96 protein-coding genes (2 of these 96 only partly in view) are annotated in these 115,343 nt (G+C 38.8%); 59 read left to right on the forward strand and 37 right to left on the reverse strand.

Features of this window, described 5'->3' with window-relative positions; genetic code table 11:
• The 6 genes from I6E80_RS04040 to I6E80_RS04065 all read right to left on the reverse strand — a co-directional run.
• Positions 1–263 carry the 5' portion of an energy transducer TonB gene (locus tag I6E80_RS04040; RefSeq protein ID WP_039488466.1) on the reverse strand. 85 nt of this gene lie to the left of the window's left edge, so 263 of the gene's 348 nt are visible here — the first part of the coding sequence; its start codon is at positions 261–263; its stop codon lies beyond the left edge, outside the window.
• A 167-nt stretch (positions 264–430) separates the two neighbouring features.
• Positions 431–1,090 carry a DsbA family oxidoreductase gene (locus tag I6E80_RS04045; protein ID WP_008134379.1) on the reverse strand — a complete coding sequence of 220 codons (660 nt, stop codon included), beginning with the start codon at positions 1,088–1,090 and terminating at the stop codon, positions 431–433.
• Between the two features lie 120 nt (positions 1,091–1,210).
• Entirely contained in the window at positions 1,211–2,431 is a 1,221-nt protein-coding gene (locus I6E80_RS04050; protein ID WP_197184865.1) for a Xaa-Pro peptidase family protein, read from the reverse strand.
• Between the two features lie 101 nt (positions 2,432–2,532).
• A complete protein-coding gene (locus tag I6E80_RS04055) occupies positions 2,533–3,141 on the reverse strand; it encodes a flavin reductase family protein (protein WP_024605704.1) in 609 nt (202 codons plus the stop codon).
• Positions 3,142–3,150: 9 nt separating this feature from the next.
• Positions 3,151–3,876 (reverse strand): SDR family oxidoreductase, encoded by a 726-nt coding sequence (locus I6E80_RS04060; RefSeq protein ID WP_197184866.1) that lies wholly within the window; start codon positions 3,874–3,876, stop codon positions 3,151–3,153.
• On the reverse strand, positions 3,873–4,271 hold the full coding sequence (locus tag I6E80_RS04065) for a thiol-disulfide oxidoreductase DCC family protein (protein WP_197184867.1): 399 nt from the start codon (positions 4,269–4,271) through the stop codon (positions 3,873–3,875). The genes I6E80_RS04060 and I6E80_RS04065 overlap by 4 nt, the downstream gene beginning before the upstream one ends.
• Positions 4,272–4,391: 120 nt before the next feature.
• Here I6E80_RS04065 and ppc point away from each other — a divergent pair, with 120 nt between their 5' ends.
• Both ppc and cdd read left to right on the forward strand, forming a co-directional pair.
• Positions 4,392–7,037 carry a phosphoenolpyruvate carboxylase gene (ppc, locus tag I6E80_RS04070; protein WP_076925679.1) on the forward strand — a complete coding sequence of 882 codons (2,646 nt, stop codon included), beginning with the start codon at positions 4,392–4,394 and terminating at the stop codon, positions 7,035–7,037.
• 154 nt (positions 7,038–7,191) lie between these two features.
• Positions 7,192–8,118: a cytidine deaminase gene (gene cdd, locus I6E80_RS04075; RefSeq protein ID WP_197184868.1), complete on the forward strand. Its 927-nt coding sequence runs from the start codon at positions 7,192–7,194 to the stop codon at positions 8,116–8,118.
• Positions 8,119–8,304: 186 nt separating this feature from the next.
• Here the strand turns inward: cdd and udp are convergent, their stop codons facing one another.
• Positions 8,305–9,060 (reverse strand): uridine phosphorylase, encoded by a 756-nt coding sequence (gene udp, locus I6E80_RS04080; protein ID WP_007582384.1) that lies wholly within the window; start codon positions 9,058–9,060, stop codon positions 8,305–8,307.
• A gap of 454 nt (positions 9,061–9,514) precedes the next feature.
• Here udp and I6E80_RS04085 point away from each other — a divergent pair, with 454 nt between their 5' ends.
• From I6E80_RS04085 to I6E80_RS04115, 7 genes are all read left to right on the forward strand, one after another.
• Positions 9,515–10,624, forward strand: a complete 1,110-nt coding sequence (locus tag I6E80_RS04085; RefSeq protein WP_197184869.1) for an arginase family protein — start codon at positions 9,515–9,517, stop codon at positions 10,622–10,624.
• Between the two features lie 116 nt (positions 10,625–10,740).
• Entirely contained in the window at positions 10,741–11,439 is a 699-nt protein-coding gene (locus tag I6E80_RS04090) for an ABC transporter substrate-binding protein (protein ID WP_076925675.1), read from the forward strand.
• 135 nt (positions 11,440–11,574) lie between these two features.
• Positions 11,575–12,876, forward strand: coding sequence for a hemolysin family protein (locus I6E80_RS04095; RefSeq protein WP_024600520.1), 1,302 nt, complete (start codon positions 11,575–11,577; stop codon positions 12,874–12,876).
• 291 nt (positions 12,877–13,167) lie between these two features.
• Entirely contained in the window at positions 13,168–14,337 is a 1,170-nt protein-coding gene (locus I6E80_RS04100) for an efflux RND transporter periplasmic adaptor subunit (RefSeq protein WP_024600519.1), read from the forward strand.
• A 12-nt stretch (positions 14,338–14,349) separates the two neighbouring features.
• Positions 14,350–17,484, forward strand: a complete 3,135-nt coding sequence (locus I6E80_RS04105) for an efflux RND transporter permease subunit (RefSeq protein WP_197184870.1) — start codon at positions 14,350–14,352, stop codon at positions 17,482–17,484.
• Positions 17,481–18,899, forward strand: coding sequence for an efflux transporter outer membrane subunit (locus I6E80_RS04110; protein ID WP_197184871.1), 1,419 nt, complete (start codon positions 17,481–17,483; stop codon positions 18,897–18,899). The genes I6E80_RS04105 and I6E80_RS04110 overlap by 4 nt, the downstream gene beginning before the upstream one ends.
• Positions 18,900–18,995: 96 nt before the next feature.
• Complete coding sequence (locus tag I6E80_RS04115) at positions 18,996–19,619, forward strand: TetR/AcrR family transcriptional regulator (protein ID WP_024600516.1); 624 nt, start codon at positions 18,996–18,998, stop codon at positions 19,617–19,619.
• 70 nt (positions 19,620–19,689) lie between these two features.
• On the opposite strand, the gene I6E80_RS04120 is transcribed toward I6E80_RS04115, so the two are convergent.
• The 6 genes from I6E80_RS04120 to I6E80_RS04145 form a co-directional block, all read right to left on the reverse strand.
• Entirely contained in the window at positions 19,690–20,802 is a 1,113-nt protein-coding gene (locus I6E80_RS04120; RefSeq protein ID WP_197184872.1) for a HupE/UreJ family protein, read from the reverse strand.
• Entirely contained in the window at positions 20,799–21,824 is a 1,026-nt protein-coding gene (locus I6E80_RS04125; RefSeq protein WP_197184873.1) for a hypothetical protein, read from the reverse strand. The genes I6E80_RS04120 and I6E80_RS04125 overlap by 4 nt, the downstream gene beginning before the upstream one ends.
• A gap of 53 nt (positions 21,825–21,877) precedes the next feature.
• A complete protein-coding gene (locus tag I6E80_RS04130; RefSeq protein ID WP_024600513.1) occupies positions 21,878–22,387 on the reverse strand; it encodes an Ig-like domain-containing protein in 510 nt (169 codons plus the stop codon).
• Positions 22,388–22,398: 11 nt separating this feature from the next.
• The gene (locus tag I6E80_RS04135; RefSeq protein ID WP_197184874.1) at positions 22,399–23,991 is read right to left on the reverse strand and encodes a DUF4331 domain-containing protein; all 1,593 of its coding nucleotides are present in this window, start codon (positions 23,989–23,991) and stop codon (positions 22,399–22,401) included.
• A 157-nt stretch (positions 23,992–24,148) separates the two neighbouring features.
• Entirely contained in the window at positions 24,149–24,832 is a 684-nt protein-coding gene (locus I6E80_RS04140; protein ID WP_197184875.1) for an anti-sigma factor, read from the reverse strand.
• Positions 24,829–25,353 (reverse strand): sigma-70 family RNA polymerase sigma factor, encoded by a 525-nt coding sequence (locus I6E80_RS04145; RefSeq protein ID WP_197100641.1) that lies wholly within the window; start codon positions 25,351–25,353, stop codon positions 24,829–24,831. The genes I6E80_RS04140 and I6E80_RS04145 overlap by 4 nt, the downstream gene beginning before the upstream one ends.
• Positions 25,354–25,703: 350 nt before the next feature.
• Between I6E80_RS04145 and I6E80_RS04150 the strand changes: the two genes are divergently transcribed.
• A complete protein-coding gene (locus I6E80_RS04150; RefSeq protein WP_197184876.1) occupies positions 25,704–27,323 on the forward strand; it encodes a diacylglycerol kinase family protein in 1,620 nt (539 codons plus the stop codon).
• Between the two features lie 49 nt (positions 27,324–27,372).
• On the opposite strand, the gene I6E80_RS04155 is transcribed toward I6E80_RS04150, so the two are convergent.
• Together I6E80_RS04155 and I6E80_RS04160 are read right to left on the reverse strand one after the other, a co-directional pair.
• Positions 27,373–27,681, reverse strand: a complete 309-nt coding sequence (locus I6E80_RS04155; RefSeq protein ID WP_024591820.1) for a VF530 family DNA-binding protein — start codon at positions 27,679–27,681, stop codon at positions 27,373–27,375.
• 54 nt (positions 27,682–27,735) lie between these two features.
• Positions 27,736–28,038: a DUF1496 domain-containing protein gene (locus tag I6E80_RS04160; protein ID WP_008134362.1), complete on the reverse strand. Its 303-nt coding sequence runs from the start codon at positions 28,036–28,038 to the stop codon at positions 27,736–27,738.
• Between the two features lie 138 nt (positions 28,039–28,176).
• Here I6E80_RS04160 and I6E80_RS04165 point away from each other — a divergent pair, with 138 nt between their 5' ends.
• Positions 28,177–28,410: a TIGR02647 family protein gene (locus I6E80_RS04165; RefSeq protein WP_007582405.1), complete on the forward strand. Its 234-nt coding sequence runs from the start codon at positions 28,177–28,179 to the stop codon at positions 28,408–28,410.
• An 11-nt stretch (positions 28,411–28,421) separates the two neighbouring features.
• On the opposite strand, the gene maiA is transcribed toward I6E80_RS04165, so the two are convergent.
• Together maiA and hmgA are read right to left on the reverse strand one after the other, a co-directional pair.
• Complete coding sequence (gene maiA, locus I6E80_RS04170) at positions 28,422–29,051, reverse strand: maleylacetoacetate isomerase (RefSeq protein WP_076925654.1); 630 nt, start codon at positions 29,049–29,051, stop codon at positions 28,422–28,424.
• 2 nt (positions 29,052–29,053) lie between these two features.
• Positions 29,054–30,355 carry a homogentisate 1,2-dioxygenase gene (hmgA, locus tag I6E80_RS04175; protein ID WP_197184877.1) on the reverse strand — a complete coding sequence of 434 codons (1,302 nt, stop codon included), beginning with the start codon at positions 30,353–30,355 and terminating at the stop codon, positions 29,054–29,056.
• Between the two features lie 152 nt (positions 30,356–30,507).
• Between hmgA and I6E80_RS04180 the strand changes: the two genes are divergently transcribed.
• On the forward strand, positions 30,508–30,939 hold the full coding sequence (locus I6E80_RS04180) for a MarR family winged helix-turn-helix transcriptional regulator (RefSeq protein ID WP_076925651.1): 432 nt from the start codon (positions 30,508–30,510) through the stop codon (positions 30,937–30,939).
• 52 nt (positions 30,940–30,991) lie between these two features.
• On the opposite strand, the gene I6E80_RS04185 is transcribed toward I6E80_RS04180, so the two are convergent.
• From I6E80_RS04185 to I6E80_RS04195, 3 genes are all read right to left on the reverse strand, one after another.
• A complete protein-coding gene (locus I6E80_RS04185; RefSeq protein WP_197184878.1) occupies positions 30,992–34,111 on the reverse strand; it encodes a TonB-dependent receptor in 3,120 nt (1,039 codons plus the stop codon).
• A 341-nt stretch (positions 34,112–34,452) separates the two neighbouring features.
• On the reverse strand, positions 34,453–37,626 hold the full coding sequence (locus I6E80_RS04190) for a TonB-dependent receptor (RefSeq protein ID WP_197184879.1): 3,174 nt from the start codon (positions 37,624–37,626) through the stop codon (positions 34,453–34,455).
• Positions 37,627–37,669: 43 nt separating this feature from the next.
• Positions 37,670–38,524, reverse strand: a complete 855-nt coding sequence (locus I6E80_RS04195; protein ID WP_024598579.1) for a S1/P1 nuclease — start codon at positions 38,522–38,524, stop codon at positions 37,670–37,672.
• 251 nt (positions 38,525–38,775) lie between these two features.
• Here I6E80_RS04195 and I6E80_RS04200 point away from each other — a divergent pair, with 251 nt between their 5' ends.
• Entirely contained in the window at positions 38,776–39,642 is an 867-nt protein-coding gene (locus tag I6E80_RS04200; RefSeq protein ID WP_197184880.1) for a hypothetical protein, read from the forward strand.
• Positions 39,635–40,579 carry a hypothetical protein gene (locus I6E80_RS04205; RefSeq protein ID WP_024598577.1) on the forward strand — a complete coding sequence of 315 codons (945 nt, stop codon included), beginning with the start codon at positions 39,635–39,637 and terminating at the stop codon, positions 40,577–40,579. Before I6E80_RS04200 ends, I6E80_RS04205 begins: the two co-directional genes overlap by 8 nt.
• Positions 40,580–40,605: 26 nt before the next feature.
• Here the strand turns inward: I6E80_RS04205 and ushA are convergent, their stop codons facing one another.
• Positions 40,606–42,240, reverse strand: coding sequence for a bifunctional UDP-sugar hydrolase/5'-nucleotidase UshA (gene ushA / locus I6E80_RS04210; protein WP_170071372.1), 1,635 nt, complete (start codon positions 42,238–42,240; stop codon positions 40,606–40,608).
• A gap of 92 nt (positions 42,241–42,332) precedes the next feature.
• Positions 42,333–42,503: a hypothetical protein gene (locus I6E80_RS04215; protein WP_197184881.1), complete on the reverse strand. Its 171-nt coding sequence runs from the start codon at positions 42,501–42,503 to the stop codon at positions 42,333–42,335.
• Between the two features lie 249 nt (positions 42,504–42,752).
• Between I6E80_RS04215 and I6E80_RS04220 the strand changes: the two genes are divergently transcribed.
• A complete protein-coding gene (locus I6E80_RS04220) occupies positions 42,753–43,502 on the forward strand; it encodes a peptidylprolyl isomerase (RefSeq protein ID WP_197184882.1) in 750 nt (249 codons plus the stop codon).
• A gap of 71 nt (positions 43,503–43,573) precedes the next feature.
• Here the strand turns inward: I6E80_RS04220 and I6E80_RS04225 are convergent, their stop codons facing one another.
• Positions 43,574–43,990 (reverse strand): MAPEG family protein, encoded by a 417-nt coding sequence (locus I6E80_RS04225; RefSeq protein WP_197184883.1) that lies wholly within the window; start codon positions 43,988–43,990, stop codon positions 43,574–43,576.
• 238 nt (positions 43,991–44,228) lie between these two features.
• Between I6E80_RS04225 and I6E80_RS04230 the strand changes: the two genes are divergently transcribed.
• Complete coding sequence (locus I6E80_RS04230; RefSeq protein ID WP_197184884.1) at positions 44,229–47,111, forward strand: insulinase family protein; 2,883 nt, start codon at positions 44,229–44,231, stop codon at positions 47,109–47,111.
• 83 nt (positions 47,112–47,194) lie between these two features.
• Here the strand turns inward: I6E80_RS04230 and I6E80_RS04235 are convergent, their stop codons facing one another.
• The gene (locus I6E80_RS04235; protein ID WP_197184885.1) at positions 47,195–48,577 is read right to left on the reverse strand and encodes a Na+/H+ antiporter NhaC family protein; all 1,383 of its coding nucleotides are present in this window, start codon (positions 48,575–48,577) and stop codon (positions 47,195–47,197) included.
• Positions 48,578–48,894: 317 nt separating this feature from the next.
• On the opposite strand from I6E80_RS04235, the gene I6E80_RS04240 reads away from it, so the two are divergent.
• Entirely contained in the window at positions 48,895–49,401 is a 507-nt protein-coding gene (locus I6E80_RS04240; RefSeq protein WP_197184886.1) for a GNAT family N-acetyltransferase, read from the forward strand.
• On the opposite strand, the gene I6E80_RS04245 is transcribed toward I6E80_RS04240, so the two are convergent.
• The 4 genes from I6E80_RS04245 to I6E80_RS04260 all read right to left on the reverse strand — a co-directional run bounded on the left by I6E80_RS04245 (position 49,398) and on the right by I6E80_RS04260 (position 53,824).
• Positions 49,398–50,006, reverse strand: coding sequence for a PqiC family protein (locus I6E80_RS04245; protein WP_197184887.1), 609 nt, complete (start codon positions 50,004–50,006; stop codon positions 49,398–49,400). The two genes, I6E80_RS04240 and I6E80_RS04245, sit on opposite strands and share 4 nt — an antisense overlap.
• A complete protein-coding gene (gene pqiB, locus I6E80_RS04250; protein WP_197184888.1) occupies positions 50,006–51,661 on the reverse strand; it encodes an intermembrane transport protein PqiB in 1,656 nt (551 codons plus the stop codon). Before pqiB ends, I6E80_RS04245 begins: the two co-directional genes overlap by 1 nt.
• The gene (locus I6E80_RS04255) at positions 51,658–52,824 is read right to left on the reverse strand and encodes a paraquat-inducible protein A (RefSeq protein ID WP_231616712.1); all 1,167 of its coding nucleotides are present in this window, start codon (positions 52,822–52,824) and stop codon (positions 51,658–51,660) included. The genes pqiB and I6E80_RS04255 overlap by 4 nt, the downstream gene beginning before the upstream one ends.
• Positions 52,825–53,008: 184 nt before the next feature.
• Complete coding sequence (locus I6E80_RS04260) at positions 53,009–53,824, reverse strand: thioesterase family protein (RefSeq protein WP_197184889.1); 816 nt, start codon at positions 53,822–53,824, stop codon at positions 53,009–53,011.
• A 239-nt stretch (positions 53,825–54,063) separates the two neighbouring features.
• Here I6E80_RS04260 and dnaK point away from each other — a divergent pair, with 239 nt between their 5' ends.
• From dnaK to I6E80_RS04320, 12 genes are all read left to right on the forward strand, one after another.
• On the forward strand, positions 54,064–55,980 hold the full coding sequence (dnaK, locus tag I6E80_RS04265; protein WP_024598567.1) for a molecular chaperone DnaK: 1,917 nt from the start codon (positions 54,064–54,066) through the stop codon (positions 55,978–55,980).
• A gap of 202 nt (positions 55,981–56,182) precedes the next feature.
• Positions 56,183–57,322: a molecular chaperone DnaJ gene (gene dnaJ / locus I6E80_RS04270; protein ID WP_024598566.1), complete on the forward strand. Its 1,140-nt coding sequence runs from the start codon at positions 56,183–56,185 to the stop codon at positions 57,320–57,322.
• A gap of 96 nt (positions 57,323–57,418) precedes the next feature.
• Positions 57,419–57,880: a Cys-tRNA(Pro) deacylase gene (gene ybaK, locus I6E80_RS04275; protein WP_197184890.1), complete on the forward strand. Its 462-nt coding sequence runs from the start codon at positions 57,419–57,421 to the stop codon at positions 57,878–57,880.
• A gap of 149 nt (positions 57,881–58,029) precedes the next feature.
• Complete coding sequence (locus I6E80_RS04280) at positions 58,030–58,434, forward strand: DUF1761 domain-containing protein (RefSeq protein WP_197184891.1); 405 nt, start codon at positions 58,030–58,032, stop codon at positions 58,432–58,434.
• Between the two features lie 91 nt (positions 58,435–58,525).
• Positions 58,526–58,894, forward strand: a complete 369-nt coding sequence (locus tag I6E80_RS04285; RefSeq protein WP_024598563.1) for a response regulator — start codon at positions 58,526–58,528, stop codon at positions 58,892–58,894.
• 143 nt (positions 58,895–59,037) lie between these two features.
• Entirely contained in the window at positions 59,038–59,289 is a 252-nt protein-coding gene (locus tag I6E80_RS04290) for a hypothetical protein (RefSeq protein WP_024598562.1), read from the forward strand.
• Between the two features lie 148 nt (positions 59,290–59,437).
• Entirely contained in the window at positions 59,438–59,701 is a 264-nt protein-coding gene (locus I6E80_RS04295; RefSeq protein WP_024598561.1) for a hypothetical protein, read from the forward strand.
• A 171-nt stretch (positions 59,702–59,872) separates the two neighbouring features.
• Positions 59,873–61,603: a cache domain-containing protein gene (locus tag I6E80_RS04300; RefSeq protein WP_024598560.1), complete on the forward strand. Its 1,731-nt coding sequence runs from the start codon at positions 59,873–59,875 to the stop codon at positions 61,601–61,603.
• Positions 61,596–62,960, forward strand: coding sequence for a sigma-54 dependent transcriptional regulator (locus tag I6E80_RS04305; RefSeq protein ID WP_121955124.1), 1,365 nt, complete (start codon positions 61,596–61,598; stop codon positions 62,958–62,960). The genes I6E80_RS04300 and I6E80_RS04305 overlap by 8 nt, the downstream gene beginning before the upstream one ends.
• A gap of 176 nt (positions 62,961–63,136) precedes the next feature.
• Positions 63,137–64,093, forward strand: a complete 957-nt coding sequence (locus I6E80_RS04310; protein WP_197184892.1) for a porin — start codon at positions 63,137–63,139, stop codon at positions 64,091–64,093.
• Positions 64,094–64,102: 9 nt separating this feature from the next.
• Complete coding sequence (locus I6E80_RS04315) at positions 64,103–65,578, forward strand: DASS family sodium-coupled anion symporter (protein ID WP_197184893.1); 1,476 nt, start codon at positions 64,103–64,105, stop codon at positions 65,576–65,578.
• A 180-nt stretch (positions 65,579–65,758) separates the two neighbouring features.
• Positions 65,759–67,177 (forward strand): coniferyl aldehyde dehydrogenase, encoded by a 1,419-nt coding sequence (locus I6E80_RS04320; RefSeq protein ID WP_076925614.1) that lies wholly within the window; start codon positions 65,759–65,761, stop codon positions 67,175–67,177.
• 135 nt (positions 67,178–67,312) lie between these two features.
• On the opposite strand, the gene I6E80_RS04325 is transcribed toward I6E80_RS04320, so the two are convergent.
• The gene (locus tag I6E80_RS04325; RefSeq protein ID WP_076925612.1) at positions 67,313–68,038 is read right to left on the reverse strand and encodes a tetratricopeptide repeat protein; all 726 of its coding nucleotides are present in this window, start codon (positions 68,036–68,038) and stop codon (positions 67,313–67,315) included.
• Positions 68,039–68,965: 927 nt separating this feature from the next.
• Between I6E80_RS04325 and I6E80_RS04330 the strand changes: the two genes are divergently transcribed.
• The 7 genes from I6E80_RS04330 to I6E80_RS04360 all read left to right on the forward strand — a co-directional run bounded on the left by I6E80_RS04330 (position 68,966) and on the right by I6E80_RS04360 (position 76,810).
• Positions 68,966–69,829 carry a DUF6279 family lipoprotein gene (locus tag I6E80_RS04330; protein WP_197184894.1) on the forward strand — a complete coding sequence of 288 codons (864 nt, stop codon included), beginning with the start codon at positions 68,966–68,968 and terminating at the stop codon, positions 69,827–69,829.
• An 84-nt stretch (positions 69,830–69,913) separates the two neighbouring features.
• A complete protein-coding gene (locus I6E80_RS04335; protein ID WP_182693214.1) occupies positions 69,914–70,942 on the forward strand; it encodes an XdhC family protein in 1,029 nt (342 codons plus the stop codon).
• On the forward strand, positions 70,936–71,553 hold the full coding sequence (locus I6E80_RS04340; RefSeq protein WP_197184895.1) for a nucleotidyltransferase family protein: 618 nt from the start codon (positions 70,936–70,938) through the stop codon (positions 71,551–71,553). The genes I6E80_RS04335 and I6E80_RS04340 overlap by 7 nt, the downstream gene beginning before the upstream one ends.
• A 100-nt stretch (positions 71,554–71,653) precedes the next feature.
• Complete coding sequence (locus I6E80_RS04345; protein ID WP_197184896.1) at positions 71,654–72,142, forward strand: (2Fe-2S)-binding protein; 489 nt, start codon at positions 71,654–71,656, stop codon at positions 72,140–72,142.
• A gap of 12 nt (positions 72,143–72,154) precedes the next feature.
• Positions 72,155–74,446, forward strand: coding sequence for a xanthine dehydrogenase family protein molybdopterin-binding subunit (locus I6E80_RS04350; RefSeq protein ID WP_197184897.1), 2,292 nt, complete (start codon positions 72,155–72,157; stop codon positions 74,444–74,446).
• A 186-nt stretch (positions 74,447–74,632) separates the two neighbouring features.
• A complete protein-coding gene (gene moaA, locus I6E80_RS04355; RefSeq protein WP_170071385.1) occupies positions 74,633–75,604 on the forward strand; it encodes a GTP 3',8-cyclase MoaA in 972 nt (323 codons plus the stop codon).
• A gap of 168 nt (positions 75,605–75,772) precedes the next feature.
• Positions 75,773–76,810, forward strand: a complete 1,038-nt coding sequence (locus I6E80_RS04360) for a GGDEF domain-containing protein (RefSeq protein ID WP_197184898.1) — start codon at positions 75,773–75,775, stop codon at positions 76,808–76,810.
• Between the two features lie 10 nt (positions 76,811–76,820).
• Here the strand turns inward: I6E80_RS04360 and I6E80_RS04365 are convergent, their stop codons facing one another.
• Positions 76,821–77,759 (reverse strand): LysR family transcriptional regulator, encoded by a 939-nt coding sequence (locus I6E80_RS04365; protein WP_076925596.1) that lies wholly within the window; start codon positions 77,757–77,759, stop codon positions 76,821–76,823.
• Positions 77,760–77,878: 119 nt separating this feature from the next.
• On the opposite strand from I6E80_RS04365, the gene I6E80_RS04370 reads away from it, so the two are divergent.
• The 5 genes from I6E80_RS04370 to I6E80_RS04390 all read left to right on the forward strand — a co-directional run bounded on the left by I6E80_RS04370 (position 77,879) and on the right by I6E80_RS04390 (position 87,515).
• Positions 77,879–79,048 carry an efflux RND transporter periplasmic adaptor subunit gene (locus I6E80_RS04370; RefSeq protein WP_197184899.1) on the forward strand — a complete coding sequence of 390 codons (1,170 nt, stop codon included), beginning with the start codon at positions 77,879–77,881 and terminating at the stop codon, positions 79,046–79,048.
• Between the two features lie 9 nt (positions 79,049–79,057).
• On the forward strand, positions 79,058–82,210 hold the full coding sequence (locus I6E80_RS04375; protein ID WP_197184900.1) for an efflux RND transporter permease subunit: 3,153 nt from the start codon (positions 79,058–79,060) through the stop codon (positions 82,208–82,210).
• The gene (locus I6E80_RS04380; protein WP_197184901.1) at positions 82,203–83,615 is read left to right on the forward strand and encodes a TolC family protein; all 1,413 of its coding nucleotides are present in this window, start codon (positions 82,203–82,205) and stop codon (positions 83,613–83,615) included. Before I6E80_RS04375 ends, I6E80_RS04380 begins: the two co-directional genes overlap by 8 nt.
• 10 nt (positions 83,616–83,625) lie before the next feature.
• A complete protein-coding gene (locus tag I6E80_RS04385) occupies positions 83,626–84,654 on the forward strand; it encodes a zinc-binding dehydrogenase (protein WP_197184902.1) in 1,029 nt (342 codons plus the stop codon).
• A 605-nt stretch (positions 84,655–85,259) separates the two neighbouring features.
• Entirely contained in the window at positions 85,260–87,515 is a 2,256-nt protein-coding gene (locus tag I6E80_RS04390; protein ID WP_197184903.1) for an acyl-CoA dehydrogenase, read from the forward strand.
• A 192-nt stretch (positions 87,516–87,707) separates the two neighbouring features.
• Here the strand turns inward: I6E80_RS04390 and I6E80_RS04395 are convergent, their stop codons facing one another.
• Positions 87,708–88,676 carry an integron integrase gene (locus tag I6E80_RS04395; protein WP_182737534.1) on the reverse strand — a complete coding sequence of 323 codons (969 nt, stop codon included), beginning with the start codon at positions 88,674–88,676 and terminating at the stop codon, positions 87,708–87,710.
• 614 nt (positions 88,677–89,290) lie between these two features.
• On the opposite strand from I6E80_RS04395, the gene I6E80_RS04400 reads away from it, so the two are divergent.
• The 10 genes from I6E80_RS04400 (at position 89,291) to I6E80_RS04445 (ending at position 100,058) form a co-directional block, all read left to right on the forward strand.
• Positions 89,291–89,653, forward strand: coding sequence for a hypothetical protein (locus I6E80_RS04400; RefSeq protein WP_197184904.1), 363 nt, complete (start codon positions 89,291–89,293; stop codon positions 89,651–89,653).
• 97 nt (positions 89,654–89,750) lie between these two features.
• Positions 89,751–90,239 carry a hypothetical protein gene (locus I6E80_RS04405; RefSeq protein WP_197184905.1) on the forward strand — a complete coding sequence of 163 codons (489 nt, stop codon included), beginning with the start codon at positions 89,751–89,753 and terminating at the stop codon, positions 90,237–90,239.
• A 118-nt stretch (positions 90,240–90,357) separates the two neighbouring features.
• Entirely contained in the window at positions 90,358–90,711 is a 354-nt protein-coding gene (locus tag I6E80_RS04410; RefSeq protein ID WP_197184906.1) for a hypothetical protein, read from the forward strand.
• A gap of 232 nt (positions 90,712–90,943) precedes the next feature.
• A complete protein-coding gene (locus tag I6E80_RS04415) occupies positions 90,944–91,918 on the forward strand; it encodes a transposase (protein ID WP_197184907.1) in 975 nt (324 codons plus the stop codon).
• Between the two features lie 222 nt (positions 91,919–92,140).
• Positions 92,141–93,097 (forward strand): phosphotransferase, encoded by a 957-nt coding sequence (locus tag I6E80_RS04420; protein WP_197184908.1) that lies wholly within the window; start codon positions 92,141–92,143, stop codon positions 93,095–93,097.
• Positions 93,098–93,243: 146 nt separating this feature from the next.
• Positions 93,244–93,873, forward strand: coding sequence for a uracil phosphoribosyltransferase (gene upp, locus I6E80_RS04425; RefSeq protein WP_024591723.1), 630 nt, complete (start codon positions 93,244–93,246; stop codon positions 93,871–93,873).
• Between the two features lie 9 nt (positions 93,874–93,882).
• A complete protein-coding gene (locus tag I6E80_RS04430; protein ID WP_007580880.1) occupies positions 93,883–95,121 on the forward strand; it encodes a uracil-xanthine permease family protein in 1,239 nt (412 codons plus the stop codon).
• A 144-nt stretch (positions 95,122–95,265) separates the two neighbouring features.
• Positions 95,266–97,011: an HAD-IIB family hydrolase gene (locus tag I6E80_RS04435; protein WP_076926113.1), complete on the forward strand. Its 1,746-nt coding sequence runs from the start codon at positions 95,266–95,268 to the stop codon at positions 97,009–97,011.
• A complete protein-coding gene (locus tag I6E80_RS04440) occupies positions 97,004–98,224 on the forward strand; it encodes a glycosyl transferase (RefSeq protein ID WP_002958673.1) in 1,221 nt (406 codons plus the stop codon). The genes I6E80_RS04435 and I6E80_RS04440 overlap by 8 nt, the downstream gene beginning before the upstream one ends.
• Positions 98,225–98,279: 55 nt before the next feature.
• Complete coding sequence (locus tag I6E80_RS04445) at positions 98,280–100,058, forward strand: sugar phosphorylase (RefSeq protein WP_197184909.1); 1,779 nt, start codon at positions 98,280–98,282, stop codon at positions 100,056–100,058.
• A gap of 104 nt (positions 100,059–100,162) precedes the next feature.
• On the opposite strand, the gene I6E80_RS04450 is transcribed toward I6E80_RS04445, so the two are convergent.
• On the reverse strand, positions 100,163–103,003 hold the full coding sequence (locus tag I6E80_RS04450) for a TonB-dependent receptor (protein ID WP_197184910.1): 2,841 nt from the start codon (positions 103,001–103,003) through the stop codon (positions 100,163–100,165).
• Between the two features lie 546 nt (positions 103,004–103,549).
• Positions 103,550–106,390 carry a TonB-dependent siderophore receptor gene (locus I6E80_RS04455; protein WP_076926116.1) on the reverse strand — a complete coding sequence of 947 codons (2,841 nt, stop codon included), beginning with the start codon at positions 106,388–106,390 and terminating at the stop codon, positions 103,550–103,552.
• A 541-nt stretch (positions 106,391–106,931) separates the two neighbouring features.
• On the opposite strand from I6E80_RS04455, the gene I6E80_RS04460 reads away from it, so the two are divergent.
• Complete coding sequence (locus I6E80_RS04460; protein WP_197184911.1) at positions 106,932–107,321, forward strand: cytochrome b562; 390 nt, start codon at positions 106,932–106,934, stop codon at positions 107,319–107,321.
• 83 nt (positions 107,322–107,404) lie between these two features.
• Positions 107,405–107,791 (forward strand): OsmC family protein, encoded by a 387-nt coding sequence (locus I6E80_RS04465; RefSeq protein WP_197184912.1) that lies wholly within the window; start codon positions 107,405–107,407, stop codon positions 107,789–107,791.
• A 62-nt stretch (positions 107,792–107,853) separates the two neighbouring features.
• Here I6E80_RS04465 and ykgO read toward each other — a convergent pair whose 3' ends face one another.
• Together ykgO and I6E80_RS04475 are read right to left on the reverse strand one after the other, a co-directional pair.
• Positions 107,854–107,988 carry a type B 50S ribosomal protein L36 gene (gene ykgO, locus I6E80_RS04470; RefSeq protein WP_002958669.1) on the reverse strand — a complete coding sequence of 45 codons (135 nt, stop codon included), beginning with the start codon at positions 107,986–107,988 and terminating at the stop codon, positions 107,854–107,856.
• Positions 107,985–108,251: a type B 50S ribosomal protein L31 gene (locus I6E80_RS04475; protein ID WP_024591730.1), complete on the reverse strand. Its 267-nt coding sequence runs from the start codon at positions 108,249–108,251 to the stop codon at positions 107,985–107,987. The genes ykgO and I6E80_RS04475 overlap by 4 nt, the downstream gene beginning before the upstream one ends.
• A gap of 241 nt (positions 108,252–108,492) precedes the next feature.
• Here I6E80_RS04475 and I6E80_RS04480 point away from each other — a divergent pair, with 241 nt between their 5' ends.
• Together I6E80_RS04480 and I6E80_RS04485 are read left to right on the forward strand one after the other, a co-directional pair.
• Complete coding sequence (locus tag I6E80_RS04480) at positions 108,493–108,762, forward strand: hypothetical protein (protein WP_007580861.1); 270 nt, start codon at positions 108,493–108,495, stop codon at positions 108,760–108,762.
• Positions 108,763–109,086: 324 nt separating this feature from the next.
• On the forward strand, positions 109,087–110,049 hold the full coding sequence (locus tag I6E80_RS04485; RefSeq protein WP_197184913.1) for a sensor domain-containing diguanylate cyclase: 963 nt from the start codon (positions 109,087–109,089) through the stop codon (positions 110,047–110,049).
• 74 nt (positions 110,050–110,123) lie between these two features.
• Here I6E80_RS04485 and I6E80_RS04490 read toward each other — a convergent pair whose 3' ends face one another.
• Both I6E80_RS04490 and I6E80_RS04495 read right to left on the reverse strand, forming a co-directional pair.
• The gene (locus I6E80_RS04490) at positions 110,124–111,164 is read right to left on the reverse strand and encodes a metal-dependent hydrolase (RefSeq protein ID WP_197184914.1); all 1,041 of its coding nucleotides are present in this window, start codon (positions 111,162–111,164) and stop codon (positions 110,124–110,126) included.
• A 107-nt stretch (positions 111,165–111,271) separates the two neighbouring features.
• On the reverse strand, positions 111,272–112,159 hold the full coding sequence (locus I6E80_RS04495) for a LysR family transcriptional regulator (protein WP_165736384.1): 888 nt from the start codon (positions 112,157–112,159) through the stop codon (positions 111,272–111,274).
• A gap of 116 nt (positions 112,160–112,275) precedes the next feature.
• On the opposite strand from I6E80_RS04495, the gene I6E80_RS04500 reads away from it, so the two are divergent.
• The 4 genes from I6E80_RS04500 to I6E80_RS04515 all read left to right on the forward strand — a co-directional run.
• Positions 112,276–113,448, forward strand: a complete 1,173-nt coding sequence (locus I6E80_RS04500) for an MFS transporter (RefSeq protein ID WP_197184915.1) — start codon at positions 112,276–112,278, stop codon at positions 113,446–113,448.
• Positions 113,449–113,605: 157 nt separating this feature from the next.
• Entirely contained in the window at positions 113,606–114,421 is an 816-nt protein-coding gene (dkgB, locus tag I6E80_RS04505) for a 2,5-didehydrogluconate reductase DkgB (RefSeq protein ID WP_076924781.1), read from the forward strand.
• A 79-nt stretch (positions 114,422–114,500) separates the two neighbouring features.
• Positions 114,501–114,788, forward strand: coding sequence for a putative quinol monooxygenase (locus I6E80_RS04510; protein ID WP_002958660.1), 288 nt, complete (start codon positions 114,501–114,503; stop codon positions 114,786–114,788).
• A gap of 337 nt (positions 114,789–115,125) precedes the next feature.
• A protein-coding gene (locus I6E80_RS04515) for a hypothetical protein (RefSeq protein WP_024599900.1) crosses the window boundary here: on the forward strand, positions 115,126–115,343 show its 5' portion. The gene runs 193 nt beyond the window's last position; only the first 218 of its 411 coding nucleotides appear in the window; the start codon lies at positions 115,126–115,128; its stop codon lies off the right edge, out of view.

The following is a 115,343-nucleotide window of genomic DNA, read 5'->3' on the forward strand; positions in this document are numbered from 1 at the left end:
CATTTAGAAAGAGAGCGAATCGCTGCTTTATCAAAAATTTTCACAGGCTCAGCTTTAATCACTTTAATATTAACTGGCTTACCAGATGTATCTACATCAAAAGACATTGTCACACTACCTTCAATTTTTTCACGGACACTTTTAATTGGATACTCCGCAGGACTGGGCATTATCAGTGTAGAGTTAGGGCTATCAGGTAGATGTGTTGTCGAACATGCGGTTAAAAGAAACAGTGACGTCAAAGTTGTAATTATATATTTCATTATAAATCCCTTTATAGGTATTATTATCGATTTGTTAGATGTCGTTTCTATAATGACACCAAAAGAGATTCAAGGTAAATAATAAATTTGTATTGTTTTTGAACTGATGAATAAACAAGAAAGGCTGCAATGTGCAGCCTTTCTTAATTTTAAACTATATTTGTGTATTAAGCGTCTTGCTTAGCTTCTTCTTCACTAATTTGTTTTAGTGCTTGAATGAATGAGTCGCTTGGTTGTCCGCCAGTAAGTGCATACTTATCGTTTATGATAAACGTAGGTACTGACGTAATACCCATTTGTTTAAAGTTGTCTTGCTCTTGGCGTACGTCTTGTACGTATTTGTCTGAATGTAGGATACCGCGCGCAGTTTCTTTATCAAGACCTACTTTTTCAACAACGTCGAGCAGTGCTTCTTCTTGATTTAAGTATTTTAAATCAGTGAAGTGCGCTTCAAAAAAGGCGAGTTTTAACTCGGTTTGTTTACCTTCTTCACGTGCCCACATTAATAAACGATGCAAATCAAAGCTGTTGATCATGATGCGTTTGCCATCAAAATTAAAGGTAAACCCAGCACGCTGACCGGCTTCGAACATGTTTTTACGATTTTCGTCGCCTTGCTCTTCACTTAGGTTGTACTTTTGCATCAAATGTTCGTTTAAATCCTGACCTTCAATTGGCATATCTGGGTTTAGTTCAAAAGGATGCCACGTAATATCTGCGCTCATTTCGTCTTTGAGTTGCTCTAGTGCAGTTTCTAGGTTTTTATAACCCACTACACACCAAGGGCACATTACGTCTGAAACGATATCAATTTTAAAGTTTTTCATATTTATCCTTTTGAGGATTGCTTATAACTAAGTATAAAAAAGGATATTGGGATTAATTTAGCTTTATCAATACCAAACTAAAAAGAGCAGCTAAACAGCTGCTCTTGAAGGTAATCAGTTTTAGGCGTTAAGCCCAAATGGGTCGTCAATGCTATGGCTAGGCTCGGTAAACCAATGAGGGCCGTTGTCGGTCATGTAAAAATGATCTTCTAAACGTATGCCAAATTCATCGGGTATAACTAACATTGGCTCGTTACTAAAGCACATGCCTGTGGCAAGTGGGGTTTTATCACCGCCAACTAAGTATGGCCATTCATGAATGTCTAGCCCAATGCCATGGCCAGTTCGATGTGGGCAACCCGGTGTTTGGTACTGCGGACCTAGCCCTTGCGCCGCTAAATAGTTACGGGCGCCCGCATCTACGTCTTCGCAGATGGCACCGATTTTAGCTGCATTAAATGCCGCCATTTGCGCTGCTTTTTCATGATCCCAAAACATACGCTGGCGCATTGTTGGTTCGCCAAATACATAGGTACGGGTTATATCTGATAAGTAATCGTGTACTTTACAGCCGGTATCAATTAGTACCATATCGCCTTTTTTAAGTATTTGGGCGTCTTTAACACCGTGCGGAAAAGACGTTGCAACACCAAATAAAACAATGCAAAAATAGTTACCTGGCGCGCCTACTTTTTGATGTGCTTGCTTAATAAAGGCTTCTACTTCGGTGGTGGTTATTCCCTCATAAAGCATGCTTGCTGTGGCTTGATGTACGGCCAAGGTCATGTCCATCGCGCGCTGCATTAAGCTAAGCTCATGAACTGACTTATGCATACGACAATGCGCCGTTACAGGTTGGGCGTTTATGAGGGTTAAACCCGTTTGCGCTTTATTAATGCCGTCGAATATAAAAAACTGTGCGCTTTCATCAATGCCAATGGTTGCGTTTTCATTAATGTTTAACTTTTTTAATACTTCGACAAAAAGTGCATAAGGATTTTCGTGCTCTTGCCACCCATGAATAGGCCCATCTATTACTTTAAACCCGTTTAGTGAACCAATTTCGAAATAAGGTGCAATGTATTGTACTTCACCAAGGGCGGGTAATATCGCGCCAACCATGCGCTCGCTCGCGTACCATTTCATACCTGTAAAGTAGGTTAGGTTGGTGCCAGCGTTTAAATAAATTGCATCTATGTTGTTAGCTAGCATATACGCTTGCGCCTTGGCTATGCGCTCTAAATGTTCGTCAGCTGCAATAGGGGTTAGCGTGTGCGTCATATTGCTTAAGCTTGCCAACGCTTGCTCGCTAGATTGTGTACCAATACCGATGGTAGTCATGTTTTTCTCCTTGGATTTTTAACTAGTGTGATTAATACCAAGGTAAAATTCAATGTTATGCGATAAGAGGCTAGTAGTTTATAGCCTCTTAAAAGGTCATATTATTTTTTAGCGTAAGGTAAACGCGTGAGTTTATTACTTGTGTGGTAGCTATCAAGCCCAGTTACTGCCACTGTTTCTATTGCTTGTAAATCTAGGAAACCGTCGCTTTGCAGCGCGGCTTTATCAACAAAAACATCCATAATTTCGCCAATAACGAGCTCAGTTCCATTGATGGCTAAATGTTGGTTTTCTACAAATTTAACCGAGTACTTTAAGCGGCTTTCTTTTACAAAAGGGGCTGCAAAGTCGTTTAAGTATTCAGGCGTTAAGCCTGTAGCATCAAACTCAGATTCGTCTTTATCGTAACGGGCTGAGGTTTGATGAGCTTGTTTATAAATCGACTTATTCACTTGATTAATGGTGTAAGTGCCCGTTTGTAAAATATTTTCAAACGTATGACGCGGCACACTATGAGGACGCATTATCATTGCAACTAACGGTGGGTTAGCCCCAAGGTGAATAACGGAGCTGACAATCGACAAGTTAGTATTGCCAAGTAAGTCTTGTGTACCAATTAAGTTAGCGCTTTTAAAACCCGAAAGAGAGTTGATTAAGTGAGTACGGGTATGTTTTTCAAGTGCGTCTATTCGCGCTTTAGTAAAATGCATTAAAAATCCTTACCACGGTATGGTTGAACCTTGCCAGTCTAAATAAGCAGGTTCACCGTTTAGTTTTAAATCAGGGTTGTTGTTTGTTAATTCAAAAAGTTGCCCAGCTACAAATTCAGGCGTAAATAACTTACCTGCAGGTACGTTTTTTTGAAAAGGCTTTGAGAGTTCGGTATCGGTGGTGCCTGGATGAAACAAAATGAGTTTTGTGTTTTTAGCACGACGAGCTAATTCAATAGCCGCCGTTTTAAATAGCATGTTAAGCGCTGCTTTAGATGCGCGATAAGTATACCAGCCACCTAATTCATTGTCGTTTATGCTACCTACGCGCGCACTTAATGCTGTAATAGTACACTGCGTTTTGTGGGTTAATAGAGGCAATATGCTCTGTAAACACAATAATGGCGTGAGTGTATTAGCATTCAGTAACTCGTTAAAATAATCAGCGTTTAAATCTTCTAACTTTTTTTCGGGCATGTGCTGAGTGTTATGAAGTTTACCATTGAATATAATAACTTGATGTAATTCAGCTTGAGTGTCTTTTAAGTGCTGGGTAAAAATAGCCAGGCTTTGAGCGCTGTAGTCGGTGCTAAAGTACTCAGTATTTGTAGGGGCGCTGCTGTATTCACTTGAGCTGACACACAGAACCTTAAATTGTGATGCATGGTTATTTAAGTGCTCAACATACGCTTTTGCAATCGCACTACTAGCGCCAAATAAAACAATGGTTTTCATCTTCTGCCCTTATTTTTTAAACTGCATTGCCCATTAGAACATGTTGTGTTTGGCATTAAAATTTTACTAAGGGAATGTCTGTATTTTGCAAATAACACATATCCACAGTCAGCGAAAAAGCTAATTATTGGCAAGCGAAAAATTTTCAACCAGCCGTGTTTACCCACTATTTTCCATGCCTCGTAAGTTACATCAAGCCCGTAAATCATTTCACCTGATTGCTTTTGAGCTTGTAGGTAAGTCATTGCTTTGTCTCTATCAATATACGAGTACCGCTCACTGAAGTCGGTCGCGTTAAGATCTTCAAGCGTAATTAGGTTTTTAGTATCTGCGTGCTTTAGTTGCTGCATTTCAGTGCTACAAAGAGGACAGTTACCATCGTAAAAAATGACCATGTGAATGCTTTGTGATTATTTTATATATACTTTTTTACGACAAGACATTGCAAATGGATCTATTAAATATCTCTTCATAATGATATTAATAGTGTCCTACGAAAAAATGGAGACTGATAAATGAGTGAACAATACGCCGCCTTGCGAGGTAATGTAAATTTACTAGGGCAACTACTAGGACAAACAATTAAAGATGCCCAAGGTCAAGCGATTTTAGATAAAGTAGAAGAAATTCGAGCTTTATCAAAATCATCTCGCAGTGGTAACGAAGACGACAGACAAGCGCTTATAGAAGTTTTACATGCGCTTAGTGACGAAGAGCTTTTACCGGTTGCCCGTTCATTTAATCATTTTTTAAACCTTGCTAATGTAGCAGAGCAATTTCATACCGTTTCGCGTTTTAATGACGTTGGCCTTGGTCAACAAAACCCTCTCACTCAAACATTAAAAACGTTAGCTACAAAAGCAGAACAAGGCCAGCTAGACAGTAATCATTTGGCCGAAACACTCTCAAAACTCCACATAAATTTAGTACTAACTGCTCACCCAACCGAGGTTACGCGCCGTACTATTATTAACAAACACGTTGAACTAAGTGACTGCCTTGCATCATTAGAGCGAAAAGATAACTTAGTGCAAGAGCGTGACAATATTTTAAATCGTATTGAACAGCTGATTAGCCAAGCGTGGCATACCGACGATATTCGTCGCTCTCGTCCAACACCTGTTGATGAAGCTAAATGGGGCTATGCCGTAATAGAAAATAGCCTTTGGCATGCGGTACCGCGTTTTTTACGTGAATTTTCAGCCAATGTTAAAGACCAATTAAGCTTAGAGTTACCGATAGATTACAGCCCAATTGAGTTTACATCTTGGATGGGTGGAGACCGTGATGGTAATCCATTTGTAACATCGCAGGTAACAAAAGAGGTGCTTGATCATGGTCGTTGGATGGCACTTAACTTATACATTCAAGATTTAAAAACGTTGTGCGCTGAATTATCTATGTCAGATGCCAGTGATGAGCTTATTGAGCTTGCAGGGCAAGAGTTTGAACCATACAGAGCGGTAATCAAAAAGCTTAAAAATCAGGTTGCTGAAACAGTGGCGCACTTAGGTGCTAAAATTAAAAATAAGCGCAGCGATTCACAAGACTTAATAACTGATATTAATCAGCTTAAACACCCGGTTGAAGTGTGCTATCGATCGTTATTAAAGTGTAATATGAAAGTAGTTGCGGATGGCTTATTACTTGATTTACTGCACCGTATAAATAGCTTTGGTTTGCGTTTAGCTAAACTTGATGTGCGCCAAGATTCGTCTCGCCACGGCGATGTGTTTTCTGAGCTAACGCGTTACTTAGGTTTAGGCGACTATAACCAATGGCAAGAGCAAGACAAACAAGCATTTTTACTTGCAGAGCTTAACTCACGCAGACCGCTTATTCCAAAGCATTGGCAACCAAGCCCTGATGTACAAGAAGTACTTGATACTTTTGATGTGATTGCCAAGCAAGACGAAGCTACATTTGGTTTGTATATTATTTCGATGGCGCGCACAGCGTCAGATATTTTAGCGGTACAACTATTGCTAAAAGAAAGCGGCTGCAGCTTTGATTTACCAGTAGCACCGCTTTTTGAAACACTTGACGATTTAAACGCAGGCAGTGATGTAATTACCACATTGCTTGATAATGTTTGGTATCGCGGGCACATTAAAAACACCCAAAACGTAATGATTGGTTACTCTGATTCAGCTAAAGATGCCGGCATGATGGCAGCAGGTTGGGCACAGTACGAAGCAATGGATAAACTAGTACAACTTGCTGATGCACGTGGTATTGAGCTTGTTTTATTCCACGGACGTGGTGGCACAGTAGGTCGTGGTGGTGCACCCGCTGCACAAGCACTGCATTCACAACCGCCAGGCTCTTTAAAAGGGGGTTTACGTGTAACCGAGCAAGGCGAGATGATTCGCTTTAAATTTGGTTTACCCGATGTAGCACTGCAAAGCTTAAATATTTACGCAGGCGCAGTTTTGCAAAGTAACTTACTACCGCCACCGGAGCCAAAGCCAGAATGGCGCGAAGTAATGAAGCTAATAAGTGAGGAGTCGTGTGAGCACTACCGTAATGTAGTTCGCCATGATGAAAACTTTGTACCTTACTTTAGAATGGCAACACCTGAGCTTGAACTGTCTAAGCTACCGCTTGGCTCTCGCCCTGCAAAACGTAATCCTAATGGCGGTGTTGAAAGCCTGCGTGCTATTCCATGGATTTTTGCTTGGAGCCAAAACCGTTTAATGCTTCCAGCATGGTTAGGTGCGTTAACTGGTTTAAAAGCTGCGCTTAATAAATACGGCGCAGAAACTCTAAACGAAATGAGCTTACAGTGGCCGTTCTTTAGATCGCGCCTAGAAATGCTAGAAATGGTATTTAGTAAAGCCGATTGTTGGTTGAGTGAGCATTATGATAATGCGCTGGTGGAAGATATGTACAAACCACTGGGTGTAACACTTCGTAAAGAGCTTCAAGAAGCCATTAGCTTAGTGCAATCACTTAGCCCACAAAAAAGCTTATTAGCCGAACAGCCTTGGATTAAAGAGTCGATTAGTTTACGTAACCCGTACACCGATCCACTTAACTTATTGCAAGTTGAGCTTTTACGCCGTGCTCGCTCACAGGAAAAACACAGCGAAGGTGACATTGATAATGCATTAATGATCACAATGACAGGTATTGCAGCAGGTATGCGTAATACCGGCTAATATTTTGTTATGTATACTAATCAATTATTTTGTTAGGTATACCAATTAAATTAAAGGGAGCACGCGATGTGCTCCCTTTTTTTGCGTTGAATAGGCTGGTATTTCGCATCCTAAACTTTTAAACTACTTAGCCATTGAATAATTAAAAAATGTTATGGCTTCAGCAACTTTTACTGTACAGCAAGATACAGCACTTACAAATTCGCACATCACATTAAGCGTAGCGCAAACAGCGTCATTACGTAGTCAATTAAAATCACAGCGTGGCATATTAAATTCTAATAATATTAAACAGTTATGTGCACAGCTAAATGTGTCTGATGATGCATTATTACAAGGTTTAGTACCTTTAGCTTCGGAGTATGCGGTTGCGCCGATATCAGATTTTCATGTAGGTGCAATAGTTAAAGCACTTGATGAAAACGATGAGGTAAACTTTTACTTTGGTGCAAATGTAGAGTTTGATCATCAAGCGTTGAGTTTAGTGGTTCATGCAGAGCAATCGGCTATAAATAACGCCTGGTTAAACGGTGCTAAAAAAATAGTTAAAATAGCGATTAGCGATGCACCGTGTGGGTATTGTCGCCAGTTTATGAACGAACTCGCTGATGCTAAAGAGTTTGATATTTTATTGCCAGAGCAACACTTCAAATTAGCAGAGTTATTGCCTCATTCGTTCGGGCCGACTGATTTAGGCAATGCGTTTAGCTTGTTCAATCCAGAGCCTCACCAGCAAGTATTCGCAAATGCTCAACTAGATGAGAAGCTAGCAAGTACAGCATTAAACGCATACGTACCGTATAGTAAAAACTTTAGTGCAGTAAAAATTAGTACATTTGAAAATGGTAATTTTTACGGAAGTTACGCAGAAAACGCAGCGTACAGCCCAAGCTTGTCGCCACTGCAAAGTGCACTTAGTCAATTATTTATCGCAGGGCTTAGCTTTAACGAAAGTACGGTAAAATCAATTACACTTTTAGAAACCGCAGGCCATGAAAACCAAGCGGGTGTAGCACGTGCTGTACTTGCAAGTTTTAACAACCTGCCGGCAATAGAAGTAATTAGTGCACAGCTAAAATAACCTTTCAAAAACAATAAAGCACAGGCAGAGCTGTGCTTTATTAAAATGTGCCATTCTATCGAATTAAATAACTCACTAACTGCGTTAAAAATTATTCATATAAGACAACTATACTTCATAATTTTTGCCTTGTTACTGAGCCATTTTCTTATCGTTATAATAGCCCATTAATTAATAGAACTTATATTAATCAAGCAACACTTTAGCTGCTTCTAATACTACTGCTACAGATTTACGCTCAATTTCACCATGGTCAACATTTGGTATTTCTTGGCGAGTACGGTTAACAAGTACGCCAGCTACACAGGCAGCTTGTAAGCCAAGGGCAGCACACATAGTAAATAACGTTGCTGATTCCATTTCGTAGTTCATTACGCCCAGTTTTTGCCACTCTTCGCAGCTACCTTGTAGTGATTTAGGAACGTAACCAGAATGCGTATCGTAACGCTCTTGTCCTGGGTAAAATGTATCGCTTGATGCAGTAATACCAATATGGAAATCGATATTTAAGTTTTTACATGCTTGTACCATAGCTTGTGTTGCATAAAAGTCAGACACAGCAGGGTAGCTAAGAGGAGCAAAATGCTGGCTTGCACCGTCTAAACGTACAGACGCTTGGCTAATTAAAATTTCGCCTTCGTTGATATGTGGCTGAATCGCACCTGTTGTACCAATACGTAAAAATTTACGTACGCCAAGTTGTGCTAATTCTTCTACTGCAATCGACGTAGATGGACCACCAATACCCGTAGAACAAACAACCACAGAATGGCCGTTTAATTGACCTAAGTAAACATGAAACTCGCGAGTTTGAGCAAGGCAGGTTGGGTTGTCTAGGAATTGTGAAATACGTGCAGCACGATCTGGGTCACCCGGTACAATCGCAAGTTTTGCACCTTTAAGATCGTCAATACATAGTCCTAAGTGAAATACCTTTTCCATAACTAAGCCTTTTATAATAATTTGTTGTCAATCTAGCATCATTGCTAGAAACGTTTATCAAGTACAGGACGATTGTCCGTTTTACCTTAACTTCTCCAATTAAGTCCTAATAATTTTAAGGATTAATTTGATTTATTCATCAACTATGAATATTCAATCAAGTGCTTATATACGTAGGCTTATTGTGCTGTTGACATGTTCAAGCAGACATAATAAGTATCACACAAGCGCGTAACTACAATTAAATAGTTCATGGTAAATATTCATTAATATTAAATCAATTCAATGTCTTAGGTTTTTGTTAAGCACGTAAAAGCTAACGTGTTTATTTATATTAGGCACAGAGTTATTTAGCAAAGTGGGATTTATTTGAAGTTTAGGCACTTTTGGTGATTTTGCATAACTAATCAAAAGTAATTAGCTACGTACAGAATAAAAATCGAAGGAGTTTATTATGAGCACACAATTTGAAGCATTTAAAAACAAAGTTGAGCACTGTTTGTGCGCACCGGGTGATGGCGTATACACAGTAAATACTGCAAAAGAGCGTAAAGCTGCGCTGCGTAATAAGCTATACGGGCAAACTGAAAGCGTTGATAACTTATGGCGTGAGTCTTTAGATGAATTACCAAATTCTCCACATAAAGCGGTTATGTTAGGTATTAGCTCAGACTGTGGCGGTGGTATTTTACGCGGTGCAAACTGGGGGCCACTGTTTGTGCGCTCAGCATTAATTGACCAGCAACCGCAGTGTCATTCGTTTGATTTAGGTGATGTACGTGTAATCCCTCATTTGCTACATGATAAATACCTAAATGATGCAACCATTTCTAATTGCCAAAAAGCCCTATACGGTAATGAAGATAATGACTATTACGTTAGTCCGTTATCAATCACAGAGGATGTATGCGACAGTTTTTACGCAACGTTTAAAGATAAAGGGATATTTGGTATTGGTGGCGATCACTCAATTAGTTACCCACTCACCAAAGCGTACTTAAAAGCGAAACGTGAGCAAGGTAGGCGTACTGCTATTATTCATTTTGACGCGCATACCGATTTACTTGTTGAGCGCTTAGGTATTGATTTATGTTTTGGCTCGTGGTGTACACATATATTAGAGTTTTTACCGGCGCCGCATCATTTAATACAATTTGGTATACGCTCAAGTGGCAAGCCTAAAGCGCACTGGGAAAGTACCTTTGGCGTTAAGCAACATTGGGCACATGAAATCATTGAGCGTGGCGCAGCAGCGGTTGCTGCCGACGCTATCGCACAGCTAAAAGCCGATAACGTTGATGAAGTATACGTAAGCTTTGATATTGATGCGCTTGATGCAGAGTTTGCATCTGCCACCGGTACGCCAGAGCATAATGGTTTAACGCCTCAGCATGCGCTTGATACTTTATCAGCCATTGCGGATGAGTTCCCGATTACGGGTGCTGATATGATGGAAATAGCGCCATTTACCGACAGCTCTTTAGTTGGACAATCAAGCTCTGAAACGACACTTAGAGAAGGCGCTAAAATTTCAGCATTCTTAATTAGTGCAATGAACAAGTAAGCTGTAATAGTACTATCAGCTTATAAATGTACATTACACTACTAAAAACTAGCAGTTCATAAAGCCTCAGCTATATTTATTAAATACTTATAATGAGTTAGTTGAGGCCTTGCTGAATGAAATTATTGATCTTTTTGTTGTTCATTAGCTGTATAAAAGTTGATGCAACTGAAATCACAATAGTAACGGAAGTATTTCCGGACTTTCAGTATCTCAATGAAGATAATAAACTCGTTGGTCGTTCTGTTGATAAAGTTCATAAAGCGCTAGAAGGTACAGGTATAAATTACACTATGTTTGCCCATAGTTGGGCCATATCCTACAACGCGGCGCTACGCGATAAAAACACCTGTATATTTTCGATTGTTCGATTACCTAATAGAGAAAGTAAGTTTAAGTGGGTAGGTGAACTTGAAAGCTTTGACTCAGCGATTTATGCTCTTAAGTCTAGAAGTATAAAGTTAAATACTCTCAATGATGCTAAAAAATATAAAATAGCGGTACTGCGTGATAATTTTAGTCATCACTATTTACTTGAGCGAGGATTTAGCGAAAGCAGAAACTTGTTACTCATCGATAGCCTAGATAAAATAGACAAACTTATCAGTACCCGTCACAATATTCTTGATTTTGTTGTCCTTAATAAAAAGCAATTTAACTACCGAGTTAAAACAGAACCTAAGCTAGAACTACTTGAGCCTGTACTTAGTCTAAATACAGCTCAGTCTCCATTATTTTTTGCTTGTAATATAAATATGGATCCTGCCTTAATTACTCAATTAAAAGTCGCCTTCAGCAAAGTTTCAGTACTTTAAATCTCCTTTTTACCTCTCAACCAATTGAAAATTAATGGTTTAAATATATTTAGTAAATTTAAATTGCTGCGTTTAAAAAACAGATTATAATCCAGCTGCTTTTTGTTTAAAAAAGCCTAACTTTTGGAGCATTAAATGGGTGATTTAATCGGGATTAGCTTATTGATCTTGATCAGTGCGTTGTTTGCTATGTCAGAAATAGCAATTGCAGCGTCGCGTAAAATAAAACTGCGAGTAATGGCAGATGAAGGGAATATAAAGGCAGCAGCGGTACTAAAGCTACAAGAAAATCCAGGGGCTTTTTTTGCCATGATCCAAATAGCGCTCAATGCGATAGCGATATTGGGTGGTATTGTGGGTGAGCAGGCTTTATCGCCTTATGTTGAAAGTGTGTTGGTATTATTTTACCAAGGTGCGCATTTAGAAAAAATTAGCTTTTTATTCTCGTTTTTTACTATTACATCTTTGTTTATATTGTTCGCCGATTTAATGCCAAAGCGTTTAGCGATGATCATGCCTGAAGCCGTGGCTGTTAGAGTGGTTACAATAATGCGCTGGGTTACCTTTGCATTAACTCCACTGGTGATGTTTTTTAATGGCGTCACTAACTTTGTGCTGCGTTTGTTTAAAGTGCCCGCTGAGCGAGAAGACAATGTAACAACAGAAGACATTGTTGCCATGATGGAAGCAGGTGCTGCTTATGGTAGTTTGCAAAAGCAAGAGTATGAACTCATTGGCAATGTGTTTGACCTAGAAGCGCGATTTTTATCAAGCGTTATGACTCCACGCGACCAAATTGTCTATTTTGATTTAAATGAATCTAGCCATGATATTGCGACTAAAATTATTGACCATCCTCATAATCATTTTTTAGTGGTGTCAGGAAATTTAGATAAGTTGCATGGCTCTGTTGAATCTAAAGATATTTTACGACAAGTACTAAAAGGCGAAGCCGCCAATATAAACGATGATCTGATTGATAAAGATGTTTTTTACTTACCCGAAACATTAAGTTTATCTGAAGCTTTAAACGCGTTTAAAAGTGCAGCGAAGCCGTTTGCTGTTGTAGTAAACGAATATGCACTTTCGGTGGGTATTGTTACCGTTAAAGACTTAATGAAAGGGTTTATGGGTGATTTAATCACTCACCAAGGCGACGAATTAATCATAGAACGCGATAAAAATTCATGGCTTGTAGATGGTTTAACCCCAATTACCGATTTAGCAAAAGTACTTGATATAGAAGAATTTCCTGACCAGATGCTTTACGAGACGGTAGCTGGATTTTTAATTTATAACATGAAGCGTATACCTAAACGTGCGGAACATTTTACTTTTTCAGGCTTTAAGTTTGAAGTAGTTGACGTAGAAGGGATTAGGGTAGAGCAGTTGTTAGTTTCAAGGGTTATTAACCCACAGAGCGCTAATACCCTTTAAAAAACTAGATATGACACTAGTCCTTTATATAAATAGCCAAGCTGTATTTGCTTGGCTTTTTTGTGCCTATTAAAAACTTAGTTTCTAAAATGAGATATTATTTCAAGATATTAAGTTGTTTTATTTTCATACAGTCTTGATTGTATTTTCATCTAATTAACATTAAATGCAACCTAAGACGTATATTGTACTGGGGAGTGTAAGTTTGTGTAAATTTCTTCTAATTAAGATTCATTATCAGCGCGTTTTAATTTAGAATGATCGTTCACTCTAAACTAAAAGGTATTTAACATGCAGCGTTCCCGCATCGCTTTATTTGTATTGTCAGCCCTCGTCGGTTCTGTTGCTTTAACTGGTTGTGATCAAGCAACTGAGCAATCACAAGCTTCAGCTCCTAAAGCTGTACCAGTGGGTGTACTTACATTAAAAAGCCAAGCGCTTACTCTCAAAAAAGAACTTCCTGGTCGTATCAGCGCATTTCAAATTGCTGAAATTCGCCCACAAGTAAGTGGTATTGTTCAATCTCGTTTATTTGTAGAAGGTAAAGAGGTTAAACAAGGCCAGGCTCTGTATCAAATAGATCCTGCGACATTTGAAGCCGACTTAGCAGCAAGTGAAGCAAGCGTAGCACGTGCAGAGGCAAGCATTGCTAGCTCTAAATCAAAAGCATCGCGTTATAGTGAATTATTAAAAATCAAAGCCGTGAGCCAACAAGATTTTGACGAAGCAGATGCTGCTTACAAGCAAGCAAACGCTGAATTATTAACAGCTAAGGCACAATTAAAGTCAGCGCAAATTAACCTTAATTATAGCCATGTGTCGTCACCAATTAGTGGTCAAATTAGTAAATCAAGCGTAACAGTAGGTGCACTAGTCAGTGCCAATCAAAGTACTGCACTTGCTACAGTGACTCAGCTTGATCCAATTTATATCGATTTAACACAATCAAGTAATGAGCTTACCCAACTTAAAAAAGCAATATCATCAGGTGCGCTAACGGTTGACTCTACTAGCCAAACTGATGTTGAACTTATTATGGAAGATGGCTCTGTTTATCCTCATAAAGGCACATTACAGTTCTCCGAAGTGACGGTTGATCCAAGTACTGGCTCAGTAACGTTACGTGCTAAATTTTCAAATCCAGAAAAACTATTATTACCAGGCATGTATGCCCGTGCCTCTATAGTAGAAGGTGTTAAAGCTGGCGCTATTTTAGCTCCGCAACGTGGTGTTAGCCGCAACTCAAAAGGCGAGCCAACAGCAATGGTTGTGAGCAAAGAAAATACAGTTGAAAGTCGTGTTTTAAAAGTAGACCGCACAATAGGTTCTGACTGGCTTGTTACCGATGGTCTAATGGATGGCGATAAATTAATTGTTGAAGGCTTACAAAAAATCCGCCCTGGTGCACCAGTGAATCCTTCTGAAATTCAATCGTCTACTAAAGCCGATAAAGCACAATAACGGAGAGTTTTAATGTCACGATTTTTTATCGATAGACCGATATTTGCTTGGGTACTCGCTATTGTAGTGATGCTTGCAGGTATTTTGGCGATTAGGAGCTTACCTATTTCGCAGTATCCTTCAATTGCACCGCCTGCAGTAAGTATTACAGCAACGTACCCTGGTGCATCTGCTCGTACACTTGAAGATACAGTAACGCAAGTTATTGAGCAAAAAATGAAAGGTCTTGATGGCTTGCTTTATATGTCATCTACGTCTGAGTCGAGTGGTTCTGCTACGCTTACACTTTCGTTTAGCGCCGAAACAGACCCTGATATTGCTCAGGTTCAAGTGCAAAATAAACTAGCGACAGCGACTCCACTTTTACCAGAAGCCGTACAAAGGCAGGGTGTTGTAGTTGCAAAATCAGCGCGTAACTTTTTAATGGTTTATGCATTTGTGTCTAAAGATGGCAGCATGACCAATATTGATATTGGTGATTACGTTTCATCAAATGTGCAAGATATTGTATCGCGCGTAGAAGGCGTAGGTGAAGTGCAGCTGTTTGGTTCTCAGTACGCGATGCGTATTTGGTTAGACCCTGCAAAGTTACAAAACTATAAGCTTACACCCGCTGATATTAGTGCATCAATTAGTGCGCAAAATGCACAAGTATCTGCAGGCCAACTCGGTGGTATGCCAGCCGTTGATGGTCAGCAACTTAATGCAACAGTAACGGCGCAAAGTCGATTACAAACGCCAGAGCAATTTGAAAAAATATTAGTTAAAACTAATCCAGATGGCTCTTTTGTACGTCTAGAGGACGTTGCTAGAGTAGAGCTTGGCGGCGAAAGCTATCGCGTTGTTGCTCGTTACGATGGACAACCGGCATCAGGCTTAGGTATTAAATTAGCCAGTGGCGCTAATGCACTTGATACAGCTGAAGGCGTTAAAAAAGCAATTGAAGAGCTAAAACCGTTTTTTCCTGAAGGGCTAGATGCGGTAGTACCTTACGACACAACACCATTTGTATCGCTCTCTATCGAAAAAGTTATTCACACCTTAATTGAAGCCGTTGTTTTAGTATTCGTGGTGATGTACCTTTTTCTGCAAAACTTTAGGGCAACACTTATTCCAACCATTGCGGTGCCTGTGGTTTTACTTGGTACATTTGGTATTTTATATACCTTTGGCTATTCAATAAATACGCTAACAATGTTTGCGATGGTACTTGCGATAGGCTTATTGGTAGATGACGCAATCGTTGTGGTAGAAAATGTTGAGCGCTTAATGACCGAGGAAAAACTCTCCGCGCTCGAAGCTACGCGTAAATCTATGGATGAAATTAAAGGTGCGCTGGTAGGCATTGCCATGGTGCTTTCTGCGGTATTTATCCCAATGGCATTCTTTAGTGGCTCTACCGGTATTATTTATCGTCAGTTCTCTATTACACTGGTATCGGCGATGGGTCTTTCGGTATTGGTTGCACTTATTTTGACACCAGCACTGTGTGCTACGTTATTAAAACCAAGCCATGTTCACGACGACAGCTCGTTTATTGGCAAGTTTTTCTCTGGATTTAACCGAGGCTTTGATAAAACGAATCGCGGCGCACAAGGCTTTGTAAGCCGTATGATCAATCACTCTAAGCGTTACTTACTTATATACGCTGTGATAGTGGGTGGTATGGTTTATGTGTTTTCGCACTTACCAACAGCATTCTTACCAGACGAAGACCAAGGCATTTTGTTTAACCAAGTGTCATTGCCTGCAGGTTCTACAACACAACAAACTTTAGAAGTTGTTAAAAAAATGGAGAACCATTACCTAAATGAGCAATCTGAGGCTGTTAACGGTATTTTTACTGTAACAGGGTTTAGTTTTGCAGGTTCAGGTCAAAATGCTGCAATTGGTTTTGTTAACCTCAAACATTGGGATCAGCGTCAGCGTGACGAGTTATCTGTTCAGGGTGTGGCTGGTAAAGCAATGGGGTACTTCTCAACGATAAAAGAGGCGTTTGTGTTTGCGTTTCCGCCACCGGCCATTGTTGAGCTTGGTACTGCAAATGGTTTTAATATATTTTTACAAGACCGTGTAGGCTTAGGCCACGATGCACTGTTAGCTGCACGAAACCAGTTGTTAGGTTTAGCAAGCCAAAGTCCAATTTTAGCGGGCGTACGTCCAAATGGACAAGAAGATATGCCTGAATTACAACTTGACACAGATTTGGCAAAAGCTGAAGCGCTTGGTGTTTCACAAGGTGATATAAACAGTACGCTTGCCACTGCGTGGGGTAGTAGTTATGTGAATGACTTTATTGACCGTGGTCGAGTTAAAAAAGTGTATATGCAAGGTGATGCACAATCGCGCATGGTGCCAGAGGATCTAAATAAGTGGTATGTGCGCAATGATAGTGGCGATATGGTGCCATTTTCAGCGTTCGCTAGTGCTTATTGGACATACGGCTCGCCACGCTTAGAGCGTTACAATGGTTTTTCTGCAATGGAAATTCAAGGTAGTGCAGCACCAGGTTACAGTACCGGCCAAGCAATGGATGAAATGGAACGCTTAGTAAAACAATTACCTAATGGTATTTCGTCTGAATGGACCGGTATTTCATTCCAAGAGCGCTCTAGTAGTGGTCAAGCTCCATTACTATATGGTTTGTCATTATTATTTGTATTTTTGTGTTTAGCCGCACTTTATGAAAGTTGGTCAGTACCGTTTGCGGTAATGATGATTGTGCCATTGGGTATATTTGGTGCAATTATGGCGGCACTTGGCGGTGGCTTATCTAACGATATTTACTTACAGGTGGGCTTGTTGACCACCATAGGTTTAGCGTCTAAAAATGCGATATTAATTGTAGAGTTTGCTATTCATAAAATGGATGAAGGGCTGGGATTAGTTGATGCAGCAGTTGCTGCTGTTCGTTTACGTTTACGACCAATACTCATGACTTCAATGGCATTTATTTGTGGTGTAATTCCACTGGCGATTGCCTCAAGTGCGGGGTCTGGCGCCCAAAATGCGCTAGGTATTTCGATTATTGGTGGCACACTTGCATCATCAATATTAGTTGTTGTGTTTGTACCGTTATTCTTTGTGTTAGTTCGCCGTGTATTCCCAGGCAAAACTAACGAGACAACGAAGGAGAGTGCAGAATGAGCATTAAAACATTCAGCCTAAGTGCCATTGCTTTATTAGTACTAAGTGGTTGCCAACTTGCACCAGAGCAAAAAGACCTTGCTTTACCAGTATCTGATGCTTATGCATCAGGTACTGGGCAAAGCGCTGCGCAGCAATTAAATTGGCAGCATTTTTTTAATGACGAAAAATTACAAACGTTAATTACGCAAAGCCTTGAGCATAATAAAGATATGCAAATTGCAGTGCTTAATGTGCAGCGTGTTCGTGGTTTGTATCAAATCGAAGATTCTGCTTTGTATCCGTCACTTGATTTAAATGCTTCTGGTACGCGCCAGCGTTTACCGGCTGATTTGTCGGGTACTGGCGATGCAGCTATTAGCTCGCAGTACAGTGCAACAGTAGGTATTACCTCTTACGAGTTAGATATTTGGGGCAAAGTGCGCAACCAATCAGCGCAAGCACTCCAAAATTTATACTCTACAGAGCTTAGTCAATACAGTACGCAGGTATCTTTAATTTCTGAGCTTGCAAATGCGTGGCTTAGTTACGCGACGGACTTACAACTGCTAGAGCTTGCAAAAGAAACGCTAACCTCTCAGCAAGAGTCATTATCGCTTACGCAAAAAAGCTTTGATTTGGGGGCTACGTCTTCAATTACCCTTGAACAGCTTAAAAGCACAGTAGCTACAGCAAAAGTAGATATAGCAACATATAAGCGTTTGTTAAAGCGTGATAAAAGTGCCCTAGATTTATTAGTAGGGAAATCTGTTTCAGCCGATTTGCTGCCTAACAAAGACCTAACTAATTTGATCAGCATGCCAGAAGTGCCAGTTGGTTTACCGTCTGATTTGCTATCGCAACGCCCTGATATTAAAGCCGCTGAGCATTTAATGCTTGCTGCAAATGCCAATATTGGCATTGCACGTGCGGCGTTTTATCCAAGCATTAGCTTAACGGCCAATGCCGGCACTGCTTCAAGTGACTTAAGTGGCTTATTTGATTCAGGCTCAGGGACATGGAGTTTTGTGCCGACAATTAGCTTACCTATTTTTAATATGGGACGTAACCAAGCAAATCTTGATGTGGCTAAAGCCGATCAAGCAATTGCGGTGGCAACGTACCAGCAAAAAATTCAAAATGCGTTTCGCGAAGTTGCCGATGCACTTGCTGATAGAGAAGGTTACCAAGAGCAACTAAGTGCGCTTGATATGCTTATAAGTAGCCGACAAATCACGTTTGATTTATCAAAAATGCGTTACGAAAAAGGCGCAGATAGCTACTTGCAAGTACTTGATGCTCAGCGTACGTGGTACGGCGCGCAGCAACAGTTAATTTCGGGTCAGCAAGCGTATCTTGCAAGCCAAATTAATTTGTACAAAGCGCTTGGTGGCGGATGGAACGTAACCAGTGAAACAGCTCAGGAAGAGAAATAATATTTGCGGCTTTTAAAGCCGCATTACATATTTGTATAGCGAGACTCTTTATAGCTCTTGCTTTACTGAGTTTATGACTTGGTAGTGGAGTTGAACATGAAGCCTAAAGCAAAAAGGCAAACAGATCCCGCTATAGCGCAAGCTAGGCGCGAACAAATACTAACAGCGGCTGCAGAGTGTTTTCGCCGAAAAGGTTACCACGGTGCAGGCATGGCTGAAATATCTAAAACGGCAGGGATGAGTGCGGGCCATATTTATAATTACTTTGAAAGTAAAGAAGCAATTATAGAAAGCATTATTGAAAAAGACATGGAAGAAATGTTTTCTATCTTCCAACAGTTTGAAGATCACCCTGGTGATGTTTTAGCAGCTCTTTTAGATGGCTTAAACATTGGTGTTCAGAGGCACATGGACACAGGGGCATGTGTAGTTGACTTAGATATGATGGCTGAAGCAGGTCGAAATGTTAAAGTAGCTTCATTGCTACGTGATATGGATACTCAAGCACGCGGGCGCATGAGACAGCTTTTAACAAGCGAGCGAAGTGCGCTCAAAGACATTGATGAGCTTGAACTTGAAAGTCGAATTAATGTTATTTTTTCGATGATGGCAGGGTTATTACTTAGAAAGTTACTCTACCCTGAGCTAACCGAAAAAACAGTGTTAATAGCGCTTCGCCCTGCGATGAAAACATTACTAATGCCATTTGATAAAGCATAGTAAAGCGCAAAATAGATAAACTAAAAAGTAAGCTAGCCAATATTTTGGCTAGCTTTTTTATTTGGGCTATTTAAAAACGCTCGATTGACCACTGAAGTGCAATGATTGCAATGGCAACGGAGCCCATTGGCATTAACCACTTTTTATACCAGGTGTAGTTTCGTACATAAATGAGTATTGGCAGCGCAACCAGTAATATACTGAGCTGACCAATTTCGACCCCTAAATTAAATGCTAAAATGCTCAATAATTGATAGTCACTCGACAAGCCAAGCTCACCAAGTACGCTCGCAAATCCCATGCCGTGCAGTAAACCAAAAGCAAAAGTAAGCCACCCTAAACGAAGTACCAACGGCCACACATTATTTAATGCTGCAAATAAAACCGATATAGCAATTCCAAGCTCTACCCAGCGACTATTTGGCGAGACTAAGTTCATAGCTGTTGCTGTAAGCGTAATAGAGTGCGCAAGCGTAAACGCGGTTACTATCCATGCTGTGTGTTTAATAATGTGTTTTTTAGAGCTAATACCTTGCCATGTTTTGTTACTACGTTTTAAAACACAGGTAAGTAATAGGGCGATTAAAAATAAAATATGATCAATACCTATCCAAATATGTAAAACACCTTGATAAACGTATTGATTGAACGTGCTTAAATAACTGGATTTTTCAAAGCTAAATGTTTGCTGAGCCTCGTTGATATTAAATACACGAGATACACCGTTTATATTTACGATAGATTTATGATTAGCATCGGTTTTAAAAAAAGCAGAATACGAAAGAGAGATTGTTTCACTATCATTGCAGTTAAACAGCAGCGGAATAACCAAATAAGGCTGGTTAAAATGGTTATCTAGCTGATAGATACCTTCACTTTTTAATGGGCATGCTTGCGCGTTTTGCGTGATATTTAAACTTTCTGTAACGAAGTTATTAATTGAGCTGCGTTTTGCTTTTATTTCTGCCCACGAAATTTGCCCGTCTTTATCTAAATCTAGAGGCACTGCCTGCTCTAAGTCGGCGATGTTAACTTGCCAGGTACCCTTGTATTGGCTTTTGTTGGTGTCGTTATCGTTCTTGCTATTTAGGGTTATATAACTTGTACTTAGTTGATGGGAAAAGCTGTAAGTTGAGAAAATACACAGCATTAAAGTGAGTATAAATAGATAAGGCGTTTTCATAGTGTATCTCGTTGCATCGCTTTTGCTTTAATAAGTAATTGCTCATCTGTGCTCATTTTAGCCTGTTGCCAATTAATATGAGCCCAGTAAAGTGCTTTTTCGCGATTTGGTTGTACATCAAGGTAATATTTAGCTAAGTCACTCGCATGAAAAGAATCTTTACGAAGCTCTCTGAGTGTAACTCTTTTCGCCATTGTATTTTGCCATTTTTTATCGCGTTTATTTAGTTTTTTTTCTGCGATTGAAAGCCTTAGCAAAATAGCATCTTCTAAATTACTTTTATCTGGAAGCAGTACGCTTAATGTATTTAATACTTGTTGAGGTTGATTTAGCGCAATTTGAATATCGGCCCATAACACAATGAGGCTCACAGGAGCTTGAACTAAATCTACGCTTTGTAAGTGAGACAAAGCTTGCTTGTAGTTACTTAGACGGTAGCTCATTTCACTTAAAACATGGTTTGTAGCTAAACTAGTTTGGTTATTGTTTATAATTTTAACTAATGTTTGGTAGCTGTCTAAAACACTTTCATGCTGGCTTTGTACGTCTAGCACACAAGTGCTAGCAGTAATGGTGCTTACTTGACCAATCAAGGCAACACAGTGTTGTTTTGCTTTTGTAAATTCACCTTGGGTCATCAATATATTGGCCAGCAACAAATGGCTATTACTGTGCTTTGGTTCGGTAATCAAAACGTTGTTGGCAACGTTAATTGCTTCGTCAAAAAGGTGCTCTTTTTGTAAAACACGAGCATATAAGTAACCAATTTGAGACGTGGGTGTTTGGTTATATAACTGAGCTAAGCGGGTTTTAAGTAGCCCTTGTAAGCGCTCTGTTTGGCCTGCATATTGGCTATTAGTCACTAAAGTATTTATTTCGTGAACAGAGAGAGAGGCACTAAATGTTGAATTGCTTGAGGCAATAACTGCGTCATCTTTTGGAGTATAAGGAGCCGCACTCACCGCGAAAGAGGTTAAGCAAATAGCAATAATAGTGAGGGGTTTAAGTACTGATAAATGCATTATAAATATCCTTTGAAAAAAGCCATCCGTGGCCTGTCAGCTTAATGACTTGGTTAGTTACCGCTTGTAGAAATTAATCCATCAACATCGGTATCAGTGTTTGTAAACACCCGACCATTAACAGTTAACGGCTCTGCATTTGGCGCTTGATTAAATGCATCGGTTGCAAATTGAGCAAAGTCAACTTGCAGCGCCTCAATTGTAATACTTACTGTTGCAGTAACTTGCGAATTAACGCCATCACTTACACCAAACATAAAGCTATCTGAACCTGTTGCTTCTTTATTAGGTGTATAAGTAAAGTTACCATCACTGTCAACATTAACAGTACCGAGCATTGGCTCGCTTGTTAACGAGTAAGTAAGTGAGTCGCCATCATTATCGCTTGCGTTAAGCATATCGGTAATGCTTACTTCAGTTTGTGTTGTTAGCATTGCATCGCTTGCTGTAGGTGCGGTGTTTACAACCGGTGTAGGTTGTTTTTTATCGTCATCGCTACTACATGCACCCAATGTTAATGCACTGAGGAGAACACAAATATGGGTAGTTTTTAAATTACGCATCAGTTAACTCCTTATTTAGATCCTGCAATAGGTGTTGCAAGGTATGGGAATGTTGAGTCCATCATTGTTGCATCAATAGGTGCGCCATCAGTAAATGGAACTGTACCCGTATTAGCATCCTCTGGTGTACAAAGACCTAAGTCAGAGTCTTCACCATTTACAGGAATAGGATGACATAAGCGACCCATCACAACGCGCAGTGCAATATCAACTACATCATCACCCGGGCGACGACCATTTGGGAAACCAGCTAAGTCATTGCCAGCTACACCAAATGCAGATTGATCAGCCTGCGCTGTTGCTGCAATGGCTGTGTTTAAACGCAGCATTTCTGAAGGTGTGACCGTTGCTTGTTGATTAACGCCTGCAAAACCCGTTAAAAATGCAGTGATTAAATCAGTACGCGGGAAGTTAGTGGGTGCCAAAGTTTCTAAGTTTGCGCCAAGAGTGGTATTAACAGCATCTTTAAACAAAATATTTAATAACTCTGGTAGTGCTGGGTGAGATACATAATCTAAAAATTGTGCATCGTCTTTAGGGTGCGCAGTAGAAAATGTGTCCTTGTCTTTAATGCCAATTACAAGCTCATTTACAAGCGGGCTACCTAAGCGTGAAACCTGAGTTAATGCACCACCGTTTACCGCATTATTAGCAAATTTAGCATTGGGGTTTAATACACGTGCTTGAGGTAAGCTTGCTGTTGTCCACGAACCTATTACGCCGTTACCTTCACCGACAATACAGCTTTTAGGTATTTCGATAGCGATTGATGTTACGTTTTTATCTGCAAGGTCGTCATTATCAGCTGATTGCGTTATACCACCTGGAAAACCACCGCCGTCACCAGCACCAGGGGCGCTATCACCTTCTACAGGTACATAGTTAACTAAATCAAATGTTTTACCTAGGTTAACTACAAACGGGTCTTTACGCTGTCCTACAAAAACTTGTGCCATGCTCTCACAGTTAGGAATTGAAACCTGATAAACAAATTGATCTGCATAAGTTTGATAATCACTCATCGATCCAAATGTTTTATCACCTACATAATCAAGCGGTTTAGAAAATGAGCTTGAGTTTGATGCAGTGTTATTTAATACCGTTGTTTCGCCAGTACGCTGCGCGCCGCTAATCATGGTCATTGTGTATGATTCACTAAAATTTGCTGAGCTGTCATCACCTGCAGCCACGCCGCCAACATTTTTAAGTGGTACCGAAACTGTTCGTTGATTACCTTCAGGTCCAACTGTTAATTGCACGCCTTGATTGTCGTTAGGGAGCATGCTTTTAAAGTTAAACGCAAATGTAATATCTTCAACAGCATCGCCGTCGTTATCTATATGAATGCTGTAGGTAGCATCTGGGTCCATTGCAAAGTAATTAGGACCGCCGTATGCATCTTGCAGCGGGATATAGTTAGCTATTAGTGTTACAAAATCACCACGACCTTGTTCGTAACTATTAAATACATAAAAATCGGTTGAATCTAAAGTCGGGAAACGGCTTATATTTGGCGCTTCTCTGTGGCTAGATGCTTCACTTGGTGCACTTACAAATGTACTACATATTACTACTGCGAGTATTGATGGAGTTAAAGCTTTCATGACTTTGTCCTTTAGTTTTGATTGAAGTCATAGCTAATAACGGGGCAGGATTTAAATTGGATGCAAAAAAGTTAAATTAATTTTGTATTTTGTTAAAAACTTAAATTGAGGATTGGCTGCTTTATACAAGCAGCCAATATTAGTCGTAATAGTAAGGTTATAAAAGTACCAGCTCTGTGGTGTATAACACCTCGGTCGGTGATCCATTTGGCGAGCCACCAATAGGTTCTAAACTTACTGCTAGCAATGCAATATCACTTGCGTTGAAGCGGTTATCTTTTAATAATGTTTTACTTCCTTGCTTGGGAAGTAAACCTAATGAAATAGGCGCATCTTGCCCTTTTAAAATCATCCAAAGCTCATAATCTTTATTTGTTTGAGCAACCAATTGGCTACTGGCTTTGATAGAAAGCCCTTTATCGTTAACATCAATAAACCATAATGATTGCTTATCTTGATTTTGGACCAAGGCAATTTGTTGCGTTTGAACAACATTATTAGAAGGTTGAATAATTAAAAAGGCTAAAACAATACACGCGGCTGTTGCAACAAAAGACCATGTACGCCAAATAGATGGCTTAGTATGTATAACCGTTTTACTTGTTTGTGGACTGTTTTCAATGCGCTGTAGAATATTTATCCATACATCGTCATGTGGCGTTTGCGGTGTAATAGCACTCGCTAAGTTATTTAGGTTTTGCTCCCACATACTTGTTGCTTCACGTGCTTGGTTCGAACTAAGCAAAAGACGCTGAAAGCGCTTACGTGCAAGTCCTCTAAGTGTGCCAAGAACATACTGCCCAGCAAGTGCGTCTAATAATTCGGGTTTATTATAATTCATAATGTTAAACACCTTTGTAGCTGCATAAGCCCACGCCTGATCCAGCTTTTAACTGTACCTAATGGCGTTTCGATATGATCCACTAACTCGCTATGGCTCAGCCCTTTGTAATAAGCTAAGTGAATAGCTTGTTTTTGTTGCGGCTCAAGTTGTTCGATACAATTAACCAGTTTTGTTTCTTCGTCGTAATTAACGTCGATGCTTTCATTCTCATATTCGTCATCGCCTAACGACTGCTCTTTTCGTACTTTGTGATAGCGCAGCGAGTCGAGACTTCTATACCTAACTATACTTATCATCCAGCTTATAACAGTGCCTTTTGAAGCATTATACTCAGATGCGTTATGCCAAATTTTTATAAAAGCATCTTGTAATGCTTCCTCGGCATGGGCTCTATTTGTGAGCATGTTTAAACTAATAGCAAAAAGTTTGCCGCTAGTTTGCTGGTACAAGCTCGAGAAAGCATTTTTGTCACCTTGTGCTGTTGCGCACAAAAGAGGGAGTAAATCATCGTTATCCATAGGGGTCCTGTTTTTCTTATTATCATTGAGTAAACGGTTGAGGGCGTGATTTGGATGCAAAAAATTTTAATTGATTTTTAGATTAGCTGCTTTATACGTTAGTACAAGCAATAACCGATCAGTATTTGAAATTTAGATGTGTAAGTATAATTTATTCACATGTTTGTAAAAAATGCACAAAGAGCAGATTGCACTTAAATTTATTTTATTATTAATGTTATATATCAATAACTTATGGTTTTAATTTGAATTTAAAATGCCGTTTATATGGCGTGATATTTGCAAAAGAGTACATAAAGCCGTTTAAATTAGAATTAGAAAATCGGAATTATTTACACAAAGGAGAGATTATGTGGGCTGCAGTTGGTTATTCACTTTTAGCATTACTACTTATTTTTATTGGGTGGGAAGTAAACTCTGTTTACTTTGCTATTGTTTTTTATTGGACTGCGCTGTCACTTTTATTAGTGAGTACCGCATATATTTTTAATACAGCAAAAATATTTAGAAAACGTGAAAATGGAGTGATCCCATTTTATATACGTTGGGCGTTTGTGCCATTTTTATTTGGTGTGCAAATTTATAATGCCTGGTCGCGTAAGCATGACAAAGTACCGCCCATTCAACAAATAAACGAAAATCTATTTTTAGCTTGCCGATTATTTCCCTCAGACATAGACACATTAAAAGATAACGGAATTACAGCGATTTTGGATGTAACGTGCGAGTTTGACGGTCTAGAGTGGAGTTCAACGCAAGAGAACTTTAATTACTTAAATATTCCGGTGCTTGATCATAGTGTCCCTTCACATTCGCAGCTGAATCAGGCTATTAATTGGATACATCACCATATAAAAGAAAATCGTCGCGTAGTTGTACATTGCGCCTTAGGCCGTGGGCGGTCTGTTTTTGTAATGGCGGCTTATTTATTGAGTCAAAACAAAAATGCAGATGTACATGAAGTACTTGCGCAAATAAAAGAAACCCGCGAAACCGCAAACTTAAATAAGCATCAACTTCGTCATTTAGCTAAGCGTCATAAAAAAGGCGAGTTGCTGATTAAAAACAAAGCTGTTTTAATTGCAAACCCTGTTTCGGGTACGCGATTATGGCAAGAAAAAGAGCATTTAATTGTTGCGCGGTTATCCGCCTATTACGATTTAACAGTATTGACTACTTCACAAGACGTTAACGGTATTGATCTTGCTCAACAAGCAATTGCGCAAAAGCCGGACATTATAATAGCGTGTGGAGGCGATGGTACAGTGGCCGAAGTTGCAAGCGTACTTGTAAATACACAATGTAAGCTAGGAATCATCCCAATGGGGACTGCAAACGCACTTGCGCATGTATTGATGGGTATAAGCTCTAAGTTTATTCCAGTAGAACAAGCCTGTGACCTAATTATAGATGGTCAAACAAGCACAATAGATACGGCTTATTGCAATAATGAATTGGTACTTTTATTAGCGGGTATTGGTTTTGAGCAATCAATGATTGAAAAAGCAGATAGAGAGTCAAAAAATAAATCGGGGCAACTTGCCTATTTAAATGGTTTTTTTGAAGCTTTTGGCGAGCAAAAATCACAGCTACTTAATGTAAAACTCGACGATAATGAGCCCAAAGAAATACGTACAAATAGCTTTATTGTGGCTAACGCTGCGCCTTTTACAACATTATTGGCTCAAGGTGGTGGGCAGCCAGATCATAGTGACGGGCTTCTTGATGTAAATTGGCTAACACCAAATGACGAAAACTCAACCACAGTATTGAGTATTGCAGAGCTGATGTTTAGCAGCTTAACGCAAACACATTTAGCTATAAACTCGCACCATACAAATGCTAAAAGAGTCGAGGTTACAGGCGAAGGTGAGCTTAAATACGTACTTGATGGTGAAATTAAAACTGCTCACAAACTCGTTATTACTATTGAGCCGGCCTCATTAAAAGTGATTTGCAAAGAGCAATAAATCGCGCTTGTTACAATCAAAAAGGAGCTAAATTAGCTCCTTTTTTACATCATTTTTTAATTGATGGCCAAACAAACCCTGTTGTATCAGGTGCTTGAGAAGATGTTTCTCTCGGTGCACTTTTTGGTCTACGAATAGGTTTATTATTTATAGTGTGAATATAAAGTGCTTCCACTTTATCGCGAGCCCAAGGCGTTTTACGCAAAAACTTTAAACTCGATTTAATGCTCGGTTGATCAGTAAAACATTTAATTTTTACTTGTTCGCCAAGTGTTCTCCAGCCAAGTCGCTGTTCTAACTCAACAAGTATTTGTTCTAACGTGACCCCATGTAAAGGGTTTTTAGGTTGATTATTCATAGCCATACTACTTATTTAAACTGCGTGCATTGTAGCTCAAATCAGCTTTTAGCGCTAATTCACAGTGATTGTTTTAGGAGCTGTTGGGTAAATAGCATTACCTTGTTTATCTATTTTAAGCCAAATTAGTTGGCTGTTACTGTGCTGGGGTGTTTTAGCACCGCACAAAAGTGTAAATGAGTGAATTTGTATTAATGCGCCTTCGCTATAGCGTTTGTTGTCGTACCAACAGTTAGATTCTTCATTTACAAACTGGTTTGCATCAATAATTGAATGGGTTTTAAGAGTTGTTGCTTCACTAAGTATTGAATACGATAAGCTGCTAAAACAAAAGCATAGAATTAAAAAGTTACGCATTAGAGGCCTTTAAATAGGGTGGGTTAAAAATAATACATTAAGCTAAAAAACGTGCTAGTGTAAAGTACACAAAGTGATTTTAATTATAAACTTAGTTACACACAGAACAACTCAGATTCAAATAAAAAGGTGCACACAATGCAATTTAATCAAACAATGATCGAAGAATTCACACTATTAGCAAAATTTCCTCGCGACAGTAAAATGCAGGGTATTAAATTACACTCAGACGCAGAACCAAGCTTACTTAGTGCAGCGCAACGTTTATTTGAAAAAGGGATTATAGATAGCCCAGATGGCGGATATTTAACTGATCTGGGCTTAGATTTAATTGAGCATATTACGGTTATTCATAGTGCGCTACAAAGTTAGACTAAATTAGTTTAATTTGCATCGGGTTGATTTTGCGGTGCAGCATCATTAAATGCAGCTAATTTATTACAATGTTCGTAAATGGCTGCAATTTTTGGATAAACGTTCATATTTACGTTAAAACGAAGTGCATTAAATACTTGCGGCACTAAACAAATGTCAGCAAGTGTTGGTTGGTTACCAAAACAGTAGTCATCATTTTTGTTTAGCATCAGTTCTATTTTTTCAAAACCAACTTCTATCCAATGTCGATACCACTTATTTTTAGCCTCGTCATTAACACCTAATTCGCTTGATAAATACTTCAGCACGCGTAAATTATTAACAGGATGAATATCGCAGGCAATGGCAAAGCTTAAATTTCTTATTTGTGCTTTTTGCCACGCAGTCCCTGTAATTAATGGCGATTGCGGATAAGTTTCATCAAGCCATTCCAGTATTGCAAGCGATTGCGCTAAAACACCATCATCGGTTTCAAGTGCAGGTAGTAACCCTTGGGGATTAGTTGCTAAGTATTCCTCCCCAAGCTGCTCCGATTTTAAAAGGTTAACAATAGCAAGTTTATGATCGATTGCTTTTAAGTTAAGCGCTATACGCACTCTATAAGCCGCTGATGAGCGAAAGTAGCTGTATAATTTCATAACTAATCCTCTGCACCTGTAAATTGTTTTTTTATAGTACGCCAGCAATCGGTGTAATTTGGTTGGCGTTCTTTACCTTCTAGTGCATATTTTGTCGGTGAAATTATATAGCGCGACTCAAACATAAAGGCCAATGTGTTTTCGTATTTTTGTGGTGTAAGCTCAGCGTTTGAAGCTTTTTCAAATACGTCGGCTTCAGGTCCATGTGGCGACATACAATTGTGTAAACTTGCGCCACCAGGTACAAAACCATGCTCTTTTGCATCATATACACCCTCAATCAAGCCCATAAATTCGCTCATAATATTGCGGTGGTAGTACGGCGGGCGGAATGTATTTTCGGCTACCATCCAACGAGGTGGAAATATCACAAAATCGACATTTGCCATACCCTCAGTAGCAGAAGGGGAGGATAGCACAGTGAATATAGATGGGTCGGGGTGATCAAAGCTCACTGTATTCATTACATTAAAACGCGATAAGTCGTATTTATAGGGGGAGCTATTACCCGTCCATGCAACAACATCAAAAGGTGAGTGTTTTATTTCACAGCTGAATAAATTACCGTTAAATTTAGAAACCAACTCAAAATCACCTTCTTTATCTTCAAAGGCAGCAACGGGATATTGAAAGTCTCTGTCGTTGGCATAACCATTGGCACCAACAGGTCCTCGCTCTGGAAGCTCTAACGCATGGCCGTAATTTTCACAAATATAACCACGGGCTGTATCGTCAATTAAATCAACAGCGAACTTAATTCCTCTGGGAATTACAGCAATTTCACCTGGTTTAATGCTTAACTTACCGCACTCGGTGTGAATTAATAACTCACCTTGCTGAGGGACGAACAATATTTCGCCATCGGCATTACAAAAGTAACGCTCTTGCATTGACTGATTAGCGACATATACATGAATGCCAATACCCGATTGCCCATTGGCACTGCCATTAGCTGCCATCGTTACCAAGCCATCAATAAAGTCAGTAGGCTGTGAAGGCATATCAATAGGGTTCCAACGTAGCATTGTTGGTGGTGTTACGGCTTCAGTGATTGGGGCTGTTCTTATTAAGCCGTTATCAATTGCTTGGTAATCACCTTGTACTACCGAAGGACGAAGGCGGTAAAACCAAGTGCGACGATTTGAAGCACGCGGAGCCGTAAATGCAGTCGAACTAAATTGCTCGGTGTATAAATCGTATTTAACCTTTTGTGGGCTAAATTGTCCTATTGGCAATGCACCAGGTAGCGCTTGTGTTTCAAATTCATTCCCAAAACCTGTCATATAACTTAATTGTGTCGCCATTACTGACTCCTGTGAGAGGGGGGTTGGTTTAATATTATTATTATTTCAGTTAAGGTACTCTCAAGTGAGACTAATATCAAATGTGCAACTACGCATCTGTGTAAATATTAATGAACACCAAAGTAAACCTTACAAAGCTGGGATAACCAAAAATGAAAATTGATTTAGCAACGTTTTTACCTTATCAATTAACGAATATAGCAACACATGTAAGTAACGATTTTGCCAAGGTTTATCAAACTAAATACGGTTTAAATATTCCCCAGTGGCGAATACTTGCTAATTTAGCGCAGTATGGGCAAAGCAACGCAAAGGATTTATGCACACAAGCAAATATGGATAAATCGACAGTGTCGCGCGCGGTAAAAGTACTAATAGACAAAGGCTTAGTGAGAAGTGAATTAAATAAGCAAGACAAACGCGCAGCATTACTTGTGCTGAGCCAAGCAGGTCAAAGCCTATATGAGCAAATAACACCCGATGCACTAAATTGGGAAAAACAATTACTGAGTACTTTAACCAACGAAGAATACGAAGTGCTAGTGAATATTTTTGAAAAGTTAAATAACAAATTAAAGGCATAAAAAAGCCCACCAAAGTGGGCTTTTAAAAGATGTTTTAGGTTACAGTTCTAAATTAGAAAGTGTAACGAAGACCTACACGCATTTGCCATACAGATGCATCTGATTGTACAGATGTATTTGCATTATTCGCATTAAAGTCAGAGTAAACGTAACGACCCTGATCATCAAGTGATGTTGAAATCATGCTAGCACCAACGAAAGGACCTTTCTTAAGTACGCCCCAATCATCGTTTAACAGGTTAGTAAGGTTATCAATTACAAAGAATGCTTCACCTTTGTGACCTTCCATAAAGCCTGGAAGCTCTTGTGTTAACTTAAAGTTAAACTTAACAAACCAATCAGAGTTTTCTGCGTTACGGCTAGTCGTTTGACCACGTTCTAAACCATTTGATGCAATAAATTCATTGAATTCATTGATATCAGCAGCACTCATGTTGTAAACAACGTTTGGATCGTTTTCAAGTGGAACATACAATAGCTGGCGGTTACCATTCCAGTTGTTGTCACCAAAAGTACCATCACTTCCATCAAACGTGTAGCTGTATGGTAAGCCTTTATATGCTTCACCGAATAGATTAAAGCGAGTAGCAAAACCATCAACAAACTCATGAGTATAACCAAGAGTCATAGTGAAACGATGTGGAATTTCGTAATCAGATGAAGCAACACCTGGGTTACCTGGATCAGTTAGGGCAATGTTACCGTAGTTTGAACCAGCTACAGAGCTTGTCATTGGGTTAACATCGTCTGAGTCTGTATATGCATAACCAAAGTTAACGCTTACGCCATTATCAAACATTTTGCTAACAGCTAATGAAATAACAGATGAATCACCGCTATCACCGCTAACATTTGTTAGTAAGTATTCGTTTGCACGACCTTCAATTGATTCGTAAATAGGGCGACCATCAAATGTAGTTTCGCCAGAATCTTGAAGTGCGATGTCACGCATTAACGCAGCGTCTTTCTTCTTCGAATATAAGTAATCAAGAGAGATTACGTACTCGTTTTCAGTTGTGTATGTTGCACCAAGTGAGTATTTCCACTCTGATGGGATTTCAAAGTCTGGGTCAACAGCGTTTGCAGTTGAATCGCCTGAGCCGATTACTGTGTCAGCTACTGCATCAAATTGAGACTGAGGTACTTCAAATCCTGGAGTACCATTATTTACATTAGGTGTTGCGAACAAGTCGATAGAACCAAACTGGTTTGCGCTAATGTTTGTAATGCCGTCGTTTGAGTAAGAGTTAGATAACCAAACATTAGGGTTACCGCCTGAGAACAAGCCAACACCTGCACGTACTTCAAGTGCATCTGTAGCGTACCATTGGAAGCCTACACGTGGTTGAATTAAATCGATACCATCAAATGTACTTTGGTTACTGTAGCCATAGCGGTCAGTAAAGTTTTGATTTAAGTTAGGTACATCATCACTTGTATATTTGTCATAACGTAGACCAAACGTGATGTTTGCATCTAAATCAGTGAATGAATACTCGTCTTGCACGTAAAATGTATGCTGAGCGTACGAAAAGCTTGCAGCTGCATCGTTAGGATCATTTGTACCAGCAGCATTGTTGTAGTAAACAGCACTTGCAATACCATTTTCAAAATCATCAACATTGTTGAAACGGTACTCACCTTCAGTATGCTGAACGAATAAGTTAAATACATCTAACTCTTCAAACTCGTAACCAGCAGTAATTGTATGTTGATCTAGGTAATAAGTACCTGCAACTTTAAATGTAGTTGTGTCGTAATCTAAATCGTTTGATTGGCGTGAGTCATCTGGACCAATATAAACTGTACCACCATCTTCGGTACGAATTTGCATTTCACCAAAACTGCTTGCTGCATCTAGTGATTGTACTGTTGCATCAAGCTCAGACTTACCAATACGAACTTCAGTAGAGAAGTCATCTGACCAATCAGAGTAAACAGATGCAATGATTGAAGTGAATTCTGCACTTTGGTCATAAAAGTGGTTAGATAGTGATACACGGCTAGAGCCAGTATCAGACTGTGAAACAGTATTACCATCGTTGTAGTTATAGATTAAGTTTGCACGGTGATCTTCGTTGATGTTCCAATCTAGTTTAACTAAGATTTTTTCATCTTCAACAGGCATACTTGAAGGCATTCCGCCTACATCGTAACCATATACAGTTTGAGCAACGCTTGTGATACGCGAGATATCATCAGCAGTTACACTGCCACTGCTTAAACCATCGTAGTTAAACTGTTGAACACCTTCAAGTTTTTCATATGAAGTGAATAAAAATAGTTTATCTTCAATTAGTGGAAGACCTACGTTGAAGCCGTAACGTTTTTCAGTATAGTTACCGTTATCAACGTCATCACCTTCAATTTTATCACCCTTGAACGAGTCGCTTGTGTAATCGTAGAAAACAGCGCCATGAACATCGTTGCCACCAGATTTGGTTACAGCGTTGATGTTACACGATGTAAAACCACCGTATTGAACGTCAAAAGGTGCAAGTTCAGCTGAAACTTGTTCAATTGAATCAAAAGAGAAAGGGGCGCGAATAGTAGGGTAACCATTTGAGCTTAAGCCGAAGTTATCGTTCATACGAACGCCGTCTAGCGTTAAGCTGTTATAACGAGGGTTACCACCACCACAGTTAATTGAACCACGGCTGTCATCAATTGTGATACGCGGGTCGATACGAATAATATCTTTTAAATCACGGTTAATAGCTGGAGTATTTTCAAGATCTGTTAGCGTAAATGTAGACGCAGGACCAGTACCACCAGACATAGAGCTAATTGGTGCCCCAGTAACCACAATTTGTTCCATGCTTGATTGTGACTCAAGAGAAACATTTACAGGGTAGTCGTTACCAATGTTTAATATAATGTTATTAAATTCTTGGTCTGCGTATACATCTGAATCAACAACTACTTTATAAGGACCGCCAACACGCAGGCCTTTAGCTGTAAAGTAACCAGCGTCATTTACTTCAGTTGTTTTTACTGATCCAGAAGGCACGTGTAAAATTGTTACTTTAGTGCCGGCTGCTGGGTTACCGTTAGGCCCCATTACTTGACCTTTAATTGCAGAGGTCGTTTCGTTAGCCATTGCAGCGCCACTTACACCAACACATGCTGCAATAGCAAGTGAAAGAGCTGTTTTGCGTAATTGAGTTTTCATTTAATTTTCCCGTGTAGTTATTAATTAAATTTTTATATTTTTATTTTAAAATTTTGTAAAATAAACAGTTGAAGTTCATTTATTCAAAATCCGTTACTAGTGTACCTTATTTATTCGTTACAAATAAAATACAACTGCAATATATTTTTAATAAATAGTAATATATTTGTCTATTTGAGTGTTTTTTTGAGCAATAACTCTATATCGGGGTATATATTACGTGGGCTTTATGACAAACATGTGAAATTGTAGGGGTAAAATAAAAAAACCCATTACAAATTTGCAATGGGTTTATTGTAACTTACAAATAACTTAACAAGTTATTGATGCAGTTTTAAGAACTAAAACTTGTAGCTAATACCAACTTTAGCCTGCCAAGCTGATGACGATGAACTGATTTGCGAGTAATTACGCACATCTGCACCGCCAAAACTGTTGTCTATTTTATATCTGCCTTGATCATCAAGACCACCAAAGTCATAAATAGTTTGGTTAGAGTAACCTAGGCGTTTTTCTACACCCCAATCGCTGTTTAGAAGGTTTGCAAAATTATCAATCATTAGATAAACCTCACCAGTGTGACCTTCAGCAAAGCCAGGTATTTCTTGCTTAATGCTAACGTCCATTGTAGTAACCCAAGGTTGCGTTGCTGTATTTTTACCTAAAATCCCACCACGTTGAGATATACCAGCACGCTCTAATAACGGTTCTAACTCAGCCCAAGTCATATTTGATTCAGCCCAATTTACATTCGGATCATCAGCACCTGTAGGGATATAAGGTAAGTAAGCACCATTAGTGAATAAAGAACTAGTATCACCTAAGTCTTCATCTTTATACATATTCATTGTGTAACTAAACGGGCGACCTGAACGACGTTCAAAATAAACATTGAACTTGGTTGCGTATCCTTCAAAAAATTCAGTGTTATATGCTAAGTTAATTTTAAAGCTGTGCTCAACTTCGTAAAATCCACGTGCTGCAATATCTTCATTACGATTTACTGTTATATTGTGCTTATAGTTACCTTCTGCCTGAGAAGCTGAACCTGCTGATGATTCTGTAACATCTTGGTGAGCATAGCTTGCCGATACAAACAGGCCATTGTCCCATTGTTTAGCAATACCCGTTGAAATAATAATTGAACGACCATCATCCGATGAATTAGTCATTTCTATGTCAACATTATCGCCACTGTAAATACTCTGATTGATAACACGTTCGCCGTCCGCAGCTAAGCCTACTGGGTTAATAGACGAATTATGCCATACAGCTTCATTCTCTTTTTTATGGTAAGCAATTTCTGCTTGCCATTTAAAGCCATCACCCAATAGTTCAGAGTCAAACTCATATTCAAAACCTATTTGAGTACGAATGCTTGAAGGCAATTTAAAGTCAGGGTCGATATACGCAACACTTCCTGCACCTTGCTCTAATGTATTTTTTATTTCATCAGGAACCTGAGTAATATCAGCTGTGTTATTTGCATAGTAATCATTAATTACATCGTTTTGTGCTGATACTAAAGTAATGCCATCACTTTGGAATGAATTGTTATACCAAACATTTGGAATACCACCTTGGAAACGACCAATACCACCATTAATAGTAAGCGCTTCTGTGACGTAGTACTTAAAGCCAACACGAGGAAGTATAATGTCTAGACCATCAAGGTTTTCTTGGTTAGTAAAGCCATACGTATTAGCAAAATTTTCATTTAGAGTTGGTTTATCATCAGATGATAAGCGCTCATAACGAACACCTGCAGTGACTTCTAAATCATCACCTACATAAAAAGTATCTTCTATGTAAAGCGCTAGCTGGTTACGCCTTACATCATATGCTGTATCAGCTGAATCATTAGTGTAAGCATTTTGATAAGAGAAATCATAAGAACCAATCTCACGGTTTTCAAAATTTTCTAAGCTATCAAATTTCCACGTTCCAAGAGAGTTTTGAGCAAACAAGTTATATAAACGAAGTGACTCGTACTGAGCTCCAAAGTTTATTTCATGCTCATCCATTAAATACGTAGCGTCTAACGTAAAAGTTAGGTTTTGTGTTTCTGAACGGTTTGCATGGCGGTATTGATCTGTACCAAAGTTGTAAGAAGGACCATTTCGACCGTCTTCCTCAACAGTAATGCTTCCTAAGTTAGAGCGAGTTGCGCTATCAGAAGTAACATCTTTATACGACACACCAATTTCTGTTGAAAAGTTTTCGCTCCAATCAGAGTAAAGTTTAGATGAAAAGTTATTAAACTTAGTTACGTAGGCATAAGTGCTTGAAACTAAAGCTATGTTGTCTCCGCCCGTACTAGAGTTGCGCTCGTCTTGATCGTCTTGCCATTGATAAGTGAAATCTAAACGGTGGTCATCACTTGCGTTCCAGCTTAATTTAACAAGCAAGTTTTTGTTTGTATCTTCTGGCGCACCGGCCAATGAATCAGTTAAGCCGTATTCATTATTTAAGATAGAAATGAAACGATTATAGTTAGCTTCAGAAGTATTAAATTCATTTGAAGCACCAGAGCCATCAAAGCCGTAATCTAGATCTAATTCACTTGACCATTCTGCATAGTTAACAAAATAAAACAGCTCATCTTCAATAATCGCTCCACCGACATTAAAACCAAATCTTTCTTCAGTCTTAATTGGCTCTACTTTATTTGTAGAGTAAGTTTTATGTCCTAGCTCATCAAGATCGTCTTCTTGTACAATATTATCAACATCACCAGCTATCTCAGGAGTAGATATTTCATAAAAGCCAGAGAACTTAAACTCATTTGTACCAGATTTTGTTACGGCATTAATAGTACCGCCACCAAAGTTACCTTTAGAAGCCGAAAATGGAGATACATCAACAGAAACTTGCTCAATAGCATCAAGTGCAACAGGAGGCTGAGAAGTAGGGTAACCACCAAAGTTCAAGCCAAAGTCGTCATTTTGACCAATACCGTCAACAGTTAAACCGTTTGTACGTGGGTTACTACCTGCAAACGTAAGTTCGCCATTACCGTTAATACTCGCAAGTGGGTTTAAACGCGCAATATCTTTAATGTCGCGATTAAAGCTTGGCATATTTTCTATAGTATCAGAGCCAAATGTACTGCTAGAGCCACCTGATTGTTGAACAATCTTATAACCAGACACTTCAATCTTTTCGATGTTTAGCGGAGCAAGCTGCGAGCTTAAGCGGTAAGTTTCACCAAGGTTCAAGTAGATATTTTCAACAGTCGTATCGTTAAACGTATCAGAGTCGATGATAACCATGTAAGGACCACCTACACGTAAACCATTAGCGATAAACGTACCACTTTCGTTTGTAGTTAGTTCGCTAATAGTTCCCGTTGGTTGGTGAACTACTTTGATTTTAACGTTTGCAGCATTGCCACCTGATGGCGTTGTAATTTTACCACGCATTGCAGATGAAGTATCAGCAGCCATTGCGCTTGTAGAAACACCTAGAGCTAAAATTACCGCTCCAGTTAATTTCGAAAGGCGAAGCTTAGTCATAATGTTGATTTCCCGTGTGTAGGTTATATAAATTTAATACTGTTTATTTGTCAGTCGTCATTTTTAATGCCGTTTCTAACTCTTTTGCAGAAGGGTCAAATAAGGCGTTTAATAGTCCAGCTAATCGGATACCCGCTTGCTGTAGGCGTGTTTTTACAATTGGAGTGTTGTTATAAATGTAGCTATACCCAACTTCGTCGTTGGTATATTTATAAATTTTTGTGGCTAAATTATGAGATTCTTCAACCCATGTCATAGGTGAGCTTTGTAAATACTCAGCAATTAACTCGCTGTTATTTGTATCAATAAATTGTGCGTACTCAGTAAACGACAAATTCTCGTTCTCAACTAACTTTGTATCCCAAAGGCTGTGAAGATTTGTTTCTTCGTTAAAAAATGAAACCTTAATACGGTTACCACCTCTGTCTTCACCTCTACCAGCATGAAATGGTTGGTGACTGTCGCCCACCAAATGTACTAAAAAACGTAAACTGAACTGTTTAGCATCTAACGTGCTGTTGGTATCAGTAAGTGTTTGCATTGAATAGTGAATGCCTTCTAGGATATTACTTACAGATTCTTTGTTTTTAGTGTGATCGTGATTGAAGCTGAAAGATTTTCCTGGTGCTGCATTAATATAATGCCAACGAGATGATTGCTTTTGCCAAAACTCGCCAGGAGCTGAGCGCATTTCATCAGGCCAGGTTGATATTTGTGCAAGTGATTCACCATCAAGGTAGGGTTGTATTGCTGCTTTAGTTGTTTCGCTTATATGAGATTGTGCAATCTGCCCTACAATACGGTGGCCATTTTGACCCCAAGCATGTGAGTCAGTGCTTGTAAATATTGCACTAATTAAAAGCGCAGAAGATATCGAGTACTTTATATTGCTATGCATTAGAACTTCCTTAATGAATATTTCATGGCGTTGCTATGGGCTAATGCGGTCAATTGTCCTTACTTTTGGTGTTGATAGGAAGGACTCATTAAAATTCATAATTTCTTATTAACATTACCTTTAAATCAATGGGTTATATTTAACAGGTAAAATTACTTATTGTAATAAGTAAGCGAAATTGTTCAAATACACTATATCGTCTATTTTTGATTGGCATTGCTTTGAATTTTAAAAATATTGTGTTGCACAAAATGTTAATTGTTACATTTTTGTTTCTGTTGTTGGTCGTTGCGTGGGTTTGCGGTCAAGTTAGTGTATACAATGATGAATTACACTTTCCAGTTATGATAGAAACCTCAACTGAGTGTCAAACAACTGCAACAAGTAATAAAGGCCAATTAATTGTTTTTACACAATCAAAAAAAATAGCTAAGTTACTAACACAAAAGTTATGCTCTGATAACGTAGTGGCTAAGCAATATGGCTCTGTAAAAGGGTATTGGGGATATAGAACGGCAGACAGCTTTGAGTTCGTTGGTAAAGGAATTGCTGACTTAATTTTGGCTAAAAACAATATTATGGCAGCCTTTAAAGCGGAGTCGACCTATAACTACCAGCCCGTTGTTGGTTTTTCTGACTACACGGCTTTTTTTATATCTTCTAAAGAAAAGCCTCGACTCACCAAACAATACTTTTTAGATAAGCGCATAGGTTTACTTGATTATCCGACCAGCCGATCAGGGCATATTTTACCAAAGCAAACGTTTAAAGAGTTGGATATTAATATAGCCAATTTGAAAATCACTTATGCGAGTTCTCATAACGAATTACGTGATTTACTCGCTAATGGAAAAGTAGATATTATTGCTTCGTTTTGGAAAGAGAGCGACGAAAAGCGTTTTTCAAAAAACTATATTACGCCTTTGAGTAATAATATTTCTGGAACAAGGTGGTATTTAAAAATGCAGCAAAACAACACTGATTTATTATGCGCAGTGCAGGAGAACTTGCTTGATATGTCTAAAGATCAAAGTTTGCATTACTATCAAAACGTACAGCCATTTTGGCGTTGCGGTGCCAACTTAGTAAGCTTAAAAGAGGGGGATGGTGATGAGTAAGTATAAGCAACTAATTGTTATTATAAGCTTATTTTTTATTTTATCGTCAGTCTTTTATATTTCTGTAACTCAGAAAGGCCAGCAAGTAGTTAAACAAAAAATAACGCAGATAGAAAGGCAAATAGCACTCGACTTACCATTACTCGATTTATCAAATGAGCTGCTAAAGCATTCAGGTAATAAAGATGCTGTTAACAGCTACATTAAAACTTTAAATAGCTACATTAATTCGAACGAGCTTAAAGTTGTTGCTATTGCACCAAAAAGTGAAGTGGTAACGCCTGTAAACTCAGACCAAATAATACGTAGTTTGAGCACTAATAACGGACTCGTATTAGTTGTATTTAACGTACAACAAACGCACTTTACATTAAGCCATTTTATTTACTATTTTATATTTTTAGTATTAAGTGTGCTGATTAGTTTTTGGGTAAAGTTTGCGTTTATTAAACAAAGCAATAAGCAGTTTAATAATGCACAGCATCAACTAATTACTGAGCCTACGCCGCTTGTACTTATTGTTGATCTTAACGATAAGACATTCTCAAGTAGTTGTAATACAGAACAAAAAATGTGTTTAGCCAATAAGCCATTGTGCTTTTATTTAGCACTTGTAGAGTATTGTACAAATAACGATGACGTCGCGCTTAGCCATAATAAAGATGTACCAGAGGAGCTGCTAGAGCTTGCTAACAAGTATTTTTATAGGTTGGTCGAACTCGGCCATACGGTTAGAAAAAGGCCTAACTTTAATAATAGCCTAGAAAAAACCCTAAGCGAAATACGTGCGGCATTAGATGAAGTACTCAGCGAGTATCCTGAAGAAAAAGAGTTATATTATCCACCTAAAGCATACGGGGAGGGGTCTCGCTCTCGTCTGCATAGTTATGGTCTGGTCAATATTAGAAAGGGCAATATTGAAATAATAGGAAAGTAACAAGGTTACTTTCCTATTATTAGAGGCTATTTAGGAGTAAATTCAGCCGTTTTAAGAGGGCTGTTTTTTGAGATGAAATCTTGAAGTGCTTGGGCATCTGTTTCGTCTGTACTAACAAAGCCTTTTTTATTTGTAAGCGCAGGATAGCCATCACCGCCTGACGCGTTATAGCTATTTAAGCTCATTCTATACGTTTTATTTTTGTTCAAAGGTTGGCCGTTAATAACAACATTAACTAACTGATTATTTTTACGCTCAAACGATAGTTTATGGTATTGCAAATAAGCGCCAGCATCTGGTGGGAAGCTCGTTACTGTATTTAAATAATCCCATAAATCGCTGCCTTGCCAATCCATATAAGTAATACGGTTTTTAAAAGGATGTACTTTTAAAATATCTTTATAGCTTACTTCACCAGCTTCTATTGAGCTGCGAATACCACCACCACTTATTAGTCCAAAATCAGCACCTACTACGTCCATTTGGGCTTGAATAATCACGCGAGCAAGATTTGTTTGTTGGTAACGAACTTTGTTTCTGTCACCTTCTAAGCGAGCATCTACTTCACCAATGGTACCTTCAATTTGTTTAGCGCCTTTTGCTTGGTATACCGCTAAATAAGATTCAAGTTTTGGGTCTGGTTTTATGTACTCGTTTGCTAATACTTCTTTAGTAGAGCCATCAGCTTGTACTTTATCAACATACAAATTAACTGGCATCAGTTTGTAGTCTAGTAACGTTAACTTTCCGTTTTCAAGCTTAAACTCAGCTTTACCAACATACTTACCCCATTCATGGGCTTGCATAATGTAAGTACCGTTTTGTTGGTCCGGTTTACAAGCAAGTCCTGGTTTAAAACTATTGTCATTTACATTTTTATCGCTCATACAAACAGGTTCTTGAGAGTGACCACCAATGATCATATCAAGCGTGTTCGCAGGAAGTGAGCGAGCAAGTGTTACATCGCCGGGTGCGTTAATACCAAAGCTAGCATCAACATAATGACCCATATGAGTCAGGGCGATTGTAATGTCAGGGTTGTACTTAGCTTTTATTTCTTTAGCTAGTTTTGCTGTAACATCAACAGGGTCTTTAAACTCCAAGTGCCCAATATATTGAGGGTTACCAATTTTAGCTGTGTCGGTTGTTGTTAAACCAATAACAGCAATAGTTAAGCCATTCTTTTTGAATATTTTGTAGCTATCAAACGCGTGTTCGCCTGATTCTTTTTCAAATATATTGGCTGATAGAAAAGGGAAATTTACCCATTCTTGTTGTTGATTCAGTACATCAATAGGATTGTCGAATTCATGATTACCCAATGCCATCGCATCGTAACCAATCAGCGACATACCTTTAAAGTCAGGTTCTGCTTTTTGTAAATCTGACTCAGGAATGCCTGTATTTATATCACCACCAGAGAGAAGTAATACTGCATGACCTTGCTTTTGAGCTTCATTGCGTAATGAGTCAATTAACGTTTTGCGAGCGGCCATACCGTATTCGCCTTTTTCGTTTTGCCAAAAGCGCCCATGGTTATCATTCGTATGAAGTACAGTTAGATATTGAGTTGCAGGAGAGTTGCTTGCACTTGGGTCGGAAGTTGCCGATGTGCACCCAAGTATGCTTAAAAAAACTGAAAATAAAATAATTATTCGCATAAAATACCTGTCTATTAAGGCCCACTTAATTTATTGAGCGGCTAGTTTAAACTAGTTTTATGCGAAAAAAACGTACTTATTTACATTTTACCTTAATTACGGCTTATTGCAGCTGTTTCTCTGCGCTTTAACTCTTCACTCGCATATTTAGATTTTTCATGGTTTGTTGCAATCATCCACGTTAAAAAGCTAGCGGGTAGTTTTGTGTAAGCTTCGCCTCGGTGTAAACCAAAGTCGCAAATTGTGTGTTCAGTATGTTGCATTGTCAGTTCCTATTGTTTTGTGTTTTTTAAAGGTAACAAAAAGTAGGTATGCTTTTAAGATGATTTAATTTTAAATGATTAGATTTATATAGCTAAAAAGAATATAAGTAACACTATATGTAATTAATCTGTTATCAACGCGGTCTAATTTGTATCAACTCACACTTTAGAATCGATTTTAATCGCCTATGGTATTAAAATGTTAACACATTAACAATTAACTAAAAAATATAACAACGGGAATATAACATGAAAAAACTTTTACTTGGCTCAGTACTCGCTGCAGTAAGCTTTACAAGTGCTGCCACTATTGTCGAAATGAACACGAGCCAAGGTGTCATAGAAATTAACTTGTTTGATCAACAAACACCTAAAACAGTCGCCAATTTTTTAAGTTACGTTCAAGACGATTCATATAACGAAACAGTAATTCATCGCTCTGTTAGTAACTTTGTTATTCAAGGTGGTGGATTTACATACTCTGATTCATTAGATGCGATTACTACAAAGCCAGCTGTAGAAAATGAGCCTGTTTTTTCAAACGTTAAAGGCACCATTGCAATGGCTAAATTATCAGGCAATGAAAATAGCGCTACAAGTCAGTGGTTTTTTAATATGGCTAATAACAGCGCAGGAAGTGCAGCGCTAGATACGCAAAATGGCGGTTTTACAGTGTTTGGACAAATTACTGCCGCGAGCCAATCAACTTTAGATAAAATTGCTGCTTTAGTGCACTGTGGTGAAACTCCCGTTGTTGATATAACTGCTGAGCAATGTGCAAGCACTGATGTAACAATTAGTAGTGCTAATTTGGTAACTATTCAAAGTGTAACCGTTATGGATGATGATCCTAATTCTTCTGCTGGTCTTACTGTAACTGAAAACACGTTAATTGATTCAGGTGCACCAATAAGCTCAGATAGTAGTTCTGGCGGTGGGCTAGGGTGGCTTTTAGGCGCTTTTTTACTTGTGTTTCCTCGTTTAAAACGTGCTAAATAATTAAATCTTATGTAATAGTAATGTGGCAGACGTAAATTACCTTTCACATTACTATTATTAAACTTTGCTATTTAAAGTAATACTCGCCAAACCATAGCTAGCCAAATTGAAAATACACAAATACAACCTAGTAAAAATACTTTAAAGCGTGCGCGTACGTTATTTTCACCTAAATGAATGACACTATGCACAATGCGTGTTGCTACAAATAAACAAGCCAGTATAGCCACAAGTGTACTGGAGCTATTTAGTTGTAGTGCAAGTAAACATCCCGCGTAAAAAAGTACAGGTATTTCAAACTGATTTGAAAAGTTTCTATCTGCAACCCTAATAGTGTCGCCAGCCTTATCTAACTGCATTGTTTTAAAATCGCTTAAATCTAGCTGTTTGTTTTTAGCTGCTGCAAAGCGCCTTTTACCCATAATGAGCATTACAACCAGTGAAAGCGTAACTTGTGAAAACATGGCAAGTATGATGATTTTTTCCATTGTTTTTCCTTATTATTATTTAGAGTTTGTGTATCTTTTTATATTGAATGATTTTTAATCTCGAAGATTGGCATACTCGCAACTAATATTCGATTATGAAGGCATTTTTCACAATGTGTTACACAAAATAGCGTTATTTTGTAGAAAGTTATTAATTGAAAATGTTAGTTTAGCTTAACTATATTGCTTTGAATTGGCGCACGCTATTTTGCGCAATACTTTTTAATGGAAAACAAAAATGAAAAAGATTATTGGTTTTAGTGCTATTGCACTTGCAGTTTTAAGTGGTTGTTCAAATACAGCTTCGCTTTCTGTGGCGCCCCAGGCCTCTTTATTATCAGATACGTTAGTTGTAAGCCCTAACGATAACCGCGAATATAAAACACTTAAGCTGGCAAACGATATTGAAGTTATTTTAGTGTCAGATCCAGCTGCTGAAAAATCAGCAGCAGCACTAAGCGTTGGGGTTGGTTTACTACACGACCCGATGTCGCAACAAGGTATGGCTCATTATTTAGAGCACATGCTGTTTTTAGGCACCGATCGTTACCCAGACACAAAAGGGTATTCTGATTTTATGACCAAAAATGGTGGCGCGCACAATGCGTATACGTGGCTCGATATTACTAATTACATGTTTAAAATTAATAACGACGCGTTTGATGAAGGGCTAGACCGTTTTTCTGACTTTTTCAAAGCACCTAAGTTATACCCAGAATACACAGACAAAGAAAAAAATGCAGTAAACGCAGAGTGGTCAATGCGCCGCGAAATGGACTTTTTTGGTCAATTTAAACTCGCGCGTAAAATGATGGGCGATCACCCAGCTAATCGCTTTTTAATTGGTAACCTAGAAACGCTTGGCGATAAGGAAAACAGTTCACTTCATAAAGAAACGGTTGATTTTTATAATAAATATTACTCTTCAAATATTATGAAAGTTGCGCTTATTTCTAATTTATCTATTGCTGAAATGGAGCAAAAAGCGCAAAAATACTTTGCAGATATAAAAAATAAAAATATCGAAAAACCAGCAGTAACTGCAAAACTTGATTTTGATAACGCTGGCGGAAAACGCGTGTTTTATGCACCAAATGAAGATGTAAAACAGCTACAACTTGATTTCACCATTGCTAATAATCATAGCGAATTTGCGCTTAAACCAAACCGATTTGTAGCGTATCTACTAAGTAATGAAATGCCAGGCAGCCCAGCGCAACTGCTTCGTGACAAAGGGTGGGTATCTCAGTTGTCAGCTTCAGCTGCACCAAATCAATATGGTAACTACGGTTCGTTAAACGTAAATGTAGAGCTTACAGATGAAGGCATGAAAAATCGTGATGAAATAGTTGCAACTATCATGCAGTACATCGATTTAGTTAAAAACGAAGGCGTTGATAGCAAATACTTCAACGAAATTCGTACATCACTAAACAACCAGTTTAAGTTTTTAGAAAAAGGTGATGAGTTTAATTATGTAAGCTCGCTTACACAAAGCATGCAAGATTATCCGTTAAATCACGCTATTAATGCGCCATATTATTATGCAAAGTTTGACGCTGACGCTGTAAACAAGGTACTTGAGCAGTTAAATGCCGATACCCTTCGTATTTGGTATGTATCGCAGCAAGAAGAGACAGACTCGCAATTACATTTTTACGACGGCAAATACCGCATTAGTGGTATTAGCGATGATGAAATTGCCAGCTGGAAAAAACCAAGCGAGTTTAAGCTAGCACTACCAACTGTAAATAATTTATTACCTGAAAATTTTGCAATAAAAACTCAAGCTTTTAAAGAGCAAAAACACCCTGAGCTTGCATACGATAAAAATGGTGTAAAAGTATGGCGCCAAGCAAGTCAAAAATTTGCAGAGCAGCCAAAAGGGCTTGTTGAAGTTTATATAAATACTCAACCAGGTTTAAACGATATTAAAGCAGAAGTACTTTATTCTGTTTGGGCTGATTTATACAATATTCAACAAAGTCAGTTAAGTACCGAAGCAGCAATCGCTGGTATGAGTGTAAGCCTCGCGCCGAGTAATGGCCTTGTTTTATCTATGAGTGGTTTTACAGATAAACAAGATGTATTACTTAAACAAGCTTTAACCGGATTAAAAGCCGATGAAACAGCGCAAGCATTTAGCCAAGCAGTAGATCGCTTTAAACGTAATTTACTAAACCAACAAAAGCAGTTTCCGTATGCACAAGCATTTGGCGAGTACTCAAAACTAACTCGTACAGGTGGATTTGATACAGAGGCGCTTATTAAAGCCGCTGACTCACTGAGTGTTGCCGACTTAGCACAATTAAAAACAGCTACGTTTGCACAAAACGATTTACGCGTATTTAGTTACGGTAACTACAATCAGCAAGATATAGACGCGATTGCAGAAGAATTAAGCGCAACACTACCAAGTAACCATAAACGCAGTGAATTTGCGCGCAGCAAAGCTTGGTTACCTCAACCTGGCGAAACGCTGGTACTGCAAAAAGATATTGATGTAGCTGATGTAGCTGTAGTTGATATGACCGTTCATCCAGTTGCGGGTTACAGACAAAAAGCAGAAGCGGCTGTATTACAAAGTCACTTTAGAACAGTTGCGTTTGATAAAATGCGTACTGAGGAGCAACTTGCGTATGCAGTAGGTGCATTAGCGCGCCCAATCGAGGGTTACTCTGCAATTGGTTTGTATATTCAAACACCGGTTAAAGGTCCTAAAGAAATACAAGCTCGTTTTGATAAGTTTAAAAAAGAATACGCAGTTGAACTTGATAACATGAGCGAAGAGACTTTTGAGCAGCTTAAAAATTCAACCCTAGTATCACTTAAAGAGCAACCTAAAAACTTAAGTGACGAAATGAGCCCACTTATAAACGATTGGTACCGTGAAAACTTTACCTTTGATTCTAAGCAAAAGCTGATTGATGAAGTTGAAAAAGTAACGCTTGCAGATATAAAAGACTACTACAAGCAAACAATGCTTAATCCTAATGCCGCACGTTTAAATGTGCAATTACGCGGTACTAAGTTTATAGAAAGTGACTTTGCCGATTTACCAAATCAAACTAAAATCACAACGCTTGATGCCTATTACAATGGTATTAAACTACAAAAATAAGCTTTATTTATACAGCTAAAAATAAACCCCAATGTATTGCTACATTGGGGTTTATTATTTATCTCACTATATCTATATAATATTTATGCCATCACAATAAAGCCTATAACCGCCAACGAAGCCGCTATTAATGTATACGGCAACTGTGTAACGGCATGGCTCATTAAATTACAACCAGAACCTTGCGCTGCGAGCACCGTTGAATCTGAGTAAAAACACGCTTGGCTACCAAAAGAAGAAGCCGATAATAGCGCACCAATGACCAGCGGTATGTTTGCATCAACTGCATTTGCCAGTGGCATAACAATCGGAATTGATACAGCAAAAATACCCCAACTCGACCCTGTTGCAAACGCTAAAATAGCCATTGAAATAAATACCACGGCTGGTAAATATGCTGCGGTCATATAAGGGCTTAAGCTGCCAATAACAAACTGAGGCAAACCAATTAAGTCGCATACATCTTTAAATATAAACGCCGCTATAACAGTACCAATAGCGGGGATCATACTTTTAAAGCCATCAAGCATGCGCTCAATCATTTCACTTACGCTCATTAATTTTTGTAGCGCATAAAATGGGAGAGTGACCGCCATTGTTGCTAATAAGCCTTTGTATACGTCTATTTCAAAGTAAACAGTAAATGCGACTAGTAAAATAATAGGTACTAAAAAGTTACGTAATTTACCTTTAGGGTCGGCATCTTCAAAGTTTTCTTCAGCTGCTTTTACTGCGTACTCATCTGCTGTTTGAACATTATTGTATTGAGCTGGATCGACTTGAGCTTGCTCAATTTGCGCCATTTGTTCTGCTTTTTTCATTGGACCAATCGCAGGAATAACACCCAACACAACAAGTAAAACAACAAACACTGCAAACCACGCGTAAAACATGTACGGAATAGCTTGAATATAAACAGCAATCCCTTTGCCTTCTTCAGCAATACCGTTATCTACGAGTAAACCACCAAAAAATACCGCCCAGGTAGATAAAGGGACAAGCACACAAATTGGTGCAGCTGTTGAGTCAACAACGTAAGCTAGCATTTCACGGCTAACTTTAAATTTATCGGTAATGCGTTTCATTGTTTCACCCACAGTAAGGGCATTTAAGTAGTCATCAATAAAAATAACCACACCTAAGCAAAAGGTCATAAACAAAGATGAACGCTTACCTTTGGTGTACTTAAGAGCTAACTTACCAAAAGCTGATGCGCCACCTGTTCGCACTAATAGCGCGATAAGAGCGCCAAAACCACCACACACAAGTATTAGCCAGCCGATGGTTTCGTCTGTCATCACTTTTAGCGATGTACTCGCAAAGTTAGTAAGTACTTGTGCAGGGTCGGCTAAGACTAAACCAACTAAAGCACCAATAAGTAAAGATAAAATAGGGCGGCGTAATACTACAGCCAATACGACCACCACTAACGGTGGTAGTAAACTCAACGCAGAAGGTTCAAGCATTTAAGTATTCACAAAATTAAAAGCATGCATAAAAATTAAATTAATTTTCAAGCTGCTTATACAAAAACAAAGAAGATGATAAGTTTGTTGTTAAATCATTTTCCAAGTCACTGCTTTTGTACGCGTGGGAGGGACACATAAACAGTTATGTTAAATAGCAGCTTAAGTGAAACGCGTTGGCTTTGGCGCCAGACGGTGCAAGGAGTGCAAACCGCTATTGTTGTGCCTGTAAAAACATCGGCGCAAAAATAATCTGCTTTTTAATTCCAGTCAACAAAAAGTTACATGCTAAACAAAGTTTTTTAGAGGAACTTATATTGAACATTGTATTTAAAACAAACCGATTACTGTTGCGTCATGCAAATGCAAGTGATGCAGCTGTGCTGCTAAAATTAGTTAATCAGGCTAGTTTTATAAAGCACATTGGCGATAAAGCAATTTATACTCTTGATGATGCTAAGTCATACATCAATCAGTCATTTATTGCTTCTCATAAATACCAAGGCTATGGGCCTTACGTTATTACTTTGCATAATGGTGTAGTGGTTGGCGTTGTTGGGTTTTATAAACGAGCAGCGTTACAACAACCTGATTTAGGTTTTGCACTTGTAAGCGATTTTGAAAAAAAGGGCTATATTTTTGAGGCGGCTACCTCACTTTTGCAACATAAGCATAAATTTGGAATTACAAAACTGTGTGCAATAACATCACCAGAGAATAGGGCTTCGCAGACTGTGTTGCTAAAATTGGGCTTTAAAATTGAGGGCAAGGCGGTTATCAATAATGATAAAACCGCCGTTATTATATTTTCACTTAATGATTAAAGTCTTGCTTGTTCTATTTGTTTTGCAACATTTAGGTTTATATTTAGCCATGTTGCTTCAAGTGTCGAAACCAAACCGTCATAACCGTCATCATCAATAGGGACCAATTGCGAAAAATTATGAATACTTATAAGACGTCGGCCTGTTTCAGGGTGTGTGTAATATAAACGCCAAAGTCCTGAAATATCAGCGTTACCTTCCATATCGCCATTAAAGTGGTGAATCTCGTACTCAAGTTCATAAAATGTTTGTTGATCGAGTTCAGTAATGACCGGTAAGCCCTTTATTACCATCCAATTTGGCATAGCATTAAAAAGCGCTTGCTGGGCTGTTGCAGTGAGCATTACATCCGGCGATTCGCCCCACAAGTTGTAATTAGCAGCATGTATTTGGTTACTGTCTATTTTCATAGCAATACCTAAATTATTTAAAGCACCTCTAAGTACAACGGTTTGTATTCTTAGTTGTGCGTCTGTATCTGTTACATTTCGAGACGATGCACCAATAGGCTGCTCAAACTGATAATACTGTGTGGCAGTTTGTATTGATGAACTACAACCTACCAATAGTAATAATAAACTTGCAGTTAAAAATAACGATTTCATTATTGCTTCCTTGGTTTTGGATCTGCTGGTAGTGATTTATCAAAAATTAGCATATTAGGTTGCTCGTTTAATCCGCGAGTTAAAGGCTGTAGGCCCTCACTTAAACGTTTAAACTCTTTTAATGTTTGCTGTATTTGATGATGAAGTTCAGAACCTGCTTGGTAACTGGCCATGGTTTTATCAAATTGGCGCATAGTTACTTCAAATTGTTCCATACTTTTTGTCATCTTTTCGAAGTTACGGTTAAAGTCGCCTGGTAAGTTTTGCGTATCTTTTTGGCTTAGCAGCTCTCGCATTTCATTAGCAAGCGCTCGGTAATCGGTAAATGTGGCTTGCATTTGTTCTAAGCTATCTTCAACTTTTAGGTTATTTACTTTATTAAGTACGTCAGAGACTTGGTCTGCTAATACGGTTATGCCGCTAGAAACACTCGGAAAAACATCATATTGCACAAGTTTACCTAGGTGGGCTTCTGGTGCATCTGGGTATATATCAAAATCAACGTACACTGCACCCGTTAATAAATTGCCCGGTTTTAATGAAGCGCGCATACCACTCTCAATCCAGCCTTTTAAACTACCTTGCCAATATTCTTTAGCTGAAGCACTGTCGTGATACAAGCGTCCGTACTCTACTTTTATAAGCACCGGAACCGCCGTATTATGGTTTCTAAAGTGGGCAGGTTTACCGTCAATAATTACATTGGCAGGAGTTTCAACAACAGTACCTACACGCATTCCTCTATATTCTACAGGCGCACCAGTGCGTAGTCCTCGAACTGATTGTTCAAATTCAATTAGGTAGTAATCAAAGTCGTAGAAACGCTCTTCTAGCGCTTCTTTATAGCTTTGGCTTAATGAGAAGCTATGGCCATCTTGTGCTATTTCACCTGGTGCCTGCTGCTCAGGTAAGCCAACCGAAATGCCGCCCTTTAAAAGCTTACTTAAAGAGCCCGTATTAATATTGATGCCATCGGCAGATAGGTCAATTTCAATCCCTGCGTTCACCCAAAAAATAGAGTTTATGGTGATGAGATTTTGATAAGGCTCTTTAATAAATACGCCGTACTTCATTGCCTGGTTTTCCCAATCAAAAGTGGCGGTTTCTATTTGACCTATTTTGTAATTTTTGAAAAATATACCGGTACTCACATCAAGCACTTCAGCGTTGTAACTCATTAATTTGAAACGGCCACCTTTCACATCTTTACCAATGAGGGCGGGTTCGTCTTGTAATTTAAAACGCTCTTTTAGCTCTTTACTTTCACCTGGTGAAAACTCTAAATATACACCAGACAATAGCGTGCTCATTCCGCTAATACCTGTTTCATCAATGCGTGGTTTAACGACCCAAATTTTGGCATCTTCAGTCAGAAGCGAATCATAGTTTTTGTCTATTTGCGCGCGGGCAATAACGCTGTCTTGAGTATCTGATAATCGAACATGATCAATTTGGCCTATTTTTACACTGCGCACTTTTATTTCAGTTTTACCTGCAATAATGCCTTCGGCTTGTGGCATCTCGATAAAAATTGTAGGGCCTTTATTAGCTTGGTATTGGTATAACATCCACATGCCCACTAAAAGCGCAATTGCCGGAATGATCCAGATAGCGGAAATTTTCGGTTCTTTTGTTATTTCGGCAGTTTCGGTCATGCTTTGTTCTCTGATTTTTTGTTTTTAGGGGAATCCCACAATAAGCGTGGGTCAAAGGCATGGGCAGCCATCATTTGGCATATTACCATAATTGTAAAAAATACAATGCCTAATCCTGGCGTTACTGACATTAAATTACCCAATTGAACTAAGGCAACTAAAATAGCCACCACAAATACATCTATCATTGACCATTTACCAATAAACTCAGTCAGTTGATAAATTCGCGTATAGCTTTTGGTATGCCTATTGGCAGGCCTTGTTACCATAAAGCATAAAAAACTGAGTACAAAAGCTTTAGCAAGTGGCACCACAACGCTTGCTAAAAATATAATAGCGGCAATAGGGTAGGAGCCACTTTTCCAAAGTGTAATTACGCCACCGATTAAAGTCGAAGGCGATTCATCTCCCAAGCTCGTGGTGTGCATAATAGGTAAAACATTAGCTGGAATATAACAAACGACAGAAGTAATTAGCCAAGCTGCTGCTTTTTGTACGCTATAAGGATTTCTGACGTGTGTTTTAGTATGGCAACGCTGACAAATGTTACCCGTACAGAGTTGATGGCACACATGGCAAGCTTTAATGTTCTCATCTATAGCACGCTTAGCATGCTCTGCGCCTTCAAGTATCTTTACAGGCTTTATTTGAGCCCACAAGCGTGGGCGGTTTAAGTGAACAAGCGCTGTTATGTATAAAATAACAAACCCTACATAAGCCCAAAAGCTAGTACCAAAGCTAATATCAGCCAGCGACATGATTTTAACCATACTAACCAGTACACCGATTAAAAATATTTCTGACATAATCCAAGGTTCTAACGCAAGGGTGAACTTTAGTAGTCGTCTTGCAACTCCCTCTGGTAATGTTTTTAATATCCCAAGATGCAAAGGAATTAAAATAAGAAGCAAACCCATAGGTAGAGCGATAATACTCAAATCGATAAATAGGCCAAGCAGTTCACTGTCGTAATTAAATAAAATACGAGCGGCATCGGGCAGTGTAATTGTTTGGGTAATGCCATTACTACTGAAAGAAATAAACGGGTAAAACATACTACTAAGTAGCATAAGTAGAGCACTAAAGCTCAGCGCGACAATTCGGCTGTCGTGATTAACATCCGCTTCGCAAAGTTTATGGTGACAATGTGGGCATATCGCCATTTGTTTTGCGATTATGCGAGGTATATCTATGATCAGATCGCAGCAGGGGCATACAGTTTGCAATTTAATACCAAGCAAGAAGAATATTTCTTCAATTTTGCTATATTTAATACATTAATACAACGCGTTCTGCTAATAAGCATTTAATAGCCAAACATATTAATTTTGTTTGGCTTTAGTACTTCTAGTCAAATAAAGCCACGGTTTGGCGTGTAAGAGCAATGAGTTCACCCGACTGCGACCATATACAGCCATCTTCTAAACCGTACCCATCTTTAGAATGATGAGTAATTGCTTCAAAGCCAAGCCATTCTCCAGGTGTTAAGTTTGGCTCTTGCACAAATTCTAAATACCACGACATGCTACTTGCAGGAGCGGGTTGTTTAAACATTTGTAAAAGTGTTGGCGGCCAAGCATCTGTTAATGCAATAACATGAGCCTCAGTTATGTGTTCTGGGATTTGCTTAAAGCGCATCCAGCCACCCAGGTGAGACGTTTCTGCACTACTAAATGGCATCGCGCCTTTCTGCGGGCATAAATCAACATGTTGGAAAAATTCAGGCATCTGACCTTTTATAAAAGGTAGTGTATGGCGCTCGTCTACCGGCTTTAAACCCAAAGATTTTGAAACAGGCACATTAATACCCGATTCTCTACTTTTAGCAAAACACGCTTGTACAATTACGCACACTTGTTCATTTTGAATTGCTTTGGCGAGTACCTGTGTACTGCTTTTACCTTGGCGCAATATTTCAACGGACAAAGAAAAAGGAGTATCGGCAATTAATGGTCCTACAAAATTAGTACTAAGCGAAAGTAAGCGACGATCATTCGTTACCTTACCTCTGATTGCTTGATACAGCAGTGCGGCTGAAAGCCCACCAAAAGCAGTTCTGCCTTGGCACCAGTTTTCTGGAAATTGCATTGTATTATTTAATTGTTCTGTATTTTCGGTTTGACCAATTTTTTCCGCTTGTTGAAGTAGTTGCTCAAAATGCATGAAGATGTCCTTTTATAGTGCGATTTAATAAATTTATAACACAACGCCACTAGTCAGACCAGTAATTAAAAGCGTCCCTGGCGGTGTAAAAATCACCATTCCTTACAATTATTAGGGTTATTTTGTAAATAAATCACAAAAAATGAATTTTTTTTCATTTTTACAGTTGAAATAAGTTTGGAGCAACCCTATTTACTAGTCATCGAACGTTTAACGAATATTGAAGTTGGAGAGATTTCATGGGTAAAATTATTGGAATAGATTTAGGTACTACAAACTCTTGTGTTGCAGTACTTGATGGTGGCAAAGCACGTGTTATTGAAAACGCGGAAGGCGATCGCACAACCCCGTCTATTATTGCTTATACGCAAGACGGAGAAACTTTAGTAGGTCAATCTGCTAAACGTCAAGCGGTTACTAACCCGACAAATACATTATTTGCAATTAAGCGTTTAATTGGTCGTCGTTTTGAAGACGAAGAAGTTCAACGTGATATCGGCATCATGCCGTTCAAAATTATTAAAGCTGATAACGGCGATGCATGGGTAGAAGCGGGTGGCGAAAAACGCGCTGCACCACAAATTTCTGCTGAAGTACTGAAAAAAATGAAGAAAACAGCTGAAGACTTCTTAGGTGAAGAAGTAACTGAAGCCGTAATCACAGTACCTGCATACTTTAACGATTCACAACGCCAAGCTACTAAAGATGCTGGTCGTATTGCGGGTCTTGAAGTTAAACGTATTATCAATGAGCCAACTGCTGCGGCACTTGCTTACGGTATGGATAAAAACCGTGGCGAAAACGTAGTTGCAGTATATGACTTAGGTGGCGGTACTTTCGATTTATCAATCATTGAAATTGATGAAGTTGAAGGCGAGCACACTTTTGAAGTACTAGCTACAAACGGCGACACGCACTTAGGTGGTGAAGATTTCGATAACCGCGTAATCAACTACCTAGTAGCTGAATTCAAGAAAGATCAAGGTTTAGACTTAAAAACTGATCCTCTTGCAATGCAACGTGTTAAAGAAGCTGCAGAAAAAGCAAAAATCGAACTTTCATCTGCACAGTCTACAGAAGTAAATCTTCCGTATGTAACTGCTGATGCATCTGGTCCTAAGCACATGAACGTGAAACTAACACGTGCTAAGCTTGAGTCACTAGTTGAAGATTTAGTAATGAAGTCTCTAGAGCCATTAAAACGTGCACTTGCTGATGCTGATTTATCAGTAAGCGACATCAACGACATTATTCTTGTTGGTGGCCAAACACGTATGCCTCTAGTACAAAAAACTGTTGCTGATTTCTTTGGCAAAGAGCCACGTAAAGACGTTAACCCTGATGAAGCAGTTGCAGTAGGCGCAGCGATTCAAGGTGGTGTACTTGCTGGTGACGTTAAAGATGTACTATTACTAGATGTTTCTCCATTATCTCTAGGTATTGAGACAATGGGTTCAGTAATGACTGCATTAATTGAGAAAAACACGACGATTCCTACTAAGAAATCGCAAACATTCTCAACAGCTGAAGATAACCAATCTGCTGTAACAATTCACGTGTTACAAGGTGAGCGTAAACGTTCAAGCGACAATAAATCACTAGGCCAATTTAACCTAGAAGGTATTCGTCCAGCGCAACGCGGTACACCGCAAATCGAAGTAACATTCGATGTTGATGCCGATGGTATCTTACATGTATCTGCGAAAGATAAAGATACAGGTAAAGAGCAAAAAATTACAATTCAAGCATCTTCAGGCTTAAGCGATGAAGAAGTTGAAAAAATGGTTCGTGACGCAGAAGCACATGCTGAAGACGATAAAAAGTTTGAAGAACTTGTAGCTGCTCGTAACCAAGCTGATGCTCTAGTTCACGGTACTCGCAAGCAAATTGAAGAAGCTGGCGATGCATTACCAAGCGAAGACAAAGAAGCGATTGAAGCTGCTGTTGTAGATTTAGAAGCTGCAATTAAGAGCGACAATAAAGAAGAGATTGAAGCTAAAACTCAAGCTCTTGCTGAAAAGTCTCAAAAACTAATGGAAATTGCTCAAGCGAAAGCTCAGCAAGGTTCAGCAGATGCAGGCGAGCAACAACAGTCAACTAAGCAAGACGACGACGTTGTTGATGCAGAGTTCGAAGAAGTGAAAGACGACAAGTAATTGTTGCTAACGCTTCTCGCTGACCAAAAGTACTTAACTCAGTTAGGTGTTTAGGTTAGGATGAACAATTGAGGCGCGCGAGCAATAGCTTGTCGCGCCTTTTGCATGTATTTAAGGTTTAAAAATTCAATGATAAATCGATGCGATTTATCGGTTTATCCAGCAGCTCACGCTGCAAACAGAAAAGAGTAGTGTGATAGATATGTCAAAACGCGATTATTACGAAGTCCTCGGCGTAAGCAAAGATGCGAGTGAGCGAGACATAAAAAAAGCGTATAAACGCTTAGCGATGAAATATCATCCAGACCGTACCGCAGGTGATAAAGAGCTTGAAACTAAGTTTAAAGAAGTTAAAGAAGCTTACGAAATTTTAACTGACGGTCAAAAACGTCAAATGTATGACCAACATGGTCACGCAGCGTTTGAACAAGGCGGCGGTGGCGGTCACGGTGGTTTTGGTGGCGGACATGGCGACTTTGGTGATGTATTTGGCGACGTATTTGGCGATATTTTTGGTGGCGGCGGTGGTCGACGTCAATCTCGTCAACAACGTGGATCTGATTTGCGTTACAACATGGACTTAAGCTTAGAAGAAGCTGTTCGTGGTAAAGAAGTTGAAATTAAAGTACCTACATGGGTTGGCTGTGAGCCGTGTGATGGCAGTGGTGCTAAAGCGGGTTCTAAACCTAAAACATGTACTACTTGTCATGGTGCTGGCCAAGTACAAATGCGCCAGGGTTTCTTTGCTGTACAGCAAACGTGTCCTACATGTCAGGGACAAGGTCAGATTATTTCAGATCCTTGTAACAGTTGTCATGGACAAGGCCGCGTAGAAAAAACTAAAACGCTTTCAGTTAAAATTCCAGCTGGCGTTGATACAGGCGACCGTATCCGTTTAACGGGTGAAGGCGAAGCCGGAATGCATGGCGCGCCATCGGGCGACTTATACGTGCAAGTATCGGTTCGCGAGCATGAAATATTTGTACGTGAAGCGAACAATTTATACTGTGAAGTACCAATTAGCTTTACTACAGCAGGCCTTGGTGGCGAAATTCAGGTGCCAACACTTGATGGTCGAGCAAAGCTTAAAATACCTTCTGAAACTCAAACGGGCAAAATGTTCCGTATGCGTGGCAAAGGTGTTAAGTCTGTTCGCAGTGGTGCACAAGGCGATCTAATTTGTAAGGTGGTAATCGAAACGCCAGTTAATCTTAACGAGCGTCAACGAGAACTACTTCAAGAGTTAGATGAAAGCATGGGTACAGATAGCTCGAAAAACCGTCCTAAAGAGCAAGGCTTTTTTGATGGTGTTAAAAAGTTTTTTGATGATTTAACTAAATAAATTTAAATTATTATGAACAAAAAACGACGCTTTTAGCGTCGTTTTTTTTGCTTTAAACTTAATTTTTGTTACTGTGAACAAAAAAGATGAAACAGCATGACACCAGCAATAGATCTACTTAAAAAGCAAAAAATCCCCTTTGAAGTACTCAGTTATGAGCACGATAAGAATAATAGCCATTACGGGCTTGAAGCTGTTGAAAAGTTAAATTTAGACAGTGCACAAGTATTTAAAACCCTAGTACTTGAAACACATGAACGGCAACTGATTGTTGCCGTAACGCCTGTATCCCAACAAGTTAACTTAAAGCAGTTAGCCAAATTATGTGGTGCTAAAAAAGTAGTTATGGCTGCCCCACAAAAAGTACAAGTTAGTACCGGTTATATTTTAGGAGGGGTGAGTCCGCTTGGACAAAAAAAGCGTCTAGCTACGTTTATTCATAGCAGTGCTTTACTCTTTGATACTATTTTTGTAAGCGCCGGAAAACGAGGCTTAGAAATAGCACTCTCACCAACTGATTTAGCCTTATTAACCAATGCAAAATTTGGCGATTTATAAACTATATTTTAATAATTACCTTCTATACAAACAATTAATTCAAGTTAAGCAATTTGCTCAATACCTTATTTATAACTACATTGGGAGTATCTTTATACCGTTAATATTTTATCCAAACGGTATCACACATTTTGTATACGGCTGTTTGTATGAATCTTTTAGATGTTAATTATTTTGCGATACTAGTGGCTGCGCTGTCTTCTTTTATGCTTGGCGGCATATGGTACTCAAAAGCTTTCTTTAAAAATGCTTGGCTAGAAAGTAGTGGCTTAACTGATCTGGACTTACAATCGGCTAACCCTAAGTTGATATTTGGTGGCAGCTTTTTTTTAGTTTTTATAGCGGCTTTAATGCTGTCTCTTTTTTTAGGTAAGGAGGCAAGCGTAGGTGAAAGTATAGGGGCAGGCTTTGTGATCGGCTTTTTTTGGATCAGTAGTTCATTAGGATTAAGTTATATATTTGAGCAACGTCCTTTAAAGCTTTTTTTAATTAACGGGGGTTATCATGTTTTACAGTTTTCGTTAATGGGGCTCATTTTAGGAATATGGCCGTAAGTTCAAATAATTAGTAAAACCAAATTTGCTCCTTATCTTCGAGTAGAGTAGTTTTATATAATCCCCTTTACATGACTTGGTAAACGTACTAATGAAAATATTAGTTGTTGATGATATGCCGCTTATGCGACATGTATTAATTAATATGTTGAGAAAACTAGAGTATAGCAATATCGTTGAAGCAACTGATGGATTGCAAGCTTTGGCTTTATTACGTCACCAGCATTTCGATTTGGTTATTACAGATCTTCATATGCCAAAAATGGATGGCGTTGATTTACTCACTAATATTCGACAGGATAAAGCACTCACTGATATTCCCGTTTTAATGGTTACTTGTGAAGACAGTACGGATAAAGTTAAGCAAGTTATCGCAGCTAAAGTATCGGGGTTTATAATTAAACCTTTTAATATGAATGTATTATCATCTCAATTAAACCGCTTCTTTTTTAGGGATTAGGTTATATTTCTCATAATCAATAATTTATTATGAGCTAGCTTGAACGAACATACTGCACAAAAATTCTAAAACCCAGTTGTCACCTTTACCTATCGAAACTGATATCATAGTTAATAACTCTTCATATAATACAGCAGAACCTAATGGCAAAACCTAATAAAAAAGGCCCAACTAAAACGGTCGATATTTTTTGCTCAGCCTGTAAAGCTTCCTTATTTAAATATCGAAAAGGAGGGAAGGGAGCATTAGTTAAGTGTTTTAAAGAGCGTATTAGTCAAGACTTTACAAGTGAGCCATGTATTTGCCCTAACTGTAGCCGTCCATTTGCCCGAGAGGCTATTATTCGTGGTGCACCAGCCTATAAAATCATCGGCGGAAAAGTAACGTTTAAATAAAGCTTTCTCCATACGGACATATGGCCTTGTTAGAATTTACCATATTGATAGAATCGCCCGGTTTGCTGTTTCAATGAATGAAAAAATACCCTCCCCATGGATCGGGCCAGTTTATTGGGTTATTTAAAAATGGATAAAGGATAGTTTCGTGATAGCACTCTTATTTGACATCATAGGTATGACAGGTACTTTTTTAGTAGTTGGTTCATTTTTTTTACTGCAGCTAGGTAAAACATCTCCAGCTAGCTTAACGTATAATATGATGAATTTAACAGGGGCAATTTTACTATTAATTAGTCTTTGTTATAATTTTAATTTAGCGAGCTTTGTAATCGAAATATTTTGGATTGCGGCGTCGTTAATTGGCTTATATAAATATGTTAAAAATAGATCAGCATTAGCTACAAATTAATTGTTTTTTAATTTAATGCTAAACAGATCGCTGTAAACATAGTTGTTTACGGCGATTTTTGTTTTTAAGCACTTTAAAACTGTTGTTAACAAAAAGTTTATATCTCTGCTAGAGATTAGCCGTTACACTAGCGCCCTAAAATTTTCTTGGCTATTTTTTTGCGAGCTATCCATGTTTTCCTTTTCTAAAAAAATTATTACTATTTTTGTGTTACTCGTACTTATATTAGTTGTTACGTTTTGGCTTGGTAGAGCTCATGATGTTGAGCAAGCAACTTACCAGGCTGAACGCCAAGTTACGCAATTAAATAACTATATTGATACTGAACTTGCTCGTTTTTCTGCTATTCCACAGTTACTTACCTATAACTCGTTAATGATAGACTTTGTTGATGCGCAGCCACAGCACTATAACGCTATTAATAACTACCTTGCTGATATTCAACAAGCCAGCGGTGCATCAGATATTTTTGTACTAAATACTCAAGGCGAAGTTATTGCCAGTAGTAATTGGCAAGCAGATTACACTTTTTTAGGTAGTAACTTTGCATTTAGACCTTATTTCAAACGTGCGTTTGCAGGCGAAAAAGTAGCGTATTTTGCACTAGGTATGCGCTCTAAAGAGCGTGGTATCTACTTTTCACAGGCTGTATATCGCGATAATAAAGCCATTGGTGTTGTTGTGCTAAAAGTCAATGTAAGCAAATTTGAGGACGACAGAGAGCTTTTAAATACGTCAAAGGGCAGCCACTTTTTCTTACAGCTTGCAGATGACGTAATTGCAATGTCAGATATGCAAACGTGGCGATTAAACAGCTTCACTGATCTTGATATAACTATGCGCAGAGATATTAAATCTCGTCGGGCTTATTTAGATCATCAACCTTTGTATATAAAGCAGTTTCAATTTTCTAATGAAGGTATTAAACATTTTAAAATAGATAAAAAACTTTACGTAATATCGCAAAGACCTTTACGATATTTTAATGCCACAATGAACGTACTCGTTGATATAACAAAAGTTAATTCTGCCCAACTGCCTCGCTTATTTTGGGTATTTATTATCTGTAGCTTGATAATTATTATTAGTTATATTTTATTAACTCGGTTTGCGGGCTATAAAAAGCTGGTGTACTCCAGACATAGCCTTGAACTTGAAGTACTTGAGCGCACTCAAGCTTTGGAAAAAGTACAAACAGCCTTAGTGCAATCTGCAAAGCTTGCGACAATAGGACAGTTAAGTGCAGGAATTAACCACGAAATAAACCAGCCGCTCAGTGCTATTAATACTTATTTAGCTTCGGCAAAGCGTTTATTAGCGAAAGGAAATACTTCAGCATTAGCTGAAAGCTTAGTGGTGATTGAGGGATTAGTTGATCGAGTGCATCAAATTGTAGGTCAACTAAAGCATTTCAGTAAACCTTCAAAAATGCAGCTCAGACCTTACCCGCTTGCAGGGCTTGTTAATAACGCCTTAATGATTTCTAGCGCGCAATTAAAGCAAGATAACGTACAAGTAGAGCCACCTCAATTTGATGAAACAGTCGTTGTATGGGTCGATTCGCTCAAGTTTGAACAAGTACTTGTTAATTTAATTACGAATGCTAGCCAAGCTATGAACGGCGCAATTATTCGTAACTTAAGTTTTCAGTTGGAGTGTTTTGAAGAGCGTGTAAAACTGTCGATTTTAGATACAGGCTCTGGTATTGAGCAACATGCATTTAGTCATTTATTTGAACCTTTTTACAGCACTAAATCAAGTAATGGTCTAGGCCTTGGTTTATCCATATCAAAACAAATAATTGATTCGTTTAATGGATGTTTGAGCGCACACAACCGACTAGAGGGAGGGGCTGAATTTATAATTAGCCTTTCTAACAGGCAGGAAAATACAGATGATTGACAGCCTACCTTGTAATCACATAATAGTCATTGATGATGAAGCAATGATCAGAGACTCTTTAAAGCAACTGCTCACTCTCGAAGGGTACACCGTTGAGTGCTTTAATGACGCAAGTACCGCTCTTAGCAAACTCAATAGGCGCTTTGCAGGAGTTGTGCTGAGCGATATAAATATGCCGAACATGGATGGCTTAACGCTTTTAGAGCAAATAACGGCTTTTGATAGTGAGCTCCCTGTAATATTTTTAACTGGTTACGCTGATGTATCGATTGCAGTTAAAGCGATGCAATTAGGTGCGTATGATTTATTTGAAAAACCGGTTAACGAACATCTTCTTGATTGCATAGCACGAGCGTGCGACAAACGAAGCCTTGTTATGGAGAACCGCGCATTAAAAGTGGCTGTACAGAAAACCTCAGCCCCTGGTGTACGCATACTAGGTGATACACCTAAAATGCAACACATGATGCACTTGTTAAATACAATTATAGATACCCCAACCGATGTGATGATTGAAGGTGAAACGGGCACAGGTAAAGAGTTGGTAGCGCGTTATCTACACGATCAAAGTAATCGATCTAGCTGTAATTTTGTTGCTATTAACTGTGGCGCAGTACCAGAGCAATTAATAGAAAGCGAATTGTTTGGTGCAGCAAGTGGGGCATACACCGGTGCTACGCAAAGTCGAAAGGGTAAGTTTGAATTTGCTCAGGGCGGTACGGTATTTTTAGATGAAATAGAAAGTACCCCAATGTCGCTGCAGGTTAAGTTACTACGCGTATTAGAAGAGCGAAAAGTAACACCTGTAGGCGATAACAAAGCAATTGATTTAGACATCAGAATTGTTGCAGCGACTAAAGTAGACTTACTTTCTTTAGTTGAAAAAGGTGAATTTAGAGCAGATTTATACTACAGACTCAGCTTAGTTAAAGTAAATATACCGCCTCTACGAGAGCGAAAAGCAGATATACTTTTATTGTTTAAGCATTTTAGCTCAATTGCAGCTACTCGCTATCACAAAGCACCAGCGCCCTTAAACAGTGAATTACAACAGCGTTTATTAGCTTACGACTGGCCCGGGAATGTGAGAGAACTTAGAAACCAAGCTGAGCGTGCTGTGCTATTAGGCGTTGAACTGGCGTTTTCGGTCACAAAAACACAAGGTCAGGGTGAGCTTTCGCCCGATTTAAGTTTGTCAGAGAAAGTATCATTTTACGAACAATCACTAATTGAACATGCACTTGAGATAAACCATGGAAGTATTAAAAATACCATGGAAGCATTACAAATTGCCCGAAAAACGCTTTACGATAAAATGAGTAAATATGGGCTCAACCGCGATATGTTTATCGATTAAATGTGTGGATAAAGTGACATACCCTGGTTTTTAATGTGCGGTAATCCGCACAATCTTGTATAGATAAAAACCACAGCTAGTGTCAAGATTATGAAATATATACCATTTACATCATTGGCAATGTGTTTGCTTAGTTAGAGTCGACAATAAGTAGATTCTAATAATTAGGACACACAATGATAAGGTTCAAACACACTACTATTTATCTAGCTTCACTGAGTTGCTTAGCTACATTTTCGCATACTGTTTTAGCGGTTGATTATACCGTTTATGGTAAAGCTGAAGTACAAATTGCAAATACTGATACAGGCACTATGCGATACGCAGATGAGGGTACGCAAATAGACGCGCCGTTCTCGCGTATTGGTATTAAAGGCGACCACAAACTTAACGAATACCTAAGCGTTGTTTTTAAATACGAAGTACAAGTTAAAGGGTTTGAGGAAGACGACACTGATGAGCCTTTTACTGCACGTAATACTTACTTGGGTTTAAAAGGTGCGTTTGGTGAAGTTGTAGTAGGAAGAAACGATACACGCTTTAAATACTCTGAAGGAAAAGTTGATAACTTTAATGAAACTCAAGCCGACATGGCACAAGTTATTGCAGGGCAAGATCGCCTCGGAGACACCATAACCTACACTTCAAGCTATTGGCATAATACACAGTTTTCGTTTACTTACGCGCCTAAAGACGATAATAAAGATAATGAAGCCGGTTTTGCTGCTACGCTTATTTATGGCGATCGTAATTTAAATAACACCCCGTATTATGTGTCACTAAGTCATGTTGATTCACTTAATAATATTACAGCAAGTAGACTTGCAGGCGTTTATAAGTTTAAGCAATTACAGTTAGGTGGCTTATACCAGCATTCTGAATCAGTGGATGGCACTAAATCTGGTAATGGTTATGTATTGAGTGCAAGTTACACGCTTGACAAGTGGGTACCAAAGATTCAATTTGCTAAAGATGACTCTACACTTCGTCAAGTTTCTGAGGCAACGCAATGGAGCACAGGCCTTGACTATGTATTTGATAAGCAGACAACAGCTTACCTTTTATACACCGATCTTAATCTAGAAGAACAAGACGACAACAGTGTTGCGCTTGGTCTTAAATATAAGTTTTAGAGGCTTATCATGACAGACAACATACTGACGCAAGAACCCGATAAGAAAAAACATTTTCAATGGCTTTTTTTAATACTAGGGCCTTTAGTAATGCTATTAACCTGTTTATTCGATCCGCCAACAGGTATGTCGGTTGCGGCATTTAAAACTGCAGGCTTAGCATTTTGGATGGCATCGTGGTGGGTGAGCGAAGTTGTACCAATTCCGGCAACTGCATTGCTACCACTGGTAATATCACCACTAGCTGATATAGCAGCAATAAAAAGTGTGGCTGCACCGTATGCACACCCGCTAATCTTTTTATTTTTAGGTGGGTTTTTAATTTCCATTGCTATGGAGCGCTGGGGTTTACATAAACGTATTGCGCTTAGCACTATGCTATACGCAGGTAAAAAACCAAGCCTACAAATTTTAGCTATGATGTTGGTTACCGCATTTTTGTCGATGTGGATGTCTAATACGGCTACAGCCGTAATGATGCTGCCTATTGCACTTTCGATTACCAGTTTAGTTAAACAATCAGACCCCGAGAATGAAGGTTTTGGTAAGGCTTTACTGTTATCAATCGCTTATGGTGCAAGTATTGGTGGTATTGCTACTTTAATTGGCACTCCGCCTAACGCTTTAATGGCTGCTTACTTATCAGACAGTTATCAAATAGAGATTGGCTTTGCGCAATGGATGATTGTAGGTGTACCTCTGTCTTTAAGCATGCTAGTTATTAGCTGGGTTTGGCTTACTAAGTTTGCGTATAAAGTAGATGCTAATGTTAAAAACGATCAGAAAATTGATACAAAAGCAGTGTTTACAACTCAGCTAAAAAATCTTGGAATAATGCAACGTGCAGAAAAAGGCGTGCTGTTTGTATTTGTACTTGCTGCACTTTGTTGGATATTTAGACCTTTATTAGGCGATATTACAGGTCTTAATATTTCAGATACTACAATTGCAATTGCTGCGGCATTGCTGTTGTTTGTAATGCCAGCGAATAAAGGCAAAAATGAGCGTATTCTTGATTGGCATCACGCATCAGAGGTACCGTGGGGCGTACTACTTTTGTTTGGAGGCGGATTAACATTAGCGTCCCAAATAAAATCATCAGGCCTTGCTGATTTTATTGCCCAAATGATAGAGGGTGTAAGTACTATTCCACTTGTTATGAGTGTACTTGTTGTTGTGGCATTAATTACGTTTTTAACGGAGATCACGAGTAATACAGCAACTGCAGCTGGCTTTCTTCCTTTATTAGGACCCGTTGCAGAATCTATCACAGGTTCGCCACTTGTATGGGTTATTCCTGCCGCTATTGCATGTAGCTGCGCGTTTATGATGCCAGTAGCGACACCACCAAACGCCATTGTATTTGGCTCAGGGCAAATTCAAATGCGCGACATGATAAGAGCAGGCTTTATACTAAATATTGTTGCTATTGTATTAATTACGCTAGTGACAATGACTATAGCATCTCAAGTATTTGGCTTTTAAAACTGTACTAAATCAACCTATACCAGAGTAGCTTTGTTTATATTTACAGTTTTAAACAAAGCTACTCTTTATACTTATTTATATTGCTTAAGAAGCTCTTTTTTAGATAATTAGTGTTATTGCTCGAAAAACAGAACAAGGTTATAGTCGTTAATAACTTTAAAAATTGAGTAACCTATTTTGAGCACTGAGACATCACAGGCAATGCCTTTAATTCCCCAATTTGATGAATTGCAAAAAAGCTTTCTCGAAACGCCTTACTTGCCAATTGATAAACGTCTCGTTTTATTAAAAAAACTTCGTGTACGTATTGTTGAACTTGAGCAAGAGCTAGTGGATGCTGCTTCAAAAGACTTTGGTTATAGAACTGCTTTCGATACTTTACTTGGCGATATATTACCTACGGTGCAAACGCTCGCACACATTATTAAAAAGCTCCCAAAATGGGCAAAGCCAAGTAATCGCTCTGTTGGTTTAAGCTTGTGGCCTTCAAAAGTAAGTGTTAATTACCAGCCCAAAGGTGTGGTTGGCATTATTGCACCGTGGAATTATCCGATTCAGTTAGCGTTAGTACCTGTGTTTACTGCTATAGCTGCCGGTAATAGAGTCATGCTCAAATTAAGCGAGTTTACACCTCACACAAACGTCGTTATCGAAAAAATATTTAAAGACGATATGCAAGCGCATTGTAAAATAATACAAGGCGGCAGCGATGTAGCCGCGCAATTTTCATCGCTTCCATTTGCTCATTTATTATTTACGGGCTCAACGGCAGTAGGTAAATTAGTAATGGCTTCGGCGAGTCGTAATTTAACACCGGTAACGCTCGAACTCGGTGGTAAATCGCCAGTTATTATTACGCAAAATGCCGATATTAAAAAAGCGGCGCAAGCCATACTGTTTGGAAAAATGGCTAATGCAGGGCAAATATGCGTTGCTCCCGACTATGTATTTGTACCCAAAGCGCTTGAGCATCAGCTGGTTCAGCAATTGTGTGAGCTGTATAAAAAGCATTTTAAAGACGGTGTTGAAGGTAAAAACTTAACTTCTATTATTAGCGATGCACACTATAAACGTTTAGCAACCTATTTAGAGCAAGCACAAGAGCTTGGCGCAAACATTATTAAGCCACTTGAGCAAAACCAGCAAGATGAGCAAAAACATCGTATGGGGCTGCATTTAGTGACTCAAGTGACTGACGAGATGAGCCTAATGCAAGATGAGTTATTTGGTCCAATATTACCAATAATGAGTTACGAAAAGCTCGACAGCGCAATTGATTATATTAAAGCGCATCACCACCCATTAGCGCTTTATATTTTAGGGCAAGATAAGCACGCTCAAGAATACATTATGAAGCAAACAATCAGTGGCACTGTGGCAATAAACGATACGTTAGTGCAAGTAACTGCTGACGATGCACCTTTTGGTGGTGTAGGGCATTCAGGAATGGGGCACTATCATGGTATTGAAGGTTTTTTAACGTTCAGCCACGCTAAAAACACCTTAGTATCAGGCTCGTTTAATCCTCGTATTAATCTGTTACTTAAACAAAGTAAACTTATTATTAAGCTATTAAAATGGCTTTATATAAAATGATAGGGTGTTGATTTTGTAAAGTTGAATAGATTTTATTTTGCTAATCAAGATATATTAAAAAGGCTGAATTACGTTATGTAATTCAGCCTTTTTAGATTAGCTTCAAACTAAACTCTTAAACTCTAAAATAAGACTTTAAAATAAGCGACCTTCACCAGCATAAGTACCCACTTGTATTTTTGCATAAATGGCATCGGCTTTTTCTTTAGCTTCTTCAATTTCTTTAGGTAGCATTTTACGCTCATCAAGTTTGCGGCTATGACTTGCTTGCATGTTGCCATTGTACTCGGCAATAGTATTCCAAATGTATGACTTTTCTAGATCCTTTGGCATGCCTAGACCTTCAAAATACATTAGCGCTAAATTAAATTGAGCCAAAGAGTAATTATTAGCGGCCGCTTTTTCATACCAATTACGCGCAGCTTTATAATCTCGAGTCACACCTACGCCGTTGGAGTACATTACCCCTAAATTAAACTGAGCCGCAGGCAGGTTTTTATTGGCTGCTTGTTCAAATAAGGTAACAGCCATTTGGTGATCAAGTTTAACACCTTTGCCTTCGTCGTATAAAACCGCTAGAGCAAACATTGAATCCGGGTGGTTCTTTTTTACGCCTTGTTGATAAAGCGCAGCTGCTTTGCGGTAATCGCGCGTTACACCGTATCCACCTTCATATAATTTAGCTAGTTCGTAAATTCCTGGTGCAAAGCCTTTATCGGCAAGGTATTGAAATTCTTTTAGGGCGACTGCAAATTCACCTTCGTTTGCTGCTTTTATGCCATCTTCTAATGTTGCATGAGCAAAGGGGCTGGCAAGTAAAACGCCAGCTAGAACGAGTGATTTCAAATTAAACTGTGACATATTAATGTCTCCAATTAGTAATAGTTACAATAGGTATTAACGCCTGTTTATCTTTCTAGTTTAAATTTGTGTTGCTATTTAGGTTCGCTCTTTGTTGCTCGGTTTTTAATGAGCCTACTAGGTTACAAACTTCGTGCGGCGATTAATACCAACCTGCATAAATCTTTGATCAATTTAACGAATTAAATTGCACTATAACGTCGTTAAAAATTTCATTTAGAACAACTAGATACAAAAACTTTTGCCTAGTTCTAGCGTAATTTCCTTAACGTTAAATAGACCCCATATATAAGCAGATTGGTATAAATAGCGCCTAGATAGAACAAATTTTAATGCTAAAAGGTCAACAGGCCATAGTTGAATGCTAAATTATTAAATTTTTGCACTATTTGCGCATTTTAAACGTTTAATACTCAATGCATTTAAGTAGAGACTAAATCGGTTACTATAAATAGATGCAAAAAAGGGTGTCTACTGTTATGTTTTACGCCAGCTTTAGCGTAAACGCAAGGCGATACCTTATCAGATCGTGCGTATAAAATGTAAATAACAGCACGGTGGACTTTTAAGGTAAGTAAACGAGTTTAGAAGTGTAAGATACAGATTTTATAGAAAATTTAAAGAAATAAAAAAAGCCCGTTAGGGCTTTTTTGAATCATATTAACCGTCACTAATATGAGCAATGTAGCAAGTAAATGTGATATTTGATGTTATTACTTGGGTCGAGTAAGTAATAACACGAAGCGGCACGCTCTTCTTTTAATGTGTCAGCATCCTTGCTGAATATTCTTCCGTAGGCACTGAGGTCGTTACACTGTGTTTGTGCGAACGATTATCAGTTAGATCTAAATGTAAGTCAACACTTAAATGATAACTATTATCAAATGAGTTTTGAGCTTTGCCACAATCTAAATAATAGAGAAGGTTATGCTTAATAATTTCAAAGCAAAAAAACTAAAACAGATATGCCTTGCTGTAAGTATGTTGTTTTTATGTAGTTGCTCGGCATCTTTTACTTACAATAATTTGAGTTGGCTTTCGTCATTTTGGGTAGATGATTATATTGATTTAAATAAAACACAAAATAAGCAGCTTAAAAAGATTATTAACACGACCCAAGCGTGGCATAGAAGTACGCAGCTACCAGCCTATAAACAAGACATTCAAAATATTAAGGCACTTTTTAACAACACACTAAGCATTGAGAAGTTAAAAGAGCAGGTGGTTTTTGCTAAAAAGCATTGGCAGAACCTACTTGAATACGCGCACATGCCTTTAGCTGAGCTTGGGGCAACCTTATCAAGTGAGCAAAGAGAAGAACTTTTAAACAATATTCAAATAAAAATTAACGACGAACGCGAAGAGTTTAACGAACAAACTCCACTTGAGCGAAAAAGTGAGCGCTTAGAAGAGCAATTTGAATATTACGAGCAGTGGATAGGCAAGCTTAATAAACAACAAAAAGCGCTGATTAAATCAACTAATGAGCAACATCAAGACTCAGGAACGCTGTGGCTAGAGTACAAGCAAAAGCGTTTGAATGCAGCCAAACAGATATTTACAAATGCTGAAATTACAAAAAAAGAATTTATAAATCAGTTAAGTACGGTTATTAAAGAGCGCGAACTTTATATGAGCGACGCACTATTGAAAACCAATGAAGCAAACTTAAATTTATATATAAATTTACTCTACGAATTAAACTCAACTCTAAATGATAAACAACGCCAAAGCGTTAATGATCAATTTGATGAGTTAATTGAGACCTTAAACGATATAATAGAGGAGTAAATTGTGCGTGAATTATTAAGTTTTAAATTAGCTGTTTAGGCTGGTTTGTTTTTAAACGCAATAAATGCTTTTAAAGGGCAATATATGGTTACAGATTTAAAAAGTATCTTAAACACTTGGTATCCGAATAGGGATAACCAAGAATGGGTTTTAGCTACTTTGTACAAAATTGAAGGCTCTAGCTACAGAAAACTAGGGGCTATGATGCTTATATCTAGCCTAGGCGAGCGCCTGGGGATGCTTTCGGGTGGCTGTTTAGAAGCTGATATACAGCGCCATGCTAAACAAGTAATGAGTACTTTAACAAGTAAAACCATCAGTTATGATGCCACCGATGAAGACGATTTAACATTTCAACTTGGTATTGGTTGTGGGGGCATAGTACACATTTTACTGCAGCCCATTCACAAAGCTAATGACTATTTACAGTTAGAGCTTGTATCTAAAGCACTTAATGAGAATAAACCAGGGCGATACCTTCAACAGGTAAGCCCCATTTTGCCAGCCGGTAGTGGTGTATTTACGCAAAATGATGAGTTACATGGTTTATCAATGAACCGCAAAGCGCAGTTAATAGAATTAAAAGGCGCTACGTGCTTACAAACATCTATTTATCCGCCGCCTCATTTACTAATAGTGGGTGGTGGGGCCGATGCGGTTCCGGTTTATACATTTGCCAAACAACTTGGTTGGAGTGTAACTGTATGGGACACGCGTGCAGCCAATGCAAAAAGGCAATATTTTAAAAATGCAGATGCTATTTTGCGTATCACACCGAGTGAGTTAAAAGAATATTGCATAACTAATAAAGTCGATGCGGCTATTTTAATGGCTCACAGCGTTGAGCTTGACGCGAGTACGTTAGCTCAATTTAAAGATGTTTCTTTTAAATATATAGGGTTATTGGGTCCTAAGCACAGGCGTGAACAAGTTTTAGAGCACGCGAATACGCGTGTTTCACAAATAAAGTCTCCTGTTTTTGGGCCTGTCGGTTTAAATTTAGGCGGCGACTCGCCAGAGAGTATTGCACTATCGCTGATCAGCGAAATACACGCAGTGCTGTGTGACAAAAACGCCCAATCGCTAAGCCATTGGGGGCAAGAGGAGTGCTAATTGCAAAAGTTGTTTTAGCCGCAGGGCAATCATCTCGCTTTAACGGCTGTAAATTAACGGCTGATATCGGGTTTGGCAAAACAATGATTGAGCATGCAGTAAATACACTTCAAGCACTTGATGACACGCCCGTGTATGTAGTTACCGGGGCATGGCATAAAGAAGTAGCACAAGTACTAGCCGGTTATAAAAACATAGAGCTAATTGAGAACAAGCAATGGAGCCAAGGTTTAGGTAATTCAATCGCGATAGCGTCTCAAACTGTGTTTAAAAATAAGTCCCTTGATGGGATTTTATTTATGCTTGCGGATCAGGTTGAGCTAAAAGTAGCGCACTTAAGTGAGCTAGTTACTGGTTTTACACGTAATCCATCGCGCTGGTGCGCAAACTATGGCGAGCGTTTAGGTGTACCCGCTATATTCCCAGCGGTTGATTTACCTCAGCTTGCAAGCTTAACTTCGGATAGAGGTGCACAGCAATTATTGCGATCCAGCAGTGAAGTTGTTAACACAATTAGTTTAAGCAGTGCGAGTTTAGATATAGATACGCAAGAGCAATTAAGTGAGTTTTTAAGTAAAACAGAATATAAAAATTTTAATGAAAAAATATAACGAGTAGGGTCGTAGTTATATTTTTAATAGCTATAGTCACTTTTGAAGCTGTTCGTATAGTTTAAAAGTGACTATAGAAATCGTAATTAAGGGGCAAGCTATGGTGACGTTTACAATTAATGGCAAGGTGGTCGAATCACACGCAAGTGAAGATACACCATTGTTATGGGTTATTCGTGATGAAATTGGATTAAAAGGTACGAAGTTTGGTTGCGGTATTGCAATGTGTGGTGCGTGTACAGTGCATTTAGATGGGCAAGCAACCCGCTCATGTGTTTTACCAATTGGCGCAATTGCAGGAAAAAACATTACCACAATTGAAGGGCTTAATAACGAACACCCACTGCAAAAAGCATGGGTTGAAGAGCAAGTACCACAGTGCGGTTACTGTCAGTCGGGGCAAATAATGCAAGCGGCCACATTACTGGCAGCTAACCCAAGACCTTCAGATGAAGAAATAGTAAGCCATATGAATGGTAACTACTGTCGCTGTATGGCTTATAAACGTATTAAAACTGCTATTCAACGCGCTGCAGATGAGTCACAAAGTGTAGTAAATATATTTGATCCAAATGCACAAGACGCTTAACTGGAGCCGATAATGAAAAAATTATTTCAAAAAAATAGCGAAACCGTTAATTTAAATCGTCGCTCGTTTATGATTGGCACTGCTAGCGCAGGTTTAGTCATGGCGTTTGCCCCTGCGTTATTTTCGGGTTCGGTAAGTGCAAAAGAGTCAATTGCGCAACAGGCTTTTTCACCAACAATTTGGTGGACTATGAGCACCGACGGCGCCGTAGAAGTAAGTATTGCTAAAGCTGAAATGGGCCAGCATATTGGTACTGCTCTTGCGCGTATTGTGGCTGATGAGCTTGAATGTGATTGGGATAAAGTATCAATTACCTACGTAGATACTCATGAAAAATGGGGCTTTATGGTAACGGGTGGTTCGTGGTCTGTATTTCAAAGCTTTAAGCCATTATCTCAAGCCGGTGCTGCAGGTCGAATTGCATTAATAGACGCAGGCGCGAAAATGCTCGGTGTGCCTGCAGATAAATGTCGTGCTGAAAAGGGCTATATTATTTCAGGCGAAAAATCGGTTAGTTACGCTGACATAGTCAAAAAAGGCGAGTTTAATCGTACATTTACCAGTGATGAAGTTGCAAACCTCCCACTAAAACCTGCTAATAAGCGTCATTTAACAGGGCTTAAACAAGACTTTAAAGCGCTTGATATACCAGCCAAAACAAATGGCACTGCGGTATATGGTATAGATGTAGAAGTTGAAGGCATGCTGTACGCGCGACCAGTAATACCGCCAACCCGCTATGGCAGTAAAGTAACAAACGTTGACGATAGTGCAGCAAAAGCTATTAAAGGTTACAAAGGCTATGAAATTTTAAATGATCCTAGTAACACAGTGCAAGGCTGGGTTGTTGTATTAGCTGACAGTTACCCAAGCGCCATTAAAGCAGTAGATGCTTTAAAGGTGAGTTATAAAAAGGGTGAGTCAGCAAATATATCTGAAGATGATATTCAAAAAGAAGGTAAGCGATTATGCGAGCAGCGCGACTCGGGTACTTTATTTGTTGATGAAGGTGATATAAAGAAAACACAAGCAGATGCCAGTGAGTCGTTAGAATCAATGTATACCACAGCGACAGCGAGTCATTATCAGCTAGAGCCATTAAATGCGGTTGCAGAGTTTAAAGACGGTAATTGGATTATTCATACTGGTAACCAATGGCAGTCACTTACGTTACCTGCGCTTGCTAAAGCACTTGAAATAGAACAAAACAAAGTAATTATTCGTCCTTATTATTTAGGTGGTGGTTTTGGCCGTCGATTATTTGGTGACTGGACCGTACCTGCAGCTCTAACCGCAAAAGCAGTAGGTAAACCAGTAAAACTGGTATTTACACGAGCAGACGACAGTTTATTCGATCAGTCTCGTTCTGCATCTGCTGCAAAAATGACAGCGTCATTTGATAAAAACGGTACTTTTACTGGTTTAGAGCATGCATTTGCTGCAGGTTGGCCTACTAAAGCTATGGCACCAGGGTTTTTATCACCGGGTGTTGATGGCAAAGGTAAATTTGATGCATTTTCGGCATCGGGCGCTGATCATTGGTACAGCATGAGCAGTCATCGTGCACGCGCTATTAATAACGAAGTTGCACAAAGCACCTTTACTCCAGGTTGGTTACGTTCAGTAGGACCAGGTTGGATTGCATGGAGTCTTGAGTCGTTTATTGATGAAATTGCCCATAAGCAAGGCAAAGATCCAGTTCAATTTAGAATTGAAATGTTAGATGGTAAAGGCAAGCAAGCAGGAAAAGCACCTGAGAGTGTAGGTGGAGCAGTGCGCTTACGTAATGTGCTTAAAACAGTGTCAGACAAAGTAGCTTCTGTTAAATTAGCTAAAGATGAAGGCATTGGCTTTTCTGTAAGCTCAGGGCAAGAACGTACTATGCCAGCATGGCTTGCAACCGCAGCGCATGTTCATGTTAACCGTGATAGTGGTAAAATAACGCTTAAAAAGCTTTATGTTGTTGTAGATGCGGGCTTAATAGTTCACCCAGATGGCGCACTAGCGCAAATTGAAGGGTCGTTACTATGGGGCAGCAGCCTTGCATTGCATGAATCAAATACGTATAAAGATGGACAGGTATCAGCGACTAACTTTAATACTTATTTACCGCTAAGGATGCAAGACGTGCCAGATATTGACATTGAATTTTTACAAAGCGATGAATTTCCAGTTGGTTTAGGCGAACCTGGCGTTATAGGGGTAGCTCCTGCGATTGGTAATGCTGTATTTAATGCAGTAGGCGTACGTTTACGTGATCTACCAATGAAGCCAAGCGAACTTAAAAAAGGCTTAGAAGCGTAAAACAAAAATAACTAAAGGGATGTGCTTTATGCAGCCCTTTTTAGTTATTAAATATATTTATGTAATTATTATTTATGTATCAATAAGTAGCGTTGTTTATACCAATTCGCTTAATTAAATGATTAAGTATTATTGCAAATTGGTATTAGGTTATTATTACTTGTTGATATTAGTTAAGGTTTATTTATGCTAATCGACCCAACAGGGCGAGAGTTTAGTTACTTACGTTTGTCTATTACTGATGTATGTAATTTTAAGTGTGTTTATTGTTTACCAGATGGTTATCAGGGGGGGCCAGACCGTGGTTTTCTCACAATTGATGAAATTAGCAATACGCTTAAAGCGTTTGCGCACCATGGTATTGAAAAAGTAAGGATCACTGGCGGAGAACCAACTCTTAGAAAAGACTTTATAGATGTTGTTCGCGCGGCAAAAGATGTCGCGGGCATAAAAAAAATTGCAATGACTACCAATGGTTTTTCTCTTCATAAGAATATCCACGACTGGGTAGATGCGGGCTTAAACGCCATTAATGTAAGTATTGATAGCTTAGATCCGCGCATGTTTAACACCATTACTGGGCATGACAAATTTACCTCAGTAATGAAAGGTATTGATACTGCGCTTGAAACGGGTATTGATTCGGTAAAAATAAACAGTGTGCTGATGAAGCAATATAACGCGAAAGAGTTTGATACATTTTTAAATTGGGTTAAACACCGTCCCGTTACTATTCGTTTTATTGAGTTGATGCAAACAAACGACAACAAAGCCTTTTTTGATGCTAACCATGTATCTGGGCAAGTTTTAAAAACTCAGCTATTGCAAACGGGTTGGCAGCAAGTTGCGCGTAGTGCATCAGCAGGTCCTGCTCAAGAGTTTGCTCATCCTGATTATCAAGGCAGAATTGGTTTGATCATGCCTTACAGCAACGACTTTTGTAGTACCTGTAACCGATTAAGGGTTACAGCAAAAGGGAACCTGCACTTGTGTTTGTTTTCTGAAGAGGGTATTTCGCTAAGAGAATATATGAACGACAGTTCAAACAGTAAATTAATGGCATTGCTATCTCGTTATATTAAAACCAAAAAGCCAACTCACCTTTTACACCAAGGCAATACAGGTATTACGACTAATTTATCAATGCTAGGTGGCTAGCTTTTAAAGCTACCTAGAAAAGTAAAAGCACTAAACGTGTTCCTAAAATACACTACATTATCCCTAAAAGGTAAATAACTGGTTGTATCTACATGGTTTTATATCAACAAAGCTTGTTAAATTGTATTTTCACGTTAAACTTACTTTTATTTTTATTAAGTGATTAGAATGGATATCGCCGCCCTTAATAGCACTAAATCATTAAGAAAAGACGTTCTGCGAGGAATGTGTCTTTGTTTTGGTTCTTTATCGGTAGGATTTGCGGGTTTTAATTTAACCGTAAATAACTTTCCATTGCTTGGCTATATCGAAATCTGTTTTTCTATTTATTGTATATTTACTTACATTTCACTTATACGCCGTCCACTACAGTTTTGGCAATCCTTGATAATGTGTGTGCTCATAACGCTAATTGTTATTTTGGGTACATCTTTAGCATCGCCTCGTAATGCTGTGTTTGTATGGTCGTTTGCATTACCTATTTTGTACTATCTGTTATTAGGTAAACAATACGGTGTAATTTTCTCTGCAAATTTATTAGTTATCCAAGTGTTTATTTTAGGGAGTAAGTCTACTCTTGACCCTTTTGAAAATTTTAACCTATCTCTTAATTTAATCTGTGCTTATTTTAGTATTTGGGCGATTTCTCATGTTTTTGAAGGGAGCCGCTCACATTTTTCAAAGCGCCTTAAAAATTTAGCATTACTTGATCCGCTGACGGGTGCAGGTAATCGCCTTTCAATGAACCACTACTTTGAAGTTGAACTACAAGATAAATCACAGCTATATTTGTTTTTACTCGATTTAGACTTTTTTAAGCAGATAAATGATGAGCATGGTCATGGTGTCGGTGACCAAGTACTTATCGAAGTGGCCACTTTACTAAGAGTTGAGCTTCCTAGAGGGTATGTATTTAGAGTAGGCGGTGAGGAGTTTGCTTTATTTAGCGCTTTTGCAAATGAAGAGGCCGCACTTAATACCGCTGAACAAATAAGGGCACGTTTTGAAAATACAACATTTGACATTGACGGCCTTGCTATTAATGTGACAACAAGTATTGGTGTCGCAAAATTTAAAAGTACTAATTCATTGGAAAGCTTTGTAAACCAAGCGGATAAGCAGTTATACAAAGCAAAACAGTTTGGCCGCAATAAAGTGTATTGTAAGTTTAAACAAGAACACGACCGTGAGGCGGTAGTTGCTTAAGTAGGGTCACTTAGTACATTTGCTCAAAATTGGGGATCCCATTTTCCCAAATCGGTTTGTCTTTTCCTAAATGCTCGCGCACAGCATCAAAAAACAACCGGGTCCTTACTGGTAAATCTCGATGCGGATATACGGCATACATCGCACTAAACTCCATGAGTTTCACATCTGTTAATAAAGGCACTAGCTTACCTTGTATTATTTCATCACCAATAATAAATGCAGGGGCGACAAAGTAAGTTGTGCCCGATAATGTTTTCATTAACAATGACTCTGCATCGTTTGCACGAAACACACTTTTTATTTTTTGCTCGCAGCGTTCACCTTTACTATCGTAGTAATCTATAGCTTCTACTCGAATAGAATTACTGGCATAGCTTGCTGCTGGTAATTGCGCTAACTCTTCCATTGTTTTTGGCATACCATAAGTTTCAATAAACTGTGGCGCAGCTAAAATTAATAACCGGTTACGCGCTATTTTACGTGCAATAAGTGACGAATCTTTAGGCTCACCTACACGAAAAGCCAAATCAAATCCTTCAGAGACTATATCTACTAATCTATCGTCTAAACGCAGTTCAACTTCTACTTGAGGAAAGCGTTTTTGAAAATCATTAAGTACAGGTTGTAAATAACGACGACCAATAAGTGTTGATGAAGTGATTTTTAACACGCCGCGCGGTTCTAAATGGTAGTTTTCGGCCATGCGCACAGTTTCGCCAAGCAGCTCTCTAAGCTCTGCTGCTTTTTTGATCATTTCGGCGCCTGCCGCTGTGAGCGAAAATGAACGCGTGGTTCGGTTAAGTAACCTAACGCCTAACTCATCTTCTAAACGACTAATTTGCTTGGATATAACAGAGCGATCTATGTTGCGTATTTCTGCAGCTTTTGCAAAAGAGCCTTGCTCAACCACTTCAAGTAACATTAAAAGTCGACTTGTTGTATCCATTATTACACCTTAATTAATCTATTGATGCCATTTTGGCATTAATGAATTTAAAAATCTATGGTTTTTACACACGGGTTTAATCCGTATTATGCGAGGCTAATCAACAATGGAGCGTCTTCATGAACAAACATCTAATTGCTGCTGCACTTACTGCGGCATCTTTAACACTTGCGGGTTGTGCTGATGAGAGCACAGCTCAATCAGCACCTGCACAGCAACTTCAACCAATTGATGTAGCACAGGTGCTTGTTAAGCCGGTACAAAGCTGGCACACATATACAACGCGTTTAGAGTCTCCACAGGAAGTTGCCTTAATGCCGCGTGTATCGGGAATCATCGATAGCATTGAATTTAAAGAAGGCGATGTGGTTAAAGAAGGCGATGTTTTATTTCAATTAGATGCTCGTCCATTTGCTGCTGTGGTTGCTAGTTTAAAAGCGCAAATCAACAGCGCAGAAGCTGCCTTAGAGCAAGCTAAAAGTGAAGACAAACGTGCGGTACGCTTATTAGACCGTAAGGCAATTTCTACTGAGCAAGCACAAGCGCGTACTTCAACACTACGTCAACGCGAAGCACAGCTTTCTGCACTTCAAGCACAACTTACCTCAGCAGAGCTTGATTTAGAATTTACGTCAGTTGTATCACCAATTGATGGCATTATTTCTCGCGCAAATATTACTAAAGGTAACAATATACTTGCGGGTCAAAGCGTATTAACGTCAATTGTTTCAAACCAAGCTATGTACGCTTATTTTGATGTTGATGAACGTACCTGGAATAGCTCTTTCAATGATGTTACTGCTGCGAGCCATCAAACTGTTGTAATGCAAAAGGTCGGTCAAAGCGATTTTGCATACAAAGGCTACATTAACTTTATTGATAACCAAATTAATTCATCGACAGGTACATTACGCGTACGTGCGGTATTTAATGAAAACAGCAACCAATTACGCGCAGGCTCGTTTGCACGTATAAAGCTGGCTGCAAATTCTATTAGCGACGCGATTATTATCCCAGAACGTGCAATTGGTACCGACTTAAAAAATCGTTTTGTATTAACGGTTGGCGAAAACAACGTACTTGAATACAAGCTTATCACTACAGGTGAGCGTTACGGTGCATTACGTGCGGTTACATCAGGCCTTAATGAAGGTGATGTTATTGCCGTAAATGGCCCTGCTCGCGTAGGCCCTGGTATGCCAATCTCTCCGCAAACCGTAACAATTGATACCAGCGGTGTAGCATTTACATTGTCAAACGACAACGCACAATTTGTGGCTAAGCAATAAGGTTTATTAATGAAATTTTCGCATTTCTTTATACAGCGCCCAATATTTGCGGCCATGCTGTCATTGGTTATTTTAATTGCTGGTGGTATATCACTATTCCAATTACCAGTAAGTGAATATCCAGAAGTAGTTCCTCCAACTGTTGTTGTTACCGCTAACTACCCGGGTGCTAACCCAACCGTTATTGCGCAAACAGTGGCAACACCGCTGGAGCAAGAAATTAACGGTACTGAAAACATGTTGTATATGTTTTCGCAAGGTACAAGCGATGGCCGTATGACATTAACGGTGACCTTTGCGTTAGGTACCGATTTAGATCGTGCTCAAGTACAAGTACAAAACCGTGTAAACAGTGCACTTCCGCGTTTGCCAGAAGAAGTACAACGTTTAGGTGTTGTAGCCGAAAAATCATCGCCAGATTTAACCATGGTAGTGCATTTATATTCACCTGAAAAAACGCACGACACAGCGTACTTATCTAACTATGCCGATTTAAACATTAAAGATGAAATTGCGCGTTTACCGGGTGTAGGTGATATTCGCATGTTTGGTGCTGGCAAATACTCAATGCGAGTATGGCTAAACCCAGATGCACTTGCTGCACGCGAATTAACAGCAACAGATGTAGTAACAGCACTTCGCTCGCAAAACCAGCAAGTTGCTGCCGGTAGCTTAGGTGCACAACCAATTTCAAACGACAGTCAATTTCAAATATTGTTAAACGTTAAAGGTCGTTTAAACAGTATTGAAGAATTTGAACAAGTTATTATTAAAGTAGGCGACGAAGGTCAGTTAACACGTTTATCTGATATAGCCCGTGTTGATTTAGGTCAAGATACTTACTCACTACGTGCAGAGCTTGATAACCAACCAGCTCTTGCAATGCCAATATTTCAGCGCCCTGGTTCAAACGCTATTGAGCTTTCTGATCAAGTACGCGAAACAATGGCGCGCTTATCTAAAGATTTCCCTACCGGTGTTGAATACGACATTGTGTACGACCCTACAGTATTTGTTCGCGGCTCAATTGACGCGGTAATTGCCACTTTGCTTGAAGCAATTGTACTGGTAGTTATTGTTGTTATTGTATTTTTACAAACGTGGCGCGCATCTATCATTCCGCTAATTGCTGTGCCTATTTCACTCATTGGTACGTTTGCAGTAATGCAATGGTTGGGCGTGTCAATTAACACCTTATCGTTGTTTGGCTTAGTATTGGCCATAGGTATTGTTGTAGATGATGCGATTGTAGTTGTTGAAAACGTAGAGCGAAATATCGAAAAAGGCTTATCGCCACTTGAAGCAACCCGCGTTGCAATGAGCGAAGTAACAGGGCCTATTATTGCAATTGCGCTAGTACTAAGTGCTGTATTTATTCCTACTGCGTTTATTACCGGTTTATCAGGTCAATTTTATAAGCAATTTGCCCTTACAATCACAATTTCGACGATTATCTCAGCGTTTAACTCATTAACGTTATCGCCTGCGCTTGCTGCATTGTTATTAAAATCGCATGATGCAAAACCAGATGCGTTCACGCGTTTACTCAATAAACTGTTTGGTCGTTGGTTGTTTAAACCATTTAACCGCGTATTTAATCGTGGTGCTAAAGGTTACGAAAAACTGGTACAAAAACTAATTCGTATGACTGTTGTTGTTATGGTGGCTTACATTGCACTGGTTGGCGGCACAATTAAATTATTTGATTCCGTACCAGGTGGCTTTATTCCACAGCAAGATAAACAGTATTTAGTGGCTATTGCGCAGTTACCTGACGCTTCAAGCCTTGACCGTACTGAAGATGTGCTTTCTCAAATGCAGCAAATTGCATTAGAAGTCCCAGGAGTTGCCCACACAGTTGCTTTTCCTGGTTTATCAGTGAACGGTTTTACTAATAGCCCTAACAGCGGTATTGTATTTACACCACTTGAAAGCTTTGACAAACGCACCGATCCAAGCCAATCAGCGATGGCGATTGCGGCAGAATTGAATAAACGTTTTGCTGCCATTGATGAAGCGTTTGTAGCGGTATTCCCGCCGCCGCCAATTCAAGGTTTAGGCACTACCGGCGGTTTTAAACTGCAAATTGAAGACCGAGCTAATAAAGGATTTGAAGCACTATTTAATAGTCTGCAAGCCGTAATCGGTAAGGCGCAACAAGACCCTGCATTAATGGGCCTGTACTCAAGTTTCCGTATCCAAGTTCCACAAATGGATATTGATATTGACCGTGAGCAAGCGCTTATTCAAGGTATTCCACTTGATGAAGTATTTAACGCACTGCAAATTTACTTAGGCTCTGTGTACGTAAATGACTTTAATATGTTTGGCCGTACGTACCAAGTAAATGCACAGGCTGATGCTGACTATCGCTTAGACCCTGATCAAATACTTAATTTAAAAGTACGTAACCGCTCAGGTAATATGGTGCCACTGGGATCTGTATTAACAGTAACACCAACAATTGGTCCTGACCGTGTTATGCATTACAACGGTTACCCAAGTGCAGAACTAAATGGCAGCCCAGCGCCAGGTTATAGTTCTGATCAAGCACAAATTGCTATTGAAAAAGTACTCGCAGACACATTACCAACAGGTATTGAATATGAGTGGACTGAAGTAACGTACCAACAAGTACTTGCCGGTAACACCATGGTTTATGTATTCCCGTTAGTTGTATTACTTGTATTTATGGTACTTGCAGCGCAGTACGAAAGCTTACGTTTACCACTGGCAATTATATTAATTGTACCAATGACTATTTTCTCAGCCTTGTTAGGTGTGTGGTTTGTTGGCTCAGACAACAACATATTCACCCAAATAGCATTAATAGTACTGGTGGCCTTGGCCTCTAAAAATGCGATATTGATGGTTGAGTTTGCAAAAGATAGACACGACTCAGGCTTATCGCACTTGGAGGCAATACTTGAGGCATGTCGTATGCGCTTGCGCCCAATATTAATGACGTCGATTGCATTTACAGCAGGTGTTGTACCGTTAGTACTTGCCACCGGTGCAGGCGCCGAAATGCGACATGCAATGGGTAACGCAGTATTCTCAGGGATGATAGGTGTAACCGTGTTTGGTCTATTATTCACGCCGGTATTTTATATGTTAGTGACTAACAAAAAAGAGAAAGCGCAGGAGAATACTCATGACTAAATTAATGCAAAAAAGACTTAAAACAAGTCTGACTGCCAGTGCCGTATTAGTCGCTGCGTTTTTAGCAGGGTGTGCGAGTAAAATTGACACCATGAGTGAGCAAAAAGCTGTTAACGAATTTGTTGCCAAAGCTAATATTGCTAGTAACGTTAGCGTTGCTGATGAAAGAAACTGGTGGAAAAAGCTTAATTCTGATCAGCTAAATGAGCTTGTTACTGGCGCACTTGCAAATAACTATAATTTGCAAACAAGCCAGCTAACACTTAAAAGTGCATTAGCGCGTTTAGGAGAGCAAAAAGCCCAATACCTACCGCAAGGTGGCGTAAATGTTGGCGCAGCTCGAAGCGATGCACCAAGTGTGTTTGACCGCCAATCAAGTGCAAACGTTGCACTTGATTGGCAACTGGATTTATTTGGTCGCATAACGGCGTTGGTTGATGCTGCAAATGCATCGGCCATGAGCCAAGCAGAGCAAGTACGTTTACTGCAAATTGAAGTTGTTTCGTCAGTTGTTAAAGGCTTTGTAAGTTATCAAGGAAATGTTGAAAAACAACACATTGTTACGCTTCAAATAGAAGCCCTTGAGCAAAGTATTGACGTACTACAAGCTCGCGTTGACGAAGGTGTAGCAAACGAGCTTGATTTAAACCGTACAATGGCGCAGCTTAGGCAGCAACAAGCATTAATGCCCGCTATTGAGTATGCAAAATACAGCGATTTATCTGCACTTGCAGTACTAAGCGGTAAGTTAACGCAAAATATTGCTATTGAAAACGAGCAAAGCGTGCTGGAACGTGACTTTAGCGTCGCACTAAAAAACGCTAATAATGCCATTGCCTTACGCCCAGACATTAGCCGTGCATTGTTTGATTTTAGCCAAGCAAATAGTTTAAGTGTTGCAGCAAGTAAAGCACTATTACCCGATATTAGCTTATCTGCATTTGCAGGGGTTGTGAGTATAGATAGCACAGGCTTAAAAAATACCGATCAACAGTGGCAAATAGCGCCGCAGTTACAATGGTCGTTATTAAGCTACCCAGCATTATTAGCACAACGCGACGCGCAGCAGTTCTTAAGTGAAGCCGCTTACAGCGATTATCAACAAGTGGTATTAACTGCACTAAGTGAAAGTGAACTTTCATTGCAATTGTTGGTTAATCAAGCACAGCAAAAACGCTTTGCCGACGAACGCTATGACTTTGCTAATAAAGCATTTTTACAAGCACAAGCAATGTACGAAGAAGGTCAAATTCCTTATCTTGAGTTGTTAGATGCGCGCCAGGATGTTTTAATAGCACAAGAAAATGCTGTTGAAACAACAATCACTTCACTGCTTGCCAAAGTAAATGCTTACCAGTCATTTAATGGCCAATGGAGTTATGCGTTAAACGACACTAATAAGTAGAGTTATATTGATGCCAAATACTGAAAATTTACATGAATACATTATCCCGCAAACAATGCGCGCTATTGTACTGCCAGAACCAAATGAAGCAATTGACTTAGCGGATGCTGAGCTGCCTGTTCCTATTTGTGCAGATAACGAGCTGCTTGTAAAAGTAGAGTACGTTGGTTTAAATCCAGTTGATGGTCAATTTGCTAAAACAGGCTTTTGTAAATGGCAGTATCCACACATTTTAGGCTTAGATGCCGTAGGTGTTGTGGTTAAAGCTAATAAAGGTGTGTTTCCAAATGTTGGCGAGCGCGTTATGTGGCATGCCAACATTGGTGAGCAAGGTGCTTTGAGCGAATACACCAAAGTACCTAACTTTGCAGTGTCGGTTGTGCCAAGCGGTTTAAATTCGGCCATTGCAGCAACACTTCCATGTGCTGGTATGGCAGCACTTATCAGCTTAGATAAAATAGGCATTAGTGAAGGCGATACTATTTTTATTGAAGGCGGAGCCGGAGCGGTAGGGCAGTTTGCTATTCAATATGCAAAACAGCGCGGTGCAGATGTATTTACCACGGCATCAAAGCGTAACCATAAATTGGTTAAGCAGCTAGGCGCTGATGTGGTTTTTGACTATAGCGATAAAAAGCTATGCGAAAAAATCCGCAGAGAACTTGGCCCGCAAGGTTTTGACGCGGTTATTGATACGATAGGTGGAGAGTGTACTCAGCGTAATATTGAGTTAATGCGTTTTTGCGGACGTATTGCCTGCTTAAATCCGCTACCTTGTTTTGATCAAGACTTAATGTATCACCGAGCGCCCAATATTAGCGTTGTATCGATTGGTGGTGCATGGCTTGCTAATAGTTTATGTGCACAACAACGTTTGAGTTTTATGGGTAACCTGTTACTTGAAGGAGCTGTTAGTGGCGACATTAAACACCCAGAAATAACGCCCGTAGATTTTAGTGCTGAGTCAGTATCGCAAGCGCTTAATAAACAACTTGCTGGTGGTTTTACCGGCAAGCAAGTTGTTAAAGTTGCTAAGTGAAGCGCTTATACAATTTGATTTAAATTTAAGTAGTTTTAGCTGGGTTAACTGATAATGTAGCCTCTACAAATTGAATAAAAACGCAGCCTATTTGTGCTGCGTTTTTTTATGCCCATCAAAAAATAGATACAGCGCTAGGGTCTGTTGATCTTTCAAGGTTGAATTTGCAGCAGTCTGTTTGGTATTTAGGCAAGGCAGAGCCTATGTAGTGTGGTTATTCCCCATAAATGGGCGATAACGTAGCATTAATGCCAAACAGGCGCTGCCCAAGGGGTTCTTCCTAGGGGCTATTTACTCTTTGTTGCTCGGTTTTTACTTAGCCCACTAGGTTACAAACCTCGCGCCGCGATTAAATAGCCCCTAGTTTGAACAAATTTTAATCCGCAAAGATCAACAGACCCTAGAGCTTTTGCTGTTTTATTCATCATTTTAGTTAAAATACTTTTTTTCAGCGTACAACTGTAAGCCTTTGTGTTTCAACAGTTTACGTTCAGGTAAAGAAAATAAATTGAAAAAACTGTTAATTAATTGAATAGAGTAATTGATCTAAACGATTTTTTATGACGTAATGTAGGTATTATTTAGCTGGTCGGATGAGTTCAATCATGAGTTTACGTACAAAACTAAAAAAAGTATTACCAAGTATTTCTATCACAGAACAAGAAGCGCTAGACGCGGGTGATGTATGGCTTGAAGGTTCTATCTACCAAGGTAAGCCTGATTTCAGTGCACTTCGCGACGTACCTGCTGCTAAATTAAGCGCAGACGAGCAAGCATTTTTAGACGGTCCAGTAAAAGAACTACTGGGCATGATTGACGATTCAGTGATTCAAAACGGCATTCATTTACCAAATGACATCTTAGAATTTTTGAAAAAAGAGCGTTTTTTCTCGCTTATCATTCCTAAGTCGTTTGGTGGTTTAGAGTTTAGCCCTTATGCAAACTCTACTATTGTTGGCACAATTGCGACTAAAAGCTCAGCAGTTGCGGTAACCGTCATGGTTCCTAACTCGTTAGGCCCAGGTGAGTTATTACTTCACTTTGGTACGCAAGAACAACAAGCACATTACTTACCACGCCTAGCAAATGGTACAGACATTCCATGTTTTGCATTAACAAGCCCAGAAGCGGGTTCTGATGCAGGTGGCATTCCAGACATTGGTACAGTAACTAAAGGCATGTACAACGGTGAAGAAGTACTTGGCCTTGAGATAACATGGGACAAACGCTACATAACGCTTGCACCTATTGCTACTGTACTTGGTTTAGCCTTTAAAGTAATGGACCCTGATGGTTTATTAGGTGGCAAAGAAAGCTTAGGTATTACCTGTGCACTTATTCCAAAAGAGCACCCAGGTGTAGAGCTTGGTAATCGTCACGACCCAATGGGTATTCGTTTTTACAATGGTACTACACGTGGTAACAAAGTATTTGTACCAATGGACTTTGTTATTGGTGGACAGAAAAATATCGGCCGTGGTTGGCAAATGCTGGTTAGCTGTTTAGGTGCTGGCCGTGGTATTTCATTACCTGCGCTAGGTGTTAGTACAGCACAAGTTGCATTTAAATCAGCATCTGAATACGCAGCAGTGCGTGAACAGTTTGGTTTAGCCATTGGCCAGTTTGAAGGTATTCAAGAAAAACTAGCTGACATTGCAGGTAAAACATACCTACAAGAAGCAATGCGCGTACTTACAACTGAAGGCTTAGGCATGGGCTTAAAACCATCAGTAGTAACCGCAATCGCTAAGTACCATATGACAGAGCTTGGTCGCGACGTGCTTGATTCAGCAATGGACATTCAAGCAGGTAAAGCGATTCAAAACGGTCCACAAAATACATTAGCAAGTGGTTATGTTGCTCAGCCGATTGCCATTACGGTAGAAGGCGCGAACATTCTTACACGTAACCTAATGATCTTTGGTCAAGGTGTTATGCGTTGTCACCCATATTTACAATCTATGGTTGAGTCAATTCACAGTGAAGACAAAGGCGCAGATAAAGAATTTAACGGCATTTTACGTAAAACAATTGGCTACAGCACAGCAAACAGCTTACGTGCTTTCCGCCTTGGTGTTTTACCATTTACAGCAAGTGCTAATTCTGAATTACCAGAAGTACGTGACTACGAAAGAGCAGTACATAAATTATCTGCAAAACTTGCAGTGTACGCAGACTTTTCGTTACTTGTACTTGGTGGTAAGTTAAAACAAGCAGAAATGCTATCGGCACGTTTAGGTGATGTAATGAGCTTCTTATATGCAGCTATGGCATCAATTAAATACTACGAGCAAAAAGTATCAAGTAGTGACCGTGAGCAAGCAGCGCCGTATTTCCATTACGCGACTCGTTTTGCACTACAAAGTGCTGAAGAAGCATTGCATAAGTTTTTAGATAACTTCCCTGCAAGCGGTACACGTAAGTTTATTCGTTTCATTACAATGAACTACTCAACTAAAATGCCAAAAATTAGCGACGATTTAATCCGCGAACTAGCTAAGCAAGCTCAGCTAGATACCGCATTTAAAGCGCAAATCACGCATTTAGTTAAACCAGTAGTGGGCGATGGCCATCATATTAATGAGCAAGCTTACAAAGCTAAAATGGCATCACTTGGCGAGCTGGCTAAAGTTAAAAAAGCATTACGTGCTAAAGTAATTAAGCCAGGTGCACGTTTTAACATTACACTTGATAACGCATTAGCTGCAAACGTAATTACGCAAGCTGAGCACGTTCAGTTAATTGATTACAACATCAAACGTGAAAAAGCGATTCGTGTAGATGAGTTCGATTTTGACATGAACATACTAGACGATAACGCACAGCCAATTAACCCGCTTAAAAGCGTAGTTAATCAGTAAGTTAAAGTAATTAAATTCAATGATGCAAAGCGCCCGCAGTATCGGCGCTTTTATTGTTGAGTAAAGAATTAGTGTTGGGCCCCGCTTGTGTAAAAACAAGCGGGGCTTTTTTATGTGTTATTTAAAGTAGAAATAGATGACGGTATTGGTTTGAAAGTGAATATGTATCTGTAGAGGATTAAAAAGAGACGCTTATAATCTTGAAAAAGGGCTAACAACCCCGTTAGCACCTTGCTGTAGTACATGGGTATAAATTTGTGTAGTTTTAACATCAGAATGGCCAAGCTGAGCTTGAACAGTTCTTATATCGGCGCCACTTTGCAGTAGATGAGTAGCAAAAGAGTGTCTCAATGTATGAGGTGTTATTATTTTTGTTAACCCTGATTTTTGGACGGCTTTTTTAATCTCTTTTCTAATACAAGAGTGATGAAAATGATGTCGCCTTATTTCACCACTTTGAGGATCTGAACTTAATATATGAGAAGGAAATAAATATTGCCACGCAAGCGATTTTGCGGCACTTGGATATTTTTTTGTTAAAGCATATGGCATCCATACGCCAGAATATTCCGTATTATTTAAATCCAGTTTTAAATAGTCATCAACGTTCAAAATTTGATTTCTCAGCATAGGAATTAGCTCTGTGGCCAGCGTAACAATGCGGTGTTTATTACCTTTTCCATTCCATACTTGAATGCATTTATAATCAAAATCAATATCTTTTACTCTTAATTGCACCGCTTCCATTACTCTTAAGCCACTTCCATACATAAGGGCTGCAATTAAATAATAGCGCTTATTTAAATGAGCCATCAACATTTTAACTTCCTCTGGGGTCATCACTACAGGGAGCTTTGCTTGTTTTTTACTACGGGCAAAATTTAAATTTAATGAGAGTTCTTTTTTTATTATGTGCTTGTATAAAAATGACAATGAATTGAGTGCGGTGGCTTGCGTACGTGGTGCAACGTTTTGCTTTAACACTAAATGTTCTAAGTAGCGTTCGACTTCATTGTCCCCCATTGAGGCGGGATGGCGTTTATTATGAAAATGGATATAAGATGCAATCCATCTTAGGTAGGTATCTACGGTGCGTAATGAATACTGACGTACCAACATATAATCGGCTATATAATTTAAAAATGGGGAACGTGTTTTCATACTATTACCAATAATGGCGCTGTTTTTATATACAGTATAGTTGTGATGCACACATATTCAAGGAAATGAGCGGCGAGCGCATTTTGTCTTTTATTGAGAGTTTGAATGCTAATAAAAATTATATATAGCAATGTGTTAAGTTATTTGGTAAAAATGATTTATAAAATACATGAGCGTATCGTTGGCAGAAATATGCGCGATGAGCGCACTATTAAATTGTTATAACTCAAAATAATCTCATGAGAATTCATAAATTACATTTACCGCTGGTAGTTGCAACATTAATATTCTTAGGTGGGCTTTTGTCACTGACTTGGGAAACATATACGTCATACGATGGAGGCATTGGTTCACTAGCTTTGATAGTTGTTTACCCAATTGCGATGTTAAGTGAGGTTACACTTATTCCACCATTTGTAATTTGGTTCCTAATCATTGGTTTTTTCGCATATTTAGATTTTTACTTTTCTCGTAAGGCTAGGGTAAATCTTAACCATGAGTTATAACAAGCTGCTCAAGTTCGCAGCAAAAAACGCTGCGGGACAGTTACTCGCTGGCTTCGCCAACAACACTCGTAACTGCCCCTTAGCAGGGCGTTATGTGACTCTCAGGCTATGAAGTATAAAAATATAATTTCGGCGATTCACAACTTTGGACATAGTTTTTCGAGTTATGAAAATTATGTCGATGATGACTTTGTAATTGATGAGTTAAGAAATATTCGAAGAAATGGATATGATATTTCAGTTAATTGGCTTACTCGTGAATTTGAGCCATCTCAATTACTGAGTGAACGAATCACTAAATCAATTGGATATTGGGCAGATTCCCTTGAAGAGCATTTAGTTAAACACAATGTTGAGCCTTCTGCGATCAAAAGCCTTGTGTTTAAATGGCCAGTAAAAACTATGCATTATATTGTGGCAATTGACGACCGCGATATAGAGCATAAAAAAGTAATTAAGTATGCGAGTTAAGTCACATAACAAGCTAATTAATAAGGACAAAAAACAGTTGGCTGTTTTCGTTCCTCAACATTTTAGCCAACAATTTTTTGCCCATTATTAGGGCGTTATGCATCCAGATGATGCCCAAAATATGAATTTAACTAATAAGCTAAGATTAATTAATCAGAACAAAAGCAAAGAGATTTTGGTGAAACGCTACTTGCTGGACTGTTGTGTAAAATTAATACGATTTCGGTCTGGTGAGTGCTTGCCCAAAAACTTGAAAGTCGCTAGAAATTTCCTTCGGGGAGTCGCAACTAAAAAGCAAATTCATCAAAGTGAATGGGAAATTGAAGGCAATGCGTTTGGAACCGAATATTATTCTGAACAAGGTGTTCGCGTTTACTTTAGAGTCAATAAAGATTTTAAGGCTGACCTAGTTCAAGTGAGGATCTCTAAAGGATTGAATAACAGAGATTCTAGGAAATATCTAATAGAGATGGCTTATTTTATTGATTATGTATTTTGCCATATTCAATTTTCCTCAGATTGGTTGTTTGAAGAAAGTTGTGATCAATTTATGTGTCCACGTTTGTTTGAGCGTTACTTTGGGTAGGATGCATAACAAACGCATTAAAATGGACGTCTAACAGTTGGCTGACGCTCATTCTTCGCTAATTTTAGCCAACTATTATCCGCTATTTATGCGGGCGTTATGTTCAAAAAGGAATCGCATGTCTGAAGAATTAGCCGTGGAAATGGAATCGTCCAAAAGAGGAAAGCTATTAACTGTCGTCAGTCTATTTCTGGCATTTGGCTGTGTATCTTCTTTGGCAATGGCACCAAGTGAAATTGCCGCAAGTTTTGGTGTTGTCTATCAAGTCACGCTCGTAATTGCGGCGCTTATAACTGGAGCCGCAGCATTTGGTATCTGGCAAAACTGCAAATGGGGGGCTTACACATATATCACGCTTACTGTGGTCAACCAGCCATTGCTACTTATCATGGGCTGGTGGAATATCGGCGCACTTATTTTGCCAGGTATCATTGTGGCTATTCTCTTAACCAAGCTAAGTGCCATGAAATGAACATAACAAAACGGTCAATGATCGCCTGCGGCTGGACAACTTTAAGCGTGGCTTCGCCACAAAGTTGCCCATTACCTTGGCGTTAGGTAACCTTATGATACTTCGCGATGTTCAATTAGTTAACGGTGGTAAATCGAGTAAAGAAAATAAACGAGACACCCATCCTAAATTTTGCACTTTTAGAAGTTAAAGACTAGCTTTTATTTAGTGTAAAAAATAAGCAGGGTGTCTTATGGCAATCGCAAGAAAGCGTCAAGTAAGTTTGGTTGATACAAAATACTACCACTGTATTTCACGTTGCGTGCGTCGTGCTTTTTTGTGTGGTGAAGACCGTTTTACTGGTCAATCTTATGAGCATCGACGAGGCTGGGTTGAAGATAGGTTGCTCGTATTAGCAAAAATATTTTGTATTGATGTATGTGCTTATGCCGTTATGAGTAATCATACGCATTTAGTATTGTATGTTGATGATAAGAAAGCGAATAGGCTAAATGATAAAGCGCTTATTATTCGCTGGCATAAACTCTGTAAAGGCACATTGCTAACGCAAAAATATGTACAAGGTGAAAAGCTAAGTAAAGTTGAACTCATCTTTTTCAATCAAACGGTTAAACAATACCGCGAACGCCTAGCAAGTATCAGCTGGTTTATGCGATTACTAAATGAAGACATTGCCCGCAGAGCGAACAAAGAAGATAACTGCACAGGGAGGTTCTGGGAGGGCAGATTCAAATCGCAAGCATTACTAGATGAAGCAGCACTTGCAGCTTGTATGGCCTATGTCGATTTAAATCCCATTAGAGCTAAAATGGCTAACACACCAGAAGAATCAGACCGTACCAGTGTACAAAAGCGCTTAACATGCGCCGCAGAAGGTAAACAGCCTCAACAGTTATTACGTTTTGCAGGTATGCCACGTCAGATTATGCCAAAAGGGCTACCGTTTGAGCTTAAATCGTACCTTGAACTTGTTGAATTAACAGGACGTTGTATACGAGAAGACAAGCGCGGGCATATTGATAATATGAACCTTCCTTTGCTTGAAAGGCTTAACATATCCCCAGAAAACTGGTTAAAACTCACAACACAATTTACGCGCGTATTCCATGGGGCAGTAGGCAGGCCCAGCTCACAAATAAGCTACTGTGAAAACTTAAAGCGAAAGCGGCGAGCGAATATCAGTAACTGCGAAAAGCTCCTGGCATAAAGTTTCAACTATTTAGTAAAACTATTCATTAATAAATCATAACTGCATCATGCAGGCATTTTCATACGTGTAATTTAGATTAAAAGTGTAGTGGCATAGTGATTTTGGCCACTATTTACATACAAACTTGTATAAAACAAAGCGGGGCTTTTTTATGCCTTAGTTTTATTAAAAACGCCCACTAGTGTTAAACTACAAAAAACTTAATGACTTAATATAGTTATGGCATTTTACATTCCTTTATTACAACCTCACTTTAAGCGCATTGAAATTGGCGATACGCTTACATCACTTTGGAGTGGATGTGGCAGTATTGTGCAGTGCCAGCTTGATGATAAAGCCTGTGTTATTAAAGCTATTAAAATACCCAGTTATATACACCATCCTAAAATTAAACAAAGCGAATTTGCAGTAAAAAGAAAGCAGCATTCTTATAGCGTTGAATACACTTTTTATAAGCTGTATAGCCAGCATTTACCAAAACATGCGCAAAGTATTGAATGTATAGGTGCAATTAATAAAGATGATGAATACGCGCTGGTGTTTAAAAACTTTACCAAACATGGGTTTACTCAAGCAGGGCCACAACATGTTAAAGCTATATTAAGGTGGCTTGCACACTTTCATGCGTTTAACTTAAGTAAACCCGCTGATGGGTTGTGGCAGCAAGGCAATTACTGGCATTTAAGCACGCGCCCAGATGAGTTTAATAAACTAAAAGATAACCTTGATAAAAAGTCCGATATTAAAAATGTTGCACATAAAATAGATGAGCAACTACAAAGTTGTGCGTACAAAACGCTGATTCATGGCGATGCAAAACTTGCTAACTTTGCAGCAAATGAGCGCGATCAAATACTCGGTTATGATTTTCAGTATATAGGTGCAGGTTGCGGGATAATTGATGTAATGTATTTTATGACCAGTTGCTTGAGTGATGCACAATTACACGAGTGCGCTGATGAGTACCTTGTGTATTATTTTGACAATTTAAAGGCTGCTATTACAGCTTATCACCCTTGGGCACCAGCAAGTAAAATAGCTGACGATTGGCTCGCTTTATGGCCTGCTGCATGGGCTGACTTTTATCGATTTTTAGCTGGGTGGAGCCCCGAGCATCAAAAAATAAATAGTTATATGCAACAGCAAGTAAACAGCTGGTTAGCGGGTAACATTTAATAAACAGGTTTTGCTAATCTCTTGCATAAATATCAAGCAAAACAATACATTTCGGCACGATGTATGAAAATCTCTTTAAAACTACAGGTCAAATGACCTTTTTTAATATAAAATACTGCAAATTCTTGTATCAGTAGGTTTATATCATGGCAATTCACGTTATTTCTCACCCTCTTGTTCAACATAAACTAGGCCTAATGCGAGCGCATGGTATTAGTACTAAAAGCTTTCGTGAATTATGTTCTGAAGTTGGAACCTTATTAACTTACGAAGCAACTAAAAACCTACAGTTAGAAGATAACGAAATTACAGGCTGGGATGGCAATAAATTAAAAGTAGAGCACATTAAAGGTAAAAAAATTACCGTAGTGCCTATTTTGCGTGCTGGTCTTGGCATGATGGACGGTGTTATGCAGTTATTACCAGCCGCTAAAGTAAGTGTTGTTGGTCTTGAACGTAACGAAGAAACACTAGAGCCAGTACCATATTTTGAAAAGCTAGTAGGTAATATTGATGAACGCCTAAGCTTAGTTATTGACCCTATGCTTGCAACGGGTGGCTCAATGATTGCCACAATCGATATGCTTAAAAAAGCAGGCTGTAAGGAAATCAAAGTAATTGTACTTGTTGCAGCACCAGAAGGTGTTGAGAGAACACTTGCCGCTCATCCAGATGTAGAAATTTTTACAGCCTCAGTAGATAGTCACTTAAACGAAAAGGGCTATATTATCCCTGGTTTAGGCGATGCAGGCGACAAAATATTCGGTACTGTTTAGGAGTCTTAAGTGCAAAATAATGACACCTTTTCAATAAAAACTATTTTAACGGGCGCGCAAATGCTGTTTGTAGCATTTGGTGCGCTGGTATTAGTACCGCTTTTAACGGGCTTGGATCCTAATGTTGCGCTTTTTACCGCAGGCATTGGTACTTTGCTGTTTCAGGTAGTGACTAAAGGCCAAGTGCCTATATTTTTAGCTTCATCGTTTGCCTTTATTGCTCCCATTATTGCCGCTGTGCAAATGTGGGGCGTACCGGCCACTATGGGCGGCTTAATGGTTGCAGGTTTTGCTTATATGCTTTTAAGCTTATTAGTAAAATTTAAAGGCGTTGCAACGCTTCATAAAATTTTACCACCTGTGGTTGTAGGCCCAGTAATTATGGTTATTGGCCTTGCGCTAGCGCCTGTTGCTGTAAATATGGCGATGGGTAAAAGTGGCGACGGCAGTATTCAAATTATTGATTACACCAGCGCTATTTATATTTCGTTGTTCTCGTTAGTGGTTACGCTTATTTTTGCAGTATGGGGAAAAGGCGTATTTAAGCTTATACCTATATTAGCAGGGGTTGTAGCGGGTTATTGTTTATCGCTTGGTATGGGCGTTGTGCAATTTGACGCAGTGACTAACGCACAGTGGTTTGCTGTACCAAACTTTACTTGGCCTGAGTTTAAATGGCAGGCTATTTTGTTTATGGTACCTGTAGCAATAGCACCTGCAATTGAACATATTGGCGACATGATGGCTATTAGCCAAGTAACCAATAAAGACTTTTTGAAAAAGCCTGGGCTTCACCGCACTTTATTTGGTGATGGACTTGCTACTTCTGCAGCATCGTTATTTGGTGGCCCGCCTAACACTACTTACTCAGAAGTAACGGGGGCAGTTATGCTTACCAAAAACTTCAATCCTAAAGTAATGATGTGGACAGCCGTTATTGCCATTATTTTAGCGTTTGTAGCTAAAATGGGATCTGGTTTGCAAACTATTCCTGTACCTGTAATGGGCGGCATTATGATTCTACTTTTTGGCTCTATTGCTGTAGTGGGTTTAAATACATTAGTTAAGTCGGGCGATGATTTAACAGCACCACGCAACTTAAGTATTGTTGCACTTATTTTGGTGTGCGGTATTGGTGGTATGCATATTGGTGGCAGCCAATTTAGTTTAGAGGGCGTAAGCCTCTGCGCTATTTTAGGAATAGTACTTAACTTAGTATTACCAAAAGCAGAACCTGAAAAAGTTTAATTTTGTACATTAGGTAAATAGATTGCACCATAATAGCGCATTTTGAATGCGCTATTTTTTTAACCTATTAATAAATATATAAAAATAATAATGGTCTAGTACCTGCATTTAACTCCCAGACGCATTGTATGCAAAGGAGTAACTATGTCAGAGGCCAATATTGTGGATATAACCCCGTTTTTAGCAAAACACCAACTGCCTTTAAAGTATCAATATTTGAGTGAGCAATATTTTGTTCCACTCGCGCATGACATCCTCGAATCTAAAAAAACAAATACTCCTATTTTTGTTGCCATAAATGGATGCCAAGGCTCAGGAAAAACAACACTCGCTGATTTTTTAGTTACCTGGTTTTCTAAAAACACTCCGTTTAATAGTGTTGCATTGTCGATTGATGACTTTTATTTAGCAAAACAAGCACGTACTGAGCTTGCCAAAGATGTACATCCTCTTTTTACTACTCGCGGAGTACCGGGTACTCACGACGTAGCGTTAATGAATAGCACAATAACTAACTTACTTGCAGGTGAGATAAACATACCGCTTCCGCGTTTTAATAAACATGAAGACGACTGCGTGCCAGCAAGTGATTGGCTAACAAACAAAAAGCCCGTTGATATTATTATTTTAGAAGGGTGGTGCGTAGGTAGTGAGCCACAACCGCTGTTTTCATTGAGTGAACCGCTTAACGAGTTAGAGCAACAATTTGATAAAGAAGGTGTTTGGCGCCGCTGTATAAACAGCTGTTTAGCAAACGAATATAAAGCCGTTTTTAACCTAATTGATTATACCGTTATGCTAAAAGCACCGAGTTTTAGTGATGTTTTTACATGGCGACAAGAGCAAGAACAAAAGCTAATAGCCAAAAAAGGTGAAGGCTCAGGCACCATGACTAACGAGCAATTGGTGTATTTTATTTCTCATTTTGAGCGTATTACGCGTGAGAACTTAAACACACTGAGCGCTAAAGCAAACGCTTTAATTGAGCTTGATAGCAACCGCGATATTAGCGGTATGCATCTAACAAGTGATGACACCCTCCAGCCAATTATTTTTACAGATTTGGATGGCACATTACTCGATCACGCTGATTATAATACAAATAATATCAGTGAGTTATTACAGCAGCTGCAAAATGCGCATATTCCGGTGGTGTTTAATACCAGTAAAACTTTTTGCGAAGTCATTGAGCTTAAAAATGATTTAAATATTCAACAGCCTTTTATTGTAGAGAACGGCGCAGCAGTATTTATTCCAGAAGACTACTTTGAACTTAAGCCTATCGGTTGTAAAAAAGTAGGCGCTTACTGGTGTTATGCTATGGCAAAGCCATTATCGAGTTTATTACAGGATTTAAATACCTTAAATGCCGATTACAAAGCGCATTACAAATTGTTTAGCGACTTATCGAGTGAGCAAATATCAGAGCTTACCGGGCTAGACGATGCACAAGCAAGACGTGCACAAACACGCGATTATTCAGACCCTCTTTATTGGTATGGCAACGACGAATTACTCACCGCCTTTGTAAATGATGTAGAGGCACTCGGTTACGATATAAAAATTGGTGGGCGCTTCATTCATATTGCTAAAAATACCGATAAAAGCGCTGCACAGCAGTGGTTAGTTAAACAATTTACCCATCATTTCAGAAAGCCTCTCACGGTCATTGCACTTGGTGATAGCGATAACGATAAGCAAATGTTAGAGCATGCAAATATCGCCATTATTATCGCCAACCCGGCGAGTAAAAAGCCGGTTAAATTGTCGCACAACAAAGCACGATACTCTCAATCGCCAGCACCGCTGGGCTGGATTGAAGAAATAACATCGTTGCCGTGCATTAGCAGTATTTTAAGTATTTCTGAGGAGCAAAAGTCTCATGGCTGATTTTTATCAAAATGGCATTATTACTACATTACATAACATTGCCGACAGACCAATTGAAGATCTAGAAAAAGAGCTACTTACTTTTAGTAAGCAGCGCCCAATGGGATTAATACTTCCTTCGTTATTTAGTGAGCTTGAAGGCCCTGCGCTGCAAAATATAGTTAGTGAGTTGCGTGAAGTACCTTATTTATCACAAATCACTATAGGCTTAGATAGAGCCGACGAAGCACAGTACCGCCATGCACTTGGCTTTTTTAAAGAGCTAAACCAAAACCACAAAGTATTATGGAACGATGGCCCACGCTTACAAGCACTCGATAAAGAATTACAAGAGCTAGGGGTTGCACCTCGCGAGCTTGGTAAAGGCCGTAATGTTTGGTATTGCATGGGCTATAAATTAGCAACAGCAGAAGTAGAGTCTATCGCGCTGCATGATTGCGATATTTTAACCTACGACAGAAGCTTACTTGCGCGTTTAATTTACCCTGTTGCGCATCCGCGTTTTAACTATGAATTTTGTAAAGGATTTTACCCGCGTACTGCTAATGGAAAAATTAATGGCCGTGTATCACGCTTATTAGTAACGCCATTACTTCGCTCGTTTAAAACAATTTTAGGTAATACAGACTACCTTGAATACATGGATTCGTTTAGATACCCATTAGCAGGGGAGTTTTCGTTTAGACGCGATGTATTAAATGATATTCGCATTCCAAGTGACTGGGGCCTTGAAATTGGCGTACTGAGTGAGATGTATCGTAACTACTCCCATAACCGCTTGTGCCAAGTAGATATTGCCGATAACTATGATCATAAGCACCAAGAGCTTTCACTTGATGACCAAAGCGCAGGTTTGTCTAAAATGTCGATTGATATTACCAAGGCATTATTTAGAAAGCTGGCTACACAAGGCGTTACCTTTACCAGCGAAACAATTCGTTCATTAAAAGCGACTTACTACCGTATCGGTCTAGATTTTATTGAAACCTATCACAACGATGCGTTAATGAACGGGCTAACGCTTGATGTACACCAAGAAGAAAAAGCAGTAGAAATGTTTGCGCAAAATATTATGGAAGCAGGGCAACACTTTTTAGAAAACCCAATGGAAGCGCCATTTGTGCCAAGTTGGAACCGTGTTGTATCAGCAATGCCAGACGTACTTGAGCGCTTAAAAGAAGCCGTAGAGCTAGATAACGAAGAATATAGTTAACCTGCGCGCAGGTTAACTAGCCTATAAGTCTAAACAATAAATATTAGGGGCGCATGTGATTTCAGTTAGCGAATTATTTTTACAACGAGTAGAGCAACATCTTCATATTATTTATGAGGGTGTTGAGCTGCCTTTATCGGTTACTGAGCTTGCTCAGCAACTTATTAAAATTATATTAGGTAGCAATGCACTGCGCGACCCTACACCCCATACAAATCGATGGGATGAACAAGATATAGTATTGATTGCCTATGGCGACTCAATTATTAAACACGATGATAGTGAATTTGCAGTATCAAGCCCAATAGAAGCGCCGCTTAAAACGCTACACAGGTTTATAAAAGAGCAATGTGATATGCAGCTTAATGCACTGCATATATTGCCATTTTACCCGTACAGCTCAGACGAAGGCTTTGCCGTAATGAACTACGTGCAAGTGAATGAGTCGTTAGGTGATTGGGGTGATATTCAAAACATCGCTAAAGACGTAAAGCTAATGGCAGATTTAGTTATTAACCATTGCTCAAGCAGAAGCGTATGGTTTGAGAACTTCTTAAACGATTTACACCCGGGTAAAGACTACTTTAAAACGGCGAGCTTAACGGATGATTTAAGCCAAGTTGTGCGCCCGAGAACCTCATCGTTATTAAATACTGTAACAACGCCAAGCGGCGAAAAGCACGTGTGGTGTACGTTTAGTCACGATCAGGTCGATTTTGATTTTGGTAATCCCGATGTACTTAAAGAGTTTGTGGGAATAATTCGTCATTATTTAGACAATGGTGTACGTTTGTTTAGACTCGATGCGGTTGCATTTTTGTGGAAACAGCTTAATACAAGCTGCATTAACTTACCGCAAACACATGAAGCCGTAAGGCTAATGCGAACACTTATTGAGCACGCAGAGCCTAGCGTAGTTATTATTACCGAAACTAATATTCCAAACCAAGAAAACCTATCGTACTTTGGTAACGCCAATGAAGCGCACAGTATTTATAACTTTGCACTGCCACCGTTATTGCTACATACATTATTAAGTGGTGATAGTGCAGCGCTTAAACATTGGATGATGAGTATGCCGCCTGCGCAAAATGGTACGGCATACTTTAACTTTATAGCCTCGCACGATGGAATAGGGCTCAGGCCAATTGAAGGTTTATTACAACCTAGCGAAGTGGCGTCATTAGTAAGTACCACTATGCAGTTTGGTGGTCGTGTATCTATGCGTACCAGTAACGATGGCACACATACACCATACGAGCTAAATATTGCTTTATTTGATGCAATGCAAGGGACGCACAATGGCCCCGATAAGTTTGGCCTTGAGCGATTTATGTGTGCTCATGCAATTATGTTTGCACTTGAAGGTATCCCAGGGCTTTATATTCATAGTTTGTTGGGTACAACTAACGATTACGACCGATTTGAAAATTCACAGCATAACCGTGCTATAAATCGCCATCGTTGGCAAGAGTCAAAGCTATTAGCTGCAATTAGTGAAAAGTATAGTCATCATCATAAAGTGTTTAACGGCATAAAAAGCTTATTGGCAGTACGTAAAAAGCAGGGTGCTTTTCATCCTAACGCAACGCAATTTACTTTGCATTTAGCGGGTGGGTTGTTTGGTTTTTGGAGACAAAGTATAGACCGTCGCCAAAGCATATTTTGTGTTTATAACATTAGCGATAAACCACAAACGCTCACATTGGCAGACTTAAACTTAATTAACACCCAAAAGTGGTTTGATTTAGTGGCAGATAAAACGATTGAAGAAAGCCAATTAACAATAGAGCTAGAACCATATCAAAGCGTGTGGCTGAGTAATATTAAATAAGGCGCAATAATACCAATCCTCAAAATTGATCACTTAATTAAGCGGATTTATATAAAAAGGCTCGCACTGCGAGCCTTTAATTTAATTAATAACGTTGTTACTAATTATAAGCTGTAGCTTAAGTTAATGTAGCCAAAACGGCCAATGTTATCGTAACTTGCGCTACCCGCGCTTGTACCACGTGAACCGTACGGAAGTTTACGGTTAAATACGTTATCAACACCTACTTTAACGCCTAAACCGCTATCGAAGTTATAACCGACTGTCATATCGGTAATAAAGTATTTACCGTAAGACATTTGATTACTTGGGTTCGGGTTATTTTCAAGCTCAACATTTGTATATAAATCTACTTCACTTAAAAAGCGTGTTTCAACTGTTGAGAAAAAGTTATCCATAACATAACTTACAGATAAGTTAGTTTGCCACTTAGCTTCACCTGTAGTACCTGCGTATTCAATGTAATTACTAGGGTCGTCTTGGAACGGGTAATCTTTACGTTCAATTAAGTAAGTACCAATTAAGCGTGTTTTAAAGCTACCTTCAAGCGCGTCAAAATCGTAACCTAGTTCAAAATCTATTCCTGATGCTTTTTGGCCAGCAACATTTAATACAGAGTTTTGAATTAAAGTAATTTCACCATTAGCATTACGTGTAATTAAGTTACAGTACTGATTGTTTATACCTGTTGCGCTATCCACACAGCGATCAAGAATGTCTTGCGCGTTAATTGTGTCAATTGCATCTTCAAGTTCAATTTCCCAGTAATCAATAGTAAGTAGCGCGTTTTCTAAAAACTCTGGTTGGTAAACAATGCCTACAGTTGTACTTGTTGACTCTTCGCCTTTTACATCGCGGTTACCACTGCTTAAACCATCTAAAGAGGCTGAATCGTAATCTGAATTAAAGTCACTCGCTACGCCTAATGCGGCACAGTTTGCAGTACGTGTTGCAGCGTTTGATAAGTCACCTAAGTTTTCAGCGCGACACGGGTCGTCTACATTGTAGAAAGTTTGACTCGGGGCACCAAATACTTCACTAATGTTAGGTGCACGAAGTGCTGCAGACTGAGTTACACGTACACGTAGCTCATCATTTACAGTCCAATCAAGGCCAAGTTTCCAGCTAGTTGCTTCGCCAATCGTACTGTAATCAGCATGACGTACTGCAGTATCAAACACTAAATCTTGAATAAGCGGTAAATCAGTTAAAATTGGCATTGTCGCTTCAAAAAATACTTCGCGAACATTAAACGAACCTTTATCTTCGCCCAGCGCGTTAAAGAAAGTACCTTCTGCGTTATCTGGCTCTTTTGTTTCGCTTTCTTCTTTACGGTACTCAGCACCAAATGCAACACCAACATAGCCCGCTGGTAATTCAAAAATAGCGCCATTAGCAAGTGAACCAGAAACAACCGTTTGCTTAATAGTTGATGTGCCAACAGATACCGTATTAATGTAATCAATGGCTTGTTGAGATGGTGCGCCAAAACCCATAATATTTACAGGAACACAGCCGTCAGCTTGTGCTGCAGCGCTACGACATACTACGTTACCATTTGTATCTTCAACGGCATCAAGTGCATTAAAGTAATTTGCTACAATCATGTTAGCGCCATTTTCGCGCTCTAGATCAGTTTGGCCGTATACTATTGAGGTATCTAATTCCCAATCATCAAATACTGTGCCTTTTAAGCCAGTAACAAAGCGCGTTGTTTCACGGGTATTGTTTTCAATGCGGCGGCCTAGATCGGTCATCATGCGGTTAACCATGATCGAATCAACACCTTCCTCTTCCATACGTGTTTTAATGGCTGGGTCTAGGTAAGGGTTGTCGATTTTGATGCTGTTTTCATCGTCAAAGAAGAAAAACGCAGGTTGACCTATGCTTTCGCCTTGGCTGTTTACATATTTAGCATCAAAGTAAACGTTTAAGTCGTCGGTAACATCGTAGTTAACTTTAAAGTTTACGTTGTAACGCTCAAACTCAGGTTGAATTTCTTCAAATTGGCCTAAGTTAAAAGAGTCACAGTTAGCACACGACAAGCCATCTACGTTATTACCTATGTATAAATCACGGGCGCTGCTATCAAGGTTAAAACTATTAGTAAACCCATCTTCAAGCGCATAAACACCGGCGTTATTAATAGCGTAATAACCAGCATTAGGTGTTAAGATTTTATCAGGGAAAGCTGCGCTATCTTTGTTTGCTTCTGTTTGGGCTTGATTACGTAAACTACTAAACGAAGTGCTAGTCCATGGGTGGTCAAGTGCGTTTAATGAATCTTGGGCCGAGTACTCAATAGCAAAAGCTGCATTACCACGATCGTTATCAAAGTTAGAGCCATATGAAAAAGTTGCTTTTTCGTTGTTGTAGCTGCTTAAATCGGCAAAACCACGTGTAACACTAAAGTCCATGCCTTCAATGTTGTCTTTTAATATAAAGTTTACAACACCTGTTACCGCATCAGCACCGTATACAGCCGATGCACCACCCGTAATTATCTCTACACGTTCAACCCATACGCTTGGAATAGTGTTGGTATCTACAGATTGAGAACCTGCAGAGCTTGATACATGACGCTTACCATTTACAAGTACCAAAGTACGATCTGTACCCATGTTACGTAAATCAAGAATATTTAAACCCGCAGTACCAATAAAACGGCCTGAGTTAGCCATAGAATATGTATTGCCAAGTGCAGGTAAGTTATTTAGCGCTTCACCAATGTTTACTGCGCCAGTGTTCATTAGCTGCTCGCCACTGATAACTGTAACAGGTGCAGGCGCAATAGCACCTTCACGTAAAATACGTGAACCCGTTACTTCAACACGTTCAATTTTTGTTGCTTGCTCATCTTGTGCAAGCACAGAATTACTTGCTGTTGCAGCAGCAGTAATTAATGCACATTTAATGCTAGTAGAAAGTAAGTTATGACGTTTCATTTGATTCCCAGAGAACATTTTATAGTAATTAAATACAATGTAGTTTTATCCAAATACAGTGTGTGTTTGGATAAATCCCTATAACTTTTTTATGAGGGCGGCGATTATTGCACGGTAAAACTAGTAATAGAAGAGAGGTATCTAGATGGATTTTAATAAGTTAATCCTGTATCAATTTTTATAAAGTACATTTTATTGCATTTTTAACACTAATGTTTTTTGATTATTTGCTACAAATTTGTAATTAAGAAGGGTTGTTATTTTTTATATATACTTCTCATTATCATTTAGTGTTTTTTGTTTTCATTGGCGTGTTAATAATGAACTTTTTAGGGGGGTTATCATTACTTTTTAGGTAAGTGCTATTTAGTTAAAAAACTTTAAAAGAACACTTATTAATCTTTAATGTTTTATTTGTGTGATTTTTTGTTTTTATAAAGTGATTTTAAATACGTATCTTTTGTTACTAATAAATCTAAAATGAGTAAATTTCATCTTTAAAAAGTAAAAAGGCCCAATTAAGGGCCTTTATATTAACAATTAAACTTACATGCTATATGAAAAAGTAATGTAGCCAAAACGTCCAATATTGTCGTAGCTAGCGCTTCCGCTTCCATCACCGCGCGTGCCATAAGGTAGTTCACGATTGAATAGGTTATCAACGCCCACTTTTAAGCCAACACCATTGTCAAAGTTATAACCAACTGTCATATCAGTAATTATGTATGTACCAAAAGTAGTTAAACTATTTGGGTTAGGGTTATCGCTTAAATCTTGATCTGTGTATAAGCTTACTTCTTCGATATAACGAGTGCTTAAAGATGTGTATAAGTTCTCGTAGCTGTACTCGATATTTAAGTTAGCTTGCCATTGCGCTTCACCTGTAACGCCTGCATATTCAATGTAGTCGCTTGGCTCATCTTGGAATGGAAACTCTTTACGCTCAATCAAATATGTACCAATAAAGCGGGTTTTAAAGCTACCTTCAAGTGCATCAAAGTCGTAACCTAACTCAAAGTCAACACCAGATGCTTCTTGACCTGACACATTAAGTACTGAGTTTTGAATTAACGAAATCTCACTGTTTGCATCACGTGTAATAAGGCTACAATATTGATTCGAAATACCTGAGCCGCTATCAACACAACGATCTAGGATATCTTGTGCACTGATAGTTGAGATTGCATCTTCAAGCTCAATCTTCCAGTAATCGATAGTTAGTGTTGCGTTTTCAATAAACTCTGGTTGGTACACTAGACCAATAGTCGTACTTGTAGACTCTTCACCTTTTACATCACGGTTACCACTTTGTAAACCTTCAAGTGTTTGTGAATCATAGTCAGAATCAAAACCTTCTGGCACACCTAATGCAGCACAGTTGGCACGGCGTGTACTACTGTTTTGTAAATCATTTAAGTTATCAGCTTGACAAGGATCGTCGACACTGTAGAAAGTTTGGCTCGGTGCACCAAAAATCTCACCAATATTTGGCGCTCTTAGCGCTTCTGATTGTGTTAAACGAAAACGAAGTTCATCGTTTAGAGTCCAATCAAGCCCTAATTTCCAGCTAGTTGCATCGCCAATTGTGCTGTAATCAGCGTAACGTACAGCAGCATCTAAGACTAAGTCTTGAACAAATGGCATATCAGAAAGTAGTGGAATTGATACTTCTGTAAAAATTTCACTTACATCAAAGTCGCCTTTGTCTTCACCAAGTGCATTAAAGAATGTGCCTTCAGCATTATTTGGTTCTTTTGTTTCACTTTCTTCTTTACGGTACTCAACACCAAAAGCCACACCTACATAACCTGCAGGTAATTCAAATAATCCACCATTGGCCAAAGAAGCAGATACTACAGTTTGAGTGATTTCAGATGTACCTGTAGAAACTGTATTAATGTAGTCAATTGCTTCATCACTTGGCGCACCAAAGCCCATAATATTTACAGGAACACAGCCTTCAGCTTGTGCTGCTTCACTTCTACACACAATGTTACCATTGCCATCATCTACCGCATCAAGTGCGTTAGAGTAATTTTCAAGAATCATATTAGCGCCATTAACGCGCTCTAATTCTGTTTTACCACGTACAATGGATGCATCTAAATCCCAATCATTAAATACCGTACCTTTAAGGCCAGCTACAAATCGAGTAGTTTCGCGCGTATTGTTTTCAATGCGGCGACCTAAATCAGTCATCATGCGAAGTACATTTATTGATTCAACACCAGCTTCTTCCATAAGCGTCTTAACGCTAGAATCCAAGAATGCGTTGTCTATTTGTATTGTATTACGAGGGTCGCCAAAGAAAAACGCAGGTTGCCCAATGCTTTCGCCTTCGCTGTTAACATATTTAGCTTCAAAATATGCATTAATATCTTCAGTTACATCATAGTTAACTTTAAAGTTTACGTTGTAACGCTCAAATTTTGGTTGTATCTCGTCAAACTGGGCTAGGTTAAACGAATCACAATCTGCACATAGAAGACCGTCAACATTATCACCGGTATAAATATCACGTTGAGAGCCATCAGCATTAAATGTATTTACATAACCACTACCTAAGTTAAATACACCTGCGTTATTAATTGCGTAGTAACCAGCATTTGATGTATAAATTTTATCTGGGAAATTTGGGTCGTCTTTATTAGAATCGTTTTGGGCTTGGTTACGTAGACTTGAGTATGAACCGTCAGTCCAAGGGTGATCTAACGCATTTAAAGAGTCTTGAGCTGAGTATTCAACTGCAAATGCAGCATTACCACGGCCATCATCAAAGTTCTTACCATATGAAAAGGTTGCCTTTTCATTGTTGTAATCACTTAAATCTGAAACGCCTTTAGTTACAGTAAAGTCTAAACCTTCAATATTATCTTTTAAAATAAAGTTAACAACACCTGTTACAGCATCAGCACCATAAACAGCAGAAGCACCACCGGTTACAATTTCTACACGTTCAACCCATACACTTGGAATAGTATTAGTATCTACAGATTGAGAGCCCGCTGAGCTAGATACATGGCGTTTACCATTTACAAGTACAAGCGTACGGTCAGTACCCATGTTACGCAAATCAAGAATATTTAAACCTGCAGTACCGATAAAGCGGCCCGAGTTTGCTAAAGAGTAGGTATTACCTAATGCAGGCAGTTTATTTAGAGCTTCACCAATATTTACTGCACCGGTATTAAGTAATTGCTCGCCTGTAATTACAGTTACAGGTGCTGGAGCAATTGCACCTACTCGGCTGATTTTTGAACCAGTTACTTCAACTCGTTCTATTTTGGTATCCTTAGCATCTGCTGCAATAGCAGTATGTGACAAACCAATTGCACTTAAACAAAGAGCTGTTTTTATGCCGCGTGAGAGTTGGTTATAAGATTTCATGTTATCCCCTAGATAAATTATTTATTTTTTTAGTACTTAAGCGCAATATAAAGTTCATTTTAGCAATTATTTATATACAAAATTTACATTGCGTACCCAGATTTAACACTTGCAGGGTTTTAGGCAATTAATTTTCGTTGAACCCACAAAAAAAGAGGGTGGGCTGCTTGTTAAAATATAATTAAAACAATGGTTTAAAGTGTTTCTATTAACTTTTGTTTTGTGTAATTAGCAACGTTATTTTATTGTTTTGTTTTTTAGTTGTTTATATTCAATAGTATATATACCTGTCGGTTTTAATTGCATTTTCATTATTGTGATTTATGAAATAGAATTCTTTTCTGTTAACTTGTGAAGTCTGTTTGTCACCTAAGTGTTGTCAGGTAATTTATCTTTATATATTCAAAGATTAAGTTCTGTATTTCACTACTATTGAATAGTGTAAAGGGGCTTTACACTTAGTTCGCAAGACTTTGAGTAGCAAGTTACTTTTTCTATTTTAATTGATACAATTATCACTCTTTTATTTATAGGGTCTTGTATGAAGAGTTTCTTTTTAATTATGGCGTTACTATTTAGCTCATTGGTTATAGCTGAGGAATCTGTCGATCTTGAAGTAAATATGAAAAATACAGGCCTTGCATATAAACAAGCGGTGCAGGCAACTCAACTTAGTGAATTTAATACTGCGATTGATGAATTTATAAAGCTGGTTAAAGTGAGTAAAACAGGTAAGTTTTACAAAAAACCAGAACAGTCATTGCAGGGCCTTGATAAAGTGATTGCTCAAGCTGAACTTGCAAAAAAAGCAGCAAACGAGCTGGGGCTAAGTGCGGCAAAAGAACCACTGAAAAATATAGATAATTTACGTAAAAAATATCATGAGTTACACGAGCCTCCAGGGTTCTTTGAATTACTGTTCGGTTCATAAACCTAAACTATATGTATCTTTAGTAGCTACTTTTAAGCTAATTTCGTTAAAGGTATCTGCAGCAATAAATATAAGGAAACACAATGGAAATTTCAGTTTCAATGTTAGAAGGCCAAAAGCAAAGCGCTAAATTTGGCGACCTAGAAGTAATAAGCGATCAAAGTGTAAACGCTGGTGGCACTGCTGAGCATCCAGAACCGTTTGATTATTTTTTAGTAAGTATGGTTTTATGTGCAGGTTTTTATGCGCGTAAGTTTTGCGAGCAGCGTGATATTTCAACGCAAGGTATGACGCTTACTCAAAATAACGAAAATGTAGATGACAACGGTAAAAAGCTATTTTCAATTGAGATTAACTTACCAGAAGGCTTCCCTGATAAATATAAAAAGGCGCTTATTGCAGCCGTTAATACCTGTACGGTAAAAAAAGTAATTCAGGCAGTGCCAGAGTTTTCAGTAGTGGTAAAATAGTCCCCCTAAATTAGGTAGCTTAAGCAAGCTACCTAATTATATGTTGAGCATCCCCGTTTAACTTATTTCTTTTTCATTCCTTGTACTGCTTTAAAGCGTGGGTTGTTTTTACAAATTACAAATACGCGACCTTTGCGTTTTACAATTTGACACCCCGGACGTTGCTTAGCACTTTTAAGAGAGCTTAATACTTTCATACCTTTTCCTTTTTAACAGTCGATAAACTTTTAAAACGACGATTAAACTGCGCAACGCGGCCATCTGTAGCGGTTGTTTTTTGCTTGCCTGTATAAAATGGGTGCGAGTCACTTGATACATCAATAGGTACGTATGGATATGTATTACCGTCTATTTCTATTGTGCGGCTCGTTTTTATGGTTGAGCCAATAATAAAGTAAGAATCGGCAGCGGTATCGTGAAAAGCAACCACGTGGTAATCAGGATGAATATTTGGTTTCATAATACGCCTCAATAAATGATATGTGATAATGTATCATTCGAATTTAACGTATTTATTTTCCCAATGCAAATTATTTAAATGTTCCTCAAAAAGGCCGTAATTGCTGGCTATTTGCGCAAACAAATCAAAAAATAAGCACTTGAATCAAAAATGCTGGCTATTGGCGTTTAGGCTGTTATAACTATATTTAAGAGTTAAAACGTTAACAAATACGGTTATAAAGTTATTACAGAGGTTATGTATGAGTGACGCAACACAACAACAAGAACAAATTGATCAAGGGGTGATGGAAACCCTAAGAGAGCGCGACCACAGTACCTTGGCGCAACAAGTAAATCCTTTAACCTGCAACCACAATGATATTGTAGAGTTACTAGCAAGGTATATGGCACTAAGCGAGCAAGAAGATGATGAGCTGTTTGATGATTGGTTTGATAACCTAACTAAAGAGCAACATACTGTTTTAAAAGTATTTGAAGTTTACCGTGGACAATATGAGCACCAAAATTAAAGTGTTTATTTTTGTAAGTATGCCAAATCCAGTGGTTATTTAAATAAAACTAAATAGCCACTACTACTTTTTCATTAAAGAGTAGCTATGTTGTATCAACTACTAATCCCACCTGTTTAAATCATAATTTTTTGCGGATTGAATCTTACCTTTATTTAGGCACGACTTACTGATATTTATAAATATTTATTGCTATTTTTAGGTAATGTTCTAATTTGAATAGACAGACTGTTTATAGTTTAGATAAGTTTATTGGATTATATAGTCGAAAATATTCGCTCCAGTTTCGTAATTTATAAAACATTTAAAATTAATAGAGCTTTAATGATTAAACCTGAGATTCCAAATAACGAAGCTGAGCGATTACACGCGCTTAGAGCATTAAAAATTCTAGATACGTCGCATGAAGAGCGATTTGATCGTGTTACTCGTATTGCCAAGCGTATGTTTAATGTTTCTATTTCATTGGTTACTTTGATTGACGAAGACCGCCAGTGGTTTAAATCAAGGCAGGGGCTTGATGCGCCTGAACTTCCTCGCGAAACCTCATTTTGTGGCCACACCATAAATCAAGACGAATTATTAATAATCCCAGATACAGCCAAAGACGAAAGGTTTTTTGATAACCCCTTTGTTATAGGCGATCCTAAGGTACGCTTTTATGCAGGTTTTCCTTTAAAATTAAGGGAAGGAGTCATTATAGGCACTTTGTGCCTTGCTGATAGTAAACCTAGACAACTAAATGATGAAGAAAAACAATTGCTAAGAGATTTAGGCACGTTAGTCGAGCGAGAAATTCAATCAATTCAACTAGCGACAATTGATGAGTTAACAAGAATCTCTAATCGACGTGGCTTTTTAAACCTTGCCGAACATACGCTAAATGTATGTAGGCGAAACAAAGTATCAATGTCGTTTATATTGTTTGATCTCAATAAGTTTAAACAAATTAATGATATTTATGGACACCACGAAGGTGATTTTGTATTAAATAAATTTGCACAAATCATGCTTAGTTCATTTCGTGATTGTGAAGTAATAGGTCGACTTGGCGGAGATGAATTTGTAGCGATGTTAAGCGACTCAGACGAAACAAAAGCAGAGTTTGTTTTACAAAGGTTTGCGCAAGCAATTGCGCATGCTAATAATACCTTAAATAAGCCATACAAAATTGATTACAGTGTAGGAGTAACACACTTTAAGCACGATACAGGTAAATCGGTTGAGGATATGATTCAAGATGCTGATGTTGCAATGTATCAGCAAAAAAAGCAGCAATCACTTTAGTAAGCTATTTAGTTTAATTGCTGCTTGAACTTCATTTAACTTCCTCATGCTGGTACGAATCTTATAATATGCCGTTATTCACTATTGCAGCCATTTTTTGCAGCAGGTAATGCTAAAGACACATTTGGTTGCCAAATTCTGTTCCATATTTTATGAAGATTGTTTAAGTTTGGTCTTTGACTTATTTTTTCAAAGTTACCAATGCTCACTTCTGAATCATTTTTTTGACCCACTACAAAATTAAACACATAGTTGCACTCCATACCCATACGTAAATCAGAAAGAACAATATTGCTTTGCTGTTGGCGCACCGAATAAAACCCTTTAGTAAACCACTGCAAGCGTTTTATAGCCCATTCATCGCTAATATTATTTAACAGTGAAGGCGTTGTTTGATAAGCCGTTAATGTAACATCGCTGGGCGCGTCAAATACTGATGCATAACCTTCGTAGTATTGTCCGTCAGACATTACAACAATACGCCATAGCAAAGTGGTTAGCGGTGCAGGCGTACTAACATAGGCATTTACTGGTATTTGCCTGTTGTTGAGTGCAGTATTTACTTTGTCATCAATATTTACTTTTAAAATTAAAGCGCAGAATAAATACAGGCTACTTAAAACTAAGGCGGCTGCATTTATACGATAAGCCGTTGTTGCTTTTATTTTGGGTATTAGTGTACATATTACGCCAATTAATAAAGGAAGCGTGTAAGCGGGGTCAATAATAAACACACTAGAAACCGCAAAGGGGTACTCAGTAAAAGGCCAGAGTAGTTGTGTACCGTATACAGTTAGGCTGTCTAATAGGGCATGTGTAGATAAGCTTAAAAATACTAGCCAAAACCAGCGCACTTTATAAGTTTGCATTCCCGCGTGTACTTTTAATATTAGCCATACAATGAGCGGGCTAATTAATAAATGTATTAATAACGAATGGCTAAAGCCACGGTGGTAAGTAAATGCTTCTACAGAGCCGCCATAAGGCAAAAATACATCTAAATCAGGGAGAGTGCCTAAAATGGCACCCCATAAAACAGCTTTTCGACCTACTTTATTGCCTAATACCGCATAACCTACAGCACTGCCTAATGCTACCTGCGTTAAAGAATCCATTTTAATTAATACCTTTAATTACTGCTTTTGTTATTTATACTTTTTTATTATTAAAAAGCGTCAAAAAATCATTTGAAATATTTAATAAGCATATTAATACCCAGAATTTATAAACTAAGCCTAGGCTTTATAAAATCTAAAAACGCCGTAATGCGAGACGATATCGCACTGTTTTTATAATACACGGCTTGTATAATTTCTCGGTTATTAGGTGAGCTAATTGCAGTGGGTAACACTTCAACTAATTTACCTGTTTTTAGGTCATTGCCAATCATAAAGTGAGAAAGTAGCGCAATGCCTTGGTTTGCAATGCACAGCTGGCGCACTGTTTCACCGCTGCTTGCGCTAAGAGAAAACGTAAATAAAGCGGGTTTTACTAGCGGCCAGGTGTTTAATTTAGGGGAGTCACTAAAACCAATTAACTTATGATTTTGTAAGTCATCAATTTGCGCAATTGCTTTGTTATTATTTATATATTCTGGGCTGGCTACAATACGCAACTGGCTGCTGCCAAGTCTACGAGCATGTAAGTTTGAGTCTTTTAAATCACCAATGCGTATGGCTAAATCGGTTTTATGTTCAAGTAAATCAATAATGCTGTCGTGCGAGGTTATATCAAGCGTTATGTGTGGGTATTGCTTAGCAAATTCACCAATTAAAGGCGTAAGTTGGTGCAATACAAAAGGGCTTGCCGCATCTATTCTCAGCTTGCCACTTGGCGCTTGTTTTAAAAGCTTTATGGCTTCTTCACCGGTATAAAGCGTATTTAACCCTTCGCGCGCATATTTTATAAAAGTATGGCCTTCTTCGGTAAGCTCTAATCGGCGTGTTGTTCTGTTTAGCAACGTACATTGCAATGTATTTTCTAGGCGTGATACCGCTCGCGACACTTTAGCCACCTGTTGATCGAGCAAATTAGCCGCTCCCGAAAAGCTTCCGCAATCTACTACCGTTATAAACGTTTCTAAATCTTCAGTTTTTGAATGAACAGCCATAAGTATACCAACACCATCTTTGCATTATTAACAAAAGTATTTTGTCACTAATACTATTTTTTGCAAACGATATTTTAGCCAAACTACATTCTTCAAATATTAATGAGGATATAACTATGCCATTGGCTTTGTGGGCGCTTACCTTAAGCGCATTTGCAATAGGAACAACTGAGTTTGTAATAGTGGGATTAGTACCCACCATTGCAAACGATTTAGGCGTAAGCCTACCTTCAGCGGGTTTGCTTGTAAGTTTATATGCGGTTGGCGTTGCTATTGGTGCACCGGTGCTAACAGCTTTAACGGGTCGTTGGAATCGTAAAGTGGTATTAATAAGCTTAATGGGCTTGTTTGTTTTGGGTAACTTACTTGCTTGGCAAGCGCCAAGCTACGAAACATTAATACTTGCGCGCATTTTAACGGGGCTTGCCCATGGTGTGTTTTTCTCAATCGGATCGATGATTGCCACAAGCTTAGTAAGCAAAGACAAAGAAGCCAGTGCAATTGCCATTATGTTTACCGGGCTTACTGTAGCACTAGTAACTGGTGTGCCATTAGGTACATGGATTGGCCAACACTTTGGTTGGCGTGCAACGTTTTTAGTTGTGTCGGTATTAGGTTTAATTGCATTAATCGGCAGCTCTATTTTAGTGCCAAAAAACTTAAAACAATCAATACCTGCGACGTTTAAAGAGCAACTACAAGTAATCGTAAAACCGCGTTTATTACTCGTATATTTAATGACGATATTGGGCTATGGCGGCACGTTTACAGCGTTTACTTATTTAGCACCTATTTTAGAGCAACAAACAGGTTTTGCGCCTTCGGCTATTGCCTTGATAATGCTTGTTTACGGTGTATCGGTAGCAATAGGTAATATTTGGGGTGGAAAGTTGGCCGACAAACGCGGCCCAATTAGCGCACTGAGTATTATATTCAGCGCTTTGAGTGTTATTTTACTGATATTTACCTTTACGATGGAATCAAAAATTGCCGCTGTACTTACTATTTTAGTCTGGGGCGCATTTGCTTTTGGTAATGTGCCAGGCTTGCAACTTTATGTAGTAAAGCAAGCACAAAAGCACACGCCCAATGCAGTAGATGTTGCATCAGGCTTAAACATAGCCGCATTTAATATTGGTATTGCACTTGGATCAATTATTGGTGGTAGCGTAGTAGAAAATATGACCCTACAAGATACAGCATGGGTAGGCGCCGTTATCTCTGTTTTAGCACTTGGTGTTACACGTTACAGCGCTATGCTTGATAAACGTGAAATTCAGCAAGCGTAAACTATCCTCTGCTAAGGTTGAAACTAAAATTAATGACCTCATACCTGTTATGAGGTCATTAATTTTTAAGTGACAGTTGTAATAAGAAGTAAAAGGTGTATTTCGTAAAGCTTTAAAAGAGCTTGTTTTTAACCGATTATTTTATAAGGATAGAGCCATGACACAACGTGTAATTGAAATGCCAGATTTAGGGATGGGAACATTCCGTTTAGAGGGCGACACTGCCTATAACTCAGTAAAAATGGCGCTCGAAGTTGGGTTTCGCCATATTGATACCGCACAAATTTATGGCAACGAAGAGCAAGTAGGCCAAGCCATAAAAGATAGTAATATTCCGCGCAGTGAAATATTCTTAACTACCAAAGTGTGGAATAACAAATTAAATAAAAGTGACTTTATCCCAAGCGTTAAAAAGTCACTTGAAAAGCTACAAGTTGATTCGGTCGACTTACTGTTAATTCATTGGCCATCGCCTGCTAACGACGAGCCAATGAGTGAATACCTTACTGAATTACTAAAAGCTAAGCAGCTTGGTTTAACTAAACACATTGGTGTATCAAACTTCACCATTGCAAATTTAAACTTGGCTCAGCAAACGCTCGACTCGCGTGAAATATTTACCAATCAGGTTGAGGTTCACCCGTACTTAACTAATACTAAATTGCGTGCATTCTGTGCTCAGCACGATATACACGTAACGGCGTATATGCCATTTGTAGTAGGTAAAGTACTTAAAGATCAAACCATTATCGACATTGCTAAAAAGCACGATGCAAGTCCGGCACAAGTTGTTCTAGCGTGGGTAAACGCTAATGGTATGACGACAATTCCATCATCAACTAAGCGTAAAAACTTAGAAGATAACTTTAACGATCACGTTAAATTAGATGATGAAGACATAGCCCGTATTGATGGTCTAGATTGCGGCGACCGCCAAGCAACACCAGAATTTGCGCCGCAGTGGGATCAGTAAACTTACCTCAAACGCAAAGTTAAACTAAATATTCTAAGGTGTAGATTATCTACACCTTAACTTTTAAAAAGGAATACACATGTTAACGGTTATAGCTGCACTTTCGTGCAAGAATATTGATGCAGATGTCATGCTTACAGCACTTGAAAACTTACAAAAGTCATCGCGCCAAGAAGTAGGGTGCTTACGTTATGAATTATCGGTAAAAAGTGATGATGAACATACAGACTATGTAGTTAGCGAACAATGGGCGTCTGATGAGCACTTTGAAGCGCATAAAAACGAGCCACACTTTAAAGCGTTTGGTACGCAAGTTACTGGGCTTTTGACCAATAGTAGTATTGATGTATATAAATCAATAGGTTAAATTCTTTTTATAGTGCCTATTATTGTATGTATTAAAATACTTAGCTAAATTACATATTGTAAAGTAAATACCCAAACAGGTGCTGTTAACTTACATCACCTTTTATTCTTACACTCCAACTTACCTAAATGCTAAACTTCCCCAATATATTAATGAAACCTATTAGGACTCTTTTTTGTTAATGTGTAGGCGACGAAATCAAAAGAGGTTTAAATCTTTATTAAAAGTCGTTTTGGTATAACAACCCACCCAAATAAAGAACACATTTAATTTGTTGTTTACATTGAAGTTCTCTGGTGTAAATATAGAAAGATGTAATTTAAGGCATTAAGCATATATGTTCGACTTGAATAGTTTGAAAGGAAAAGTTCTTATAGCTGTTTCATCAAGTCATATTCACGAAAAAGTTCACCAGGCATGGCAAGATAAGAGTAATGAAGGTTTTTTGATTTGCTATGAAATAACCTTAGAATTTGAAGATGGCAAAACTTATTTAATTAAACCGTGTGAAGTTGACGCTATTGGTTATTACCCAAGTTTAGGATTGAGTATAGA

The organism is Pseudoalteromonas sp. NSLLW218 (assembly GCF_015864775.1).
Classification (GTDB): domain Bacteria; phylum Pseudomonadota; class Gammaproteobacteria; order Enterobacterales; family Alteromonadaceae; genus Pseudoalteromonas.

Coding starts and splice junctions, on each gene's coding strand:
- I6E80_RS04045 (WP_008134379.1), bottom strand. CDS start 1,090: ATGAAAAACTTTAAAATTGATATCGTTTCAGACGTAATGTGCCCTTGG.
- I6E80_RS04050 (WP_197184865.1), bottom strand. CDS start 2,431: ATGACTACCATCGGTATTGGTACACAATCTAGCGAGCAAGCGTTGGCA.
- I6E80_RS04055 (WP_024605704.1), bottom strand. CDS start 3,141: ATGCATTTTACTAAAGCGCGAATAGACGCACTTGAAAAACATACCCGT.
- I6E80_RS04060 (WP_197184866.1), bottom strand. CDS start 3,876: ATGAAAACCATTGTTTTATTTGGCGCTAGTAGTGCGATTGCAAAAGCG.
- I6E80_RS04065 (WP_197184867.1), bottom strand. CDS start 4,271: ATGGTCATTTTTTACGATGGTAACTGTCCTCTTTGTAGCACTGAAATG.
- ppc (WP_076925679.1), top strand. CDS start 4,392: ATGAGTGAACAATACGCCGCCTTGCGAGGTAATGTAAATTTACTAGGG.
- cdd (WP_197184868.1), top strand. CDS start 7,192: ATGGCTTCAGCAACTTTTACTGTACAGCAAGATACAGCACTTACAAAT.
- udp (WP_007582384.1), bottom strand. CDS start 9,060: ATGGAAAAGGTATTTCACTTAGGACTATGTATTGACGATCTTAAAGGT.
- I6E80_RS04085 (WP_197184869.1), top strand. CDS start 9,515: ATGAGCACACAATTTGAAGCATTTAAAAACAAAGTTGAGCACTGTTTG.
- I6E80_RS04090 (WP_076925675.1), top strand. CDS start 10,741: ATGAAATTATTGATCTTTTTGTTGTTCATTAGCTGTATAAAAGTTGAT.
- I6E80_RS04095 (WP_024600520.1), top strand. CDS start 11,575: ATGGGTGATTTAATCGGGATTAGCTTATTGATCTTGATCAGTGCGTTG.
- I6E80_RS04100 (WP_024600519.1), top strand. CDS start 13,168: ATGCAGCGTTCCCGCATCGCTTTATTTGTATTGTCAGCCCTCGTCGGT.
- I6E80_RS04105 (WP_197184870.1), top strand. CDS start 14,350: ATGTCACGATTTTTTATCGATAGACCGATATTTGCTTGGGTACTCGCT.
- I6E80_RS04110 (WP_197184871.1), top strand. CDS start 17,481: ATGAGCATTAAAACATTCAGCCTAAGTGCCATTGCTTTATTAGTACTA.
- I6E80_RS04115 (WP_024600516.1), top strand. CDS start 18,996: ATGAAGCCTAAAGCAAAAAGGCAAACAGATCCCGCTATAGCGCAAGCT.
- I6E80_RS04120 (WP_197184872.1), bottom strand. CDS start 20,802: ATGAAAACGCCTTATCTATTTATACTCACTTTAATGCTGTGTATTTTC.
- I6E80_RS04125 (WP_197184873.1), bottom strand. CDS start 21,824: ATGCATTTATCAGTACTTAAACCCCTCACTATTATTGCTATTTGCTTA.
- I6E80_RS04130 (WP_024600513.1), bottom strand. CDS start 22,387: ATGCGTAATTTAAAAACTACCCATATTTGTGTTCTCCTCAGTGCATTA.
- I6E80_RS04135 (WP_197184874.1), bottom strand. CDS start 23,991: ATGAAAGCTTTAACTCCATCAATACTCGCAGTAGTAATATGTAGTACA.
- I6E80_RS04140 (WP_197184875.1), bottom strand. CDS start 24,832: ATGAATTATAATAAACCCGAATTATTAGACGCACTTGCTGGGCAGTAT.
- I6E80_RS04145 (WP_197100641.1), bottom strand. CDS start 25,353: ATGGATAACGATGATTTACTCCCTCTTTTGTGCGCAACAGCACAAGGT.
- I6E80_RS04150 (WP_197184876.1), top strand. CDS start 25,704: ATGTGGGCTGCAGTTGGTTATTCACTTTTAGCATTACTACTTATTTTT.
- I6E80_RS04155 (WP_024591820.1), bottom strand. CDS start 27,681: ATGAATAATCAACCTAAAAACCCTTTACATGGGGTCACGTTAGAACAA.
- I6E80_RS04160 (WP_008134362.1), bottom strand. CDS start 28,038: ATGCGTAACTTTTTAATTCTATGCTTTTGTTTTAGCAGCTTATCGTAT.
- I6E80_RS04165 (WP_007582405.1), top strand. CDS start 28,177: ATGCAATTTAATCAAACAATGATCGAAGAATTCACACTATTAGCAAAA.
- maiA (WP_076925654.1), bottom strand. CDS start 29,051: ATGAAATTATACAGCTACTTTCGCTCATCAGCGGCTTATAGAGTGCGT.
- hmgA (WP_197184877.1), bottom strand. CDS start 30,355: ATGGCGACACAATTAAGTTATATGACAGGTTTTGGGAATGAATTTGAA.
- I6E80_RS04180 (WP_076925651.1), top strand. CDS start 30,508: ATGAAAATTGATTTAGCAACGTTTTTACCTTATCAATTAACGAATATA.
- I6E80_RS04185 (WP_197184878.1), bottom strand. CDS start 34,111: ATGAAAACTCAATTACGCAAAACAGCTCTTTCACTTGCTATTGCAGCA.
- I6E80_RS04190 (WP_197184879.1), bottom strand. CDS start 37,626: ATGACTAAGCTTCGCCTTTCGAAATTAACTGGAGCGGTAATTTTAGCT.
- I6E80_RS04195 (WP_024598579.1), bottom strand. CDS start 38,524: ATGCATAGCAATATAAAGTACTCGATATCTTCTGCGCTTTTAATTAGT.
- I6E80_RS04200 (WP_197184880.1), top strand. CDS start 38,776: ATGTTAATTGTTACATTTTTGTTTCTGTTGTTGGTCGTTGCGTGGGTT.
- I6E80_RS04205 (WP_024598577.1), top strand. CDS start 39,635: ATGAGTAAGTATAAGCAACTAATTGTTATTATAAGCTTATTTTTTATT.
- ushA (WP_170071372.1), bottom strand. CDS start 42,240: ATGCGAATAATTATTTTATTTTCAGTTTTTTTAAGCATACTTGGGTGC.
- I6E80_RS04215 (WP_197184881.1), bottom strand. CDS start 42,503: ATGCAACATACTGAACACACAATTTGCGACTTTGGTTTACACCGAGGC.
- I6E80_RS04220 (WP_197184882.1), top strand. CDS start 42,753: ATGAAAAAACTTTTACTTGGCTCAGTACTCGCTGCAGTAAGCTTTACA.
- I6E80_RS04225 (WP_197184883.1), bottom strand. CDS start 43,990: ATGGAAAAAATCATCATACTTGCCATGTTTTCACAAGTTACGCTTTCA.
- I6E80_RS04230 (WP_197184884.1), top strand. CDS start 44,229: ATGAAAAAGATTATTGGTTTTAGTGCTATTGCACTTGCAGTTTTAAGT.
- I6E80_RS04235 (WP_197184885.1), bottom strand. CDS start 48,577: ATGCTTGAACCTTCTGCGTTGAGTTTACTACCACCGTTAGTGGTGGTC.
- I6E80_RS04245 (WP_197184887.1), bottom strand. CDS start 50,006: ATGAAATCGTTATTTTTAACTGCAAGTTTATTATTACTATTGGTAGGT.
- pqiB (WP_197184888.1), bottom strand. CDS start 51,661: ATGACCGAAACTGCCGAAATAACAAAAGAACCGAAAATTTCCGCTATC.
- I6E80_RS04255 (WP_231616712.1), bottom strand. CDS start 52,824: ATGGCGATATGCCCACATTGTCACCATAAACTTTGCGAAGCGGATGTT.
- I6E80_RS04260 (WP_197184889.1), bottom strand. CDS start 53,824: ATGCATTTTGAGCAACTACTTCAACAAGCGGAAAAAATTGGTCAAACC.
- dnaK (WP_024598567.1), top strand. CDS start 54,064: ATGGGTAAAATTATTGGAATAGATTTAGGTACTACAAACTCTTGTGTT.
- dnaJ (WP_024598566.1), top strand. CDS start 56,183: ATGTCAAAACGCGATTATTACGAAGTCCTCGGCGTAAGCAAAGATGCG.
- ybaK (WP_197184890.1), top strand. CDS start 57,419: ATGACACCAGCAATAGATCTACTTAAAAAGCAAAAAATCCCCTTTGAA.
- I6E80_RS04280 (WP_197184891.1), top strand. CDS start 58,030: ATGAATCTTTTAGATGTTAATTATTTTGCGATACTAGTGGCTGCGCTG.
- I6E80_RS04285 (WP_024598563.1), top strand. CDS start 58,526: ATGAAAATATTAGTTGTTGATGATATGCCGCTTATGCGACATGTATTA.
- I6E80_RS04290 (WP_024598562.1), top strand. CDS start 59,038: ATGGCAAAACCTAATAAAAAAGGCCCAACTAAAACGGTCGATATTTTT.
- I6E80_RS04300 (WP_024598560.1), top strand. CDS start 59,873: ATGTTTTCCTTTTCTAAAAAAATTATTACTATTTTTGTGTTACTCGTA.
- I6E80_RS04305 (WP_121955124.1), top strand. CDS start 61,596: ATGATTGACAGCCTACCTTGTAATCACATAATAGTCATTGATGATGAA.
- I6E80_RS04310 (WP_197184892.1), top strand. CDS start 63,137: ATGATAAGGTTCAAACACACTACTATTTATCTAGCTTCACTGAGTTGC.
- I6E80_RS04315 (WP_197184893.1), top strand. CDS start 64,103: ATGACAGACAACATACTGACGCAAGAACCCGATAAGAAAAAACATTTT.
- I6E80_RS04325 (WP_076925612.1), bottom strand. CDS start 68,038: ATGTCACAGTTTAATTTGAAATCACTCGTTCTAGCTGGCGTTTTACTT.
- I6E80_RS04330 (WP_197184894.1), top strand. CDS start 68,966: ATGCTTAATAATTTCAAAGCAAAAAAACTAAAACAGATATGCCTTGCT.
- I6E80_RS04335 (WP_182693214.1), top strand. CDS start 69,914: ATGGTTACAGATTTAAAAAGTATCTTAAACACTTGGTATCCGAATAGG.
- I6E80_RS04345 (WP_197184896.1), top strand. CDS start 71,654: ATGGTGACGTTTACAATTAATGGCAAGGTGGTCGAATCACACGCAAGT.
- I6E80_RS04350 (WP_197184897.1), top strand. CDS start 72,155: ATGAAAAAATTATTTCAAAAAAATAGCGAAACCGTTAATTTAAATCGT.
- moaA (WP_170071385.1), top strand. CDS start 74,633: ATGCTAATCGACCCAACAGGGCGAGAGTTTAGTTACTTACGTTTGTCT.
- I6E80_RS04360 (WP_197184898.1), top strand. CDS start 75,773: ATGGATATCGCCGCCCTTAATAGCACTAAATCATTAAGAAAAGACGTT.
- I6E80_RS04365 (WP_076925596.1), bottom strand. CDS start 77,759: ATGGATACAACAAGTCGACTTTTAATGTTACTTGAAGTGGTTGAGCAA.
- I6E80_RS04370 (WP_197184899.1), top strand. CDS start 77,879: ATGAACAAACATCTAATTGCTGCTGCACTTACTGCGGCATCTTTAACA.
- I6E80_RS04375 (WP_197184900.1), top strand. CDS start 79,058: ATGAAATTTTCGCATTTCTTTATACAGCGCCCAATATTTGCGGCCATG.
- I6E80_RS04380 (WP_197184901.1), top strand. CDS start 82,203: ATGACTAAATTAATGCAAAAAAGACTTAAAACAAGTCTGACTGCCAGT.
- I6E80_RS04385 (WP_197184902.1), top strand. CDS start 83,626: ATGCCAAATACTGAAAATTTACATGAATACATTATCCCGCAAACAATG.
- I6E80_RS04390 (WP_197184903.1), top strand. CDS start 85,260: ATGAGTTTACGTACAAAACTAAAAAAAGTATTACCAAGTATTTCTATC.
- I6E80_RS04395 (WP_182737534.1), bottom strand. CDS start 88,676: ATGAAAACACGTTCCCCATTTTTAAATTATATAGCCGATTATATGTTG.
- I6E80_RS04400 (WP_197184904.1), top strand. CDS start 89,291: ATGAAGTATAAAAATATAATTTCGGCGATTCACAACTTTGGACATAGT.
- I6E80_RS04405 (WP_197184905.1), top strand. CDS start 89,751: ATGCATCCAGATGATGCCCAAAATATGAATTTAACTAATAAGCTAAGA.
- I6E80_RS04410 (WP_197184906.1), top strand. CDS start 90,358: ATGTCTGAAGAATTAGCCGTGGAAATGGAATCGTCCAAAAGAGGAAAG.
- I6E80_RS04415 (WP_197184907.1), top strand. CDS start 90,944: ATGGCAATCGCAAGAAAGCGTCAAGTAAGTTTGGTTGATACAAAATAC.
- I6E80_RS04420 (WP_197184908.1), top strand. CDS start 92,141: ATGGCATTTTACATTCCTTTATTACAACCTCACTTTAAGCGCATTGAA.
- upp (WP_024591723.1), top strand. CDS start 93,244: ATGGCAATTCACGTTATTTCTCACCCTCTTGTTCAACATAAACTAGGC.
- I6E80_RS04435 (WP_076926113.1), top strand. CDS start 95,266: ATGTCAGAGGCCAATATTGTGGATATAACCCCGTTTTTAGCAAAACAC.
- I6E80_RS04440 (WP_002958673.1), top strand. CDS start 97,004: ATGGCTGATTTTTATCAAAATGGCATTATTACTACATTACATAACATT.
- I6E80_RS04450 (WP_197184910.1), bottom strand. CDS start 103,003: ATGAAACGTCATAACTTACTTTCTACTAGCATTAAATGTGCATTAATT.
- I6E80_RS04455 (WP_076926116.1), bottom strand. CDS start 106,390: ATGAAATCTTATAACCAACTCTCACGCGGCATAAAAACAGCTCTTTGT.
- I6E80_RS04460 (WP_197184911.1), top strand. CDS start 106,932: ATGAAGAGTTTCTTTTTAATTATGGCGTTACTATTTAGCTCATTGGTT.
- I6E80_RS04465 (WP_197184912.1), top strand. CDS start 107,405: ATGGAAATTTCAGTTTCAATGTTAGAAGGCCAAAAGCAAAGCGCTAAA.
- ykgO (WP_002958669.1), bottom strand. CDS start 107,988: ATGAAAGTATTAAGCTCTCTTAAAAGTGCTAAGCAACGTCCGGGGTGT.
- I6E80_RS04475 (WP_024591730.1), bottom strand. CDS start 108,251: ATGAAACCAAATATTCATCCTGATTACCACGTGGTTGCTTTTCACGAT.
- I6E80_RS04480 (WP_007580861.1), top strand. CDS start 108,493: ATGAGTGACGCAACACAACAACAAGAACAAATTGATCAAGGGGTGATG.
- I6E80_RS04485 (WP_197184913.1), top strand. CDS start 109,087: ATGATTAAACCTGAGATTCCAAATAACGAAGCTGAGCGATTACACGCG.
- I6E80_RS04490 (WP_197184914.1), bottom strand. CDS start 111,164: ATGGATTCTTTAACGCAGGTAGCATTAGGCAGTGCTGTAGGTTATGCG.
- I6E80_RS04495 (WP_165736384.1), bottom strand. CDS start 112,159: ATGGCTGTTCATTCAAAAACTGAAGATTTAGAAACGTTTATAACGGTA.
- I6E80_RS04500 (WP_197184915.1), top strand. CDS start 112,276: ATGCCATTGGCTTTGTGGGCGCTTACCTTAAGCGCATTTGCAATAGGA.
- dkgB (WP_076924781.1), top strand. CDS start 113,606: ATGACACAACGTGTAATTGAAATGCCAGATTTAGGGATGGGAACATTC.
- I6E80_RS04510 (WP_002958660.1), top strand. CDS start 114,501: ATGTTAACGGTTATAGCTGCACTTTCGTGCAAGAATATTGATGCAGAT.